General features: G+C 37.5%; 123 protein-coding genes, 7 tRNA genes and 2 riboswitches (2 of these 132 running past the window's edge). Of the genes, 19 read left to right on the forward strand and 111 right to left on the reverse strand.

Translation table 11 applies throughout. From position 1 onward, the window contains the following. Positions 1–809, reverse strand: the 5' portion of a protein-coding gene (gene recX, locus PECL_RS05920; protein ID WP_014215665.1) for a recombination regulator RecX. The gene continues 10 nt to the left of window position 1, outside the view; 809 of the gene's 819 nt are visible here — the first part of the coding sequence; the start codon lies at positions 807–809; the stop codon falls past the left edge of the window. A gap of 63 nt (positions 810–872) precedes the next feature. Here recX and PECL_RS05925 point away from each other — a divergent pair, with 63 nt between their 5' ends. Beyond that, a complete protein-coding gene (locus PECL_RS05925) occupies positions 873–1328 on the forward strand; it encodes a flavodoxin (RefSeq protein ID WP_014215666.1) in 456 nt (151 codons plus the stop codon). Between the two features lie 54 nt (positions 1329–1382). On the opposite strand, the gene wecB is transcribed toward PECL_RS05925, so the two are convergent. Beyond that, a complete protein-coding gene (gene wecB, locus PECL_RS05930) occupies positions 1383–2498 on the reverse strand; it encodes a non-hydrolyzing UDP-N-acetylglucosamine 2-epimerase (protein WP_014215667.1) in 1116 nt (371 codons plus the stop codon). Between the two features lie 154 nt (positions 2499–2652). On the opposite strand from wecB, the gene PECL_RS05935 reads away from it, so the two are divergent. Then, positions 2653–3888, forward strand: a complete 1236-nt coding sequence (locus tag PECL_RS05935) for an aminopeptidase (RefSeq protein WP_014215668.1) — start codon at positions 2653–2655, stop codon at positions 3886–3888. A 132-nt stretch (positions 3889–4020) separates the two neighbouring features. Here the strand turns inward: PECL_RS05935 and PECL_RS05940 are convergent. The 6 genes from PECL_RS05940 to PECL_RS05965 all read right to left on the reverse strand — a co-directional run bounded on the left by PECL_RS05940 (position 4021) and on the right by PECL_RS05965 (position 8230). Then, a tRNA-Arg gene (locus PECL_RS05940) sits at positions 4021–4094 on the reverse strand. Between the two features lie 82 nt (positions 4095–4176). Then, positions 4177–4401 (reverse strand): helix-turn-helix domain-containing protein, encoded by a 225-nt coding sequence (locus PECL_RS05945; protein WP_014215669.1) that lies wholly within the window; start codon positions 4399–4401, stop codon positions 4177–4179. Positions 4402–4514: 113 nt separating this feature from the next. Further along, positions 4515–4733, reverse strand: a complete 219-nt coding sequence (locus tag PECL_RS05950; protein ID WP_014215670.1) for a hypothetical protein — start codon at positions 4731–4733, stop codon at positions 4515–4517. A 50-nt stretch (positions 4734–4783) separates the two neighbouring features. Then, a complete protein-coding gene (locus tag PECL_RS05955; protein ID WP_014215671.1) occupies positions 4784–5815 on the reverse strand; it encodes an LCP family protein in 1032 nt (343 codons plus the stop codon). Between the two features lie 79 nt (positions 5816–5894). After that, a complete protein-coding gene (locus tag PECL_RS05960; protein ID WP_014215672.1) occupies positions 5895–7217 on the reverse strand; it encodes a DEAD/DEAH box helicase in 1323 nt (440 codons plus the stop codon). A gap of 5 nt (positions 7218–7222) precedes the next feature. Further along, entirely contained in the window at positions 7223–8230 is a 1008-nt protein-coding gene (locus PECL_RS05965; RefSeq protein ID WP_014215673.1) for a Gfo/Idh/MocA family protein, read from the reverse strand. 165 nt (positions 8231–8395) lie between these two features. Between PECL_RS05965 and PECL_RS05970 the strand changes: the two genes are divergently transcribed. Continuing rightward, positions 8396–8728 (forward strand): DUF4828 domain-containing protein, encoded by a 333-nt coding sequence (locus PECL_RS05970; protein ID WP_041534628.1) that lies wholly within the window; start codon positions 8396–8398, stop codon positions 8726–8728. Here the strand turns inward: PECL_RS05970 and PECL_RS05975 are convergent. Beyond that, positions 8725–9495: a GH25 family lysozyme gene (locus PECL_RS05975; RefSeq protein ID WP_041534629.1), complete on the reverse strand. Its 771-nt coding sequence runs from the start codon at positions 9493–9495 to the stop codon at positions 8725–8727. The two genes, PECL_RS05970 and PECL_RS05975, sit on opposite strands and share 4 nt — an antisense overlap. An 81-nt stretch (positions 9496–9576) precedes the next feature. Here PECL_RS05975 and PECL_RS05980 point away from each other — a divergent pair, with 81 nt between their 5' ends. From PECL_RS05980 to PECL_RS10390, 3 genes are all read left to right on the forward strand, one after another. Then, positions 9577–10896, forward strand: a complete 1320-nt coding sequence (locus tag PECL_RS05980; RefSeq protein ID WP_014215676.1) for an APC family permease — start codon at positions 9577–9579, stop codon at positions 10894–10896. 40 nt (positions 10897–10936) lie between these two features. Beyond that, positions 10937–11470, forward strand: coding sequence for a VanZ family protein (locus PECL_RS05985; protein ID WP_014215677.1), 534 nt, complete (start codon positions 10937–10939; stop codon positions 11468–11470). 120 nt (positions 11471–11590) lie between these two features. Then, the gene (locus tag PECL_RS10390; protein ID WP_411431287.1) at positions 11591–11998 is read left to right on the forward strand and encodes a VanZ family protein; all 408 of its coding nucleotides are present in this window, start codon (positions 11591–11593) and stop codon (positions 11996–11998) included. A 9-nt stretch (positions 11999–12007) separates the two neighbouring features. Here PECL_RS10390 and PECL_RS05995 read toward each other — a convergent pair whose 3' ends face one another. The 21 genes from PECL_RS05995 to PECL_RS06095 all read right to left on the reverse strand — a co-directional run bounded on the left by PECL_RS05995 (position 12008) and on the right by PECL_RS06095 (position 34892). Further along, positions 12008–13423, reverse strand: a complete 1416-nt coding sequence (locus tag PECL_RS05995) for an oligosaccharide flippase family protein (RefSeq protein ID WP_014215680.1) — start codon at positions 13421–13423, stop codon at positions 12008–12010. 5 nt (positions 13424–13428) lie between these two features. Then, positions 13429–14550, reverse strand: a complete 1122-nt coding sequence (gene glf, locus PECL_RS06000) for a UDP-galactopyranose mutase (protein ID WP_014215681.1) — start codon at positions 14548–14550, stop codon at positions 13429–13431. A gap of 20 nt (positions 14551–14570) precedes the next feature. After that, positions 14571–15731, reverse strand: coding sequence for a CDP-glycerol--glycerophosphate glycerophosphotransferase (locus tag PECL_RS06005; RefSeq protein ID WP_014215682.1), 1161 nt, complete (start codon positions 15729–15731; stop codon positions 14571–14573). 22 nt (positions 15732–15753) lie between these two features. Beyond that, positions 15754–17004 carry a polymerase gene (locus PECL_RS06010; RefSeq protein WP_014215683.1) on the reverse strand — a complete coding sequence of 417 codons (1251 nt, stop codon included), beginning with the start codon at positions 17002–17004 and terminating at the stop codon, positions 15754–15756. 72 nt (positions 17005–17076) lie between these two features. Then, the gene (locus PECL_RS06015) at positions 17077–18003 is read right to left on the reverse strand and encodes a glycosyltransferase (RefSeq protein WP_014215684.1); all 927 of its coding nucleotides are present in this window, start codon (positions 18001–18003) and stop codon (positions 17077–17079) included. A 49-nt stretch (positions 18004–18052) separates the two neighbouring features. Then, positions 18053–18727 (reverse strand): sugar transferase, encoded by a 675-nt coding sequence (locus PECL_RS06020; protein ID WP_014215685.1) that lies wholly within the window; start codon positions 18725–18727, stop codon positions 18053–18055. Positions 18728–18811: 84 nt separating this feature from the next. Further along, positions 18812–19597, reverse strand: a complete 786-nt coding sequence (locus PECL_RS06025) for a tyrosine-protein phosphatase (protein WP_014215686.1) — start codon at positions 19595–19597, stop codon at positions 18812–18814. Continuing rightward, complete coding sequence (locus PECL_RS06030) at positions 19597–20334, reverse strand: CpsD/CapB family tyrosine-protein kinase (RefSeq protein WP_014215687.1); 738 nt, start codon at positions 20332–20334, stop codon at positions 19597–19599. The genes PECL_RS06025 and PECL_RS06030 overlap by 1 nt, the downstream gene beginning before the upstream one ends. Positions 20335–20337: 3 nt before the next feature. Further along, positions 20338–21117, reverse strand: a complete 780-nt coding sequence (locus PECL_RS06035) for a YveK family protein (RefSeq protein WP_014215688.1) — start codon at positions 21115–21117, stop codon at positions 20338–20340. A 17-nt stretch (positions 21118–21134) separates the two neighbouring features. Beyond that, complete coding sequence (locus tag PECL_RS06040) at positions 21135–22259, reverse strand: serine hydrolase domain-containing protein (RefSeq protein WP_014215689.1); 1125 nt, start codon at positions 22257–22259, stop codon at positions 21135–21137. A gap of 267 nt (positions 22260–22526) precedes the next feature. Next, the gene (gene rlmD / locus PECL_RS06045) at positions 22527–23891 is read right to left on the reverse strand and encodes a 23S rRNA (uracil(1939)-C(5))-methyltransferase RlmD (protein WP_014215690.1); all 1365 of its coding nucleotides are present in this window, start codon (positions 23889–23891) and stop codon (positions 22527–22529) included. A gap of 68 nt (positions 23892–23959) precedes the next feature. Further along, positions 23960–24973 (reverse strand): diacylglycerol kinase, encoded by a 1014-nt coding sequence (locus tag PECL_RS06050; protein WP_041534630.1) that lies wholly within the window; start codon positions 24971–24973, stop codon positions 23960–23962. A gap of 24 nt (positions 24974–24997) precedes the next feature. Next, positions 24998–26425: an Asp-tRNA(Asn)/Glu-tRNA(Gln) amidotransferase subunit GatB gene (gene gatB / locus PECL_RS06055; RefSeq protein ID WP_014215692.1), complete on the reverse strand. Its 1428-nt coding sequence runs from the start codon at positions 26423–26425 to the stop codon at positions 24998–25000. After that, positions 26425–27885, reverse strand: coding sequence for an Asp-tRNA(Asn)/Glu-tRNA(Gln) amidotransferase subunit GatA (gene gatA, locus PECL_RS06060; protein ID WP_014215693.1), 1461 nt, complete (start codon positions 27883–27885; stop codon positions 26425–26427). Before gatA ends, gatB begins: the two co-directional genes overlap by 1 nt. Next, positions 27885–28193: an Asp-tRNA(Asn)/Glu-tRNA(Gln) amidotransferase subunit GatC gene (gatC, locus tag PECL_RS06065; RefSeq protein WP_014215694.1), complete on the reverse strand. Its 309-nt coding sequence runs from the start codon at positions 28191–28193 to the stop codon at positions 27885–27887. The genes gatA and gatC overlap by 1 nt, the downstream gene beginning before the upstream one ends. Before the next feature lie 10 nt (positions 28194–28203). After that, positions 28204–29349 (reverse strand): CamS family sex pheromone protein, encoded by a 1146-nt coding sequence (locus PECL_RS06070; RefSeq protein WP_014215695.1) that lies wholly within the window; start codon positions 29347–29349, stop codon positions 28204–28206. A gap of 85 nt (positions 29350–29434) precedes the next feature. Further along, positions 29435–31699: a DNA helicase PcrA gene (gene pcrA, locus PECL_RS06075; RefSeq protein WP_014215696.1), complete on the reverse strand. Its 2265-nt coding sequence runs from the start codon at positions 31697–31699 to the stop codon at positions 29435–29437. Positions 31700–31790: 91 nt separating this feature from the next. Beyond that, positions 31791–32927 (reverse strand): 5-(carboxyamino)imidazole ribonucleotide synthase, encoded by a 1137-nt coding sequence (locus tag PECL_RS06080; RefSeq protein ID WP_050899585.1) that lies wholly within the window; start codon positions 32925–32927, stop codon positions 31791–31793. A 19-nt stretch (positions 32928–32946) separates the two neighbouring features. After that, positions 32947–33522, reverse strand: coding sequence for a xanthine phosphoribosyltransferase (locus tag PECL_RS06085; protein ID WP_014215698.1), 576 nt, complete (start codon positions 33520–33522; stop codon positions 32947–32949). Positions 33523–33539: 17 nt separating this feature from the next. Beyond that, positions 33540–34184: a glycoside hydrolase family 73 protein gene (locus PECL_RS06090; RefSeq protein WP_014215699.1), complete on the reverse strand. Its 645-nt coding sequence runs from the start codon at positions 34182–34184 to the stop codon at positions 33540–33542. A gap of 102 nt (positions 34185–34286) precedes the next feature. Continuing rightward, positions 34287–34892, reverse strand: coding sequence for an ECF transporter S component (locus tag PECL_RS06095; RefSeq protein WP_014215700.1), 606 nt, complete (start codon positions 34890–34892; stop codon positions 34287–34289). 68 nt (positions 34893–34960) lie between these two features. Here PECL_RS06095 and PECL_RS06100 point away from each other — a divergent pair, with 68 nt between their 5' ends. After that, on the forward strand, positions 34961–35929 hold the full coding sequence (locus PECL_RS06100) for an NAD(P)-dependent oxidoreductase (RefSeq protein ID WP_014215701.1): 969 nt from the start codon (positions 34961–34963) through the stop codon (positions 35927–35929). A gap of 129 nt (positions 35930–36058) precedes the next feature. Here PECL_RS06100 and rpsI read toward each other — a convergent pair whose 3' ends face one another. The 39 genes from rpsI to rpsL all read right to left on the reverse strand — a co-directional run bounded on the left by rpsI (position 36059) and on the right by rpsL (position 59160). Continuing rightward, positions 36059–36451 (reverse strand): 30S ribosomal protein S9, encoded by a 393-nt coding sequence (gene rpsI, locus PECL_RS06105; RefSeq protein ID WP_014215702.1) that lies wholly within the window; start codon positions 36449–36451, stop codon positions 36059–36061. Positions 36452–36465: 14 nt separating this feature from the next. Beyond that, entirely contained in the window at positions 36466–36909 is a 444-nt protein-coding gene (gene rplM, locus PECL_RS06110) for a 50S ribosomal protein L13 (protein ID WP_014215703.1), read from the reverse strand. Positions 36910–37044: 135 nt separating this feature from the next. Beyond that, positions 37045–37791: a tRNA pseudouridine(38-40) synthase TruA gene (gene truA / locus PECL_RS06115; protein ID WP_014215704.1), complete on the reverse strand. Its 747-nt coding sequence runs from the start codon at positions 37789–37791 to the stop codon at positions 37045–37047. A 2-nt stretch (positions 37792–37793) separates the two neighbouring features. Next, on the reverse strand, positions 37794–38594 hold the full coding sequence (locus tag PECL_RS06120; protein WP_014215705.1) for an energy-coupling factor transporter transmembrane component T family protein: 801 nt from the start codon (positions 38592–38594) through the stop codon (positions 37794–37796). After that, on the reverse strand, positions 38587–39456 hold the full coding sequence (locus PECL_RS06125) for an energy-coupling factor transporter ATPase (protein WP_014215706.1): 870 nt from the start codon (positions 39454–39456) through the stop codon (positions 38587–38589). Before PECL_RS06125 ends, PECL_RS06120 begins: the two co-directional genes overlap by 8 nt. Continuing rightward, positions 39432–40277 carry an energy-coupling factor transporter ATPase gene (locus PECL_RS06130; RefSeq protein WP_014215707.1) on the reverse strand — a complete coding sequence of 282 codons (846 nt, stop codon included), beginning with the start codon at positions 40275–40277 and terminating at the stop codon, positions 39432–39434. Before PECL_RS06130 ends, PECL_RS06125 begins: the two co-directional genes overlap by 25 nt. 190 nt (positions 40278–40467) lie before the next feature. Beyond that, positions 40468–40851: a 50S ribosomal protein L17 gene (rplQ, locus tag PECL_RS06135; protein ID WP_014215708.1), complete on the reverse strand. Its 384-nt coding sequence runs from the start codon at positions 40849–40851 to the stop codon at positions 40468–40470. Positions 40852–40872: 21 nt separating this feature from the next. After that, positions 40873–41817: a DNA-directed RNA polymerase subunit alpha gene (locus tag PECL_RS06140; protein ID WP_014215709.1), complete on the reverse strand. Its 945-nt coding sequence runs from the start codon at positions 41815–41817 to the stop codon at positions 40873–40875. 84 nt (positions 41818–41901) lie between these two features. Further along, positions 41902–42291: a 30S ribosomal protein S11 gene (gene rpsK, locus PECL_RS06145; RefSeq protein ID WP_014215710.1), complete on the reverse strand. Its 390-nt coding sequence runs from the start codon at positions 42289–42291 to the stop codon at positions 41902–41904. Positions 42292–42313: 22 nt separating this feature from the next. Further along, the gene (rpsM, locus tag PECL_RS06150) at positions 42314–42679 is read right to left on the reverse strand and encodes a 30S ribosomal protein S13 (RefSeq protein ID WP_014215711.1); all 366 of its coding nucleotides are present in this window, start codon (positions 42677–42679) and stop codon (positions 42314–42316) included. A gap of 20 nt (positions 42680–42699) precedes the next feature. Then, complete coding sequence (rpmJ, locus tag PECL_RS06155) at positions 42700–42819, reverse strand: 50S ribosomal protein L36 (RefSeq protein ID WP_011668476.1); 120 nt, start codon at positions 42817–42819, stop codon at positions 42700–42702. 26 nt (positions 42820–42845) lie between these two features. Then, a complete protein-coding gene (infA, locus tag PECL_RS06160) occupies positions 42846–43067 on the reverse strand; it encodes a translation initiation factor IF-1 (protein WP_014215712.1) in 222 nt (73 codons plus the stop codon). A gap of 126 nt (positions 43068–43193) precedes the next feature. Next, positions 43194–43853 (reverse strand): adenylate kinase, encoded by a 660-nt coding sequence (locus tag PECL_RS06165; RefSeq protein ID WP_014215713.1) that lies wholly within the window; start codon positions 43851–43853, stop codon positions 43194–43196. Positions 43854–43877: 24 nt separating this feature from the next. Further along, positions 43878–45176 carry a preprotein translocase subunit SecY gene (secY, locus tag PECL_RS06170; RefSeq protein ID WP_014215714.1) on the reverse strand — a complete coding sequence of 433 codons (1299 nt, stop codon included), beginning with the start codon at positions 45174–45176 and terminating at the stop codon, positions 43878–43880. After that, positions 45176–45610, reverse strand: a complete 435-nt coding sequence (gene rplO, locus PECL_RS06175) for a 50S ribosomal protein L15 (protein WP_014215715.1) — start codon at positions 45608–45610, stop codon at positions 45176–45178. The genes secY and rplO overlap by 1 nt, the downstream gene beginning before the upstream one ends. A 21-nt stretch (positions 45611–45631) precedes the next feature. Continuing rightward, complete coding sequence (gene rpmD, locus PECL_RS06180) at positions 45632–45814, reverse strand: 50S ribosomal protein L30 (protein WP_014215716.1); 183 nt, start codon at positions 45812–45814, stop codon at positions 45632–45634. 13 nt (positions 45815–45827) lie between these two features. Next, positions 45828–46331: a 30S ribosomal protein S5 gene (gene rpsE, locus PECL_RS06185; RefSeq protein WP_014215717.1), complete on the reverse strand. Its 504-nt coding sequence runs from the start codon at positions 46329–46331 to the stop codon at positions 45828–45830. 21 nt (positions 46332–46352) lie between these two features. Then, positions 46353–46709 (reverse strand): 50S ribosomal protein L18, encoded by a 357-nt coding sequence (gene rplR, locus PECL_RS06190; RefSeq protein WP_014215718.1) that lies wholly within the window; start codon positions 46707–46709, stop codon positions 46353–46355. A gap of 52 nt (positions 46710–46761) precedes the next feature. Beyond that, positions 46762–47298, reverse strand: coding sequence for a 50S ribosomal protein L6 (gene rplF, locus PECL_RS06195; RefSeq protein WP_014215719.1), 537 nt, complete (start codon positions 47296–47298; stop codon positions 46762–46764). A gap of 25 nt (positions 47299–47323) precedes the next feature. Then, positions 47324–47722 (reverse strand): 30S ribosomal protein S8, encoded by a 399-nt coding sequence (gene rpsH / locus PECL_RS06200; RefSeq protein WP_014215720.1) that lies wholly within the window; start codon positions 47720–47722, stop codon positions 47324–47326. 33 nt (positions 47723–47755) lie between these two features. Beyond that, positions 47756–47941 (reverse strand): type Z 30S ribosomal protein S14, encoded by a 186-nt coding sequence (locus PECL_RS09880; RefSeq protein ID WP_002832260.1) that lies wholly within the window; start codon positions 47939–47941, stop codon positions 47756–47758. Positions 47942–47959: 18 nt separating this feature from the next. Next, positions 47960–48502 (reverse strand): 50S ribosomal protein L5, encoded by a 543-nt coding sequence (gene rplE, locus PECL_RS06205; RefSeq protein ID WP_014215721.1) that lies wholly within the window; start codon positions 48500–48502, stop codon positions 47960–47962. 26 nt (positions 48503–48528) lie between these two features. Beyond that, complete coding sequence (gene rplX / locus PECL_RS06210; RefSeq protein ID WP_014215722.1) at positions 48529–48840, reverse strand: 50S ribosomal protein L24; 312 nt, start codon at positions 48838–48840, stop codon at positions 48529–48531. 33 nt (positions 48841–48873) lie between these two features. Continuing rightward, positions 48874–49242: a 50S ribosomal protein L14 gene (rplN, locus tag PECL_RS06215; RefSeq protein WP_014215723.1), complete on the reverse strand. Its 369-nt coding sequence runs from the start codon at positions 49240–49242 to the stop codon at positions 48874–48876. A 51-nt stretch (positions 49243–49293) separates the two neighbouring features. Continuing rightward, positions 49294–49560 carry a 30S ribosomal protein S17 gene (rpsQ, locus tag PECL_RS06220; RefSeq protein ID WP_014215724.1) on the reverse strand — a complete coding sequence of 89 codons (267 nt, stop codon included), beginning with the start codon at positions 49558–49560 and terminating at the stop codon, positions 49294–49296. Positions 49561–49586: 26 nt separating this feature from the next. Further along, complete coding sequence (gene rpmC / locus PECL_RS06225) at positions 49587–49781, reverse strand: 50S ribosomal protein L29 (protein ID WP_014215725.1); 195 nt, start codon at positions 49779–49781, stop codon at positions 49587–49589. Beyond that, positions 49771–50205 carry a 50S ribosomal protein L16 gene (rplP, locus tag PECL_RS06230; RefSeq protein WP_014215726.1) on the reverse strand — a complete coding sequence of 145 codons (435 nt, stop codon included), beginning with the start codon at positions 50203–50205 and terminating at the stop codon, positions 49771–49773. Before rplP ends, rpmC begins: the two co-directional genes overlap by 11 nt. Positions 50206–50207: 2 nt before the next feature. Beyond that, a complete protein-coding gene (gene rpsC / locus PECL_RS06235) occupies positions 50208–50879 on the reverse strand; it encodes a 30S ribosomal protein S3 (protein ID WP_014215727.1) in 672 nt (223 codons plus the stop codon). Between the two features lie 12 nt (positions 50880–50891). After that, positions 50892–51239 carry a 50S ribosomal protein L22 gene (rplV, locus tag PECL_RS06240; protein ID WP_014215728.1) on the reverse strand — a complete coding sequence of 116 codons (348 nt, stop codon included), beginning with the start codon at positions 51237–51239 and terminating at the stop codon, positions 50892–50894. 12 nt (positions 51240–51251) lie between these two features. Beyond that, positions 51252–51533, reverse strand: a complete 282-nt coding sequence (gene rpsS, locus PECL_RS06245) for a 30S ribosomal protein S19 (protein ID WP_014215729.1) — start codon at positions 51531–51533, stop codon at positions 51252–51254. Between the two features lie 27 nt (positions 51534–51560). Further along, the gene (gene rplB, locus PECL_RS06250; protein WP_014215730.1) at positions 51561–52409 is read right to left on the reverse strand and encodes a 50S ribosomal protein L2; all 849 of its coding nucleotides are present in this window, start codon (positions 52407–52409) and stop codon (positions 51561–51563) included. 19 nt (positions 52410–52428) lie between these two features. After that, positions 52429–52716: a 50S ribosomal protein L23 gene (gene rplW / locus PECL_RS06255; protein WP_014215731.1), complete on the reverse strand. Its 288-nt coding sequence runs from the start codon at positions 52714–52716 to the stop codon at positions 52429–52431. Then, positions 52716–53339, reverse strand: coding sequence for a 50S ribosomal protein L4 (gene rplD / locus PECL_RS06260; protein ID WP_014215732.1), 624 nt, complete (start codon positions 53337–53339; stop codon positions 52716–52718). The genes rplW and rplD overlap by 1 nt, the downstream gene beginning before the upstream one ends. An 18-nt stretch (positions 53340–53357) precedes the next feature. After that, positions 53358–53990 (reverse strand): 50S ribosomal protein L3, encoded by a 633-nt coding sequence (gene rplC / locus PECL_RS06265; RefSeq protein ID WP_014215733.1) that lies wholly within the window; start codon positions 53988–53990, stop codon positions 53358–53360. 38 nt (positions 53991–54028) lie between these two features. Further along, complete coding sequence (gene rpsJ, locus PECL_RS06270) at positions 54029–54337, reverse strand: 30S ribosomal protein S10 (RefSeq protein WP_002832277.1); 309 nt, start codon at positions 54335–54337, stop codon at positions 54029–54031. Positions 54338–54617: 280 nt separating this feature from the next. After that, entirely contained in the window at positions 54618–55853 is a 1236-nt protein-coding gene (locus tag PECL_RS06275; RefSeq protein ID WP_014215734.1) for an MFS transporter, read from the reverse strand. Positions 55854–56050: 197 nt separating this feature from the next. After that, a complete protein-coding gene (gene fusA, locus PECL_RS06280; RefSeq protein ID WP_148265546.1) occupies positions 56051–58144 on the reverse strand; it encodes an elongation factor G in 2094 nt (697 codons plus the stop codon). A gap of 118 nt (positions 58145–58262) precedes the next feature. Further along, positions 58263–58733 (reverse strand): 30S ribosomal protein S7, encoded by a 471-nt coding sequence (gene rpsG, locus PECL_RS06285; RefSeq protein ID WP_014215736.1) that lies wholly within the window; start codon positions 58731–58733, stop codon positions 58263–58265. A gap of 13 nt (positions 58734–58746) precedes the next feature. After that, a complete protein-coding gene (gene rpsL, locus PECL_RS06290) occupies positions 58747–59160 on the reverse strand; it encodes a 30S ribosomal protein S12 (RefSeq protein ID WP_014215737.1) in 414 nt (137 codons plus the stop codon). 265 nt (positions 59161–59425) lie between these two features. On the opposite strand from rpsL, the gene PECL_RS10395 reads away from it, so the two are divergent. Next, positions 59426–60109 carry a prepilin peptidase gene (locus PECL_RS10395; RefSeq protein WP_014215738.1) on the forward strand — a complete coding sequence of 228 codons (684 nt, stop codon included), beginning with the start codon at positions 59426–59428 and terminating at the stop codon, positions 60107–60109. A 36-nt stretch (positions 60110–60145) separates the two neighbouring features. On the opposite strand, the gene rpoC is transcribed toward PECL_RS10395, so the two are convergent. The 14 genes from rpoC to PECL_RS09740 all read right to left on the reverse strand — a co-directional run bounded on the left by rpoC (position 60146) and on the right by PECL_RS09740 (position 76131). After that, entirely contained in the window at positions 60146–63793 is a 3648-nt protein-coding gene (rpoC, locus tag PECL_RS06300; protein ID WP_041534631.1) for a DNA-directed RNA polymerase subunit beta', read from the reverse strand. A gap of 15 nt (positions 63794–63808) precedes the next feature. After that, positions 63809–67405, reverse strand: a complete 3597-nt coding sequence (rpoB, locus tag PECL_RS06305; RefSeq protein ID WP_041534632.1) for a DNA-directed RNA polymerase subunit beta — start codon at positions 67403–67405, stop codon at positions 63809–63811. A gap of 244 nt (positions 67406–67649) precedes the next feature. Then, complete coding sequence (locus tag PECL_RS06310) at positions 67650–70127, reverse strand: ATP-dependent Clp protease ATP-binding subunit (RefSeq protein WP_014215741.1); 2478 nt, start codon at positions 70125–70127, stop codon at positions 67650–67652. Between the two features lie 17 nt (positions 70128–70144). Further along, positions 70145–70612: a CtsR family transcriptional regulator gene (locus tag PECL_RS06315; RefSeq protein ID WP_041534633.1), complete on the reverse strand. Its 468-nt coding sequence runs from the start codon at positions 70610–70612 to the stop codon at positions 70145–70147. A gap of 191 nt (positions 70613–70803) precedes the next feature. Then, a tRNA-Pro gene (locus PECL_RS06320) sits at positions 70804–70877 on the reverse strand. Between the two features lie 75 nt (positions 70878–70952). Continuing rightward, positions 70953–71026 (reverse strand) — tRNA-Arg (locus PECL_RS06325). A 4-nt stretch (positions 71027–71030) separates the two neighbouring features. After that, positions 71031–71102: transfer RNA gene (locus PECL_RS06330), tRNA-Gly, on the reverse strand. Between the two features lie 12 nt (positions 71103–71114). Continuing rightward, positions 71115–71187, reverse strand: a tRNA-Thr gene (locus PECL_RS06335). Between the two features lie 7 nt (positions 71188–71194). Beyond that, positions 71195–71276 (reverse strand) — tRNA-Leu (locus PECL_RS06340). Between the two features lie 42 nt (positions 71277–71318). Further along, positions 71319–71391: transfer RNA gene (locus tag PECL_RS06345), tRNA-Val, on the reverse strand. Positions 71392–71589: 198 nt separating this feature from the next. Further along, positions 71590–72864: a serine--tRNA ligase gene (serS, locus tag PECL_RS06350; RefSeq protein WP_014215743.1), complete on the reverse strand. Its 1275-nt coding sequence runs from the start codon at positions 72862–72864 to the stop codon at positions 71590–71592. A 258-nt stretch (positions 72865–73122) separates the two neighbouring features. Then, a complete protein-coding gene (locus PECL_RS06355; protein WP_014215744.1) occupies positions 73123–73755 on the reverse strand; it encodes a deoxynucleoside kinase in 633 nt (210 codons plus the stop codon). A gap of 109 nt (positions 73756–73864) precedes the next feature. Continuing rightward, positions 73865–75322, reverse strand: coding sequence for an amino acid permease (locus tag PECL_RS06360; RefSeq protein WP_014215745.1), 1458 nt, complete (start codon positions 75320–75322; stop codon positions 73865–73867). Between the two features lie 112 nt (positions 75323–75434). Continuing rightward, positions 75435–75614, reverse strand: a riboswitch (Lysine riboswitch). Between the two features lie 22 nt (positions 75615–75636). Then, positions 75637–76131: a GNAT family N-acetyltransferase gene (locus tag PECL_RS09740; protein WP_014215746.1), complete on the reverse strand. Its 495-nt coding sequence runs from the start codon at positions 76129–76131 to the stop codon at positions 75637–75639. Between the two features lie 119 nt (positions 76132–76250). Here PECL_RS09740 and PECL_RS06370 point away from each other — a divergent pair, with 119 nt between their 5' ends. After that, a complete protein-coding gene (locus tag PECL_RS06370) occupies positions 76251–77048 on the forward strand; it encodes a lp_1002 family arylesterase (RefSeq protein ID WP_014215747.1) in 798 nt (265 codons plus the stop codon). A gap of 132 nt (positions 77049–77180) precedes the next feature. Then, positions 77181–78479: an LCP family protein gene (locus PECL_RS06375; RefSeq protein WP_014215748.1), complete on the forward strand. Its 1299-nt coding sequence runs from the start codon at positions 77181–77183 to the stop codon at positions 78477–78479. 117 nt (positions 78480–78596) lie between these two features. On the opposite strand, the gene PECL_RS06380 is transcribed toward PECL_RS06375, so the two are convergent. The 11 genes from PECL_RS06380 to PECL_RS06430 form a co-directional block, all read right to left on the reverse strand. Then, positions 78597–79055 carry a threonine/serine exporter family protein gene (locus tag PECL_RS06380; protein WP_014215749.1) on the reverse strand — a complete coding sequence of 153 codons (459 nt, stop codon included), beginning with the start codon at positions 79053–79055 and terminating at the stop codon, positions 78597–78599. Between the two features lie 10 nt (positions 79056–79065). Then, positions 79066–79815: a threonine/serine exporter family protein gene (locus PECL_RS06385; RefSeq protein ID WP_014215750.1), complete on the reverse strand. Its 750-nt coding sequence runs from the start codon at positions 79813–79815 to the stop codon at positions 79066–79068. A 140-nt stretch (positions 79816–79955) separates the two neighbouring features. Then, complete coding sequence (locus tag PECL_RS06390) at positions 79956–80156, reverse strand: cold-shock protein (RefSeq protein WP_014215751.1); 201 nt, start codon at positions 80154–80156, stop codon at positions 79956–79958. A gap of 163 nt (positions 80157–80319) precedes the next feature. Next, positions 80320–80985: a metal-dependent transcriptional regulator gene (locus PECL_RS06395; protein ID WP_014215752.1), complete on the reverse strand. Its 666-nt coding sequence runs from the start codon at positions 80983–80985 to the stop codon at positions 80320–80322. Between the two features lie 15 nt (positions 80986–81000). Beyond that, on the reverse strand, positions 81001–81894 hold the full coding sequence (locus PECL_RS06400; RefSeq protein ID WP_014215753.1) for a cation diffusion facilitator family transporter: 894 nt from the start codon (positions 81892–81894) through the stop codon (positions 81001–81003). A 150-nt stretch (positions 81895–82044) separates the two neighbouring features. Further along, positions 82045–82737, reverse strand: coding sequence for a phosphatase PAP2 family protein (locus PECL_RS06405; protein ID WP_014215754.1), 693 nt, complete (start codon positions 82735–82737; stop codon positions 82045–82047). A gap of 10 nt (positions 82738–82747) precedes the next feature. Next, entirely contained in the window at positions 82748–83401 is a 654-nt protein-coding gene (locus tag PECL_RS06410; RefSeq protein WP_014215755.1) for an HD domain-containing protein, read from the reverse strand. After that, positions 83398–84957, reverse strand: coding sequence for a ribonuclease Y (gene rny / locus PECL_RS06415; RefSeq protein WP_041534634.1), 1560 nt, complete (start codon positions 84955–84957; stop codon positions 83398–83400). The genes PECL_RS06410 and rny overlap by 4 nt, the downstream gene beginning before the upstream one ends. Before the next feature lie 346 nt (positions 84958–85303). After that, entirely contained in the window at positions 85304–85714 is a 411-nt protein-coding gene (locus PECL_RS06420; RefSeq protein WP_014215757.1) for a hypothetical protein, read from the reverse strand. Positions 85715–85729: 15 nt separating this feature from the next. After that, the gene (locus PECL_RS06425) at positions 85730–86320 is read right to left on the reverse strand and encodes a GNAT family N-acetyltransferase (RefSeq protein ID WP_014215758.1); all 591 of its coding nucleotides are present in this window, start codon (positions 86318–86320) and stop codon (positions 85730–85732) included. Between the two features lie 60 nt (positions 86321–86380). Then, positions 86381–87268 (reverse strand): RluA family pseudouridine synthase, encoded by an 888-nt coding sequence (locus tag PECL_RS06430; protein WP_014215759.1) that lies wholly within the window; start codon positions 87266–87268, stop codon positions 86381–86383. Between the two features lie 134 nt (positions 87269–87402). Next, positions 87403–87504: riboswitch (THF riboswitch) on the forward strand. A 64-nt stretch (positions 87505–87568) separates the two neighbouring features. Between PECL_RS06430 and PECL_RS06435 the strand changes: the two genes are divergently transcribed. Further along, on the forward strand, positions 87569–88123 hold the full coding sequence (locus PECL_RS06435; RefSeq protein ID WP_041534635.1) for a folate family ECF transporter S component: 555 nt from the start codon (positions 87569–87571) through the stop codon (positions 88121–88123). Between the two features lie 71 nt (positions 88124–88194). Next, positions 88195–88347, forward strand: coding sequence for a hypothetical protein (locus tag PECL_RS10220; RefSeq protein ID WP_014215761.1), 153 nt, complete (start codon positions 88195–88197; stop codon positions 88345–88347). 79 nt (positions 88348–88426) lie between these two features. Here the strand turns inward: PECL_RS10220 and recQ are convergent, their stop codons facing one another. The 4 genes from recQ to PECL_RS06455 form a co-directional block, all read right to left on the reverse strand. Then, positions 88427–90193 carry a DNA helicase RecQ gene (recQ, locus tag PECL_RS06440; protein ID WP_014215762.1) on the reverse strand — a complete coding sequence of 589 codons (1767 nt, stop codon included), beginning with the start codon at positions 90191–90193 and terminating at the stop codon, positions 88427–88429. A gap of 111 nt (positions 90194–90304) precedes the next feature. Continuing rightward, on the reverse strand, positions 90305–92479 hold the full coding sequence (locus PECL_RS10260; RefSeq protein ID WP_014215763.1) for a GH25 family lysozyme: 2175 nt from the start codon (positions 92477–92479) through the stop codon (positions 90305–90307). A gap of 148 nt (positions 92480–92627) precedes the next feature. Then, a complete protein-coding gene (locus tag PECL_RS06450) occupies positions 92628–93878 on the reverse strand; it encodes an MFS transporter (RefSeq protein ID WP_014215764.1) in 1251 nt (416 codons plus the stop codon). A gap of 23 nt (positions 93879–93901) precedes the next feature. Further along, positions 93902–94651, reverse strand: a complete 750-nt coding sequence (locus PECL_RS06455; RefSeq protein ID WP_014215765.1) for a hypothetical protein — start codon at positions 94649–94651, stop codon at positions 93902–93904. Between the two features lie 161 nt (positions 94652–94812). On the opposite strand from PECL_RS06455, the gene PECL_RS06460 reads away from it, so the two are divergent. From PECL_RS06460 to PECL_RS06475, 4 genes are all read left to right on the forward strand, one after another. Beyond that, complete coding sequence (locus PECL_RS06460) at positions 94813–94995, forward strand: hypothetical protein (RefSeq protein ID WP_041534636.1); 183 nt, start codon at positions 94813–94815, stop codon at positions 94993–94995. 9 nt (positions 94996–95004) lie between these two features. Beyond that, positions 95005–96063, forward strand: a complete 1059-nt coding sequence (locus tag PECL_RS06465) for an aminopeptidase P family protein (protein WP_014215767.1) — start codon at positions 95005–95007, stop codon at positions 96061–96063. A gap of 83 nt (positions 96064–96146) precedes the next feature. Beyond that, complete coding sequence (locus PECL_RS06470) at positions 96147–97556, forward strand: C69 family dipeptidase (RefSeq protein ID WP_014215768.1); 1410 nt, start codon at positions 96147–96149, stop codon at positions 97554–97556. 80 nt (positions 97557–97636) lie between these two features. Further along, complete coding sequence (locus tag PECL_RS06475; RefSeq protein ID WP_014215769.1) at positions 97637–97849, forward strand: CsbD family protein; 213 nt, start codon at positions 97637–97639, stop codon at positions 97847–97849. A 159-nt stretch (positions 97850–98008) separates the two neighbouring features. On the opposite strand, the gene PECL_RS06480 is transcribed toward PECL_RS06475, so the two are convergent. The 11 genes from PECL_RS06480 to helD all read right to left on the reverse strand — a co-directional run bounded on the left by PECL_RS06480 (position 98009) and on the right by helD (position 109206). After that, complete coding sequence (locus PECL_RS06480) at positions 98009–99040, reverse strand: branched-chain amino acid aminotransferase (RefSeq protein WP_014215770.1); 1032 nt, start codon at positions 99038–99040, stop codon at positions 98009–98011. 334 nt (positions 99041–99374) lie between these two features. Beyond that, complete coding sequence (locus tag PECL_RS06485) at positions 99375–99764, reverse strand: tautomerase family protein (RefSeq protein WP_014215772.1); 390 nt, start codon at positions 99762–99764, stop codon at positions 99375–99377. 117 nt (positions 99765–99881) lie between these two features. Further along, positions 99882–100337 carry a DUF3021 domain-containing protein gene (locus tag PECL_RS06490; protein ID WP_014215773.1) on the reverse strand — a complete coding sequence of 152 codons (456 nt, stop codon included), beginning with the start codon at positions 100335–100337 and terminating at the stop codon, positions 99882–99884. After that, positions 100334–100795, reverse strand: a complete 462-nt coding sequence (locus tag PECL_RS06495; protein ID WP_014215774.1) for a LytTR family DNA-binding domain-containing protein — start codon at positions 100793–100795, stop codon at positions 100334–100336. Before PECL_RS06495 ends, PECL_RS06490 begins: the two co-directional genes overlap by 4 nt. Before the next feature lie 176 nt (positions 100796–100971). Further along, on the reverse strand, positions 100972–102525 hold the full coding sequence (gene guaA, locus PECL_RS06500) for a glutamine-hydrolyzing GMP synthase (protein ID WP_014215775.1): 1554 nt from the start codon (positions 102523–102525) through the stop codon (positions 100972–100974). Positions 102526–102627: 102 nt separating this feature from the next. Beyond that, a complete protein-coding gene (locus PECL_RS06505) occupies positions 102628–103062 on the reverse strand; it encodes a hypothetical protein (RefSeq protein ID WP_014215776.1) in 435 nt (144 codons plus the stop codon). Further along, entirely contained in the window at positions 103022–103255 is a 234-nt protein-coding gene (locus PECL_RS10155) for a hypothetical protein (protein ID WP_041534638.1), read from the reverse strand. The genes PECL_RS06505 and PECL_RS10155 overlap by 41 nt, the downstream gene beginning before the upstream one ends. A 172-nt stretch (positions 103256–103427) precedes the next feature. Beyond that, positions 103428–104348, reverse strand: a complete 921-nt coding sequence (gene coaA / locus PECL_RS06515; RefSeq protein WP_411431288.1) for a type I pantothenate kinase — start codon at positions 104346–104348, stop codon at positions 103428–103430. 48 nt (positions 104349–104396) lie between these two features. Continuing rightward, on the reverse strand, positions 104397–105101 hold the full coding sequence (gene budA, locus PECL_RS06520) for an acetolactate decarboxylase (protein WP_014215778.1): 705 nt from the start codon (positions 105099–105101) through the stop codon (positions 104397–104399). Positions 105102–105113: 12 nt separating this feature from the next. Further along, positions 105114–106790: an acetolactate synthase AlsS gene (gene alsS, locus PECL_RS06525; RefSeq protein WP_014215779.1), complete on the reverse strand. Its 1677-nt coding sequence runs from the start codon at positions 106788–106790 to the stop codon at positions 105114–105116. A gap of 115 nt (positions 106791–106905) precedes the next feature. Then, on the reverse strand, positions 106906–109206 hold the full coding sequence (helD, locus tag PECL_RS06530; protein WP_041534639.1) for an RNA polymerase recycling motor HelD: 2301 nt from the start codon (positions 109204–109206) through the stop codon (positions 106906–106908). Positions 109207–109340: 134 nt separating this feature from the next. On the opposite strand from helD, the gene PECL_RS06535 reads away from it, so the two are divergent. Both PECL_RS06535 and PECL_RS06540 read left to right on the forward strand, forming a co-directional pair. Then, positions 109341–110009, forward strand: coding sequence for a histidine phosphatase family protein (locus PECL_RS06535; RefSeq protein ID WP_014215781.1), 669 nt, complete (start codon positions 109341–109343; stop codon positions 110007–110009). A gap of 16 nt (positions 110010–110025) precedes the next feature. Further along, positions 110026–111669, forward strand: a complete 1644-nt coding sequence (locus tag PECL_RS06540; RefSeq protein WP_014215782.1) for an APC family permease — start codon at positions 110026–110028, stop codon at positions 111667–111669. Positions 111670–111712: 43 nt separating this feature from the next. Here PECL_RS06540 and fabV read toward each other — a convergent pair whose 3' ends face one another. Further along, on the reverse strand, positions 111713–112921 hold the full coding sequence (gene fabV, locus PECL_RS06545; RefSeq protein WP_014215783.1) for an enoyl-ACP reductase FabV: 1209 nt from the start codon (positions 112919–112921) through the stop codon (positions 111713–111715). Between the two features lie 135 nt (positions 112922–113056). Between fabV and glpK the strand changes: the two genes are divergently transcribed. Beyond that, complete coding sequence (gene glpK, locus PECL_RS06550) at positions 113057–114571, forward strand: glycerol kinase GlpK (RefSeq protein ID WP_014215784.1); 1515 nt, start codon at positions 113057–113059, stop codon at positions 114569–114571. 69 nt (positions 114572–114640) lie between these two features. Here glpK and PECL_RS06555 read toward each other — a convergent pair whose 3' ends face one another. Then, on the reverse strand, positions 114641–115343 hold the 3' portion of the coding sequence (locus tag PECL_RS06555; RefSeq protein WP_014215785.1) for a tyrosine-protein phosphatase. Its footprint extends 98 nt past the window's final position; only the last 703 of its 801 coding nucleotides appear in the window; its start codon lies off the right edge, out of view — the gene reads right to left on this strand; it ends in the stop codon at positions 114641–114643.

Consider the following 115343-nt stretch of genomic DNA (forward strand, 5'->3'; position numbering starts at 1 on the left):
TAATCTTCTTGGATCTGATTTAAGAATTGGTCAATTAAATCTAGTGCAAATCCCTTTTGATATAAAGCTTGCTTCGTTTTTAACTTTCTCGTTCTAAAATCAAAACGTTTATTTTTGTTCCACGCTTTTTGTCCAAAGCTAACTAAATTATCATACTCATTCTCTTCGCCTAATTCAATATTTATTTGTAACATTGCTTCCTGTATTACGTCTGAATTGAATCCTTTGGTCATCAAAAGCTGCTTAACCTTTATTAACCGCTGCCGACTGGAAAGCCTTTTATAATGTTGCACAGCCTTCTTTCCAATTTTGATTGTATTCTCAATTTGTTTTTCAGTACTGAATTGTTCCAGTGAATTCTGAATGTTTTGTTGGGAAACACCCTTGTTTTTCAGGTTATTAGCAATCACTCTAGGTCCCTTATCACTTGTTCTTACCATTGTTCTTACGTAACTTTTGGCATAGTTGAGATCATCTAATAAGCGTTGATCCTCTAGCCTTAGAATAATACTATCTATCACATCATTTTCAATTTCTTTATCATGTAATTTTTTTCTAACTTCTTGTTCAGTTCTTAATTGCCCTGTTAAGTAATTCAAGGCAAGTGAATAAGCAGATGATACTGTCTCCGCTGCTTTAATCCTTTGTTCAAATTCCTTATCTATCTCCATGCCTTTTGAAAGTCGAAATTTAATTAAGGTTTCTTCACTTATTGGAAAAGCATATTCATCATCAATATATAAGTTGAATCTACCTATCCTTTTTTGCGCCTGAATCATTGAAAGTTTGCGCTGCTTTTGTTCTGTCATTTAAAAATCACCCTTATTTTGCTATACTGAAGTGCGTTAAAACAATTGAAAGAAGGATTGCATATGCCAACTGCTAAAGTCGTGTTTGCAACTATTACCGGAAATAATGAAGATTGTGCTGATATCATAACCGATGCACTCGAAGATCAAGGTATCGAGGTCGATGAATCTGAAATCTCACAAACGGATGCAAATGAGCTTAAAAATTATGACATGATCGTTATTGTACCCTACACCTACGATGAAGGTGCTTTACCAGAAGAAGGTCTCGACTTCTTTGAAGATTTACAACACTTAGATTTAACAGGTAAAACATTCAGTGTTGCAGGTTCTGGAGATGTTTTCTATGAAGAATTTTTCTGTGTTGCTGTTGATGCCTTTAGCAAAGCATTAGAGCAAACAGGGGCTACTCATGCTGCAGAAAACGTTAAAATTAATCTTGCTCCTGAATCTGAAGAAGATTTAAAAAAACTAGATCAACTTGCTAATGACTTAGTTAAAAATACTATACATGAATAAATTACAACAAAAAAGGTCGAGAAAAACTTCTCAACCTTTTTTTAAACAAAACTTTTATCTTTTAATAGATTTTGCAATCTCATCTAAAATCTTAAGCGAGGCATCACCATCACCATAAGGGTTCTTGGCACTGGCCATTTTCTTATAGATTGATTGATTTTCCAGTAATTCAATCATAGCATTGGTCACATCCTGTGGTTCCGTACCCACAAGTTTTAGTGTCCCTGCCGTTATTCCTTCTGGTCGTTCAGTTGTGTCTCTTAAAACTAGAACTGGTTTGTTTAGTGCGGGAGCTTCTTCTTGAACCCCACCAGAATCAGTCATCACAAAGTAACTTCGTGCAATAGCATTATGGAAATCAATAACATCAAGTGGCTTTATAAGGTGAATTCTTGAATCATTACCTAATTCCTTTTGTGCCATTTCTTGGATTTTAGGGTTTAAATGCACTGGAAATACGACTTCGACCCCTTCATGCTGGTCAATTACTTTTCTAACAGCTCTAAATACCCTTTGCATTGGTTCACCCTGATTTTCGCGACGATGCATCGTCACTAAAACAACCTTGTTTCCTTTATCAAAAATCTCATTCAATTCAGGATTTTGATAATCGTCTTGGACCGTCATTTTTAAAGCATCAATCGCCGTATTACCGGTAACCGTAATCTTTTCAGATGCATGATTTTCTTTACGTAAGTTCTCAGCGCTTTGGCTTGTTGGGGCAAAATAAAAATCAGTCAAATCATCAACCATTTGACGATTCATTTCTTCTGGGAATGGCGAATATTTGTTCCATGTCCTTAATCCGGCCTCAACGTGTCCGATTGCAATCTGATGATAAAAGGCACTGAGTGCTGCTGCAAAAGTAGTTGTTGTATCCCCATGAACTAACACTAGATTCGGTTGTTCATTTTCTAGGATTGTATCTAGTCCTATAATAACTTTATTAGTAATGGTACTTAATGTTTGTCCTTTCCCCATAACATTTAGATCATATTCTGGTACAATTTTAAAAATTTTCAATACCTGATCTAACATTTCCCGATGTTGTCCAGTAACGACCGTAATAGGTAAAAAACGATCATCTTGTTGCATAGCTCGAACAACCGGTGCCATTTTGATTGCTTCGGGTCTGGTACCAAAAATACTCAAAACTTTAATTTTATCCACTTTTTGCCTCCCGAAAAACTTAAATTCATTTTTAATTATATCAATCATTTTCATTCAAATGAATAGCAATACTTGAAAAGCTACTTTGAAGAGAGCCTATGCTAAAATAGTGTTTACCAACATGGCTCATGACTAACTACCGGGAGGTTTTTTTATGATTTTATCTGAATTAGAACAAAATCTATTAAAATATGCAAAACTAATTACTGAGGTTGGCATTAACGTTCAACCTGGTCAAAAGGTTATCATTTATGCATCCGTAACGCAAAAAAAATTAGTTGATTTCATCACTTCAAATGCTTATCAATTAGGTGCTGAAGAAGTCCTTATCGAATGGCATGACATCGAAGCCACTAAGCAATTATTATTAAACGCTTCTGTTGATACTTTAAAACGAATTCCTCAATATATTTCAGATAAGTGGAGAACTATTGCAGATGAACGCGTTTCCCGTATTAGTATCATTTCCGACGATCCTAACGCCCTTGTTGATATTCCAGCAGAAAAGATATCTGCATATCAGAATGCTCGAACACTTTCTCAACGGCCCATTATGGAAGTGACTACTAATAATGATATTAGCTGGTTAGTAGTTGCTGCTGCAGACGTTGAATGGGCAGAACTAGTATATCCTAACCTGAAAGGAATGGAAGCAGTTAATTGTCTTTGGAGAGAAATCTTTAAGACAACTCTTGTTGACCGTCCAGATCCGATTATAGCTTGGAAAGAAAAAGTAAAAGATTTAAGTTTACACGCAAAATGGCTTAACGATCAAAACTTCGATCATTTAAAATACACTGCACCTGGTACTGATCTAACGGTTGGACTTCCGGAAGGACATATTTGGGAAGCTGCGGATTCAACAGATGCTCAAGGTAATGTGTTTGTCGCTAATATTCCAACGGAGGAAGTCTTCACAGCACCTGATAATCGCAGAATCGACGGAACGCTCTCTTCCACTAAGCCGCTAAGTTATAGTGGAAAAATAATCGAGGGGATTCACTTGACCTTCCGTAATGGTCGCGTTGTAGAAGGTATCGCTGATCAGGGTAATGAAACACTTCAACATATCCTAGACACGGACGACGGAACTAGATCCTTAGGCGAAATTTCTCTCGTACCGGATGATTCACCAATTTCAAATTCAAATATCACTTTTTTTAGCACCCTATTTGATGAAAATGCATCTGATCATGTTGCCCTCGGGGAAGCATATCCATTCACAATTAAAGGCGGAACTAATTGGAATGTTGATGAATTGAGAAAACATGGTATGAACGTCAGTCGTAACCATGTTGACTTTATGATTGGATCTAAACAGATGAACATTGATGGTATAAAAAAAGATGGTACAGTTGTTCCAATTTTTAGAGATGGTAATTGGGCGTAGACCAAGCACACCATGTTAATTTATAAATAACCATAATAAAAGAGCTATAATCAGACTAATTCTACTAAACTAGAATTACTGCCACTTAGGCTACAGCTCTTTTTTCTTTGATCATAAGTACACAACTTAATATGTTCCCGGTGGGACTTGAACCCACAACCTATCGCTTAGGAGGCGATTGCTCTATCCAGTTGAGCCACGAGAACCTAACTATTTAATTTTGCCATTCAATCGAGCAGATGTAAAGTAATAAAAAAAGTTATCGTTAAATTCGATAACTTTTTTGTGTTATTTTTTTAAATCGGAACGTTTCACGCCTGTTACAGCTTCCATCCCTTCACGGGTAACAATTAGTTGTTTGCCAAACTTACGAATTGTTCCTTCGGGAAAGCGTTGTGGGTATTTATTATAGATTGTACGAACGTAATCTTTTTGTTTTCCCCATTCTAAACTGGCTTCGCGACTACCAATTAGTTCCTCTGTATTAATATCAAGTTTGAGCTTTTTTGCCATCTTAATCTCTCCTAAATCTATGCTTTTTCTCTCTTTATGATGTGTCAAAAATTTAATATAAAATTTTGACACATGTCATTATACAACAAAACTAGCAAGATTTTATCCTCTATTTACTTTTCAACCTTATTGGCTTCAGTCTTACGAATCACAATTCGCCCGTGTAAATCATGAAGTTCTTCTGACCTTGAGTCAGAAACACTCTCAGGATTTATTTCAATTAAAATTGAATTTTCGTAAACTTTTCCAATTGTCCCTTCAAATCCTTGGGGCAATAAATCCGTTTTCTTCACTGTGACGCTATCGCCAACTTCAAAATTTGTTTTTGCCATTTAAAACGTCCTCCTTTATCGGTAATACCTATCATACTACAAAATTACATTTAATTTCCTGCATTAACATTTGCCTGCTCAACATTAGAATTACTATCACTGTTAGCAACTGAGCCACTCAATGCCGCGTCTCCTGTTTTTGCTTTTGGAAGGCTCAGGCCATCACGAATGAAGTCTGTCACACGTTGTAATTCCGTTGTAGGCATAATTTCCATTGATTGACCATTAACCATTTGTCCGTGACCTTGCGCATGAGTTTCACTTACGTTTTTCAAAGCTCCACGATAATTTTGCGCCAAGCTAACCAGGTTATTAAAGGTTAAATCAGTTTGAGTTTGACTAGATATAGACTGAATAAAATCTTTGTTTAATAATGCTGAAATCGAGCCACTCTTACCAACAATTGCCATTAAAACTTGTCTTTGCCGTGTTTGTCGACCGTAATCATTTTGAGGGTCATCATATCGCATTCTAGAATATGCTAAAGCCTTGGCACCGTTCATATGCGTCTTTTCGCCCTTAGTAAATGTAAATCCTTCATACTTAAAGCTTAGGGTTGGCGAAATATCAACACCGCCAACCTCATTAACTACTTTTTCCATACCGCCCATGTTAATCAATGCATAAAAATCGATTGGAATATTAAAAACATCCTGAACAGTATTAATAGCAGTACCAGCTTTACCAAAAGCATATGCGGCATTAATCTTAGATGGGGACTCTTTTTCGTATCCAGGGATCGTGACAGCTGTATCACGGGGAACGCTCGTGATTGTTGTTTTATTAGTTTGAGGATTGATTGTTACAACCATCATGCTGTCTGTGCGACCTTTATAAGACCTCCCAAGTGCTCCGGTGTCAGTTCCTAATAATAAAATTGAAATTGGTTTCTTTTGACTTATTTCATTATTTACATCGCGTTGCTTCTTAATACCAGCACTTTGATAGGAATTACCCACCGCGTTCTTTATGGATTGATACTTATGAACTCCAAAAACTATACCGAAAACAAGTAAAATACCTAAAATAATCAAAATTGAATTTCGCACTGGATGAGTTTTTTTATAATTTTCTCTTCTCAAAACACCAACCTACCTTTCAAAAACATTCTACACGACTTGAGAGAGCTTTCGCGGGTAGTTACTTACCCTTATAAATATCTTAGGAATCTTTTAGATTTCTTTTATGTCTCAATCCCATTCTCTTAGAGTGTTTTTTCTTTCCTTTTTTCCCTCTAACCGGGGTTTCTGGTTTGTTAACAATTTTATTTTGAGATTTGTTTTGGTTATTTGCTTTGCCAACCTTTGTACTTGGTGTTTTTGTTTTAGTTGTAATTTCCTTTTCTTTATTAACAGAATTACGATCAATTACCTTTTTTTCAAACGGAACAATTTGCTTTTCATCCACCATCATCCTACTGAAGCTCAAATTTAGCTTTTGAACAATTTTCCTTAAATCCCGAATATCATGGTCATTACCAAAGCTTAATACAAAACCGCTCTTACCCATTCTGCCGGTTCTTCCCATTCGGTGTGTATACGTTGTAATATTTTGTGGAATATCAAAATTAATAACGGCAGGTAAATCTTCAATATCAAGTCCCCGGGCTGCCACATCAGTTACCATGAGATATTTAAGCTCTCCTTTGCGGAATTTTCTTAGCATACTTGCACGATCGGTTTGAACCTGATGCCCAGCAATTTTGCCAACCGAAACACCCTCATGTTTTAGCATGGAGTTAACTTTTTCCAACGATGAAACATGGTTAAAAAATACTAGTGCTTGAAATTTTTTTATTCTCTGTAAGGTTCGTAGCCAACGAACTTTGCTATTCAAATCGTTAGCTGCAAACCACCCATGTGTTACATCTCCACGTGTATCGTCTTCTTCTCTAACGTCAACAACTTCTGGATCGATGTTAAACCATTCGTTTAAATCCTCTAAAAACGTTTGATTCATGGTGGCTGAGAAGAATCCAAACTGAAGATCACTTTGTAAATTATCTTCAATGGCCTGAATATCTACTAATGTATCTCCAGTTAAAAGTTGATCTGCCTCATCAATCACAAGAGCAGAAATTTCTGACACTTTTAAACGTTTTTCGTCAATCATTGTTTTTATTCGACCAGGTGTCCCTACTACAATCTCAGGTTTGGTTTTGAGTCTTTCGATTTGCCGTTGCATATTAGCGCCACCGGTAACAGACGTCACTTTTAACTTGATCAATGTCCCCCATTCACGCACCACTTCAGTTGTTTGAATGGCAAGTTCTTGCGAAGGAGCGATAATCAAAAGCTGTGTACCATTACCTGGGATTATTTTTTCTAGAAGTGGAAGTACAAACGCTACTGTTTTCCCTGAACCAGTTGGCGATAATCCTATTACCGACTCTCCATCCCTTAGCTTCTGCTCCACACGCTTCTGAATCAACGTTTGTTGTTCAAAACCCTTTTCAGTAAAATGCTGTTTAAATATATCATTCATGTAATTTAATCCTTATCTTCCTCGCCGGTAAAATATAATCCAGCATTTTGCCGTAAATTAAACATTAATTTATTAACATTTCGGCTTAATTGAAGCCATTCATAATATTTATTTTGATTTTTCTCATCATCAAAATGGTTGATAACATCTGCGAAATCTTGGGCCTCTGCAACCATTGGATTTTTCTCGGGCTTTGTACCAATTTCAGTAAACTCACCACGTTCATCGTATAATCGAATACTATTCAATTCAGCCGCGTTATCCATTACAATCGTGTCCTTCAGTCCATAAATCTCGGACTGTACATACGAATTGGCAATCTTCCCAATATTAAGTGTTACATCAAACTGTGGATAACGTAAGATCGCGGTTCCCTTACCATCAACCCTAGTTCTTATCTTTTGTGGAAAGTAAGCCACCTCTTCAGGCATCCCAAACCAAGCAACTGCATCATAAACCACATAAACGCCTAGATCCTGCAAAGCGCCACCAGCAAAATCTAAGGAGAAAATATTAGGTTCCTCACCATTTAAAACAGCATCATACCTACTGGAATATTTGGCATAGGTAAGTGAAGCCCCCTGCACAACATCAAAATTATTAATTGCGTGTTGTACTACTTTAAAGTTTGGCTCATGCACATGTCTAGCTGCCTCGAACAACTTAGCCTTAGGATAATCTTTCAAGGCACTCTCCAACTTTCTCCACTGAGTTGGATTAACCACGATTGGTTTTTCTACAATTGTGATCTTTTCATGTTGTATTGCATCTAACGCTTGCTCAAAATGTAAACTATTGGGCGATGCAATATAAACTGCATCAAAGTTTCCGTCCAAAAAAAACTTAGTTAAATCATCAAAAAATTCTGATGCTCCTAATAAATCACCAAAATCATGGGCCTTTTGTATAGTTCGTGAATACACGGAACTTAATTGCCATTCATTTGTTTCATGTGCTGCATCAATAAACTGTTTTGTAATCCAGTTAGTACCAATAATTCCAAGTCTCAACATGTTAAATACCTCCATTTTTCTTCCATATTCTATTTTACATTAAATTTATAGCATTACGAAAACATTTCAATTATTAAAACTGTATAAATTCAGTTCTTTTACTTTCTTCATGACCATTAACAATGATATATTATGCATATCATAAGTATAGAAGGAGTGTTGCACATGGTCTGGCGCCGAATCAGTTTAAACAAGTTATTTTCTGAAAATCGTACAGAAGAAGCACCCGAGCCCGTAAGCCCCTTCTTCTATGCGGGTACATGGGTATATCAAGATAATTCAACTAACCGAAAACATCAATTTGAAATTCAACCGAATTATGATGTCTACCTTGATAAACAATTAATCAAAACACAGGTAGAAAGCGTTACACCATCTCGTTTGATTTTAATCGATAACTTTGGCTTCAAAATAGTTATCAGAACTAACGGTCGTAGTCCTATCAGTATTTTTGACGAGGCTAATGACGAAACATATGCTATCATTGATTCTCTCTAATTAGAAAAGTCTCTCCACATTTCTTTATTCCCACTGAAGTATGATTCGGGTAATGTTAATTGTTCTCCGTCATTTTCATATCTTCGATCATCGAACTGCACTAGTTTAATATTTTTAACTGCTTTACCCACATGCGTTGTGACAATCCAAAACGGAGTTTGTCTAACGTATTTTTTGTATAATTTTTTGTAGATATCGGGTGTGGTTTTTATAATTACCGCTTGTCCATAGTAATTCGCGAGCAATCGAATTAACTTCACAACCTGTGGTCCTTGTTTCTGCCACCTAACATTATTTGCATTGAAATCACCGTAATATTCAATATTAATTGCGATTGGCAAAGTTCCAATGTTATTTTTCAGTTTAGATTTAAAAAAATCAAATTGTTTTTGTGCATCCTTTTGAAATCCAAATGAGTGTATAACCCCAACTGGTACATTCACTCCTTGAATTCTCTGATAATTCCCGTTGAAGGAATCATCTAAATATGTAGCTCCTGTTGTTGCTGTCAGATACACAAAGTCAACATTTTTTTGCTGTAACTGTTGAAAATCAACTGTTCCATCATCCTGATTAAGTGTCACGCCATGCGTAGAATAATTATTTAACCGCGCCTCTTCTTCTTTTTGAAATGAGGCATACTTCATAATACCGCCAACCAATATAGTTCCTACTAAAATAACAGCCAAAATTACCACTATTCGTTTACGCCATAGAATCCCTTGATTAAACTTAGGTCTGCTCTGTGATCTGTTCTTGCTGTTCATCACACAACCTCCTTGTTGTTATTGTATCCTATTTGATATAATTATCGAACCTAATTATATAAGAAGAGAGAATATATTGAGATGCAAAACGTTAAACTAGAACGGAACATTGGACTTTTTTCAGCGTTCTCCACAGTTATGGGAACTGTAATTGGTGCTGGAGTCTTCTTTAAAGTCGCCAGTGTTACAGGCAGTACACATTCAGCAGGAATGTCGTTATTAGCTTGGTTTATTGGGGGATTATTAAGCATTTGTGGTGGATTAACCAGCGCCGAACTAGCTGCAGCCATTCCTGAGACCGGTGGCGCTATTAAATATCTTGAAGTTGCATATGGAAAGCTACCGGGGTTTCTTTTAGGTTGGGCTCAGGTTCTAATCTATTTTCCGGCAAACATAGCCGCACTTTCAATAATTTTTGGAACTCAATTCGTTAATTTATTTCATTTATCAACCTTTTGGCTATTACCAATTGCAATAATCACGGGAGCTTCGCTAACTATAATTAACCTTTTAGGTTCAAAGTACGGTGCACGTCTCCAATCGCTTACTTTAATCATTAAGTTGATCCCAATTGCTGTGATTATTCTTTTTGGATTGATATCCCACGGATCAGCCTCAATATCATTCTTTCCCAGCTCCACTAGTACTTCCAATAACATTCTTGTTGGCTTCAGCGGAGGCCTACTCGCAACTATGTTTGCTTACGATGGCTGGTTAGGAATTGGCACCATCGCTGGTGAAATGAAAAGCCCTAAGAAAGATTTACCCAAAGCGATTGGTTGGGGTTTATTCGGCATTATGGTTGTTTATTTACTCGTTAACTTCATTTTCCTGAAAACCTTACCGATCAACCAGCTTGCTGGAAATTTAAACGCCGCCTCTCTCGCTTCAAAACACATATTTGGGGCATTGGGAGGAAAAATCGTTACAATCGGTATTCTCATTTCAGTCTATGGTGCTATTAACGGTTATACAATGACTGGGATGCGAGTTCCCTTCGCGATGGCAACGGAAGATTCCTTACCTATGAGTCATTTATTAAAGAAAATCTCCTTAAAAACTTATGTTCCTTATAATGCCGGTTTACTTCAAATAACGATTGCAATTCTCATGATGTTAATTGGTTCCTTTGACCTATTAACTGATATGTTAGTTTTTGTCATGTGGATTTTTAATGTTCTTATTTTTCTTGCGGTAATTAAACTCCGTCATCAACAACCAGAACTAGAACGCCCTTATCAGGTTCCTTTATATCCAATAGTTCCAATTTTAGCAATCATCGGTGGTTTTTTTATTCTAATCACAACAATTATCACCCAAACACTACTCGCCATAATCGGAATTATTATAACTTTGTTAGGAATACCGGTTTACTACCTATCCAAACACAAAAACAATTAAACTGAACACTAGTTATTTTTTATTAAGGGGGGGATTCATTTTGCAAAATTCAATTCAACAGTACGTACCATTTTTGATTCTACTCTTTCTAGTTATCATAAGTATTGTTAGAATCATTGGACATAACCCTAAACTAGTCAATACGATCGTTTTTGGTAGTTTAGGAGTTTATCTTATTTGCGTATTTTGGTTAATTTTCACCCCAGGATTGTATTATTTAGGCGACACCTATTACATGCGCTATTTTTGGTTTGGGACCGCGAAAATTGTTTATGTGCCTGCTGGCCTAACTTCAGAGGGAAGTATTATGAATATGATCATGACACTACCAGCAGGTGTTTATCTAAGGCTACTTTTACCTAATAAAGTTAATAAGATACCTATCGTCTTCATGCTTGCGATTTCAATTGGTTTATTTAATGAAGGCGGACAATTTATCCTCGATTTATTAGTTAACATCCAAAGAACTGTAGACATTACAGATGTTATTACTAACAGTATTGGTGTGATTTTGGGATGGGGAATTGCATTTTTAATTCGACTCAAACATGTTGATTTATGGAAGAAGGGATAACATGGTTTCTCAATATCTGCCATTTATTGGATTTTCTATAATTACATTAGCCGCATTACTGTATTCTATAAAAAAGAGTTCTAGAGAGAAAAACACTATTTTTTCCTGTGCATATATCTTATTTGTGTTTGGTGGTTAATCTATCAGCCTCATGAGTTGTTTGGAAATGATCTCTACCTAAAACATTACTTTTATTTTCACTCAGCAAAAATTGTCTACGAACCTGCAGGACTGACAAGCTCTGGCGCATTCTTAAACATAGCAATGACAATCCCTGGAGGAATATTTTTAAACTTATTATTCAAGGAACATCTTAACTGGTTTTCCATATTATTAATATCCATACTTGTTGGATTCTTTAATGAATCTACTCAATTCATCTTCGATCAATATCTCAATCTAAAAAGAACCGTGGATATTACTGATGTCATGACCAACGCGACTGGCATTATGATTGGGTATATATGTGCTAAACATGGAATTTCAGCTTCATCAAAAAGAATCAATCGTGGTAACACCCACGATTGATTCTTTTTGTTATCTACCTAATATACTCTTTGCTTTTTTTAAAATACTTGCTTTCATTATTATTAATAATAATAAATAAACCACAATACCGATAATAATTTCTAAAACAATCATTATCCATTTTTCTGGAAGAATATAGTTTGCAATGATAGTAACGGCAAACATCATAGCTCCCGCAATAATGTACTTATCGGTTTCTTTAAATAATTTTTTCAAATTAAGTTGTTCCCTAATAATATAAAGTTGATATCCGGTAACAACAAATTCTGATATAACTGTAGAAAGAGTTGCACCTTCGGCCCCCCACATTATAATAAATGGAACATTAATTATAATGTTTACTATTGCTCCAAGAACTACTGAAGTTGTAAATGCTCTATTTTGATTAGTTGGTAACAAATACTGGGTTCCCACCGCATTACTCCAAGCAATCAATAGAATTACAACCGATTCAATCATCATTAAGGGGATTACTGATAGAAATTTATCGGTAAAAAACAACGGAACAAATTTGGGGGCAATAGCTGCCATTCCGAACATCATTAGCGTTGCCAACGCAGTGACAAATGAAAAACTACCATATAAATATTCTTTAGTTTTTTCAGTTTGCCCTTTCATAAACGCATTTGCAACGTGAGGCAGCATCACTGTCCCTGTTGCAGTAACCAAAGCTAATACCATTTTTATCATTTTATCGGACTGATCAAAATATCCTGCCGATTGGACAGATGTCATAGCCCCTAGCATTGTTTTATTAACAACTAAATAAATTTGTGTCGCAATTTGTGGCACAAATAAAACTAATGAAGGTCTAAAATGCTTCCAAATATTTAATTTCTTAAACCTTAACTTACCTACATATCGCTTCAAATTAGGAAATAATGTCATGTTTCCAATTAATAAGGACAATGAAAGTATTAAAATATACGCCGTTAAATCACTGTAGGATTTAACGAAAACAAAGATACTAATCAATGTGATAATTTTGACGATAAAATTTCTTATCACCGTGACACCAAAATTTTCAACACCCATAAAAAACCAAGATACATCAAAGGCAGCAGCAATGATTGAAATAGACTGAGCAAGATAATACGTATGGTATTTCCCGGTCATAACAAGAAATATTAAAAAAGCAACGTATGCCAGAACTATGGTCATTAAACGCATTAAAAAAACTTCATAAAAAGTATTAGTTACCCTTTCCTTATCATCACGTACAAACGCTACTTGTCTGTTACCATAAAGATTAACACCAATGCTTCCAAACAAAATAAAATACTGAATAATTGAATTAGTAAAAGCGTTTATTCCCACTCCGGTAGGTCCTAAGACACGAGCTAAATAAGGCGTAGTTATTAACGGAACTAATAGAATAAACACCTGATATGAAGCGTTATATAAATAGTTTTTAACAACCTGCATTTTACTTATTTATCTCCAAATTCGTGTTCAACAGACTGTAAAGCGGCCATAATAGTTTGATCCATATTATAATATCTATACTGTCCAAGTCGTCCACCAAACAAAACATTTGGTGCCTTTTCTTTTGCTAAACCAACATATTTGGTATATAGTTCCTTATTCCTTTTATTATTAATTGGATAATAAGGTTCATCGCCTCTATGCCAATCCTTCGGATATTCTCGTGTTACAACTGTTTTTCCCTTGGTTCCTTTTCCAAATTCAAAATGTTTATGCTCAATAATTCTAGTATACGGTGTTTCAGCATCAGTATAATTCACAACTGCGTTCCCCTGAAAATCATCAACATCCTTAATCTCCGTATCAAAACGTAAACTTCTGTACTCAAGTTCTCCAATTTCATAATCAAAGAATTGATCAATCATTCCAGTAAAAATTATTTTAGCGTCCGAATTAAGGTAGTCTTCTTTGTTATCAAAGAAATCAACACCGGTTTCAACACTAATTAATTCGTGATCCAATAATTTTTCGATAATAGGAGTATACCCACCAATTGGAATGCCTTGATATGGGTCATTGAAGTAATTATTATCATATGTAAATCTTACAGGTAGACGGCGGATGATGAATGCTGGAAGATCTGTGGCAGATTGCCCCCATTGCTTCTCTGTATACCCTTTAACCAGCTTTTGATATACATCAGGGCCAACAAGTGAAATTGCTTGTTCTTCTAAATTCTTGGGAGCTCCGTCCAAATTTATACTTTTTTTCTGCTCTTCAATTTTAGCCCTAGCTTCATCAGGAGTTATAACTCCCCAGAGTTTGTTAAAAGTATACATATTGAATGGCATACTAAAAATTTCACCGTTATAATTAGCAATTACATTGTTTGTATAGTTATTAAATTCAGCGAATTGATTTATATAGTCCCAAATTTTCTTCATACTTGTATGAAAAATATGAGCACCATATTGATGAACCTGAATTCCTTCAATTTCTTTTGTATAAATGTTTCCGCCTATATGGTCTCTTTTCTCAATCACTTTAACTTTATGTCCGCGTTTTGCTGCTTCGTGTGCAAAGACCGAACCAAATAGGCCAGAGCCTATAATTAAATATTCCTGCATTTTTCCACCTCAAATTAAAATTATTTCTTGCCAAATAGTGCTTCAACACATCTTTCTGTTGCGTGTCCATTAGTATAGTTCATAAATCTTCCAATCATTTCATCAAAATCTTCTTCACTCTGGTCAAAGAACTTTGACTTCAACCTATCTAAAACCTGTTCTTCATTCTTCAAGACACCACCAGGGTAAACTTTTTCAGGGTCAAAATAAAATCCTCTTTCTTTTTTGTACTCATCATAATCATAACCAAAGCAGATGAAGGGTTTTCGTAACAATAAATAATCAAATACGATTGACGAATAATCAGTTATTAAAACATCTGTAATTTCTAGTAATTCATTTAACTTAGTATATTTAGAAAAGTCAAAAATGAAATCATTAAACTCAACATTTAACATTTTTGTGGTTCTGTCATGAGCACGGAGTAGAACCACATATTCATTACCAAGTTCCTTTTCCCATTTTTTAAAATTCACTGGTAAATCGATTTGGAAATTTCTACCACCATCATTGCTATCTCTCCAAGTTGGTGCGTACAATATTACTTTTTTATCTGTTGGAATTCCTATGTCTTCTTTTAACATATCCAAATTTTTATCATTTGAATTAGTAAGTTCATCATTCCTAGGCATTCCTACCTTTAAAAATGAATTCTCAGAAGCATTCAGGGCGCTTTTATAAACACTTTCATCGTGTCTACCCGATACACATAAATAATCAATATTTGCAGAATCATAATGACCTGAATTTTTATCATCATTTCCGATTCTCTTCAATGCAACTCCATGCCAAGTATTTAAATACTTTGTACCCTTTTTTTTGAAATTTAGACTTCTTTCAATATTAATATCGGTAATCCAATATTTTGCCTTAAGGGCTGTTATAAAATATCTAAAACTATCAAATTTAACTACACGAAGACCTAAGTTTTCAAATTTTTGTGGCTCGTTAAACGCCCAGATAAAGTTATACTTTTTATATCTATCGTCTTTTTTCATATATTGGTAAATTTCATAAGGACTTCCACCAAATGAATTTCCACCATTAGCAACTACTAGAACCAGCCTTTTATCTGTATATACAAATAGTCCCAAAATTTTAAAGAATAAACTTCCACAAAAAACAAACAATTTTTTTAGAAGTAAACTGTGTTTTACAATGAATGCTAATCTTTTTTTCATATATTACCCTCCTAAAAAATTATTAAATTGTTATTTTATAATCTGAAAGGATTAACTCAAAAACACACGCTAAAAACCCAACTAATAACATGGTATGCGCAAATACTGTTGTTAAGAACAAATAAATCCAAACAATTGTGAAAATTCCAAGTTTATAATCATTTTTACTTATTGCTTTTTTCAATAAATAGAAGAAACTTACAAAAAATGAAGTAAAGAAATATACTCCCCCTTCACTAAGGATTGTCATAATAGAATTTGTATATCCTGTTTCAGAACGCGCTAGCCTCCAGAAACTTGAAAAACTTATCCTCGTTGCTATATTACCATATCCCGATCCAAAAAAAGGGTGAACCATCCACGCCTTAAATCCTGAAATGTAATCTTGCATTCTACTAGAACCGGAGGCTGACGATAATTTATTTGTCAATAACTGGTAACCAAGCGCGATCGCAATGATTGCAAAAATTGGAAACAAGATTAAACCAAATCTAAATCGATTATGCTTTACTGTATCTTCCAAGTATTCAAAAAGCTTACTCATAGTAACAACACCAAGGATCAGTAAAACACCAGTCACAGACACAGTACTTGCAATTGTAATTAAGTAAACAGCAAATCTAGATAAACTTTTTCTACCATTAATAAGATAGTCAAAGATAAAGGCAACACTCAGATTAAGACTATACATGGGAGCTTCACAAAAAATTCCAATATTTCTAAAAATAGTATGTCCAAAAACAACCGCATCGTGTTGCCACTGGAAATAAATATTAAAATAACTTGAAGTAATAACATTTCCACCCCAGTTAATTGGAAGCGAACCGGTCGGTTTAATAATCCCAGCTATAGATCCAAAAAGCCAAAAAAATAAAGAAATAATGGCCAGTATAAAAATAATATTAGAATACATTCGCAGTAATTGTTTAAAATCATTTTTTTCCTTGTACAAATGTATGTATATTACCATCAATAAAAAATAAACCACAAAAACTTGAATCAGCCCAAAAATTTTACCAGGTGAAACCAATATATATACACTAATATACAAAATCCACAAAACAGAAAAAATAATTAGTTTGCCCACTTTTGTCTCTAAACTCATTAAAGTAAGAACTCTAACAAATAATAAAGCTACTAAAATCACTGGTAGGTGGTAATTACTCATTGAAGCTGCATTAAAAACTGATTGTGTACATAAAATAATTAAAGCCACTATCAAATAATCTATCAGATGAAAAATATACCCAACCACATTTTTATTTCCATACATACTTTTTCTCCCACAACTTATAACGGTGTTCTATCAGCCCTCTTCTAAGGAGGTACACAAACTAATAATGTGTTATTGATTTTCGTCTGATACCATTTCTACCTTAGGATTAAACCAAATTCCCTTAGAAAAACCGCGTAACACTATTTTCTCTTTTCTCAACTTATTTCGCTTGGTTTTCCAAGGCGTTAGTAAAGTAAATGCCATTAATTTTAAAATATATAGTAATAACGTTTTTCGGCCTTTTTTCCTTGCAACAAAGAATCGATTTCTAAACGAATAAAAATATCTATCCATACGATCGGTTTCTTCTGCTAAGAATGCCTTAAAATTAGCATCAGCGTTGCTCTTCATCTTGTGAATTACGAGACTATCCATAACTATGTAACAATTCTCATTCATGGAAATTCGTTGAGAATAATCCGAATCATCCGCCCATACAAAAAAGTCTTTTATAGGTAATCCATACTTTCCAACAATCTTCTTAGGAACAAAGAATCCTACGAAAGACGCTTTTTCTACTTTAAGAACGTTATCCATTTCTGGGACAGTTCCTAACCAATTTTTAGCTAGTGTTGGTATGTTCATTTTACTTGCTGTCCCGTCAGTAAACCTTGCATAATTACAAAGAAAGCCAAAATCTTCATCTAACTCTTTTGCTGTCTCAGTTAACTTACCTAAAGCATCTTGCTGAACCATGGTATCGTCGTCCATTAGCCAAAAATATTTATAATTAAGCTGATAACCGTACTTTAAAGCAAAATTGTATCCACCTGCTCCACCTAAGTTTTCACCGGTATTAACATAGTGAATATTACTTGCATTTTCAAACCTTTTTACTGCTTCTGATGTTCCATCGGTACTAGCGTTATCCACAATAAGTACATCACATTGACTTTTTGAACTACTCAGATTATTAATACACTCCATTAATAAATCCTTTCGGTTAAATGTCACCACAATTGCTAAAACTTCGTTCAATTCTTGCCATCGCTCCAAATCAAAAATCCTCCTCTAAAAAATCACATAATATATATTGCTTTTTATCTTAATATGCACTATTTGGCTTTATCATAATTAAGACAGTTCTTAGTAATATCGTTATATCAAGAGCTAACGAACTTCGACTTATATATTCAATGTCCAAATCTACCATTTCTTTAAAATCAAGATCGTTTCTTCCACTAACCTGCCATAATCCAGTACAGCCGGGCTTAACAACTAATCTTTTTTTTTCATACTCCGTATATTCGGATACTTCCCTAATTAGGGGTGGTCTTGTACCAACCAAGCTCATATCTCCAATTAAAACGTTAACTAATTGTGGAAGTTCATCAATACTATGTCTTCTTATGAAATTTCCTACATGTGTAACACGCGGATCATTTTTCATTTTGAACATAGCACCATCAACTTCATTTTTTTCAGCGAGAGAGTCTAGTATCTTATCCGCATTCACAACCATAGAACGAAATTTATACATTTTAAATCTTTTACCATGTCGTCCCACTCTATACTGAAAATAGAACACAGGACCATTGACGTCCTCTTTTTTTATTGCCAAAGACACTATTAAAAAGACGGGGAATAACAATAGTAAACCTAATAAACTAGCAACAATATCAAAAGTTCTCTTGAGAAAGCGATATACAAACCGCCTACTCTGATTCTGGTACTCTTCTAAAAGAGTAAATTCATTATCTTTAATCACAATAATCACCATTAGAATCCTTTTTATTTTTAAGTCGCAATCTCTACTATCCCTCCCCGAATGAATCACTAGAAAATGCGCTACTTTATAATTAAATTAAAACAACCAAAAATGCTTCTTTTTCTCACTCAACTCCGAAATTCTCATAATACCCTCATCAGAGATTTCATCGCCATTAATAATTGCTTTGGCGTTAAAATTAAGCAACTCCATCCTACGTTCTCCATCTGACCGTTCCACCTTTTCAAAGGCTTCCTCCATTAGGAACCGTCTTCCTCTAAAATTGTGTGCGTCTGAAGAAAAAACAAAGCCAAGATTTGCTTCAATTATTTTTTCGGTCAAGGTCGTCACTTTTTTACCAAAAACATCAAGATAGCTACTACTTGTTACTTGGGTTAAGCATCCCATTTCAACAAAATCATATAGCTTATCCGGATTCTGTTGAAATCCTTGATTTCGTTCAGGATGAGCAATTACAGGAATAATCCCACGTGACAAGAGTTCAAACAATATTTTTTCTGTGTATTCGGGAATACCGTTGTGTGGCAACTCCAAGAGTAAGTATTTTCCACCCTCGTCCATAAAAAGAATATCGTCAGCATCAATTGCTGCTAATAGATCACCTGTCAAATGGACCTCCTGTCCAGGAAAAACTGTCAATGGAATATTCTCCTCATTCAATCTTTCCTGAAACTCATTTGTCTTTTGAATCACATCAACTTTATGATTCGTGTACTCTCCATCCATATGATGAGGTGTAACTAAGATATGCGAAATCCCTTGTTCAACAGCAACACGTGCAAGATCCAAAGACATCCCCATATCCTTAGATCCATCATCAACTCCAGGTAAAATATGACAATGCAGATCAATTATTCCCATTATTTGCCTCCCGTTCCATAATATCCACCGTAATTACCGCCATAATATCCAGTTGATTTCTCCGCTGTAACCCGATTCATGATAGCACCAAGTATTTTTGCATGAACAACGTCCAGTAGTTGCTTAGCATGCCGAACTCCAGCCTTATCAGCATAGCCTTGTGGCACAACTAAAATAGTACCGTCTGCCCTAGCAGCCAATACTTGTGCATCGGTAACAGTATTAACGGGTGGCGCATCAATAATTACTACATCAAACTTTTCAGATAAAGACTTCATTATTTCACCCATTCGTTCAGACCCTAGTAGTTCAGAGGGATTGGGTGGTATCGGACCACTAGTCATTATTGATAGATCCTTAATTGGCGTTTCATGAATGGCCGTATCCATATCAACATTACCACTCAATAAAGTACTAAGCCCCTTTGCATTATTTTGACTAAAAGTACGATGGACCGTTGGGCGGCGTAAGTCTGCATCAACTAATAGAATTTTCCTTCCCTGAACTGCCCATGTAACTGCCACATTGTTACTAACAGTGGATTTTCCTTCTGATGGTGCCGACGAAGTAAATACGATTGTTTTTAGTTTCTGATCAATTGCTGAAAATTTAATATTAGTTCTAATTGTCCTAAATTGTTCTGCGATAACCGAAGCGGGTTCTGTATAAGCAATTAAACCCACTCCGTTTTTTAGGCTTTCGTCATCCAATTTTCTTTTTCTATTAAATATTGACATCTGTTAGACCCTCCTTCTTGTTCGTGAAGTATCTTTGGAATCGTGTGACTTTGCATCATCAGAATTATTAGGAACGACCCGTTTCTTTAAATCTTTAACAGCAATTTCATTAACCACACCTAAACTATTTAATCCAAGTTCATCAGTTAAGAATTCTTCTGATGTTACGGTTCTATCACTCAATTCACGTAAGAATGCAAGGCCAAACCCAATAAGTAAACCAAGTATCAGTCCAGCTACAAGGTTTAACTTCGTTCGTGGGCTAACTGGTTGATCATCCGCCTGTGCCTTAGAAACCATTGATACATTATTGACACTCATGATCTTTCCAATCTTGTTTTTGAAAACTGAAGCGGTTTTGTTAGCAATTTTCGCAGCCATTTCAGGATTTGTACTTTTAGCGGTGATCGAAAACACTTGAGAATTTTGCTGGCTAGAAATAGAAATTGCCTTTTTCATTCCATTTTCTCCGGGGTAACCGGCTTGCCCGGCTAGTGAACTATCAACATCCCTTAAAACAGCTGGACTCATGATGATATCTTTGTATGTACTAATCATTTGAACATCAGCTTGAACCTGTTGAAATTGCGCCCCCTGCATTTCGGCCGGAAGCTTCCGATTGACTAAGATTTCTGTTGTCGCGCTATATTTTGGCGTCATAATAAAAAAAGTCACCAATACTGATAATAAAGTCACAATAACTGTACTAGCAGCAATCAATCCGATGTGACGCCTTAAAGTTGATAAAACTTGTCCGATACTTATTTGTTGTTCAGTTTCCATTTAATCCTCCACGCTTATTATTTAAGCTTGTTAAATATTTGTGTTGATGCATTAGAAAGGCTGTTTGAATCAGTTACATAGTTGCTAAGTAGCACAACACCAGTATTATTACTACGGTGCCATTCCACTCGATTTCGACCTCCCGTTAGTGCCTGAGCCATGGACAAATCATTGCCACTAACTAAGAATCCGGCCGCATGTCCATTCTTTAATAAATTATTCCAAGTACCATTCTTGATATAACTGCCATTAAATATATAAGCACATAGCTTAGCAACATCAGCAGCTGTACTAATAACTGGTGAATCTCCGGCCCGATTAACATCTGTTACATTTAATTCATCAGACGATACTTCCGATTTAACCCCTACCGTCGGATCCATCTGATAGTAACTAACGGCATCTTTAAGCGACCCAACTTTTGAATTTCTCATTCCAGCACTTTCAAAAAATTCATTTAACACTGTTTCATATTTTTTTCCAGTCGCCTTTTGGATTATGTAGGAAGAGATAATTGTGTTTAAATTGCTATCTGCATATTGTCCAATCTGACTTTCATCGAAGCTAGCATTAGAATCTGCCCAGCTCATCTGACTGCCTACTGAAGCTATTGGGCTACCAGAAACTGATGTTATCCCTGAAGATTGATTAATAACGTCCTTCAACGTTATTTGACTAGCGCCAGGTAAAGTCGAGTCATACTTTGAAACAGTAGTTGAAAGTTTTAACTTACCTTGGTCTACTAAATGCAAAATAATACCGGCATTGATATTATCCTGAATTTTTCCAATTAGAAACCCACTTAGGTTTGTGTTTTTTTCATCTTTAGTAGTATTGCTAAATCCTCTACTTTGACGTATCTTAAGTTTCCCTTTTACAATTGCCGCCGCTTGTCCAGAGATGCTATTATCATTTAAAATTGAACTCACGTTAATTAGCTTGGGTGCGGTTGATGTAGTATCATCTTTATTACTTGTTGAACTAGATACAGCATGGTTGTTAACCATTACTGTAGTACTTCGCTTATCTATCAAGTGATTTGCCAAAGAATCCTTTTTCACTAAAGAAATCCCGAATCCAAGTGCACAAAAAACTACGACAATTGCAACAAACGTTCCTACCCATCTTAAAAATCTTTTCATGTACAAAAAACTCCATCTTGTATTTTTTACCTTTTTAAATCTATCATTATTTATGTCCCTTCACAATGTCTTGTTGAAGTTTGGCGACCCCACAAAAGCGGTTACATTCGCGAGTTAATTCCTAAATATTACAATGTACAAAATTTTATATTATATTTGAAAACGAATTATCATTTTATAAACACTCTAAAAATCATGGAATTAATAAAAAGCCCTCTCAGACTTTACACATTGTGTTTAGTCGAAAAGACTTTTCGAATTACTACTTTATTTAAGGCTCAAAACCGTTACGCTTTCAACATGGGGTGTCTGTGGAAATTGATCAACCGGAATAATTGAACCATCTACCTCATAACCTTGTTCTTCAAATAATCCAATATCGCGAACCAAGGTGGCAGGATTACAACTGACATATACAACCTTCTTTGGCTGTAATTCCCCAATGCTTTCGATCACACTACCTGCAAGACCCTTACGTGGTGGATCCACAACAACTAGATCAGTTTTAATTTCATTTTCTGCCCACAGCTTCATCTGATCTTCGGCCTTATTGATTACGAATTCCACATTATCAATTCCGTTGCTTTGTGCATTCATCTTAGCGTCATGAATAGCTTCTGGTACTACTTCGACACCCATTACCCGTTTAGCATGCTTTGCCATTGCTAAGGAAATTGTCCCAATTCCACAATATAAATCCAAAACAGTTTCATTGCCAGTTAGTCCAGCCTTATCAATAGCCAATTGATATAGTTTTTCAGTCTGAACTGGATTTACCTGATAAAACGAACTTGGCGAAATAATAAAGTTAATTCCTAATAGTTGATCATGAATTACAGGTGATCCAGATTTCAGGATATTTTTATCTCCCATCATCACATTAGTAACTCGATTATTAATATTTTGGTAAACACTGACAACGTTATTAATTGCAGCAATTTCATTAAATACTTGATCACTATTAGGAAATTGCTCTTTATTAGTGATCAATACAACCATAATCTCGCCAGATTTTCTTCCACGTCGAACCATCACATTCCTAATGATTCCTTGATGGTTAACTTCTTCATAAGGCACTACTTGGTTTGCCCTAAGGATATCCCTTACTTTAACAATTACATCATCAATGACCGTATCTTGAATTCTAAAATCTTCAATTGGTACTAAATCATGCGAGTTTCTTTTAAAGAAGCCCGTTTCCAATTGTTCAGCAACTGTTCGAACAGGAATTTGAGCCTTATTTCGATAACCATAGGGTTCATCCATCCCAATTGTATTATCAACGTGAATATTCAAATGGCTTTTCTTCAATAGGTTTTCAATTTGATGCTGTTTAAACAGCAGTTGCGCGTCGTACCTCAAATATTGAAGAGGTGCGATTCCTGTTTGTGTATATTCTTTTCCTAACCCATCAACTCGATCTGGACTGGATTGTAAAACTTCTAATACTCGCCCAAACGCATAGGTCTTTTGAACTTTAGTTACAACAATTTTGGCCTTTTCGCCAGGTAAAGTATTGGTTATAAAAATCGGAAAGTTTTCGATTTTCGCTACCCCTAAGCCTTGGTATGTTAGATCTTCGATGCTTACGTCGTACTGTTTATTTTTTTCAACTGGTTGCTTTGTCTTCATGTATTCTTCCTTTACTTAGTTAAATAAAAAAGGTGAGGTCACACATGCAACACTCATCCTTTTATACATTAATCATCACTATCTTCATCTTCCGGTATTTTTTCAACCGCTTCAACGAATTGTTGTTCTGCTTCTTCCATAATCTTATCATCAGGGTCGCCCCCAATTGCATTATCAGGAATTTTATCAACATTGGCAAACATTTCGATGTGTCGATGCAAATTTTTAAAAACCATCGGTGCATCGCCACCATACTCGCCATCTAGGTTAATCATGATTTTATCATTAACCGGATTAACCTTAACCTTTTTTGCTTTACGGTAAATAATTCGTTCATCATCAACGTGCTTTCCATTCAATGCTTTTACCATCAAATGAAGCAAAGCTGGCAAGTTCCCTGGCTTCACGATTATCATGGTGAATCGACCATCATCTAGAGAAGCATCCGGAACAATCTGTTCAAATCCCCCGATTGAGTTTGTTAGTGCTAAGAAGAACATTGAGGCTTTATCCTTAAAGTGCTCACCATCATACTCAATATCCATCTCAACCGGTTTAACCTGAGGTAATATTTCGGCTCCTCGTACCAAATAAGCCATGTAACCAAAAACGCTTTTTAAATTAGATGGCACATCATAGGTTAATTCCGTTAACAACCCCCCAGCCGCGATATTAATAAAGTAGTTATTACCTGCTTTACCAATATCCATCTTAAATCGCTGATCTTTTAACACAATTTTGGCTGCTGCAACGGGATCCTCACGTGGTATTCTCAAAGCACGCGCATAATCGTTAGTAGTACCTGCTGGAATAATTGCCATCTGTGGTCGCCAATGTAGTGGAGCGATGCCGTTAACTACTTCATTGATTGTTCCGTCACCACCAGCGGCAACAATTAAATCAAATCCTTCTTTTCCCGCACGATTTGCCTCATTCTTGGCGGAATTAGGTTCAGGTGTAGTTGCAAAAGCACTGGTTTCGAATCCTGCCTCTTCAAAAACACTAAAAATATCAACCAGATTTTGCTTAATTGCCTCACGTCCTGAGGTCGGATTATATATTATGCGCGCACGCTTTGTCATTGCACGTAATTCCTCCAAATCTAATTATCGAGCATTTAACTCTTTCATTAACAACTGATTAACAACCTTAGGATTAGCCTGTCCCTTAGTCTGTTTCATAATTTGACCAACAAGGAAACCAACGGCACGATCCTTACCATTCTTGAAATCAACAACTGATTGTTCGTTATCATTAACAACTGCTGTAATGATTGGTTGTAGTTGAGCAGGATCAGATAATTGAACAAGTCCTTTAGCTTTAACCCATGCTTCTGGCTCTTCTCCATCCGTAATCGCCTTGAAAACCTTTTTAGCAATTTTTGAGGAAATCACATCACCACTAATCATCTTAACCATTGAAGCAAGATGTTCAGGCGTTAGCTTTGTATCTTGAAGGTCAACCTTCTGATCATTCAAGAAAGCATTAACATCCCCCATCAAATAGTTGGCCGTTAGCTTCGCATCCGCACCTTCAGCGACTGCAGATTCAAAGAAATCAGACATTTCTTTGGTCTGAGTAAGCACCATTGCATCATAGTCAGACAATCCTAGCTTGTTAACATAGCGATCACGGCGCTTGCTAGGCATCTCTGGCATCTTAGCCTCAACGTCCTTAATCCATTTATCGCTAATGTGGATTGCTGGTAAATCTGGTTCAGGGAAGTACCGATAGTCATCAGCCCCTTCCTTAAGACGCATTAGGATTGTCTGCCCAGAAGGTTCATCATACCGACGTGTTTCCGGACGGACTTGTCCGCCAGCCAACAAAATTTGTTGCTGACGCTTTTCCTCAAATGCTAATCCTTTGCGGACAAAATTAAACGAATTGATATTCTTCAATTCCGCTTTTGTTCCAAAGGTTTCAGAACCAAATGGACGAATTGAAATATTTACATCAACTCGCATTGATCCTTCTTCCATTTTAACATCAGAAATTCCTGTAAATTGAATTGTTTGCCGTAACGCTTCCAAATAAGCATATGCTTCATCCGGTGATTCAATATCTGGTTTTGAAACAATTTCAATTAATGGTGTACCCTGACGGTTTAAGTCAACGTAGGAATATCCATTTGGATTATGCGTATTTTTCCCAGCATCTTCTTCAATATGCATTTCAGAAATTCCAACTTTTTTCTTTTTGCCATCAACTTCAATTTCAATCCATCCATCAGTACCAATTGGAGTATCAGATTGGGTAACTTGGTACGCCTTGGGATTGTCAGGATAAAAGTAATTCTTACGATCAAAGTGTTGATAAGGGGCAATATCAGCATGCAAAGCTGTTGCTGCCATCATCCCTGCTTCAACGACCCCCTTATTAGTTTGAGGCAATACACCAGGATACCCCCAATCAATTACGTTAGTATTAGAATTAGGATCATCCCCAAATTCTACTGGAGAGGGACTGAAAATTTTAGAGTTTGTTTTTAACTCAATGTGGACTTCAAGCCCAATCGTTGTTTGAAAATTCATTAGTCATTCCCCTTTCCAGGATGTTGATTTTTCATATCAGAATTATCCTCAAATGCAGCACCTGCTTGATACATCGTAACTTCATCAAAAGACTTCGCGATAATTTGTAATCCAACTGGCATTCCATCGGCCATTCCGGCCGGAACTGACATTGCTGGAAGCCCTGCTAAGTTCAATGGAATTGTTAGTAAATCATTCATATACATAGTAGTTGGGTCATCAATTTCCGCACCAATCTTGAAAGCAGGTGTTGGAGCAGTCGGTCCGATGATTAAATCATAGTTTTCAAAAATTCGGTTAAAGTCTTGAATCAATAAAGTTCTAACTTGGGCCGCTTTCTTAAAATACGCATCAAAGTATCCAGCAGATAATGAATAAGTTCCCAACATAATTCGCCGTTTAACTTCGTCACCAAAACCTTCTGAACGAGTTTTGACATAAACATCCTCTAAATTTTTAACATCATCAGCACGATACCCATAACGGATACCATCAAAACGTTGTAAGTTTGAGGATGCTTCAGATGAACCAATAATATAGTAAGCTGCCACTCCATATTTACTGTGTGGTAATGACACTTCTTCAACTGTAGCACCGAGCGCCTTGAACTTTTCTGCTGCACCCAAAACAACCTGTTTTACATCCTCGTCAATACCTTCACCAAGATATTCTTTAGGTAAAGCAATCTTCATTCCTTTAATATCTTCGCCTATTTTGGAAGCAAAATCTGGTACTTCGCGATCTGAACTTGTCATGTCGTGTTCATCCAAACCAGCAATAATATTCAATAAATCAGCGTTGTCCCTAACATTACGTGTCAGAGGACCAATCTGGTCTAGACTTGATCCAAATGCAATTGCACCATATCTTGAAACTCGCCCATAGGTAGGCTTAACTCCAACAACACCTGTGAAAGAAGCGGGCTGACGAATTGAGCCACCGGTATCAGTGCCTAGTGCACCAATAACATCACCATTGGATACTGTAGCAGCCGAGCCCCCTGAAGAACCACCTGGCACTTTAGTGTGATCCCATGGATTCTTAACCGTACCAAAATAAGAGGTCTCAGTTGACCCTCCCATTGCGAATTCGTCGAGATTAGCTTTTCCAATAATAATTGCTTGATGTTCCCTTAGACGTTCAACCACTGTTGCATCATAGATAGAAGTAAAGTTCTCCAAAATCTTAGAAGCAGCAGTCGTTGGTAAGTCAATCGTAACGATATTATCTTTAACAGCCACCGGAATTCCTGCCCAAATCTCATTTTCGGGAACTCCATTTTTGTCTAACTCAGCAGCTTTTTTTAAGGCATTTTCCTGATTAACAGCAATATAAGCATTTAGATCATTCTGTGTCGACTCAATGCTCTTTAAAGTATTCTTAACCAAGTCAGTAACAGTTAACTCTTTGTTAACTAATTTTTGATGAAGCTCTCTAACAGAAGTATTTAAAAAATCCATTATGCTTCCTCACTTTCGTCAATAATTGCAGGCACTCGAATAAATCCATCTTCTTCGTCAGGCGCATTCTTTAAAAGCGCGTCTTTTTGATTTGCCTGAACAGCAACATCTTCACGCATGCGGTCAACTTGGTCCGTTACACTAAACGTTGGTTCTACACCTTCTGTATCAACTTCATTTAAAGTATTGACTAGGTCAATCGTATCTTCGAATTGTTTTGTAAACTTGTCCAAATCAGTAGCATTAAACTCCAATTTTGCGAGTTCAGCAACATGTTGTACTTCTTCTTTTGAAATTTGATTTGCCATTATATTCTCCTTAATAACTTGTAAAGACGTGGGAACTAAAATTCCGTTCATTTGCTGATCTTGTGAGAAAACTCTGGATTCCCTCGCTAGAACTAACTGTAATGTCAATCTTGACCCCTGAGGGCAGGTATTTCTGTGCTTGATCAGCTACAAATTGAGTAAAACTATCAATCTCGGTCTCACTATAAAACTGAGTAGTGATAGTGACTTGCATCCCCTGCATCGATTTACCATTATACCTTGCTTGTGCAGTAACACCACTTAGATTAGGGAAAAAGCTTTCGACTTGAGTTTGAAAGTTTTCAAATGCACTGGCATCATTTGAACTAGGCACGCTAGCTCCATTCTTAATTGGGAATACAACATTCTTATAATCCAAGTCTTTCCACGAATCCAGCGATACACCATTATTGACAGAATATGTTTTAAAAGTTCCTCCAGTGAGACTGTCATTAGATGCTTGTTTGTAAATTGCAATCACAATTGGGATCTTTTTCAAATCTTTGTTCTGTCTAATTCTTGCCAAAACTGTTTGGGCAATTGCCTTGCCTTGCTTCATTAACTCAGCGTCAGAAATTTTGGTTTCAAAGGTTGGACCATATTGTTCCTTATGATAGTAGTCAATACTATTCATAGCTAAGCCAATCGTCATCCCTTTAATTTTAAGGGAATTACCAGTCTTCTCCATGAAATCCTGTTCTTCAAGCGATTGCAGATAAATTGGATTACGTTTATTCGGATCCGTTGAGCCATTATTAGTAGGATTCAACCCAGTTGGATTATCCTTTGATTTACGATCTATCCAGTTTTGAACTGTACTTGAACTCAAATACTGTCCTTCTTGAAAAACATATTTATCAGGTGAAAATGTTTTTTTGGAAACATCTAATAAGCCATTTTCAAAGCTCTCAACATTATTAATGTTACCGTTTTGATCAGCAGTTAATCCCCGTGCTTTACTGGTTAAATAATGTCCATTTTTTATTACTCCAGTATACTGACCATCGCTTGGTTGGCCAGTAACTTGATAGGTACTCTTCTTATTTTGTTGCCCAGTTGTGCTATTAGTTTGCATACTTGAATTACTCAAATTCCCGCACGCAACCAATAGTAACGATAATCCTAGCAGTGCAATCAATGTACTAATTTTTTTCATAAATAACTCCAGACTCATCACTTTTAAATTCTAGTGTTTATTATACCGCTAAAAGTATTCTGCTATCTATTGAATTGAAGTGCATTTACTGAACTTTAGTAATTGGTGCAAATGCAGCTAATAGTCGCTTAATACCTTGTCCATCAAAAGCAATATCAAGTTCTGCATCTTCACCACTGCCTGAGACCTTCACAACCGTACCAACACCCCAAGCTTTATGTTGTACCTTATCACCAGTGTTCCACTTCAAAGCGCCCGCTCCAGTACCTTTGCTTGCAGCAACAAGAGGTGTGGACCTCCCATAAACGCTTGCAGTAGCTCTTGCCTGACGATTTTTATCAAAAGGATAGGCTTTTTCGCCTCGTGCTGTCGTATTTGAGCTGCTGAAAGTATTTTGATTCTCGCTCTTTAAATATTCTTCCCCTATTTCATCAATAAAACGTGAAGCTGGATTTGCTTGTGTTTTCCCATACAACATTCGCGAGAAAGCATTACTAATATACAGCTTTTTTTGAGCACGAGTAATCCCAACATATGCTAATCGACGCTCTTCTTCTAACTGATCTTGGTCCATCATTGCGCGTGACAATGGGAAAATTCCATCTTCCATTCCAATCAGAAAGACAATCGGAAATTCCAATCCTTTAGCAGCATGCAAAGTCATTAAAGTAACTGCTGTTGGTTCCTCTTCAACCGAATCTTGATCTGAAACCAATGCCAAATCCGCCAAGAAATCTGCCAATCTTGTCGAACCATCGACATCATCTTCATTTTCATTGCGTTCATCAAATTCCTTTGTTACAGTTAAAAATTCTTCGATATTTTCTAAGCGTGCTTCTGACTCCATCGTCTTTGATTCTTGCAGTACTGATCGATAACCGGACCGGTCAATAACTTCTTCCGTTAGTTCAGAAATCGAAATATACTGAGCCATCTTGCGCAAGTCATCAATCATCTTTGCAAAATTTTCGATTGAATTACGTGCTCTTGAAGAAATTCCATTTGCAATCTGAACATTTCTTGCGGCATTTAACAACGACCAATCACTTTCGTCTGCAAAGCTTTGTAACTTAGTTAAAGATGTACTACCAATGCCTCGTTTAGGTTCATTAATAATCCTTTCAAAACTTAAAGAATCGTCTTGATTAGCAATTAATGTTAAATAACCAAGAACATCCCGAATTTCTTTTCGATCATAAAATTTACTGCCTCCAACCATTGTATACGGGATATTAGCCTTTAGAAACACATCTTCAACTGCTCGCGATTGTGCATTAGTTCGGTACAAAACAGCAAAGTCACCAAAATTATAGTTGTTTTCAGCGATTTGTTTTTGTATTTGTTGGACAATGAAATGAACTTCATCAGTCCCAGTCTGTCCTCGGTAATAAGATACTAAATCTCCCTTATCATTATCTGTCCATAAATCTTTAGGTTTTCTTTCAGAATTATTCTTTATAACGTTATTTGCTGCATCCAAAATATTTTTGGTAGAGCGATAGTTTTGTTCAAGTTTAACAACTGTCGCTTGAGGGTAATCATTTTCAAAGTTCAAAATATTTTGCATGTCGGCGCCTCGCCATCCATAAATACTCTGATCAGAATCACCCACCACACAAATATTTTTAAACTTTTTGGCTAACATCGTTACTAATTGGTATTGAGCTTCGTTAGTATCTTGATACTCATCTACGTGAATATAATGAAATTTACGTTGGTAAAATTCAAGTGTTTCACTATGTTCTTTAAATAACTGAATAGTTTTCATGATTAAGTCATCAAAATCAAGTGCTTGATTAAGCTTTAACCTACGTTGATATTCATCATAAACCTCAGCAACAATCTTCTCATATGGGGTTACACTTTTTTCACGATAATCTTCCGCCGTTAACAACTCATTTTTGGCATTTGAAATTGTTCCTAAAAGGGAGCGTGGATCGTTCTTTTTAGGATCTAAATTAAGATCTGCTAAGATATGTTTTACAAGCGTACGCTGTTCACTAGGATCAGCAATTGAGAATGCACGATTGTAGCCAATTTGTTCAATATTCTGTCTTAGGATCCGAACACACAATGAATGAAAGGTTGATACCCAAATATTTGAGGCCTCATCACCTAATAATCCGTGTATTCGCTCTTTCATTTCTCTTGCTGCTTTATTTGTAAATGTAATTGCTAAAATATTCCAGGGATTTATCTGTTTTTCTTCAATTAAATAGGCTACTCGATGTGTTAAAACACGCGTTTTCCCACTTCCTGCACCTGCCATAATTAATAGTGGCCCTTCCGTTGCTTGTACCGCTTCAGCCTGTTTATCATTTAGTCCTTGTAATAAATCTGTCCCCGCCATTTTAATTTTCCTCTCTTAAAAAACAATCACCGTTCATTATACCAAAAAAGAGTTATCTCACACGACTCCTTCGGGGAAACAAACTCTTTTTTTATAATACGCTTGTATTGTCAATTTGCTCTAAAATCTGATCAGTGTTTTCTCCAGACACTAGTACGTAACCAATTTTTGTTTTTTCTTCCTTTTTATTCATTAAAAAGGCATTTAGGTAAAAGTTCCAATTTGATTTAATCAACCACTGTGTTCTAATATCACTCATTTGGTCCGAAAGTACATCAAACATAACCGCTGGAGTTTCTAGCTTAATATCTGCTAAGCTCATCCCGCAAACTGAACGAAGCGTTTCTTCATATACATTTACGTTCGTAGCAAGGTTAAAAATGTTCTGTTCGTGCTGCAATCCAGGTTGTACTTCTTTGACAAAGATACGATTCTTATTAATTAAAAACTTAATTGAAATAGTTCCTAAAAATGTTAACTGACTTGCAATTTGATCAACTAAATTTACAATCGTATTTTGCATTGTATCACTACACCGGGCTGGAACGATACTTTCGGTTAAACGCCCATCATTATATACATTTTCTACCATTGGATAAATATTTTGATGACCGTTCATGTCTTTAACAACTGAAGCTACAATTTCCATACCATCAGTCATCTGACTTTGTAAGATATACGATCCTCTATCCAATAAACGATTAGCTTGTGGTATGTCACTACGGGATTTAAGTATTAAACCATTATTTGGCGAACCCCATGTAGGTAATAACTGTGCCGGAAATCCAACTTCTCGAATATTTTCATAAATATCGTCTAGACTCACCACAGTCACGTAAGGAACGACATCAATTCCCATTCCAGCAATTACTGCCTTTTCCAGTACGCGATCTTGAGACATTTCAAGAACCTCAGATCCCTGTGGTAACTCTGTATATTTGTTTAAAAATGCATACAATCTAGTATCCATTAAACGTGGGTCAAACAAAATAATTTTGCAGCGCTCAGCAAATTGCTGCAGATGTTCCACATTATCTAACCGATCAACAATTGTAAAATCTGCCAATTGTGAAATGTCGTTGTTCTCAGTTGTAACGTATGTAATAACCCTGAATCCCATTCGTTTAGCGTTTAAAGTTAATTCTTTACATACCCCACTTGCACCTAAAATTCCAATCGTATCCCCAGGGAATACCGCTGTAGTTTGCTCATTATCACGCTGCACCACAAAAAAATCCTCCAATATTTTATTTTTCAAATTCAATTTGTCCGTCGTCTGTCAACGCCTTAATACGAGCCAATGACTCAAGCTGAATTCCTCGATCTCTAACAACTTGACTTCCTCTTTGGAAAGTTTTTTCAATCACAATACCAACACCTTCAACATCAATTCCTGCTGCATCAGCAATATCCAGCAACCCAGAAATTGCTTGACCATTTGCTAAGAAATCATCCACTAACAGCACTCGGTCTTGAGAACTTAGAAAACGTTTGGAAATTGAAATATGATTTGTCGTCTGTTTAGTGTATGAATAAACCTCAGCTGTAAATAAATCATCCGTCAAGGTCAAACTTTTATGCTTACGCGCGAATACAACTGGAACATTCAGTGCCAAACCAGCCATGACAGCTGGGGCAATTCCAGACGATTCAACAGTTAAAACCTTTGTAATATCCTTATCTTTAAATAATCGTGCAAACTCTTTGCCAATTTCAAACATTAACTCGGGGTCTACCTGATGATTTAAAAAACCATCTACTTTTAAAACATTGTGTGGAAGTACAATTCCTTCATTGCGAATTTTATCTTCTAATAATTTCATTTCAGATTCTCCTAAGATTATTGATCATATTGATTTAAATTATATTTTTGAATTAAGTTAATTAACTTCTCAGGATACCCAGGATCCGTAGCATATCCATCTTGATATAGGGCTTGCGCCGCTTGTTTATAATTTCTCGCCTGAATAACACTCTGGTATTGGTTCGCATTCCAGTCGGTACCATTAACTAGCAATAACGAATGGGCTTGCATTGACTCCTGCCATGACCCATAAGACCTAAAACGGGCAGTAACCGTCTCCCACTGACCGTTAGTAAACTCTTGGGTTTTCAAAACAGCTCCCGGTTGATCATTAGTTCCCTTGATTCCATAAAAGTTATTGAACCTTTGTGAAAGAGTACTATTACCCCAATCTGATTCTAAAATAGCTTGGGCCATCGTAATACTCGGCAAAACATGATACTGTAGTTGCATTTGTTGTGCATACGGTGCAATCTTCTTAATGAATGCTCGTTGCTCCGTCACTGACGAATCTACCTGTGTTTCTTTCCAAGGAAGTTGTCCATGATGGTCATAATAAAACTGAGCAGCAAATGTTAATACCAATCCAATGACCAGAACAATACCAATCAATTGTGATAACTGTAGTTTTCCGTTCTTATAAATAAAATTATTTTTTTTGCTAGTTTTCTTTTTTGCCAAAGACCCTGCTCCCTAATACGTATCTCCTTAAGTTTACCTGAACCTAAAAAAAAATCATAGTCATCTGCCATGATTTTTCGATGTTTTAGAGTAAATTTAAAATTACCGGAAACGATTCTTTCCGATTGAAGTGAATCTAAGTAACGGCGTAGCAATTAAAGGAACAATTATCATTGCAGCAATTGCCTCTGGAATCCCATGAACTCCGGCAATTGTTAATAGATAAGGAGTTAACGCCTTCAAATTAATTGCACTGTATATTGCTGAACCATTATGGTAGAAAACATATATCATAGATAACACTAATACCGTATTTGTAACAGAACCAATTAGAGCACTTAGTACCATCGAAAACTGTTTGTTCACATTCTTTTTATATAAGTAATCCATAATCCAGCCAGCAAACAGGCCAATCAAAATCCTTGGCAGAATTGATACTAGCGGATTTACCATTACCACGTTGCCCAAAACACTGGACGTAACCGTAATAGCTCTAAACCAATCAACAAGTCCCCAAATGCCACCAACAATGGCTCCGTCAACTGGTCCCAAAAGAACTGCTGCAATAATTACTGTAATATGAATTACCGTTACTTCCAGTGGACCAAACGGAATATATCCAAGTAGTGGTACGTAGTTTTGAATAATAATTACCGCTGCAAACATTGCAATCAAACTCAACCGTCGAGCATTCGTCTTATTTCCCATTTTTGTTTCCCCCAATTAGGCTAATCGCTGTTCAAAATTATATTATTATTATATCATGAACCTGTTTTATGAAAGGAATGATTGTGTTGATAAATGTTTATATTTCAAATCAAATACCTCAAGAAATACGTGCTGATTTACCAAGTACATATATAACATATTACACTAGTTCAGACATTAGTGAGGATCTTCTAGATACAGTTGAAATAGCTTGGGGACTTGATAAAAATGTCATTTCCATGATCGAGTCACCCGAAAGCAAGCTCAAATGGATTCAATCATTTAGCGCTGGTGTTGACTATTTTCCAATTCAACAGATACGGGAACGCAATATCATACTGACTAATACAAGTGGTATTCACGCCACGGCTATTGCAAACACCGTACTGTTGTATGCTTTATTTTTTACCAGGAACTTAAAACATGCAATTCAATCACAAAGCAATCAGGAATGGGATAGTATTCCACATTTTGATAAACTACAAACACTTCGTGGTAAACGGTGGCTAATTTTTGGAACAGGCCATATCGGACGTGAAATAGCTCGTTTAGCTAAAGCAACTGATGGAGAAACTATTGGCGTCAATACAACCGGTCATCCAGCTGATAATTTTGATTTAACGGTTCCAATCACAGAGTTTTCAGATTACCTAACAAACGTTGATATTATTCTTAATATCCTACCTCTTACCACTGAAACTCGTCATTTGTTCGATGATAAATTCTTTGATAAATTGACGAAGCTATATCTATTTATCAATGTCGGTCGCGGTCCTTCCGTTGATGAAAAAGCATTGGAACATGCTCTTGATAGTGGCACCGTTCAACATGCAGCCCTAGATGTTTTTGAAACAGAGCCTCTTTCATCGTCCAGTCCCTTATGGAATTATGACCAGGTACTCATCACCCCACATGAATCGGCTGAAAGTAACGAACTATTACCAGCTGTACGTGATGTATTCGTTAATAATCTAGACGCTTACTTAGGTGATGGCGTTCCCGATACCGATATCGTTAACACAAAGGAAGGGTATTAATTTCACTTCTTTGCTATTAGAGAATGAAAACCCCCATTAATTGCTAAAGCCACAATATAGCTTTAGCAATTAATGGGGGTTTTTAAACAAAAAAACACCATCCCAACGGACAGTGCTTCAAAATTAAGATTAACGTTTTGAGAATTGAGCAGCCTTACGAGCTTTCTTAAGACCGTACTTCTTACGTTCCTTCATACGAGGGTCACGTGTAAGTAAACCAGCCTTCTTTAATGGTGCACGAAAATCTGGATCAATGTCCAAAAGTGCGCGTGCAATACCATGACGGATTGCTCCAGCTTGTCCTGAGAATCCACCACCATTAACATTAACTAAAACGTCGTAGTTACCTGTTGTTTCAGTAACCCCAAATGGTTGTAAAACAACCTGACGCAAGTTAGCAAATGGAATGTATTCTTCAATTGGACGATCATTTACAGTGATTTTACCGGTCCCCGGTACAAGACGTACACGAGCAACGGAGTCCTTACGACGGCCAGTGCCGCGATATTGTGCTTCAGCCAAAGTTCTGTTCCTCCTTAAATTAAGTTCGTGATGTCAAGCTTTTCTGGGTTTTGAGCTTGATTACTGTGTTCTGGACCAGCATAAACGTGAAGTTTCAAACCGATCTTACGACCCAAAGTGTTATGTGGAAGCATACCCTTAACAGATTTTTCAATCAAACGTTCGGGTGTCTTTTCACGCATCTCACCAGCAGTCTTTTGCTTCAACCCACCTGGGTGAAGAGTATGATGATAATAAATCTTATTAGTAGCCTTACGACCCGTTAATTTTACTTTTTCAGCATTAACAACGATTACAAAGTCACCTGTATCTACATTAGGTGTAAAAGTTGGTTTGTTCTTTCCACGTAAAATAGAAGCAACTGTTGATGCCAATCGTCCCAAAGGAACATCTGTTGCATCAATTACATACCACTTACGTTCTACTTCACCTGGTTTTGCCAAATATGTTGTACGCACTTGTATTTCCTCCAATTTCTGTTTTGCTTAACTCAACTTAGATTAAGTTTCCGGGGCTTATCTTGTGGAGGTAAACAATACCAAGTTCAATTATATTAATTAGACCGTGTTAAGTCAATCAATTTTCATAAAAAACTAGTAATAAACTTTTTTTAAATATAGTCCGCTTGCGGGCGCGGTACCCCTAGCCTCATTTCGATCAAGTACTTGGAATAATCTTGGAATGTCATCCACAGGTCTGCGTTTGCTTCCAATCTCGATTAGAACGGCCACCATTATTCTAACCATGTTATACAAAAAGCCATTACCATAGAATTCAAAAACGATTTCTTGCGTAGCATCGTCAAATCGAACGCTTGCTTCATAAATGGTTCGTACATTACTTTTTACAGTGCTGCCAGCTGCTACAAAACTAGAAAAATCATGTGTTCCCTCTAAATCCTTAATAGCAGCCTTTATTAATTTAATATCAATCGGAAACTTCCAGTGCCCTGTATACCTGCGCTTAAATGGATCCACAAACTCTCCCAATGATAAACGATACATATACCGTTTTCCATGCGTCGTGAAGCGAGCATGAAAATCTTCGGATACAATTTCAACTTTTTTAACGGACATGTCTAAGGGCATCATACTATTTAGAGCATGCAACATATTATCCTCATTCATTTGAGTATTCATATCAAAATGAACTACTTGCCCCAAAGCATGAACACCAGCATCAGTTCGACCTGAGCCAAAAATTTGTATTCTTTTTCCCGGATTTTTGGCAATTTTATTAACTATCTTAGTTAAAACACCTTCCACAGTTCGTTCATTTGGTTGCATTTGGAAACCAGCAAAATCAGTCCCATCATACGCAATTGTAACTTTATATCTCATATCTAACCCCAAAATCTCAATATTAATAACACAATGCTAAATATAAGCATCAGAGCAGCTGCAACCCAATCATTTTGTGAGTATGTCAATTCACGGTATTTTGTACGTCCTTCTCCGCCTTGATATCCTCGCGCTTCCATCGCCGTTGCCAACTCTTCAGCGCGGCTAAATGCATTTTCAAATAGCGGTATAAGAATAGCAACCAACTTTTGTAATCTCTTCCACAAGGAACCAGTTGAAAAGTTAGCACCACGGGCACGTTGCGCATCCATTATTTTCTCCGTTTCGTCAATTAAAGTTGGCACAAATCTTAATGCAATTGAAAGCATTAAGGCCAGTTCATAGACCGGAAAATGGACTCTTTTTAGTGGCATAAGCAACGATTCAATAGCACCAGAAATTTCTAACGGTGAAGTTGATAAAGTAAACACCGTTGAGACAAGAATGATCAAAATAAAACGAACTGCCAGATAAACTGCATTTAGGATACCATTACTAGTAATGGACAAAATTCCCCAATGCCAATACACATGACCACCAATTCCAAAGAAAATCTGAATCACAACCGTAAACATTATTATCCAGATAAGTGGTTTAACACCGTCCCAAAAATATTTTAAAGGTATATCTGACATTGCAATACTTAGAATTGCAATTAAAAAACTCAGTCCGTAAGTTATCCATGAATTAGCAAAGAAAACCATAATGATATACATAAAACTCAGAACAAGCTTAGTGCGCGGGTCAAGTCTATGAATAAAAGAATTTCCGGGCAGATAACGACCAAATAAAACCTTATTCATTACTAGCACCTCCAGGTATCATTCGAACTAACTTCTCAGTTAGTTCATCTATCGTAAGTGGTAATAAATCAAAATTAACACCCTTCTTTTGTAGCTGAATAGCCATTCTTGTTGCCCTCGGCAAATCCAAATGATTCTTTTCAAGCCATTCATAATCGCTGAAGATCTCGCGCGGTGTACCAGTTTTAGCAACACGACCGTTATTCATCACAATTACGTTGTCTGCAAAAGCTGCAACATCGTCCATCTGATGTGTCACTAAAACAATGGTTCTTTTTTTATTTTCTTGTAAACTAAAAAATAATTTATTCATTTCTGTTCGACCGCTAGGGTCAAGCCCAGCAGTCGGTTCATCTAAAATTATGATATTGGGATTAATAGCTAAGACGCCGGCAATTGCTACCCTCCGCATTTGTCCGCCAGATAATTCAAAAGGTGATTTTTCCCATAAGCCTTCATCCATACCAACTTCTTTCAAAGCTTCTTTAGCTAATTCCACAGCTACATCATTTGATTTTCCAAAATTCATTGGCCCGAAGGCAACATCTTTAAGTACACTCTCAGCAAATAATTGGTTTTCTGGAAATTGAAAAACCATACCAACGGATTTTCGAACTTCATTTAAGTCCTTATTCTTAGTTGTCGGCTTTATCGTCAGGTTATTAACAACCAACGAACCACTAGTAGGTTTTAACAAACCATTAATCTGGTGTGTAAGGGTTGATTTCCCACTCCCAGTTTGTCCAATTACCGCCGTGTAAGATCCGTCTGCAATCTTTGCTGTAACATCAAACAGCGTCTGAAGTTCAAAAGGTGTCCCTGCCTGATAGGAGAAATTTACTTCTCTGAAATCAATTGCCATAGTTCTTCCCCCATCTCAACTGTATCAAATTCCGCCTCGGACTTAAGTGATATATCGTGTGTTTTTAGCATATGCCATAGTTCAGAGGTAAAAGGCAATTCTAAACCAGTTTGTTTGATTAACTTATCGTCCTTAAAAACTTCAGTAGGTTTCCCCTGCCTTAAGAAATTTCCATTATTTAATACGATCACATCATCAGCTAGCATCGCCTCATCAATATCATGCGTAATAGAAATCACCGTAACGTCGGAATTCTTTTTTATATCTCTAACAAGTTGAAGAATATCCTGTCTTCCTTCTGGATCTAACATACTTGTAGCCTCGTCCAAAATAATCACCTTTGGATTAATAGCAAGTACACCAGCGATCGCTACTCTCTGCTTTTGTCCTCCAGAAAGCTGATCAGGTTGTCGAGCCTTAAAGTCACCCATTCCAACCCTCTCTAGAACGTTATTGACAATATTATGCATTTGTTCATGGTCAACACCTTTGTTTTCCAAGCCAAAAGCAACATCGTCTTCCACAGTTGCACCAACAAATTGGTTATCTGGATTTTGAAAGATCATGCCGATTCGATTTCTTACTTCCCAAACTGTTGTATCCGAAAGAACAATACCATCGACATTGATTTCTCCTTGTTTAAATTCCATGAGCCCATCAATGCTACGTGCCAGAGTACTTTTCCCACTACCGTTATGTCCAACAATGGCTGTCCAAGAACCACGCCTTACTTTTAAAGACACATTATTTAATGCCGGATTCTCATCCTCATCACTATACTTATAAGTAAGATTTTTAACCTCGATAATATTATCTGTCATTACTAAGTCCTGATTTCAATCAATATACAAACAATTTTACCATATTTATTGTACAAAAAAATCACTGAAGACACTGATAGTAAGTTATACGACTTACCGTGGACTAGACTCGGAATGTTACCATTCCAACATCATAACGCCCTACCAATATCCTAGTGATAGATTTTGTTATATAAAAATTGATTAAGAATTAGTCAACTAACTCTAAAACAACCATTTGAGCTCCATCTCCACGACGAGGCATTGTCTTGTAAATACGTGTGTATCCACCTTGACGACCTTCGTAGCGTGAAGACAAGTCACTGAATAACTTTTGAAGTGCTGAGGTAATCTTAACATCATCATTATCTTCAGCAACATCAGCAACTACATTGCGAACGTAAGCAGCAGCTTGACGACGGGCGTGTAAATCGCCGCGTTTACCCAAAGTAATCATTTTTTCAGTTGTTGAACGAACTTCTTTCGCACGAGCTTCAGTAGTAACAATCTTCTCATTTACAATCAATTCAGTTGTAAGATTACGAAGTAATGCCTTACGCTGTGAGCTTGTACGACCTAATTTACGATAACTCATCTATGGTAACCCTCCTTGTGTTTAGTCTTCTGAACGTAATCCAAGTCCTAATGCTGCCAACTTCTCTTCAACTTCGACAAGTGACTTACGACCAAGGTTACGAACCTTCATCATTTGAGCTTCGGTACGATCAGTTAATTCTTGAACAGTATTAATTCCAGCACGTTTCAAACAATTGTATGAGCGAACTGAAAGGTCTAACTCTTCAATCGTCATTTCCAACATTTTTTCTTTATGAGTTTCTTCTTTTTCAACCATGATTTCAGTATCTTTAGCCTGATCATCAAGGTTAACAAAAATTGTTAAATGCTCAGTAAGAATCTTTGCTGATAAGCTAATAGCTTCACTAGCTGCCAACGAACCATCAGTCCAAACATCAAGAGTGAGTTTGTCATAATCGTCACGTTGACCAACACGTGTGTTTTCAACTTGGTAATTAACACGTTCAATTGGGGTATAAATAGAATCGATTGGTAATACTCCGATAGGCATATCAACCTTTCGAGCCTTATTTTCGTCCGCAGAGGTATATCCGCGACCTTTTTCAGCAGTAAGAACTGCATGGAACGTTGTACCTTCAGCAACAGTACAAATTGGTAATTCAGGATTTAAGATTGTGACGTCTCCGTCTCCAACGATATCTCCAGCAGTAACATTGGCAGGTCCCATAACATTGATTTCTAATGACTTTTCCTCATCAGATTCCACTTTTAAGGAAACCTTCTTCAAGTTCAAAATAATTTGGGTAACATCTTCTACAACACCCTCAATAGTTGAGAATTCATGTAAAACACCGTCTATTTGAACACTTGTTAAAGCTGCTCCTGGTAAAGATGAAAGTAAAATACGTCGGAGAGAATTCCCCAATGTTGTACCATACCCACGTTCCAAAGGTTCCACAACAAAACGGCCGTAGTTACTCTTTTCATCAACTTTATGAATTTTTGGCTTCTCAAATTCAATCATTCTAATTTTTACCCCTTTCAAAACGCTGTTAACATTCTGACATTGAATGTACGATAAAGTTTTGCCCTCAAACAGAACCGAACTCTATACACGACGACGCTTTGGAGGACGAGAACCATTATGAGGAACTGGTGTTACATCGCGAATAGCTGCGACTTCAAGTCCAGTAGACTGAAGTGCACGAATAGCAGCTTCACGACCTGAACCAGGACCCTTAACAGATACTTCAACTGTCTTCATACCATGTTCCATTGCAGCCTTAGCAGCAGCTTCTGATGCCATCTGGGCAGCAAACGGAGTTGATTTACGACTACCCTTAAAGCCAAGCGAACCAGCTGATGACCATGCAACAGCGTTTCCTTGAGGATCGGTAATCATAACTAAAGTATTATTGAATGTTGAATGAATATGTGCAACACCTGATTCAATATTCTTTTTTACTCGACGCTTACGTGAGTTTCTTTTAGTTGCCATAAAATATTTAGCCTCCTTTTATTTATTTTTTCCTACCTGCAACGGTAACTTTCTTACCCTTACGAGTACGTGCGTTATTCTTTGTATGTTGTCCACGAACTGGCAACCCACGACGATGACGCATTCCACGGTATGAACCGATCTCTTGGAGACGTTTGATGTCAAGACTAACTGCACGACGAAGATCACCTTCAACGCGGTAGTTATCAACCTCAGCACGAATCTTATCTTCTTGATCTGCTGTTAAGTCACGAACACGAACGTCTTCAGAAACATCAGCACTCTTAAGAATTTTTTGGGCAGTGGTATTACCAATCCCAAAAATATAAGTTAGACCAATGACAATACGCTTGTCACGGGGCAAGTCAACACCTGCTATACGAGCCATTTAATTCACCTCCACTATTATTATTTTCCTTGACGCTGTTTATGTTTTGGATTTGCAGAGCAAATAACCATAACGCGTCCTTTACGTTTAATTACTTTACAATGTTCACACATTGGTTTTACTGATGGACGTACCTTCATGAAAAAAACCTCCTAAACGAATAAAACTATTTGATAAAACGGTAAGTAATGCGACCCTTTGATAAATCGTAAGGTGACATCTCAACACGAACCTTATCACCAGGAAGAATCTTAATATAATGCATTCGAATCTTACCAGAAACATGTGCAAGAATCTCATGACCATTTTCAAGTTCAACCTTAAACATAGCGTTAGGTAATGTTTCACGAACCGTTCCTTCAATTTCAATGACGTTATCTTTAGCCACTAAAGCGTGCCTCCCATGAATTGCTTAATCAAAAATGCAACAATAACCCCTTGTTGGGGTTAAACCTGAACAATCTTATCACAAGCAAAAACTTTTTGCAAACATAACCGTGCGACAAGCACTAACTTAAATGGCCTTCAAAACTTTTTGGATGTCAGCGTATACTTTATCAATATCCTGATCACCATTAATATTGTAAAGGAGATGCTTGTCCTCATAGTAATCAATCAGCGGTGTGTTCAGTTTCAAGTTAACCGCGATTCGATTTTTAACAGTTTCCGGCTTGTCGTCTTCACGTTGATAAAATTCATGATGTCCACAAACATCACAAGTTCCCTCAACCTTAGGCGGATTATAAAGTTTATGATATGTAGCACCACAATTCTTACAAATAAATCTACCAGACAAACGTTCAACAAGTACTTCGGGATCAACATGAATGTTAATCACTGCAGTAACTTTTTTGCCAAGCTTCTCAGTCATTTGATCAAGAGCCTTGGCTTGCTCAATGTTACGAGGAAACCCATCTAACATATATCCCTGATTAACATCTTGCAATGATAAACGATCTTCAACAATTCCGTTGGTAACACTATCTGGTACAAGGTTTCCCTTGTCAATATACGATTTTGCTTCCAATCCCATCTTAGTTTCATTCTTCATAGCTTCCCGAAAAATGTCACCAGTTGAAATATGTGGAATGCTGAATTCATCAACAATCTTTTGGGCCTGAGTACCTTTACCAGCACCAGGCAAACCCATTAAAACTAAATTCAGTTTACTCACAATAAACTCTCCTCAGTTAAGATATTATTCACGAATAAAGCCGACATATTCACGTTTCATCATTAATCCTTCGATTTGATTAATTAAATCGATCGCAACACCAACAATAATAAGCAAACTAGTACCACCTAATCCAATGGATTCATCCAAGCCGAAAATATTTGAAGCAAGTAATGGAATAAGTGCAACTAATCCTAAGAATAAAGCACCAACCACGCTCAACCTCATCAACAAACGTGAAACATAATTCTGAGTTTCACGTCCCGGCCAGACACCAGGGATATAACTACCTTGTTTCTGCAAATTCTCAGAAAGCTTTTCCGGATTAACTTGTACAAAGGCATAAAAGAAAGTAAATAATACAATTAAAACAGTATAGAGAATTGCTCCATCCGTTGTTTGCATATTAAAAATGTCTTTCATTGTCTCATACCAACCTTCACCAGAATGATTAGCAGAAAATGCCATTAAAATCGTCTGGGGTGTTGAAATAAACGAACTAGCAAAAATAACAGGAATAACGCCGGCAACGTTAACTTTTAATGGAAGGTAACTACTCTCAGGAGCACCAGAAGCGCGTCGAGTATATTGTATAGGAACTTTTCGACTTGCTTGTTGGACCCAAGTTACAAAGATGACAATTGCCAATACTGCGACCAAAATTGATCCGGCGTAAAGGTAACTTTGTAACCATTGACTCTTAGGAGTATTAACAAACTGCTCAACATAAATTTGATGGATACCAGTAGGAGTTCTAGCAATGATACCAGCAAAGATAATCATTGAAACACCATTTCCAAGACCACGATCGGTAATCATATCACCCATCCAAGTAGTAAGCATCGTACCAGCCGTTAAGATTAAACCAATCGTTGCAAAGGTTTGAACTCCAGGCTCTTTAACAAGGTTCATTTGACTTAAATAGTTAAATCCAGCTGTAATACCGATCGATTGAACAAAAGCCAAAGCAACCGTTAAATACTTAGTAACTTGATTTAATTTACGTCGACCAACCTCACCTTGTTTACTCCACTCAACAAACTTTGGAACAATATCCATCTGTAACAGTTGAACAATGATTTGTGCTGTGATGTAAGGTGAAACCCCCATCGCAAAAATCGAGTAATTTGTTAATCCACCACCACTAAAAGTATTAATAATACCAACAAGTCCTGATGATGATAAACTTTGTAACGCTTTTGCATTTACGCCAGGTACAGTAATATAAGCACCCAAACGGAAAACGATCAAAATACCTAATGTGAAGAGAATCTTTTTTCTAATATCTTTCACTTTTAAAGCATTTACGATAGTTGCAAGCATTAAATCACCTCAGTTTTACCACCAGCAGCCTCAATAGACTTAACAGCACTTTCAGAGAACTTATTAGCCTTAACTGTAAGCTTCTTAGAAACTTCACCATTACCTAAAATCTTAACACCACTAAGACTCTTGCTAATGATTCCAGCTTTAAGTAATGCTTCAGGTGTTACCTCTGCGCCATCATCGAATACATTAAGACGATCAAGATTTACAACTGCATATTCCTTACGGTTAATGTTTGTAAAACCGCGTTTTGGAATTCGACGATAAAGTGGCATTTGCCCACCTTCAAAACCTAAACGAACTTTACTACGGGCCTTTTGACCTTTTTGTCCACGACCGGCAGTTTTACCTGTGCCAGAAGAAGTACCACGACCAATGCGCTTACGTGCTTTTCGTGAACCTTCACTTGGCTTTAATTCATTCAACTTCATGCAAGGGAACCTCCTTCTAAATTATTTTACTTCTTCAACTTCAATTAAGTGTGCAATGTGGAAAATTGCTCCACGAGTTGCCTCATTATTAGGAAGGACAACCGAGCTATTTACTCGACCCAAGCCTAATTCTTTAACAATTTTACGTTGCTTAGGGAGGCGATGTGTAGCACTTTTAATTAATGTAATCTTTACTTGAGACATCTGTGTTTCCTCCTTATTCAGCTAAATGATCTACTGAAACTCCACGAAGAGCAGCAACTTCATCTGCATTTCGCATGTTCTTTAGTCCTTCAAATGTTGCACGTACAACGTTAACAGGGGTATTTGATCCCAAACGTTTACTTGTAACATCATCAACACCAGCAAGTTCCATAACGGCACGAACAGCACCACCGGCTGCTACTCCAGAACCTTCAGGAGCTGGCTTCAAAAGAATACGTCCACCACCGTAAACACCAATGATTTCGTGAGGGAGTGTTGTTCCAACAATTGGAACTTCAATCAAACTCTTACGTGCAGTTTCAACAGCCTTACGGATTGCTTCTGGGACTTCTTGAGCTTTACCAGTACCAAAACCAACGTGACCATGCTTGTCACCAACAACAACCAAAGCAGCAAAACGTAGACGACGTCCACCTTTAACAACTTTAGTAACACGATTGATTGCAACGACACGATCTTCAATTTCTAATTTTTCTGGATCGATAAATTTAGACATGTAAGTTCTTCCCTCCTATCTTTAGAATTTAAGTCCGTTTTCACGAGCAGCTTCAGCCAAAGCCTGAATACGGCCATGATAGATGTAACCGCCACGATCAAAAACGACATTTTCAATCTTCTTTTCAACAGCTCTCTTAGCAACTAATGCACCAACTTGTGTTGCTACTTCAGTTTTTGAACCACCGGATACTTCGCTATCTAATGTTGAGGCACTAACAAGCGTTACACCCGCTACGTCATCAATCACTTGAGCGTAGATGTTTTTATTTGAACGATATACATTTAAGCGTGGGCACTCTGCAGTACCAGAGATTTTTGCACGAACACGGTTATGACGACGTTGACGTGCTTTATTCTTATCTGGTTTTGAAATCAAAATATTCACCTCTAAATTTTCATTATCAGCTGATCGGAATCAAGCTGCTATTTTACTTACCTGTTTTACCTTCTTTGCGACGAACATATTCGCCTTCGTAGCGTACACCTTTACCCTTATATGGTTCTGGTGAACGAACGGCACGTACTTCAGCAGCAAAATCGCCAACATGTTGTTTGCTAATTCCACTAACTTTGATATGTGTGTTATCTGGAACCTCGACAGTTAAGTCTTCTGGTGTTTCCATTTCAACAGGATTTGAGTAACCTAAGTTTAAGATAAGTGTTTTACCCTTAAGTTGCGCACGGTAACCAACACCAACTAATTCAAGATTCTTACCGAATCCATCAGTTACACCTTCAACCATATTGTTGAAGTTTGCACGTGTTGTACCATGTAATGCGCGCATCTTATTGTCATCGTTAGGACGAGTAAATGTAACAACGTTGCCATCAACACTCATTGTGATGTCATCAGCCATTATTCGTGTTAGTTCACCCTTTGGTCCCTTAACAGTAACAACGTTACCATCTTGTTTTACATCAACACCAGCTGGAATCTCAACTGGTTTATTACCAATACGGCTCATTAAAAGGCACCTCCTTGTTTAAAAATTACCAAATATATGCTAATACTTCTCCACCGATTTTCTTAGCGCGTGCTTCTTTATCAGTGATAACGCCTTGTGAAGTCGAAATGATTGCGATACCTAAACCGTTCAATACCTTAGGAACTTCATCAGCCTTTACATATGAACGCAAACCAGGTTTTGAAATACGCTTCAAACCAGAGATAACTCGTTCATTATTCTTTCCGTACTTAAGAAATACACGGATGATTCCTTGTTTGTCATCATCAATATATTCAACATCTTTGATAAAGCCTTCATTCTTGAGAATTTCAGCCATATCATGTTTGATTTTTGATGCAGGAACTTCTAATGATTCGTGGCGAACCATGTTCGCATTACGAATACGAGTAAGAAAATCTGCAATAGGATCTGTCATAGACATTGAGTATTACCCTCCTTTAACTCTGATTTAGTTTTACCAACTAGCTTTCTTCATACCTGGAATTTGTCCTTCATGAGCTAATTCACGAAGGCAAATGCGGCATAGATGGAACTTACGGTATACAGAGTGTGGACGACCACAACGCTCACAGCGTGTATATGCTTGAGTAGAAAACTTTGCAGGACGTTCACTCTTAACAACTAATGATTTTTTAGCCAAATTTATAGCTCCCTTCGCTTACTTTTCGAATGGCATACCTAATTGTGCCAACAACTCACGTGATTCTTCATCTGTATTTGCAGTTGTAACGATAACAATATCTAAACCACGAACACGATTTACATCATCATAATCAATTTCTGGGAAAATTAATTGTTCCCGAACACCCAATGTATAATTACCACGACCATCAAAGGCCTTAGCGCTAATACCATGGAAGTCACGAACACGAGGTAATGAAACATTGATTAACTTATCCAAGAAATCATACATACGTTCACCACGTAATGTTACCTTAGCACCAATTGACATACCCTCACGAAGACGGAAACCAGCAATTGACTTCTTAGCTTTTGTTACAAGAGGTTTTTGTCCTGAAATTAATTCAAGTTCAGCAACAGCTTCGTCCAAATTCTTTGAATTTGTAACAGCATCACCAACACCCATATTCAAAACAATCTTTTCAACCTTTGGTACTTGCATAACAGAACTATACTCAAACTTTTCTACTAAGCCTGGTGTAATCTCGCTAACATACTTTTCTTTTAAACGATTTGCCATGAAATATTTTTCCTCCCTTCGTTAGATTATTTGTCGATACTCTCGCCAGATTTTTTTGAAATACGTACTTTCTTGCCATCAACAATCTTATGACCAATACGAGTTGGTTCGTTTGTTGATGGATCGATTAACATAACGTTTGAAGCATGGATTGGTGCTTCAAGGTCTAGAATTCCACCTTGTGGATTTGCGTTGCTAGGTTTTTGATGCTTCTTAACCATGTTAAGTCCTTCAACAACGACACGGTTTTGTTTAGCAAGAGTTTTCTTAATTGTACCCTCTTTACCTTTATCTTTACCGCTAATTACGCGAACTTTGTCGCCAACTTTTACGAACATAAAATGTCGCACCTCCTTCGATCCGATGTTTGATTACAATACTTCAGGAGCTAAGGAAACGATCTTCATATAATCCTTGTCGCGCAATTCACGTGCAACAGGGCCAAAAATACGTGTTCCTTGTGGGCTCTTATCGTCTTTAATTAATACAGCAGCATTTTCGTCAAACTTGATATATGAACCATCGGTACGGTGTGCACCTTGTTTTGTACGAACAACAACAGCTTTAACAACGTCACCTTTTTTGACAACGCCACCTGGTGTTGCTTGTTTTACAGTAGCAACAATCGTATCACCAATGTAACCAAATTTAACATGAGAACCACCTAAAACCTTAATTACAAGTAGTTCACGTGCTCCAGAGTTGTCAGCAACTTTTAAACGACTTTCTTGTTGGATCACAGTTAGTGTCCTCCCTTCAATTTTGTATCAGAATACGAAAACATGATTGAACTAGATAATAACTGCCTTTTCAACAATATCGAGTAAGCGGAAGCGCTTTGTTGCAGATAATGGACGAGTTTCCATAATCCTTACGATATCGCCAGTCTTTGCTTCGTTATTTTCATCATGTGCCTTATATTTTTTTGAATATTTAACACGTTTCCCATAAACAGGATGTGTTTTGTAAGTGTCAATTTGGACAGTAATAGTCTTATCCATCTTGTCAGAAACAACACGACCTTGGTAAACTTTACGAGCGTTACGTTCTTCACTCATGAACTAAGTCCTCCCTTCGTATTCTTTTACTTGTTTAATTCTTGTTGACGTAGAGCAGTTTTGATTCGAGCAATGTTCTTGCGAACTTGCTTGAGGCGAGCCGTATTCTCAAGTTGACCAGTTGCCAATTGAAAACGTAAATTAAAAAGCTCGTCTTTATACTCTTTTTCTTTGTTAAGCATTTCGTCAGTGGTTAATTCATTAATTTCTTTAGCCTTCATCTGATTCGCCACCTACTTCCTCGCGAGTGATAATCTTTGTCTTTACAGGAAGCTTCATTGCCGCCAAGCGAAGAGCTTCGCGTGCAACTTCTTCAGAAACACCTGCAACTTCAAACATAACTTTTTCACGTTTTACTGGAGATACCCAACCTTCTGGACTACCTTTACCATTACCCATACGAACACCAACACCTTTAGAAGTGTAGGATTTGTGAGGGAAAATCTTAATCCAAACTTTACCGCCACGTTTCATGTGACGAGTCATAGCGACACGTGCAGCTTCAATTTGGCGGTTAGTAATCCAATGCGACGTTGTCGCTTGTAGACCATATTCACCAAATGATACCTTTGTACCACCCTTAGCAGCACCGCGCATACGACCACGATGTTCACGACGATGCTTTACTCGCTTAGGTACTAGCATAATTATTTCCCTCCTTGTTCTTTAACGTTTCCATTAACGTTTCTAGCAGCAGGTAAAACTTCACCACGATAAATCCAGGTTTTAACACCCAATTGACCATATGTAGTACGAGCTTCAACCCATGCATAATCAACGTCAGCACGAAGTGTGTGCAACGGAACAGTTCCTTCTGAATAATGTTCAACACGAGACATATCTGCACCATTAAGACGACCAGCAACCTGAGTCTTAATTCCTTGTGCACCAGAACGCATTGTGCGTTGCATTGCTTGCTTCATAGCACGACGAAATGCAACACGACCTTCTAATTGAGCAGCAATATTTTCACCAACAAGTTTTGCTTCGAGATCAGGTTTCTTGATCTCAATAATGTTGATGTGAACACGCTTGCCAGTTAAACTATTTAATTGTTTGCGTAACTTTTCAACTTCGGATCCACCTTTTCCAATAACCATACCAGGTTTAGCCGTATGAATTGAAACGTTAACACGATTTGCAGCACGTTCAATTTCAATTTTCGAAACTGACGCATCAGCAAGTTGTTTTGAAACGAATTCACGGATTTTGATGTCTTCAGCTAGGAAAGCAGCAAAGTCTTTGTCTGCATACCATTTTGATTCCCAGTCACGAATGACACCAACACGGAATCCATTAGGATTTACTTTTTGACCCACGTGTTATCCCTCCTATTTTTCTGATACAACAACTGTAATATGACTTGTACGTTTATTAATTGGTGAAGCAGAACCTTTTGCACGGGGACGGAAACGTTTCAACGTTGGTCCTTCATTAACAAAAGCTTTGCTAATAACCAAATCTTCGCGATCTAAGTCAAAGTTGTTTTCAGCGTTTGCCACTGCAGACTTCAAAACCTTTTCAACTACAGGTGAAGCACCGCGTGGCGTGAATTTTAAGATTGCAAAAGCTTCAGCAACACTCTTACCTCTGATAAGATCGACTACGAGACGAACCTTACGAGCAGCAATTCGAACAGTTTTTGCAGTAGCTTGTGTCGATGTAACTTGTTCAGCCATGATTCATCCTCCTTATTTACCAGATGTTTTTTTGTCGTCACCACCGTGACCACGGAATGTGCGAGTTGGAACAAATTCGCCAAGCTTATGTCCGACCATATCGTCTTGAACGTAAACTGGAACATGTTTTCTTCCGTCATACACAGCGATTGTGTAGCCGATGAAGCTTGGGAAAATTGTTGAACGACGTGACCATGTCTTAATTACTGACTTCTTGTCCGAATCCTTTTGAGCATCGATCTTCTTTAGAAGATGTTCATCTGCGAATGGTCCCTTTTTTAAACTACGACCCATTTATTAAACCTCCTTTGAAAACTTGTTCTAGATATTACCTAAACGACCACGTTTGCGACCACGAACAATAAACTTGCTTGACTTATTATGCTTGTTACGAGTCTTCTTACCAATAGTCTTCTTACCCCATGGAGAAAGAGGAGATGGACGACCAATTGGAGCCTTACCTTCACCACCACCATGTGGATGATCGTTAGGGTTCATTACAGAACCACGAACATGTGGACGTTGACCAGCATAACGAGTACGGCCAGCCTTACCAACATTTACAAGTTCATGTTCTTCATTACCAACAGCACCAATTGATGCACGGTTAGTAGCCAAGACCATACGTACTTCAGATGAAGCTAAACGAACAAGGACATACTTGCCTTCCTTACCAAGCAATTGAGCAGAAGCACCAGCAGAACGAACTAATTGTCCACCCTTACCAGGCTTTAATTCAATATTATGAATAACTGTACCAACTGGAATGTTTGTAAGTGGTAATGCGTTACCTACTTTAATATCAGCATCAGGTCCAGATTGAACCTTATCGCCTACTTTTAAGCCTTTAGGGGCGATGATATATGACTTAACACCATCAGCATAAACTAACAAAGCAATATTAGCTGTACGATTAGGATCATATTCGAAAGCCTTAACAACAGCTGGAACATCATCTTTAATACGTTTGAAATCAATAATACGGTACTGACGTTTGTTTCCACCACCACGATGGCGAACAGTCATGTGACCATAATTATTACGACCAGCAGTATGACTTTGAGATTCTAACAATGACTTTTCAGGAGCTTTTTTAGTGATTTCACTATAGTCCAACTGAGTCATTCCACGACGCGCATTGGTCGTTGGTTTAAATTTCTTAATCCCCACGTTATTTACCTCCTAATATTTATTCTTCACCAAATAATTGGATTTCTTTTGAATCAGCAGATAAAGTAACGATTGCCTTACGACGTTTCTTTGTGTAACCAACAAAACGACCTTGACGCTTCAACTTACCTTTTAGATTCATGATGTTTACTTTTATAACTTTTACATCGAAGATTTCTTCGATTGCATGCTTAACTTGCGTCTTTGTTGCACGAGTGTCAACGTCAAATGTATAACGTTTGTCATCCATAGTTGCCATTGTACTTTCGGTAACAACCGGGCGCAAAATAATATCACGTGATTCCATTATGCGAGAGCCTCCTCTACTTGAGAAAGAGCCTTTTGTGTAATGACAAGTTTGTCGCTACTAATAATATCAAGTACATTGATACCTTCAGGCGAAACAATTTTAACGTTTGCCAAGTTACGAGCAGCCAATACAGCACTTTCGTTATCGTCTTCAAGAACTATTAATGCTTTCTTTTCAACTTTAAGACTGCTTAATGATCCAGCGAATTCCTTAGTCTTTGGAGCTTCAAAGTTAAATGCATCAACAACTACTAAGCTTTCATCAAGTACTTTTTGTGAAAGTACTGACTTCAATGCTAAACGGCGCATCTTCTTTGGAATACTGTACGCGTATGAACGAGGTGTTGGTCCAAATACAATACCACCACCACGCCATTGTGGAGAGCGAATCGAGCCTTGACGAGCGCGACCCGTACCCTTTTGGCGCCATGGCTTCTTACCACCACCACGAACTGCGCTACGGTTTTTAACAGCATGTGTACCTTGTCGCATTGAAGCACGTTGCATAACAACAGCTTCAAAAACAACATTATCATTAGGCTCAATGCCAAAAATATCAGCGTTTAATTCAACGTCCCCATTTTGGGAACCGTCTTGTTTAAATAGTGAAACGGTAGTCATCTATATGGTCCTCCTCTCTTATTTAGTGTTCTTAACTGAACTTTTAACAACTAAGTATGACTTCTTTGCTCCAGGTACATTACCCTTGATAAGAAGAACGTTGTTTTCAGTGTCAGCCTTGATAATTTCAAGATTTTGAATTGTAACAGTATTGTTACCCATTCGACCTGGTAATTTTTTACCTGGGAAAACACGATTAATAATTGCGCCCAGTGAACCAGGACGACGGTGATAACGGGAACCGTGTGCCATCGGACCACGACTTTGTCCATCTTTTTTGATAACACCTTGGAAACCATGTCCCTTAGTGGTACCAGTAACATCAACGACGTTTCCAGCTTCGAATACGTCAGCGGCTAATGTGTCGCCAACTTTTAAATCTCCAAGCTCAACATCTTTGATTTCATGAATGAAGCGCTTAGGATTTGTGTTTGCTTTTGCAACATGACCTTGTTCAGGTTTGTTACTCAATACTTCACGTTTGTCATCAAAGCCAAGTTGAATTGAACTGTAACCATCATTTTCAACTGTTTTAACTTGGAGAACTACGTTAGGCGTTGTGTCAACTACTGTAACAGGAACAAGTTCCCCATTATCAGTAAAAACCTGAGTCATTCCAACTTTTTTTCCTAAGATTCCTTTAGTGGTCATGAGTACACCTCCATTTTATTATTTGTAGTGCTAAGTAATTAAAGCTTAATTTCAATATCTACACCACTTGGCAAGTCAAGTTTCATCAATGAATCAACTGTCTTTGGTGTTGGGTTAACGATATCGATCAATCGCTTGTGTGTACGCATCTCGAATTGTTCACGCGCTTTTTTAAACTTATGTGGTGAACTTAAGACCGTATATACCGTTCTTTCTGTTGGCAATGGGATTGGACCCGAAATTGTTGCACCAGTACGTTTTGCTGTTTCAACAATCTTGTCAGCAGATTGATCTAAAATACGATGTTCGTATGCTTTCAAACGAATGCGAATTTTTTGTTTTGCCATTGTGTTACCTCCTTCGTCTATTTTGAAAATAAGACTTGCTCCGTAGAAATTACCGCCACGTCCGTGGCAAAGCGTCCGGGCGTGTCGCAACCTTCTACATCAACACTCCTCGCATAATTAATAGGGGCAAAAGAGCGCATTACTCCCTGTCTCAAAATCAATTACTTGTCTATAGTACAGGAAATCTCTTACCATTACAAGGTTTTTTATTGATTTTCTAGAAATCGATTCTTCTTTTCCACTTATATTCAAATTTTGAATAGCTTGATTTATATAGTAGCTATTCTTTTATTGGATTAATCCAACTTTTAACATGATTCTGATTAATTATTAATACTGGAATTAGTAGCGCCAAAGCTAGTAGTCCACAACCAGGAAATCCCCACGCTCCAGAAGTAAAATCCATTATTCCACCTGCATACATGCTTCCAATTGGTGTTGTACCTTGATTTAACAATACATATACGCTCATAACTCTTCCCCTTAACTCGCTTGGAACTCCATATTGGAAAGAAGCATTTGATTGATTTAAAAAGATCATATTACAAAAACCAATTAGTATCATTACAAATGCAGCTAGATTGAAAGTATGCACAAATATCATCGTACTTTGTAACAACGCTGATCCCACTCCTACAACTAAGTAAGTTCTTCTTTGCAAACCAAACCGAGACAGATAACTCATTAAAAATGCTGCAACTAACGATCCAATACCAGAAGCAGTCATCAATCCCGCATAGGCTTGGGCTCCCGAGTGCAGTACAGTTTTTGCAAAAACGGGAAGAATAACATTATTATTGAAACTCAAGGTTGAGATTATCAACATAAGTTCAGCACTGAATTTTACATCGAACGTATTCCACACATAGCTCAATCCATCCTTAACATCCGTCCAAACACGTTGATGTGATCTAGTAGCTAATGGGTGATCCTGCTGGATAAAGAACAATCCTATTAATATTGCAATATAACTAATTGTATCTACTAAAAAGCAAAATGCTACTCCATACTGAACCATTAAAATTCCAGCTAAAGACGGTCCAACTATTTTAGCAAGATTAAAGACCGTTGAATTTAATGAAATACCATTCATCAAATCCTTCTGACCAACTAATTCAACCACAAAAGATTGGCGAGCCGGTGTGTCAAAACTTTGAAGAACACCGTATCCGATTGCAATGGCCAATATTTCCCAATATTGAACTATTTTCAAATAGACTATCAACGTCATGATTGATCCAAGAACAAGAAAACCAAACTGCGTAAACAAAAGTATTTTTCTCTTTGGAATTTGATCAATCAGAGTGCCCGCAACCAGAGTTAACAAAAGTATTGGCACAAACTGACTTGCAGATAATACACCCACTAAAAGAGCAGATTTTGTCATTTGATAAACTAACCACGTTTGAGCAGTACGTTGAATCCAAGTTCCCATGACAGAAAGACACTGCCCAATCCAAAAATATCTAAAGTTTCTATTTCTTAAAGAAGAAAACGTTGTTCCAAAGAAACTCATTAATATCACTTCCCTTAATTTATAACTACACAATAAATTAGTGTACCACTTAAACCATTTTCTAAACAAAATTCGAGAAGTAATTAATAAAACAATTCTATATTAATGTATCAAACTTCAATTAAAAATATCATGAGACAAAAAAAGAGAAATCAATAATTGATTTCTCTTTTTACCAAAGCTAAATTTAGCAACGCTTATTCAGCGTGCCCACCATTCTTCTTGATGATATCTTCTTGAATTGACTTAGGAACAGCTTCGTAATGATCAAAAGTCATAGTAAATGTACCACGACCCTGTGATGCAGAACGAAGAGTTGTTGCATAGCCAAACATTTCAGATAATGGAACGTATGAATGAATTTCTTCAGCACCAGCAATGGCTTCCATACCGTCAACACGTCCACGACGAGCTGTAACTTGTCCCATAATATCGCCCATGTATTCTTCAGGAACACGGATTTCAACCTTCATAATTGGTTCTAAGATAACGGGAGCAGCAGTTTTTGAAGCCTCACGTAAAGCGATTGAAGCGGCAACCTTAAAGGCAGCCTCACTAGAATCGACTTCATGATAACTACCATCATAAAGTTTTGCCTTCAAGTCAACCAATGGGTAACCCGCAAGGACACCATTGTTCAAAGCTTCTTTCAAACCTTGTTCAACTGATGGAATATATTCACGAGGAACAACACCACCAACAATAGCATCTTCAAATTCAAATCCTTTACCCTCTTCATTAGGTTCGAATTCAATCCAAACATCACCATATTGACCTTTACCACCAGATTGACGCACAAACTTACCTTGTGCGGAAGTCTTCTTAGTAAATGCTTCACGATATGAAACTTGAGGAGCACCAATTGTTGCTTCCACGTTAAATTCACGTTTCATACGATCAATGATAATATCCAAATGTAATTCACCCATACCAGCAATGATTGTTTCACCAGTTTCAGGGTTTGTTTCAGCCTTGAAAGTTGGATCTTCTTCAGCAAGTTTTTGGAGGGCAACATCCATCTTATCTTGGTCAGCTTTTGATTTTGGCTCAACAGCAACTTGAATAACTGGATCTGGGAATTCCATTGATTCCAAGTGCAATGGATGATTTGGATCAGTAAGTGAATCACCAGTTGTTGTATTCTTCAAACCAATTGCAGCTGCAATATCACCTGAAAATACTTCTGAGATCTCTTGACGTTGGTTAGAATGCATTTGTAGCAAACGACCAACACGTTCACGCTTGTCCTTAGTAGCATTAAGAACATATGAACCTGATTCCAAAGTACCCTGATAAACACGAATAAATGTTAAACGACCAACGAATGGATCAGTTGCAACCTTAAATGCAAGAGCAGCAAATGTCTTATCATCGCCAGCAACTAAATCGATTTCCTCATCAGTGTCAGGGTCAGTTGCTTTGTAAGGCTTAACATCAAGTGGTGATGGTAGGTAATCAATAACCGCATCCAACATCATTTGAACACCCTTATTCTTAAAGGCTGAACCAGCAAGCACTGGGAATAGTTCAAGTGCCAAAGTACCCTTACGGATAGCAGCTTTGATTTCGTCAACGGAAATCTCTTCTCCACCTAAGTACTTTTCCATGATATTTTCATCAATATCAGCCAGTTGTTCGATCATTTCATTCCGACGATTTTCAGCTTCTTCTTTGTATTTATCTGGGATGTCAACTGTATCCCATTCTGTTCCCAACTCATCCTCGTCGTACAAGTCAGCCTTCATTTCAACTAAATCAATAACTCCTTCGAAGTCATCCTCAGCACCAATTGGCATTTGAATAGGAAGTGCATTAGCTTGTAAACGATCACGAATTGATTGTACAGAAAAGTCAAAATCAGCACCTAACTTATCCATCTTATTAGCAAACACAATACGAGGAACACTATAATCTGATGCTTGACGCCAAACAGTTTCTGTTTGAGGTTCTACACCAGCCTGTGCATCAAGAACTGCAACAGCACCATCTAAAACACGGAGTGAACGTTCAACTTCAACAGTGAAATCAACGTGTCCCGGTGTATCAATGATATTAACACGGAAACCTTTCCATGCAGCAGTTGTTGCAGCAGATGTGATTGTGATACCACGTTCTTGTTCTTGCTCCATCCAGTCCATTTGTGAAGCACCATCATGTGTTTCACCAATCTTGTGAATCTTACCAGTATAGTACAAGATACGCTCTGTAGTGGTTGTTTTACCAGCATCAATATGAGCCATGATACCGATATTACGAGTTTTTTCTAGAGGAAACTCACGTTTAGCCATTATATTAATATTTCTCCTTCCGAAATAAATCAGTCAATTACTAGACTTAGAAAAAATGACTACTATATGCAATCATATAATAGTCACAAGTGTTGCACTAGTTAGGCAACTACTAAAGATTTTACCAACGGTAATGTGCAAAAGCACGGTTAGCATCAGCCATCTTATGTGTATCTTCACGTTTCTTAACAGATGCACCAGTATTGTTGGCAGCATCCATGATTTCACGTGCAAGACGTTCTGTCATTGTGTGTTCACCACGTAGACGTGAGTAGTTAACTAACCAACGAAGTCCAAGAGTTGTACGACGATCTGGACGTACTTCAATTGGAACTTGGTAGTTAGAACCACCAACACGACGAGCCTTAACTTCAAGGACTGGCATGATGTTGTTCATTGCTTCTTCAAACACTTCAGTTGGTTCTGAACCTGTTTCTGATTTGATGATGTCAAAAGCACCATACAAAATCTTTGAAGCTGTTCCACGCTTACCATCTAACATCAAACGGTTGATTAAACGAGTAACAAGCTTTGAGTTATACATTGGATCTGGCAAAACTTCACGTTTTGGCGCTGGACCTTTTCTTGGCATTTAAACAGCCTCCTTACTTCTTAGGTTTCTTTGTACCGTATTTAGAACGGCTTTGTTTACGATCTGTAACACCGGCAGTATCAAGTGCACCACGGATAACGTGATAACGCACACCAGGTAAATCCTTAACACGACCACCACGGATCAAGACAACACTATGTTCTTGAAGGTTATGACCAATACCTGGGATATAAGCAGTAACTTCGATCAAGTTAGATAAACGCACACGCGCGTATTTACGTAAAGCCGAGTTAGGCTTCTTTGGTGTCATAGTACCAACACGAGTAGCAACTCCACGCTTTTGAGGTGCAGGGTTGTTAACCGTTGTCTTTTTCATACTGTTGTAACCGAAATTCAACGCAGGAGCCTTTGATTTGGAACTGTGTGAATGACGACCTTTACGAACCAATTGGTTAATTGTAGGCATCGATGTTTCTCCTTCCAATAAAAAAGTTTTCATAAATTATTTAAGCACACATATCCAGGCGGTTCATTTTTAATTAAATAAAAATAGCCTCGAATATGGGCAAGGGCTAACGTTTCCAGTCAGCATGTCTGCAATCGCAGAAATCTGTCCACAAAAAGCACCTCTATTAGAATATCACGCTAAATAATTCTTTGCAAGAAGAACCTAAAGAAATTTCACGTATTTATCTCATGTTAACTCACAATTTTATTAAGGAGATTTTCACATGATTCGATTTTTCAGTTTAATATTTATCTTAGGGGCCTCTTATGGCTCTTTTCTGGGTCTGGTAGTATTTCGAGAACAAAGATCACTTTCTATTCTACATCCCCGATCCTATTGCGACTTCTGTAGTTTCCCTCTCCCTTTACGTGCACTGATTCCCATATTAGGTTTCTTTTTAATGCATGGAAAATGTAAACACTGTCAGTTACAAATTCCAATTTATTCGGTCCCTTTAGAACTGTCAATTGGTAGTTTGACCACAGTATTTGTTGCTCAAACCTTTGACTTACTATTATTTTTTGTTTTCTTCCTTCTGCTGTTCCTTTCTGCAGAGGATCTTGCAACTAAGTCGTTAAACTCGATGCCAATTTTAATAGTACAAATTGTTCTTTTGCTTATACATCCAAGCTTTTCTTCTTTATTATTACTTTTTTTAGCTATACTAATCAACTTCTTTGATATGGTCCCTAGATTAATAACGCGTCAATTTGGCGTGGGAGATATACTTCTTATCCTTTTATTCTTACAAATTGGTTCTTGGGTCTTTACAGTCAAAATCATTTTTATAGCATGTTGTTTTGTTATACTCCTCTACCCGTTCATCAAAAATAAGTTTCCTATTCCTTTTGTCCCTTTTTTAAGTGCAGGTTTTATTATTATTTTGCTCATACAAAAAAGCGTGTGAGTAATTATTCACACGCTTTTAACAGGAACTGTTTAATTATTTAGCAGTTTCATTTGTATTTAATTCTTTTTCAACATCGCTCAATGATTGTGGTTGACTGTCAACTGCAGCTCCCACAACTTCTGGCTTAATATGACGGTAATCACCCATACCAGTACCAGCAGGAATAATCTTACCAATGATAACATTTTCCTTAAGACCAACTAGTGGATCATTCTTACCACGAATAGCGGCATCCGTAAGAACACGAGTTGTTTCCTGGAATGAAGCAGCCGACAAGAAACTATTTGTTTCCAAAGCAGCCTTCGTAATACCAAGAATAACGGGACGTGATGTTGCAGGAATACCACCGTTAATTAATGTTTGGTAATTTCCTTGTTTAAAATCATCAATATCCATTAATGTACCAGGTAAAATATCAGTATCACCAGGATCCATGACACGGACCTTACGAAGCATTTGACGAATCATGATTTCAACGTGCTTATCACTAATCTCTACACCTTGCATACGGTAAACTTTTTGAATTTCACTTAGCAGGTAGTTTTCGGTTGAAAGTACATCTCGAACTTTAAGAAGTTCCTTAGGATCGATTGAACCCTCATTAAGAGCTGAACCACGATGGATATAGTCACCTTCAGCAACACGCATTCGTGCCATAATTGGTAACGTATATGTTCGTGTATCATTTTCGCCCTTGATCGTAATATCCTTAGTCCTTTCAGCTGGGTCTTCCTCAATTGATTCGACCGTACCAGTGACTTCGGAAATTTCAGCACGTCCTTTAGGATTACGTGATTCAACAATTTCTTGAATACGTGGCAATCCTTGAGTAATATCTTCGCTACCAGCAACACCACCAGTATGGAAGTTACGCATAGTCAGCTGAGTACCGGGTTCACCAATTGATTGAGCAGCAACAGTACCAACTGCTTCTCCAACTTCAACGCGGTCACCAGTAGCCATGTTACGACCATAACATTTTTCACACACACCATGTTTAGTGTTGCATGTAAAGGCTGAACGAATTGTTACTTCTTGAATACCAGCTTCCATGATTGCTGCCGCAGCAGCTTCATCAATCAAAGCATTAGCAGGAACAATTACTTCACCGTTTTCAGGATTCAAAACTGACTTCATTGCATAACGTCCCAAGATACGATCGTAAAGAGGTTCAATCATTTCATTACCTTCAGCAATTGCTGTAATTAATAATCCACGATCTGTACCACAGTCTTTTTCACGAACAATTACATCTTGAGCAACATCAACAAGACGACGAGTCAGGTAACCTGAGTTAGCAGTCTTCAAAGCAGTATCCGTCATACCTTTACGGGCCCCATGAGTAGAAATAAACATTTCCAAAACACTAAGTCCTTCACGGAAGTTTGAAAGAATTGGCAATTCCATGATCTTACCATTAGGAGCAGCCATCAATCCACGCATACCAGCAAGCTGGGTAAAGTTAGAAATATTACCACGAGCCCCTGAGTCACTCATCATAAAGATTGGGTTCTGTGAATCAAAGCTATCCATCAAACGTTGTTGAATATCATCTTTAGCATCATTCCAGATACCAATAACACGTTCATAACGTTCGTCATCTGTAATCAACCCACGACGGAATTGTTTTGTTACAGTTGCAACTTGTTTATGAGCTTCAGCAATAATTGCAGGTTTATCAGGAAGATTAGTGATATCAGAGATACCAACAGTTAATCCAGATAATGTAGAACGATAAAATCCAAGATCCTTCATGCGATCAAGTAAAAGTGAAGTTGCAGTAACTTTATACTTCTTATAAACTTCCGCAATAATATCACTCAAAAATCCAGATTTAAATGGTAAAATCAAAGGCTTTTGTTGTAGATAAGCATGAATATCCTCACCAGAATCAAGGAAGTATTCATCTGGAGTCTTGTCCACAAGGTTTGTGTTAGTTGGAGCATTCAAATAGATAAAATCTTCTGGCAAGATATCATTAAATAAAACTTTACCAACAGTTGTAACTAAGATTTTATTACGCTGGTCATCAGTGAATTGTTTCTTTGCCATTGAGTTGGCACGGATACCAATTCGACTATGAATTTCAACATAACCATTTTGAAGGGCTAAACGTATTTCATTTAGATCATTAAAAATCATACCTTCACCGGCAACTTCAGCTGATTCCATTGTCAACCAGTAGTTACCAATAACCATATCTTGAGATGGAGTAACAACTGGTTTTCCATCCTTAGGAGCTAAGATATGATGTGCAGCAAGCATCAATAAACGAGCTTCAGCTTGTGCTTCATTTGAAAGCGGAACATGGATAGCCATTTGGTCACCATCAAAATCGGCATTATAAGCTTCACAGGCAAGAGGATGTAAACGCATTGCTTTCCCACTAACAAGGACAGGCTCAAAAGCTTGAATACCCAGTCGATGCAAAGTAGGTGCTCGGTTTAAAAGAACTGGATGTTCCTTGATAACTTCTTCTAAAACGTCATATACATCATCATCTTTGCGGTCAATCTTACGTTTAGCATTCTTAATATTTGAAGCTAATCCACGACCGACTAACTCTTTCATGATAAATGGCTTAAATAATTCCATAGCCATCGGAACTGGAAGTCCCATTTGGTTCATCTTCAACGAAGGTCCAACGTCAATAACGGAACGTCCAGAATAATCAACACGTTTTCCAAGTAAGTTTTGACGGAAACGTCCTTGCTTACCTTTAAGCATGTGTGAAAGTGACTTCAAAGGACGGTTACCAGGACCAGCAACGGGACGACCACGACGACCATTATCAATCAAAGCATCAACTGCTTCCTGCAACATACGCTTTTCATTTTGGACAATAATACCAGGAGCGTTCAGGTCTAACAAACGTTTAAGTCGATTGTTACGGTTAATTACCCGTCGGTATAAATCATTCAAATCAGAAGTTGCAAAACGGCCACCATCCAATTGAACCATTGGACGTAAATCAGGTGGAATAACTGGAATTGCATCCATTACCATCCATTCTGGTTTATTACCAGACTTAATGAAGGCTTCAACGATGTCCAAACGACGAACTGCACGAGTTCGTTTTTGTCCAGAAGCTTCCTTTAGTTCTTCTTTTAAGTCAGCCGCTTCTTTTTCTAAATCAACGGTTGCCAAAAGAGCATGAATAGCTTCTCCACCAATTTTTGCGACAAACTCATTACCATATTCGGCTAACTTGTCACGATACTCACGTTCAGTTAACAATTGCTTCTTTTCAAGTGGTGTTTTGCCGCCATCAATAACAACATATGAAGCGAAGTAAATGATTTCTTCAAGTGAACGAGGACTCATATCCAAAACAAGTCCCATACGACTAGGGATACCCTTGAAGTACCAAATATGAGTTACAGGAGCTGCAAGTTCGATATGACCCATACGTTCACGACGAACTTTTGACTTTGTAACTTCAACACCGCAACGATCACAAACAATGCCCTTATAACGAATACGTTTGTACTTACCACAGGCACATTCATAATCTTTGGTTGGTCCGAAAATTCGTTCATCAAACAATCCGTCTTTTTCAGGCTTAAGTGTTCGATAGTTGATTGTTTCAGGTTTTTTAACTTCACCGTATGACCAGATACGAATCTTGTCGGGTGATGCTAAACCAATTTGCATACTCTCGAATTTATTAACATCGATCAACAGACTAACCTCCTATTATTTTTGATTACTTTCAGTCTCAACTGAATTAGCGTTCTTAGAACTCGATGCATCCGTGGCATTTGCTTCCTTTTGACGTTCAGCAAACTTAGCTAAAGCATCAACGTTAACAATGTCGTCATCTTCATCGTCTAATTCACGTAATTCAACTTCTTGATTATCACTACCTAGAACCTTCATATCTAATCCAAGTGCTTGTAACTCTTTAACAAGAACCCGGAATGATTCAGGAACACCAGGACGAGGAATTGGTTCACCCTTGACGATTGCTTCATACGTCTTTACACGACCAACAACGTCATCTGATTTATAAGTGAGAATTTCTTGTAATGTATAAGCAGCTCCATAAGCTTCAAGCGCCCAAACTTCCATTTCACCAAAACGTTGTCCACCAAATTGTGCTTTACCACCAAGTGGTTGTTGTGTAACGAGTGAGTATGGTCCGATTGAGCGGGCATGGATCTTATCATCAACCATGTGAGCAAGTTTCATATAGTGCATAACACCAACAGCAACACGTTGTTCAAATGGTTCACCAGTTCTACCATCATATAAAACGGTTTTGGCATCTGAATCCATACCAGCTTCACTAACAGCATCCCAAATATCTTTATCTTGAGCGCCATCAAAAACGGGGCTTGCCACATGAATACCTAAGTTACGAGCAGCCATTCCTAAATGTAATTCAAGAACTTGTCCGATATTCATACGGGAAGGTACACCCATTGGACTCAACATAATATCAACTGGTGTACCATCTGGCATGTATGGCATATCTTCTTCAGGAATAACAACTGAAACGGTACCCTTATTACCATGACGTCCGGCCATCTTATCACCAACTTGAATCTTACGTTTCTGAGCAATGTAAACACGGACCATCATATTTACGCCAGGTGATAATTCATCACCATTTTCACGAGTGAAAATCTTAACATCTTGGATAATACCGCCACCACCATGTGGTACATGGAGCGAAGTATCACGAACTTCTCGGGCTTTTTCCCCAAAAATTGCATGTAGTAAACGTTCCTCAGCCGATAATTCAGTAACTCCCTTAGGCGTAACCTTACCAACCAAAATGTCACCGTCTTCAACTTCAGCACCAATACGGACAATTCCATCTTCATCAAGATTACGAAGAGCATCTTCACCAACGTTAGGAATCTCACGGGTCATTTCTTCAGGTCCAAGCTTTGTATCACGCGCTTCTGATTCGTACTCTTCAATATGAATTGAAGTATATACGTCATCGCGAACTAATCGTTCGTTAATCGCAATCGCATCTTCAAAGTTATAACCTTGCCATGTCATAAATGCGATCAGTGGGTTTTGCCCAAGAGCTAACTCACCCAATTCCATGGAAGGTCCATCAGCTAATACTTCGTCAGCATCAACCTTATCATTAACATGAATAATTGGGCGTTGGTTGTAGTTTTTACCACCATTAGAACGACGGAACTTCATTAACTTGTAAGTATCAAGTGCGCCATCATCACGACGAACACGGATCTCACGAGCATCAACATATTCAACAATTCCTGCGTGTTGGCAAAGAAGAGCAACACCAGAATCATGTGCAGCTTTATATTCAATACCAGTTCCAACAAGTGGGGCATGTGGATCTACTAATGGAACAGCCTGACGTTGCATGTTAGCACCCATCAAAGCACGGTTTGAATCATCGTTTTCCAAGAAAGGAATGCATGCCGTAGCAACCGCAACAACTTGCTTAGGCGAAACATCCATGTAATCGACATTGTCAATACTGGTTTCGATGTTATCACTTTCATGACGTGCCATAACAACATCGTCAACAAATGAGCCATCGTCATTTAAAGTAGAGTTAGCTTGCGCAATAACAAATTGATCTTCTTCATCAGCAGTAAGGTAGTCAATTCGGTCTGTAACCTTATGATCATCCCATGAAACACGACGATATGGTGTTTCAATAAAGCCGTAACGATTGATTTTTCCATATGAGGCCAAGTTATTAATCAAACCAATATTAGGTCCTTCAGGAGTTTCAATCGGACACATACGACCATAATGCGTATAGTGAACATCACGAACTTCATATCCAGCACGGTCACGAGTCAAACCACCAGGTCCAAGCGCAGATAAACGACGCTTATGCGAAAGTTCTCCAAGTGGGTTAGTTTGATCCATGAATTGTGATAATTGTGAAGAACCAAAGAATTCCTTAGTTGAGGCCACAACAGGACGGATATTAATCAATTGTTGTGGTGTAACAGTTTCAGCATCCTGAATTGACATTCTTTCACGAACAACACGTTCCATTCTTGACAAACCAATTCTAAATTGATTTTGAAGAAGTTCACCAACAGAGCGAATACGACGGTTACCCAAATGATCAATATCATCTGTACTACCAATACCTTCTTGCAACAAGAAGAAGTAATTCATTGACGCAATAATATCCGCTGGTGTGATGTGCTTAAGACTTAAATCAATGTTGCCATTGCCAATCATCTTCAATTCACGCTCAGGATCACTAGGATCTTGAATTTTAATAGTTTGAATCAACATTGGTTCAGTGACAACCGCTTCACTTGAAGGCTGATAAGTCACAGTCTTAAAGTCGTTACGATCTAAGAATGGACTTAACTTCTTCATAACATCTTTTGAAATTACATCACCATTTTTAGCAATAATCTCACCAGTATCAGGGTCAGCTAAAGTTTCAGCCAATGTCATTCCAAGCAAACGAGTCTTTAAACTCAACTTCTTGTTAACCTTATAACGACCCACAGGTGCCATATCATAACGCTTAGGATCGAAGAAACGTGCTGTTAAAAGGCTACGTGAACTATCTGCAGTCTTAGGTTCACCAGGACGCAAACGTTCGTAAATATCTTTTAAAGATTCCGCAACACGTGAATCTTCTGGATTCTTATGAACATCTTTATCAAGAGTGAAATCAAGACTATCTGATCCACCTAAAATATCAATAATTTCTTCATCAGAGCCAAAACCAAGTGCACGTATCAATTCTGTCATTGGAATCTTACGTGTACGGTCAATTCGAACATACGAAATATTTTTAGCATCTGTTTCATATTCCAACCAAGCTCCACGGTTAGGAATTACAGTAGTTCCCCAAATTTTACGACCATTTTTGTCGTTTTCAACGTTATAGTAAACACCAGGTGAGCGAACCAACTGGGAAACAATAACACGTTCTGCCCCATTAATAATAAACGTTCCTTGTTCTGTCATTAATGGAAAATCACCAAAGAACACGTCTTGCGACTTAATCTCGCCAGTTTCGTGGTTGGTTAATCGTAAAGTAACGTGCAGTGGAGCCGAATAATTTGCCTCATGTTCACGAGCTTCATCAACGGTATACTTTGGTTCTAATAGTTGATAATCAACAAATTCCAATGATAGATTTCCTGCGAAATCATCAATTGGCATAATATCGTTGAACATCTCACGAAGCCCTTCATCCAAGAACCATTGATATGAGTCCGATTGAATCTCAATCAAATTAGGAAGATCAAGTACTTCCTTGATTCGAGCATAGCTTCGGCGAGTACGACGTTTTCCATATTTAACTAAATGTCCTGCCAAGTTTGTCACCTCTCCAAATTAATCCAATACATAATGTTACAGTTTGATTACAATTACACTATTGACTTGTTTTTTTGCAAAAAAAAACCAAAAACAACTCACTTAAAAGAATCGTTTTTGCTTTTTCTATACAGGTCAAGAGCGGACAATAGATCGCCCTGTACCATATGCATCACTTACATATACAGATTACAGTTTAACCACTTTTCCTTGTCTTGTCAAACGGCAAGCTCACTCAACTATATTAATTATTTACTTTATTTTTTTGTACCGAAGAAACCTTAAATGTGATTTTCCCGTTTCTCGCACCGACCGTCACGTCATCACCTACAGTAGCTTCACCTGATAAAATTAATTCACTCAATTTATCCTCAACGTCAGTTTGTAAAGCCCTCCTAATTGGTCGTGCCCCAAACTCTGGATCAAATCCAGCATCTGCAACTGCATCAATTGCGGCAGGTGTCAACTTAGTATTAATGCCCTGCTCACTCATTCTCAAAATCACATCTTTTGCCATTAATTTAACAATTGAATGTAATTCCTCCTTAGTAAGTGAATGGAAAATAATCGTTTCATCAATCCGGTTCAAGAATTCTGGACGGAAACTCTGCTTTAAAATCTCACGAACCTTAGCAGACATTGCATTGTAATCTTCAGAAGCATTCTTAGCTGCAAAGCCAACAGACTTTTCATCACGTAATGCTGTTGCACCTAGGTTAGAAGTCATTATCAAAATAGTATTTCGAAAATCGACTCTGCGTCCCTTGGAGTCAGTTAAAAATCCATCGTCAAGTACTTGCAAAAGGAGATTAAATACATCGGGATGTGCTTTTTCAACCTCATCGAATAACACAACTGAGTAAGGTTTACGTCGAACCTGTTCAGTAAGTTGTCCACCTTCATCATATCCGACGTATCCAGGCGCCGAACCAACTAAACGACTCGTACTATACCTTTCCATGTACTCAGACATATCAATTCGAATCATGTTATCTTCAGAACCAAACATTACATCAGCCAAAGTCTTGGCTAACTCGGTTTTACCAACTCCTGTAGGTCCAAGAAACATAAACGAACCAATAGGTCGCTTAGGATCCTTTAGCCCAGAACGTGCTCTTCTTATTGCACGTGCAACAGCCGACACCGCTTCGTCTTGTCCAATAACTCGCTCATGCAGAGTTTTTTCTAAATTAATTAGGCGATCTGATTCAGCTTGTTCCAAATGAGTTAACGGAACCCCTGTCCAGTCAGAAACGATTTCAGCAACACTTTCCGCCGTTTCAACTAAATCATACTCATTCTTACTATCGGCCTTTTCACTGTCGTTGTTCTGTTTTTCCACTTTTTTAGCAAGCTTAAACTCTTTTTCACGAATTGTAGCTGCTTTTTCAAACTCTTGAGCATCAATTGCGTCCTCTTTTTCCTGACGCAACTCTGCCAGCTTGGCCTCGTTTTTGCTCTTTGAATCTGGTTTTTCAGAGCCGTCAATCCTAATCTTAGCGGCAGCCTCATCAATTAAATCAATTGCCTTATCAGGAAGGTAACGATCTGAAATATAACGTGAAGATAGTTTTACTGCTTCCACAATTGCTTCATCAGTTATTTCAACGTGATGGTGTTCTTCATACTTACCTCGTAACCCCTTCAAAATCTGAATTGCTTCATCCTCAGTAGGTTCGTTTACCTCAACTCTCGCAAAGCGTCGTTCTAAGGCGGCATCTGATTCAATATATTTTTGGTATTCATTTAGAGTTGTGGCACCAATCGTTTGTAGTTCGCCACGGGCTAATGCAGGCTTCAAAATATTGGAAGCATCAATAGCCCCTTCTGCGCCACCAGCACCTATCAAAGTGTGCAATTCATCGATAAAGAGAATGATACCTTTATCAGTACGAATCTCTTCAATCACCTTTTTTAAACGATCCTCAAATTCACCACGATACTTTGTACCAGCCACTAAAGAGCCCATTTCAAGCATCATCAGACGTTTATTCTGCATATCTTCGGGAACATCACCATCTACGATTCTTTGTGCCAATCCTTCAGCAATAGCAGTTTTACCAACCCCTGGTTCCCCAATCAATACAGGATTATTCTTAGTTCTCCTGCTTAATATCTGAATAACTCGTCGGACTTCCTTACTACGTCCAACAACAGGGTCAATCTGCCCTTCTGCGGCCATTTCAGTTAGGTCTCTTGCAACTGAATCTAAAGTTGGCGTTGCACTACTTTGCCCACCATTAGTTTGACGTTGACGAGCTTGACGAGCGCGCACCGCTGGATTAACACCAAGCTTACGTAGCGCAACCTTTTGCACATCGCTCACACTAATATCAAGCGCTGCTAGAATTCTAGACGATAAAATCGAATCATCCTGTAACAGGGCCAATAGCAAATGCTCAGTTCCAATCTTGCTTGACTTTAATTGTTTAGCTTCGTCACCTGCCAAACTCAAAATTTCTTTTGCCTTAGGAGAATAAGGTAAGTAATCATTCTTACGAGAAGTCAGGTTACCATATCCTGTGAAACTTTCAATTTCTTCTGTTACATCCACTTCTTGAACGTTAAATTGGTCCAATACACTTTTAGCAACTCCATTTTGCTCAATTGTGAGTGCTAGTAATAAATGCTCAGTTCCAACTGCTGGATGTTTGAATTTCTTTGCTTGTTCCTGTGCAATCATTAATACATTTTTTGCACTGGGTGTAAATAAGTTATCCATGTCCCCACCAAACTTTCTTAATCCTCATACCTTAAGTGATTTAAGATACCAATTAAAATACGTGCTCGAATCTTGTTTTCAATATCACGATCACCAAAAGCAAGTGTCGTTTTATCAATAGCAGATAATACCAGATTCATTTCACGTTTATTCAGAACATCATCTTCATATAAACTACCGATGATTGAAGTGGCATCGCGAGCATTAATCGAATCACCAATAACCTCGATCAATGAATCTAATACATCTATATCCTCTAGTAAGTTAACTTTTTCAATTCTGATATAACCGCCACCACCACGCTTACTTTCAACTACATACCCATTTTGGATAGTAAAGCGTGTTTTAATCACATAATTAATCTGCGACGGAACAACGTCAAATTGATTGGCTATTTCTGAACGTCGAATCTCGACCTCCTCAGAATCAGCGAGAATGCTTTTCAAATATCGTTCAATGATATCCGAAATATTTTGTCCTTGCACTGCAATCACCTCCAAGCTTTGACTAATGTTGACTATCATTATACGAGAATTTTATTAAAATGCAAAAAAATAGTACTAACTTAAATCTGTCATACATTTAACCAGCATATTAACAAGTCTTTATTTCTAAAAAATCATGAGACAAAAAAAGAACCGTTTCAAAATCAAGTTTTGCAACAGTTCCAACCAAATCGGGAAAACAGGATTTGAACCTGCGACCCCCACGTCCCGAACGTGGTGCTCTACCAAGCTGAGCTACTTCCCGTAATATATTTATTTTAGCACTAACGGAAAAAGTGTAAATAAAAACCAGAACGTTTTTCAACATTCTGGTAAACGATGCACCCAGCAGGAGTCGAACCTGCAACCTTCTGATTCGTAGTCAGACACTCTATCCAATTGCGCTATGGGTGCAAAAAGCGGAAGACGGGATTCGAACCCGCGACCCCCACCATGGCAAGGTGATGTTCTACCACTGAACTACTTCCGCAAAAAAATAAAATGCCGACTAGAGGATTCGAACCTCCGACCCCCTGTTTACAAGACAGGTGCTCTGCCAACTGAGCTAAGTCGGCCTCACAATGCGGGCGAAGGGATTCGAACCCCCACACCTTTCGATACAAGAACCTAAATCTTGCGCGTCTGCCAATTCCGCCACGCCCGCAAACATGTTCATAATGGATGGTACCATAGAACCGAAGTTCCATGGAGGATACAGGGTTCGAACCTGTGACCCCCTGCTTGTAAGGCAGATGCTCTCCCAGCTGAGCTAATCCTCCGTGAACACATTTATAAATATTACCGATTAATGGTTCATCTGTCAACATGTTTTTGAAAATAATGAAGAATCAAATAGTTTTTATTTGTAAATATCTTATGTTTTAAAGGTTACCTTTAAAACAAAACATCAAAAAACGAACTCCAATTCAATGAATAAATCATCAACAGGAGCTCGCATCATTCTAATCTCACTAGCATTATTTAATAACTGTTTGCCCACCCATGTAAGGGACCAATGCTTCAGGAATATTTACGGAACCATCTTCGTTTTGGAAGTTTTCCAAAATTGCAGCTACTGTGCGTCCAACAGCCAAACCGGAACCATTCAAAGTATGCACATATTGTAGCTTATCATTTTCATCGCGATACCTAATATGGGCACGACGAGCTTGGAAATCTGTACAGTTTGAACAACTTGATATCTCGCGGTAAGTATTTTGGGCTGGGATCCAAACCTCCAAATCATGAGTCATTGCAGCAGTGAAACTCATATCACTGGTAGTCAACGTGATTGCACGATAAGGAAGATCCAACTTGTGCAATAAGCTTTCAGCATGTTCAGTTAGATTTTCTAACTCATTCCAGGAATTTTCAGGTCTTACTACTTTAACCATTTCCACTTTATTAAATTGGTGCATCCGGATCAACCCCCGAGTGTCGCGACCAGCACTTCCGGCCTCCGAACGAAATGCAGGTGATAAAGCCGTTACATTAATAGGTAGTTGTTCATTATCTAAAATTTCATCACGATAATAATTTACCAAAGGTACCTCAGCAGTAGGAATTAAAGTTAAGTTTTCACCAGCAATCTCATATCCTGCGTGTGTTTCCTTGAACTTAGGAAACTGTCCGGTACCAAACATTGAAGCATCATTCACCATATATGGTGTAATCTCTTCAGTAAAACCAGCTTTGTTATTTTGATCTAGGAAAAAATTGTATATAGCTCGTTCTAATCGAGCTCCATCCCCAATATAATAAACAAAACGGCTTCCTGAAACTTTAGCTGCTCGTTCAAAATTCAAGATTCCAAGTTTTTCACCGATTTCCCAATGAGGTTTTGGTTCAAAGTCAAACTTTCTTGGTTGACCGTCCTTGCGCAATTCAACGCTTCCCTCTTCCGTTAGACTAACTGGAACGTCTGGATGTGGAATATTTGGTAAATGCGCAGCCATATCATCAACCTCTTTGGCTGAGTTCTGTAGTTTTTCATCGAGTTCTTTAATATCCTTACTTACGGATTGCATTTCCTTGATTTGTTCTGTTGCATCTTCTTTTTGACGTTTCTTAAGCGAAATTTGATCAGAAACCTCGTTGCGTAACTTTTTTAAATTTTCACTTTTAACGATTAAATCACGCCGTTCTTCATCCTTTGCAATTAACTTGTCAATTGTCTCGCCTTTTACACCACGTGTAGCCAACTTAGCCTTAATATCATCTGGATTATTTCTAATTAGCTTTAAATCTAACATATAAATTCCTCCTTATATCATAAAAAAACGAGCCTCTCTCCCAAAAATCATGGGACGAAGAGGCTCGTTTCGCGGTACCACCCAAGTTCACTGCAAAAATACAGTACACTCAAAAGAGATGATAACGGAATCACCGTGTGACACTACTCACCCGCATTCAACGTCGGAGTTTCGGTTAGCGACTCCCATCAACATCGCCTCTCTGTTAACCTACTTTAAACGTATCGCGTTTTCTCTAAAGACATTGTACGTAATTAATTACATTTCTGCAACTTTTGCATCAATTAGATCTAAAACCTTAGCACGTGCATCAACACTCTCAACAAAATCAAGTTGATCACCGTTAATCTTAATCTTGGGACTTTGATCATATTTGTCAAACCACTTAACATAACGTTGATTCAAAGTCTTATAATAATCGTACAATTCAGGATCGGCATCAATCTGCTCATATGATCGACCCCTTTTTTTAATTCGCTTTAACATTGTATCAAAAGAAATATCAATATGAATTAACAAATCAGGATTTTTCTGATATGAAAGCCTAGGCAATTCTTCCATCATGTTACTTAACAGTGAATCATAGATTGAAACTTCTGTATCAGTTGCTCTACCCATGTCGGCATTTAAATGAAACAACAGTGAATCCTCATAAATTGAACGATCCATTACGCTTCGCGACAAGCCAGAGGCAGCCTTGATACTATCCATCCGCTTATTTAAAAAATAAATCTGAAGCAAAAATGCGTACCGTTTTGGATCTTTGTAAAATAACGGCAAAATCTTGTTATCGTCAACTGACTCATAATAAGCTTGGCTATCCCAATGCTTAGTAAGTAACTCGGTAAGAGTTGTTTTCCCTGCCCCAATTGGTCCTGATAATGCAATCATGTTTGTTCCCCTTTTGAATTAAAAATAATGTTCATCTATAGTAACTATTCATAACATCAGCACTACATATTGTATCATCATTCTGATTCAAAACAATATCTTGATTTTTCTATTCTTTAGTGATATCTGGTTTGCTTAGATCAACTTCATCTAACGGAATCAAATGAGTCTTGTATTTTATCTTATAGTATAGGAACAAAATAATGAATAGTGGGATCGACATGTAAGTAATACCCATTGCTTCCCAATTCAAATGTTTAACTGCGTCTAAATCCTGTCCAATAATAACAACAATACTTAAAACAAAAGCAAACAAAGGACCAACTGGGAACCATTTAGCACGGTATTTTAAATCTGCTAAATCTTTTCCCTGCTTAACGTAGGCTCTTCTAAACCGCCAATGAGATACTGCAATCCCTACCCAAGCAACAAATCCAGTTAAACCACTTGCTGCAACGAGCCACATATAAATCTCAGGTCCTTCAATACTTGCAATAAACGTTAGCAATCCAACAATTGTTGTACCAACAAGAGCTGCCAAGGGAATTCCACGTTTTGTAGTTCTTTCGAAGAACTTAGCCGCATATCCTTGTTTAGCCATCGAATAAAGCATTCTTGTTGAGGCATACATACCCGAATTTGCTGATGACAGAACAGACGTCAAAATAACAGCATTCATAACGCCAGCAGCCCCAGCTAATCCCGCTCTTCTAAACACTAGAGTAAACGGACTAATTTTAATGTCGCTGGCTGAGGACCCTAATAAATCTGGGCTTGTGTATGGAACGATACATGCAATAACAAAAATTGCGAGAATATAAAAAAGCAAAATTCGCCAGAAGACTTGGTTAACTGCCTTAGGAACGCTTTTTTCAGGAGTTTCAGACTCCCCAGCTGTAATTCCGATTAATTCGGTTCCTTGAAACGAAAAACCTGCAACTACAAAAACACCCAAAACCGATGGAATACCACCAACAAACGGTGCTTTTTTATACACGAAGTTTTCAAGTAGTGTTGCATGTCCACCCATAATTCCAACAATCGTCAAAACACCTACAATCAAGAATACAATAACTGTTACAACTTTAATTATGGCAATCCAGTATTCCGCTTCACCAAAAGCCTTAACTGTCAAAGCATTAACTAAAAAGATTACCACTAAAGCCACCATACTCCATATCCATCCTGGAATATCTGGTAGCCAAAATTTCATAATAAGTGAAATTGTACTAATGTCAACGGCTACAGTTATTGCCCAATTAAACCAATAATTCCAACCCATGGCAAATCCAAACGCCGGATCAACATATTTAGTTGAATACGTTGCAAACGAACCAGAGACTGGCATATAAGTTGCCATTTCTCCCAAACTTGTCATTAAGAAGTACACCATAATTCCCATTGCAACATACGCAAATAATGCTCCACCAGGACCGGCTGTTGAAATGGCTGATCCACTTGCAACAAATAAACCAGTTCCAATACTTCCTCCTAACGCAATCATTGAAATATGGCGGGTTTTAAGCGCTCTTTCAACTTGATTGTTTTCCTCAACTTCCTTTGCCATAAAATGACCTCCTTAAAATTCGCAGAAGGCGCTAATTTCAACCTTTATGCAATAAAAAAAGTCTTCTTGAAAGCATCCGCTCACAAAAAGACCCGTTAGTATCACTAGTCAAATCGTAGATAGCGCTCCGCAACCGTATCTGGTTACGACAGTTCACACTCTGTTAAAATGTGCCCCAACCAACAATTGAAAAAGCGCATGCTAGTTTCGGCTTCGCACCCTTTCGCATGACATCTTCGACGCTTTTCGTCTTAATCACCTACTAATGTTTGAAGCAACCTCTTCTTTCGATGTATTTGATTATAGAGAATTTATTACCATTCCGCAAGGTTCAATTTGAATTGATCAACCTTATGCGGCAAAAAATCGTATGCTGATGTTTCGATGATTTGTTCACTAAAATGAAAACCATTATTCTCAAGCACTTTTTTTGATGCAACATTGGTAACCCATGTATTGGCAATCATTACAGTAATTAGAGGGTCAGCATTTTTTATGATCCCAATAAATTTTCTGATCGCATCCGTCATTATGTGTTGGTTCCAAAAATATTTATCTAAAAAATATCCTAGCTCAAAGATTCCCTCATCCGGTATATTTGGACTTAATGTAATAATTCCAATAAAATTTTCCGACTCAAAAATCCCATAACTAAAACGATTACTTAGAACTGCATTGAAGTGAATTTGCTTTGCAATTTCGCTATCAAATCGGGGCAAGCCTACTTCTTGCGGAACTTCTTTATTTGATAATATTTCAAAATAACGATTGAAATCTGCGGTCGTAGTCCTTCTTAGTTCTATATTCATGATACAATATCTCCTCTAAGTTCATACAAATACTATACAATAGAAACTATTACAAATAGTAAATATATAACTTGTCATCGTAACTTTAATTCTTTGACAATTAGCTAGGAGGCATTTTTATGCAAGTAAACACCATTACACTCAGTTCTAACAGTTCGGCAACATTAACAAGTTATCTACAAGAGACAGACGCAACTGGAAAAATTAAAAACCGTCCACTATTAATTTTCGTTCCCGGAGGAAGCTACACCCATATTCCAACTGAACAATCCGAAACTGTTGCACTACGTTTCATCGCAGCAGGCTTTCAAGTTGCTATTTTACGATATTCGTTTATAGGTGAAAAAGAACCGCTGTTTCCAAATCCCATTATTGAACTAGCTCAATCTGTCGTTTATGCCAAAAGCCATTCTAATGATTGGAATATCGATCCGTCAAAAATTATATTAATGGGCTTTTCTGTTGGTGGACACATCGTAAGCAACTACAATAACTATTGGAACTCCGAATGGCTATCCCAAAAAGTAGATTCAACCCATGACCAATTAAAAGTGGCTGCTACAATTTTAGGATATCCAGTAATTAGTCCCTTCCTAGGATTCCCAGATTCAGCAACTCTTGTAAAATGGACAAATGAACCCGAACGCTACGCTGCAGATCAAAACGTCACAGCTTCCAACGTACCAAGTTTTATTTGGACTACCCAAGATGATCAACTTGTGCCTTCGAAAAACAGTTTAAAATACTATCAAGCATTGGTAAATGCCGGAGTAACTACTGAAATTCATATCTTCTCACATGGTCCACATGGTATGGCATTGGCAAATAAGTTAACTGCTAGAAATGACGATATGATTAACTCCCGAATTGCTAAGTGGCCGGCGCTCGCTTTGAACTGGATCGATGAAATATTGTAATTAAATCAATATGGTATACTTAACTTCGTTTATTAAGCTTTGCTAAAAGTAATCTTTAGGCGTTCTTGTGAATACCTAATTTTGATAGAATACATTGAGTTAACTATTCAGTTGCAGAGGAGTTCTGTTTTTATGGATCCTAGAGAAAAACGTTCCAATTCAAAAAGAAAATCGGGTAATCATTACCTCAGTTTAAATCGACTGCATAGGGACAATTCGGATGAAAGCAAAAATGAATTGTCTCATTTAAATAAGCGATTTAAATTTGATAAAAGAAAGCGTAGAATCGCTTTAATTGTTGCTTCAATTTTGGTAATTTTCTTAGTTATCTTTGGAGTACGTAAATGGTTTCAAGCTAGAGATGCTGCCAATTCAATATTTAGTTCTTCAAACATTCAAAAATCACGGAATGTTTCTTCGACGCTTAAACAGAATAAGCCAATTTCGATTCTACTACTCGGTACTGATACAGGGGCGCTAGGTCGAAATTATCGTGGGCGAACTGATACTATCATTGTTGCGACTTTGAATCCTGGCAAGGAAAAAATGACCCTTACCAGTATTCCTAGAGATACCTTAATTTCGGTCCCAGGATATTCCGATTATGGTCCCTCTAAAATAAATGCTGCCTACGATTATGGTGGGGCTGGCACAGCTATCAAAGCTGTGGAGAAGCTCCTTAATATTCCGATCGACTTCTATGGCTTGATTAACATGGGTGGGCTTGAAAAGATTGTCAACGGTGTAGGTGGTGTTGATGTTACTCCACCGCTAACCTTCAAATATGGTAACGCCGACGTTAAAAAAGGAGTCAAGATCCATCTCAATGGAAAGGCTGCCCTTGATTATTCCCGAATGCGTCATCAAGACCCTCAGGGAGATTACGGGCGTCAGGGACGTCAACGTCAAATTTTGATGGCAATTCTTCGTAAGAGTGACTCGATTACAACGCTCCTCAATGAAAACTTTATGGATTCGTTAAAATCACAAACTCAAACAGATTTATCCTTTGATGAATTAGTTGCACTTTCAACAAACTACCGAGTTGCTACCCATCATCTTAAATCAACGCATTTGCAGGGAGTTGGAGCCGTAATTAACGGTGTTGATTTTGAAGTCGCACCACATGAAGAAATGCAAAGAGTCACTAATTTTATTCGTTCAAACTTAGGGCTTGATAAAGCCGATACAGGTACTACTGGTGTTGCTGGTTATGGTGAAGATACTTCCACTGATGATTCAACAAGCTCCTCATCTGCGAGTTCTGCTTCATCAAGTAGTGAAGCAGCGGCGCCTGCAGCTCCTGCCACTCAGGATCAGCAACAACAGGCTCCTGCCACTCAAGCACAACAGCAACAAGTTCCTCAACAGAGCACTACAACTCAGCAACAATCTGACACTACAACTAACAACCAGGTCCCAGCAAGATAATTAATCTAATTAAAAAAATCATTGGCCACTGCCGATGATTTTTTTGATTTCTATAGAAAATTGAAGAACTTTGTTGAATAAAATAAGTTTAGAACCGAAAAGAGGTATTGTGATTCACTAGTTTCTATTATTACTTACAAAAAAGGTTCGTTTGATTTTAAAATAAAGCTGATTTACAAGTTCTGCCAATAAAAAACCAATTGCAATTGAACCAGCAACTTCCGCAACTTGCATCATGAAATGAAGCGCCACATCAGTGTGATTAAGCGCAAAATTTCTAACCATTTGATATGCCTGTCCCCCCGGCACTAATGGAACGATTCCCGGAATATTAAAAATAATCATGGGCATTTTTAATTTATGTGCTGCTACCACACTTAAAGTTCCAATAATTGTAGCTGATGTCAAACTGCTGAGTGCTAATCCCAGCTTGGCAGAAAGCATTAACCAATAAACAGTCCAAGCAATTCCGCCAACAATTCCTGCAACAACTAAGGCACGATGTGGAATGTTAATAATTATTCCAAATCCAATTGTCGCAATCCCCGATAATAAAAATTCTAAAAGTATTTGCATATGTATTCACCTACAAAAATCTAAAAATAAATGCAATTCCAAATCCAATGGCAACAGCAGTTAACATTGCTTCAACTGCTCTTGCTGGAGCGCTTACCAGATGTCCATCCAATAAATCCCTCACCGCATTAGTCAAAGGTACACCAGGTACTAAGGGCATCACAGAGCCAATGATTATATCATCAATATCTTTACCTATTCCAAGGTGAACACTATACACAGCTAAAAGTCCAATGACTAGAGCCGCTACAAATTCACTAATAAATTTAATATTCAAAATTCGATTAATAAAATAAAAAATCGCAAAACCAATTGCGCCAACAAAGGCAGTTATCCACAAATCGGACATATTATTGGAAAAAACTGCCATCAAAGGGCCACTAACAAGAGCAGCTCCGATAATTTGCAACCAAAAAGGAAAAAATGGGGTTGCATCATCAAGCGTACTTAATCGTTCAAAAAAGGCGTCTAAATCAATCGACTTATTAGCATATTTTCTGGATAATTCGTTAACCGCTGCTACTTTTTCAAGATCGATTGCTCTTCTGTCAATTGTCTCAATTTGAGCATTTTCGGTATCAGGAATCGAAACGATTAATCCAGTTACAGTTGCAAATATTTTCAGGTTATTAACCCCAGAATTAATTGCAATTCTCTTCATAGTATCCTCTGCCCGTGCCATTTCAGAACCATTCTCAATCATTATTCGCCCAGCAATCAGACACGTATCAATAACTCGATCAATTTTAGTTAGACCCATGTTTCCACTCCTCCGAAACATTTAATAATTAATTGTACCAGCTATGGTAAAGTATTAAAAGTTACTTTCAAATCTGAAGACAAAAAAAGTAGCGACCCTAAAGTCGCTACTCCAATTGTTATTAAATTAAATTTTAAAAATTAAGCTTTAACAACGTTTACTGCTTGTGGTCCACGGTCGCTTTCTTCTACATCAAAAGTAACTGCTTGACCTTCTTCAAGAGTCTTGAAACCTTCACCTTGAATAGCTGAGAAGTGAACGAATACGTCACTTCCATCTTCGCGTGTGATGAAACCAAAACCTTTATCAGCATTAAACCACTTAACTGTACCTTGTTCCATTATGAACATCCTCCTGTAGCTGCCTTACGACAAACTTATTTATTGTAGCTTGATCCGGTCATTGGGGATAGTTCAAATGAAACAATCTAACCAAAAGTACCTAACCAAAATTACATTTTAATTATAGCATGCGTATCCAAAAAAAGATAGGTTAAAATCAAGGTTATTTTTCAGGTTGGACAAAAACGTAATGTGACGCCTTAAAACTAACCTCTCGAATTGTATCCTCTTCCTTTTCAGAAAGAAGTTGGACCTTAATTGGTCCTTCAAATGGTGCATGCCCAATAATTTTAATACGATCGCCCAAATCAAAATCAATTTGATCCAAATAAGTTAACAGATCTCGATTGTCTGCTAACCGATCAACAACGGCTACATCACCATCCTTTAACTCTGAAAGTTGGACGTGGCTATATTCTGGATAATATCCATCAGCAGTCGGAATCACCCCACCATGTGGGCAATGTTTGGGATGCCCTAAAAAAGCGTCTAAATCATTAATTATCTTCTCGCTATTAACATGTTCAAGTTGTTCAGCATCTGTGTGTACTTCCGAAAGCTTATAGTGTAGTTTATCGACCAAAAATGTTTCCCAAATTCGGTGTCTTCTTACCAATTGTTCAGCTACTTCAACGCCCTCATCTGTCAACGCAATTCCTGCATATGGTGTATGAGTAGCCAAGCCGTCCTCAACAAGCTTAGAAACCATTTCTGTTACCGATCCTGCTGCGATATCTAAACTATTAGCAATTTGTTTATTTGAAACCTTATTCTTAGTACCACCGAGTTCAAAAATTATTTTTAAATAATCTTCCTTCATTGGCGTCATTATCAATAGAACTCCTTAAATGTCATTTTGATTTGTCGTAAACTTTGTAGCATCACGTCCCCGCTCGACTTCTGCCTGTAACGTGACGTGGTCCACATGATACTTCTCCGTAAGTAATTTTTCAACCGCCTGGTACGTCACCTCAACATTGCTTAACATCTGGTCCTGTAAATTGATGTGAGCCGAAAAAATAATTCGGTTCTCGTCAATCATCCAAGCATGAATGTGATGTACACTAACTACTCCACATACTTTCTCCATATCCAGTGCCATCGCTTCATAATCTAAATCAGGACCTGATTGCATTAATATATTAGTTGAATCACGTAAAATTGGAAATGTCTCCTTAATAATATACAACGAAACGAGAATGGTAACCAACGGATCAACCCATGTAATATTAAATAGCTGTATTACAATAGCCCCAATAATTACTCCAACTGATGACAATGCGTCACTCAAAAAATGTAAGTATGTTGCCTTTATATTCAAATTGTTTGTTTTCCCACTATTCAGTAGTAACGCCGAACCAGCATTAGCAAATAATCCTATGATCGCAACAATTAACATCAAGATACCATTAATTTTAGTGGGTTCAAAAATTCTTTTTCCTGCTTCCACAATTAAAAAAACAGAAATAACAATTAAAAAAATTGCATTAAGGTATGACGAAATTATTTCTGCCCTGCGATATCCAAATGTCTTGTGTTGATTTGACTTCTTACGACTGATACGGCTTGCTGCATATGCCATTACAATAGCAGCACCATCTCCCAAATTATGAAAAGCATCCGAAATTAACGCCAAACTGCCTGAAAAGATACCTCCCAGAAATTCCGCTACCGTAATCAAAATATTTAAAGCTGTAACTATAAAAAAACGTTGCCCTGTCAAAGAATTATCATGCATAAATCTGCCCCCTGGTTCAAATTCATTATGCTACAACTCCAAGTCAAACACAATTATTTTTTAGGCGCACTTAAAAAATTTTTTAAGCTATATTTTTTAATTTGAAGATCAAAAAAATAACTACTAAATTTAGTAGTTATTTTTTAATAATTATCTATTCAAAAAATCTTTTCGCTGGTGTCTGCCAACGGGATTAACAAAGCTTGCAACTAATTCGTAATAACGTTTATATAACCACAGAGCAACCGATAACCACACAATTGCAATCGCAACTGCAACGATTGTGTCGGATAAATAATGGGCTCCTAAATAGATACGTGACCACATCACTAAGATTATCCAAACATAACATAACCGGTATAACAAAGTTTTAACGGTCCCATTTTGAATAGGACGAATAAAGAATAGATATAAAAAGGCAATAACTAGTACCGCTTCAAAAGTATGACCACTTGGCATACTATATCCGGTTTCTGGTATAACCTGATTTATGTTAGGGCGTGGTCGTTTAACAATTTCTTTTACAACAAATGCAATTGCAACTCCGCCAAACATTGTTGCGAGTGTCCAAATAGCATCAACCCTTTGACGACGTCCAAACCATAGATATAAGGCTATTAATATTGCATAAATCAGTCCTAATTTAGTATCGGCAATATGTGTGATCATCTTCATCACGACAGTTAACCATATCTGCATACCATCTTGAATTAAATTACTGAACAAACGATCAATCGTATCCAATAATTGTAAATGAATCTTTGCTGCAAAGATTAAGATTACTGCAACAATACCTGCCGTCCAGACATATTGCCTTTTGATATTCTGTACATCGTTTAACATAGAAATACTCTCACCTTTCCTGATTCCATTCCAAATCGAATTCTTCTAAAAATTCTTGCATTACAACTGTTCTTCTCTGAGCAATTCTTTTTGCTTCTTCAGTATTCATTAAATCAGCAAGTTTAAGTAATTTTTCGTAAAAATGGTTAATAACCGTTTCATTCTCTCGATATTGGTCGTGTGTCATATGTTTCCTTGGAGCGATCTTAGGATCATAAATCACATGCTCATGACTGCCACCGTAATAGAAAACACGCCCAATTCCGATTGCACCAATAGCATCTAATCGATCAGCATCCTGAACAATATTACCCTCCGCTGAAAGTTCATAACGTTCTTCTAAATTTTTAGCATATGACATATGCGTTATAATGTCGAAAATTTGATCAATATCCGCTTGACTAACGCCGATGCGTTGCATAAACAAAGATAGTTGTTTTTCAGCATCTTCAGTGCTTTTTACCAACTTTTCATCTATGACATCGTGCAAATAAGCGGCCGCCGTAACAACACCGAGATCAATCCCCGCCTGGCTTTTAGCCAATTTTTTAGCCATTTTAACCACGCGTAATATATGTGCATAATCATGTCCGGTAAAATCATTACCCAAACGATCTTTTACGTGTTGGTCAATTAATTTGGTCTGCTCTGAACTCAGAATCATGCTCGCCGCCTTTCTGCATATTCAACAATTTCAAGCTTTCTCACAACGGTTACCTTAACTTGTCCTGGGTAAGTAACATTTTCCTCGATCTCATTTTTAACTTCAGTAGCGATGTCATGAATACTCTTATCGTTCGTTTTCTTTGGTTGAACAATAACCCTTAACTCACGTCCTGCTTGTATTGCATAGCTTTCATCAACTTCAGGCTGCTCATTAGCAATGCCTTCCAGACTCTTGATTCGTTGTAAGTAGTCTGCCGCTGATTCATTACGCGCTCCTTGTCGTGATCCAGATATTGAATCGGCTGCCGTAACCAAATCAGCAATTACATATTCCGATTCAACATCCCCGTGGTGAGAGGCAATAGTGTTTACAACCACTGGACTCTCCCGATATTGTTTGGTGAGCTCTACTCCAATTTCAACATGAGTTGCTTCAATATCACGATCAATTGATTTACCAATATCATGAAGTAATCCTGCTCGCCTTGCCATCGCTGAATCTTCACCAAGTTCTGCCGCAAAAATTCCAGCCAATTTAGCAGTCTCGATAGAATGTTCTAGAATGTTCTGACCATAGCTCGTCCTGTAATGCATTCGTCCAATAAACTTAATTAGATCCGGAGCAACTTTTGTTAAACCTAATTCATTAACTGCTTTTTCTCCATAATGTCTGATATGGTGATCCATGTACCGATTAGTCTCGTTAACAATCTGTTCGATTGCGTCTGGATTCACACGATGAGTCTCACTAATGCGCTCTAACACTCGATAAGCAGTAGCACGCCTAATTGGATCATATCCATTAATAATGACTTCACTTTCTTTATCATCAATAATGATATCAACACCGGTTAATGCTTCAATTGCTCTAACATTTTGCCCAGCATTGCCGATTATTTTCCCTAATACTTCCTTGGAGGTTACCTCAAGTGAACGATGATTTTCATATAAAACCGTTTTTCCACCACTATGCTCGATCGCCTGGTCAATTAAAACCCGCGCACTGTTTTCACTAGTCGCTTCCAATTCCGTTTCAGCATCAATTACATACTTATTATATGTTTGTGACACATCTTCTTCCGTTTCCCGTAACACCTCGTGATCAGCGGCATCTTGACTCATTTCAGCAGAATTCTGTAAAGCTTCATGTCGATCCAAAATCAGCTGACGACTGTTTTCTCTAATATCATGTAGTTCTTTTTTTTGACTTTTTAAATCTAAATTTTTTTGATTCAAAAGTTCATTTTTTTTAGCTAATCCCTGTTCTTTCTTATCTAGTAGTTCAATTCGCTGATCAAGCCAACGACTTTTTCGTTCGTTGTCCTCAATGTCTGTTTTAATTTCATCTTCAATTCCATCTCTATATTGAATGGTATTTTTCTTTTCTTTCGAAATTAATTTTTCAACTTCATCTTTATCCTTAATTTCACCATGTCGTCTAATTTGCGCTGCCGCAATATTAGCTTCTTGAATTGATTTATTAAATTGAAACTTGCGAAAAGCAAAACCGATTAGAATAGACAGAATTAACAATATAATTGTTATTAAAATCATTCCTTAGCCTCACATTTTTAAATTATCTTCTAAATTATAGCATAAGGATCCCTGGCAATATTTAAGTTTTATTTTAAAGAGCCCCACCGCAACAATTATAGGTGACTCAAATTCTAAACTTTCACAAACAAATTTGTTACAATTTTTGACGTATCCTTTACATATGTCTTATTTACCAGATCCAAAGCTAACATCTATCGTCACCATATATAAAGTAATTAAGATGAAAAAAGCTTGATGTTTTCAGAATAAAAAAACTCCCGTACACTGATTTACTACCAAATCAGTACACGAGAGTACAGTTTCAAATCTATTACAGCTATATGCTTATAAAATAACCATTCCGTTACTCTACCATTCTCCAAACACCCTCGCCAGCCTTAGCCATGTCATTTACAAAACCCATAACCATTTTGGCGCGATCTTTATCATGCTCAAACAACTGATTTAGTCCCTCACCAGTAGTCATTGGTGTTCCTAATTCAAATTGTCCTTCACCTATCTTAGCTTTCGAAAAGGCAACTACCCATTCCTCAGTATCAATAGCTGTATATAAAAAGAATAAGTTGTAATCATCACTTAAAAAAGCAGGTACTGCCCACACATTCTCTCCAACTTCTTGCGTTGTATTCCCCATAAAGTTATATTCGGATGCATTTTCAGCATCAATACCATGGTTCAACTGTAGCAACATAGTGTTAAAGCGTGGTTCTCCTAATGTAATTTCTACATCTTGGTTATTGTTTTCTTCAGTCATCCTTTTACCTCTAGACTAAGCCGACATTACATTCTGGAGTTTCTTTTGCATATGGAAATACAAATGATCTCCAATTTTTCTAATTCCGACCGTTATAAAATTATTTTTATTGTACAGTTTTTTTGCATTTGGATTTTCAAAATCAACATTCAGCCCAATAGTTGTTTCACCATCACGGCGGGCAAACTTAGGTAGTGTGCGTAAAAGTTTTCCACCAATTCCCTGTCCCTGATAATTTGGATCAACCGCGATCGAATCTAAGTACCATTCATTGCGATATGCTTCAATATCAGGCTCCAGTTCGTCATCTAGAATGTGTGCTTTTTCCGCATAACCACTTATAATATCATTTAGATGTTCCTCGTACTCATCAGAATAGCCAAAAGCCACTCCAACAACCTTACCAGTATGTGTATCTTCCGCAACGACCGTTTTAGCCATCGTATCCAAATATTCATCAGTTGAATACGCCTGCCCTAACACTCGTTGCCATCTGGCGGCGGGTACGTCGTCTAATTCCGACAACTCCATCTCTTCGTAAATAATATTAATCAACGGCGCTATCTGTCCAGCATCGTCCTTGTCTGCTTCTCTAATTGTTATCACAAAAAATCCCCCTTCAATATTGCTTATTAGCGTATCGAATATTACCGGAATTGTCAAAAATCAAAGCCCTAGTTGAGCTTTTAACTGATCAAAGTCTTTTGGTAATGGTGCTTCAAAATGACGTTCCTCTTTTGTAATCGGATCAAAAAAGTCCAGCTCACTTGCATGTAGTGCCTGTCTTCCAATTAATGGGTCCTCATGACCATACAAATGATCTCCAATCAACGGATGGTTAATTGCGGCAAAATGAACTCTAATTTGGTGTGTACGTCCTGTTAACAACTCAACTTGCACAAGTGTTTTACCATTATTGCGACTGAGCACCTTGAATTTTGTTCGACTTCTTTGTCCGTCTTCCTGTATTTCACGATGAATCCCATCCTGTGCTAATCCAATCTTTTTATCAATGATACCTGTGTCTTGCTCCAAGTTTCCTTCCACAATCGCTAAATAGTATTTCCTGATCCGTTTTTTATATACATCTGCCGAAATCAAGCTGTTCACAATCGCGTTCTTTGCGACCAGGACGATCCCACTAGTATCCCTATCCAATCGTGAAACGAGGTGCGGAACCATATTTGAAGAACCCTGTTCTTGCCAGTGTCCTTCAATTCGGTTTACCAGAGTGTTTTCCGAATTACTTGGACCTGGAACTGAACTTACACCGGCATCCTTATCAATCACTAACCAATTATCATTCTCAAATAAAATTGACAATGCATCATGACTAATTGATACTCCTTCGTGCGCTTTTTCATCAGGTAACTCAATGTAGAACTCCTCAAAAGGCATTAGTTTATCCGAAAAATCAATTCTAGTACCATTTTCATCGACCAACGATCCTTCATATTCAATCCTTTTAATTAAACGCTGACTAACATGTTCTTTTTGTAGCACTCTCTTTGCATTGATAATCTCTTCATAATCATTCCTAAATTTATATCTCATATTTTCCTCGCAAAAATTGATTTTGTACTTCTGTATCTACCCTAACATTTGTAAGTATAAATTAAAGTTAAATGGATATATACCCTAACTTGCATTTCAATCTCACTAAGCTACAATGAAAAATAAGCTCTATCAATGGAGTAGGGAAAAATGCGTTAAGTGTTGGCAAGACGGAGAGTTGTTTGCCAAACGAATGGATTAAACATCCAGCGGTATTTTTCTCGCATCTCGCCGTTGATTAGGAAGATTTTTCATGCTCTTTCTATTCGTTCTGCGGCAACAAAGACTGGAGGGATTTGCATGAAGAATTTTTTTAGTTTAAAAAACGTTTTTACCGTGCGAAATCTAACCATTATGGCTTTGTTGGCAGCGTTAGACGTTGTATTAGCTCGTTTTACAACGATCCATATTTCTGCACAATTTACGCTGGTTAGTTTTGAGTACATTCCATCAACGATTGTATCTGCACTTTTTGGTCCATGGGCAGGGTTGGTATTTGGAATAGTGAGCGACACCGTTGGTTATTTTTCCAATCCGATCGGACCATACTTACCTGTTTGGGCTATCAGTGCCATAGTTGCAAATTTGATTGCTGCTATTTTTTTGTATCGTGGCAAATTTAGTTGGTGGCGAATAATTATTGTCAGATTACTTGTTATGATAATCGTTACGATGGGACTTAATTTCATCTGGCAATCACTTTATTTTGGAGCATCAGCGAGCTTATTCTTCAATACGGCACGAATCATCAGTAACATCGTACAACTGCCTATTCAGGTTATTTTGATCCGTATTTTTGGTAAATTATCGTTGAATGCTGTGGACCGCAGCCTTGCTGCTCACAAATCCTTTTAAGAATTTGTTTGCATTTTATTAGGTTTCAGCTTAAAATAGAAAAAGATTACTTTGTTGAGGAGGAACTAACCATGGCTGTTAAAAAACCATATAACACCTGGGCTCGCGCTCGTAAAGTTGGTGGAAAACGTGAAAAGAGTGTTCGCCAAACCCGTATTGTTGCTATCCAACAATGGGCAAAAGGCAAGACAGATACTCTTGTTGAAGCACCTAAAGCTAAATAATACTCTTTAAAATTAAAAGAGATTCGCAAATGCGAATCTCTTTTTTTACATTAACGGGCTATACTTTGCTGATTTGTTGTTACTCCTCAACTGTCTCTGCTTTAATCAATTCTATAAATTGCTTTCCATACTTTTGCAATTTATTTTCCCCTACTCCCTTAACAACTTGCATTTCCGAAAGCTTAGTCGGTAAGATTTCACACATAGATTGTAATGTTTTATCTGAAAAAATAACGAAAGGTGGCACATGCTGCTTTTCTGCAAAATTTCGTCGTAGTCTACGCAACTTTTCAAATAAGTCACTATCTTCTGGCAAACTTTTTTTAGCCTTAACCGCAGATTTTCGATAAACTTTCTTGATTCCCTTCAAAACCTCGATTCCACTCTCCGAAACTTGCAATACAGGGTATTGGCCGCCAGAAACCTGTAGAAATCGGTAAGCAGTTAAATAATCAATTAATTCTGTTACCTCTTTTTGTGAACGATCTTTCAGTAAACCATACGTACTTAATTTATCAAACCTAAATTGTCGTACCTTTTGAACTTGGGATCCTGTTAAAACCTGCGCAACGACAATTTTGCCAAAGCCTTCGTTCATTCGCTTAACACATGACAGTACCTTTTGAGCGTCAACAGAAATGTCTTGTAATTCACGCTCATCTAAGCAATTACCACATTGCCCACATTCTGGGCCTTCATCTCCGAAATACTGCAAAATAAATTGTTGCAAACATTGTTGCGTATTAGCATACTGTGTCATTTTCTGTAACTTGGTATATTCGACTGCTTTACTTGCTTCATCCATCTCAGATTCGTTAATAAAAAAGCGTTGAATCCGAACATCCTTTAACTTAAATAATAGAATCACTTCACTCGGAAGACCGTCTCTACCAGCACGTCCGGCTTCTTGGTAATACGCTTCAATACTTCCGGGGACCTGTGCATGAATTACAAACCGTACATTACTCTTATCAATTCCCATCCCAAAAGCATTTGTAGCAACCATAATGGGAATACGATCATATAAAAAATCCTCTTGATTTTGCTGGCGTACCGACTCTGATAATCCGCCATGATACATGGTAGCAGGAATTTTTTGGTGATTCAGCATACCAGTGATACGTTCAACTTCTTTCCGAGTTGAAGCATAAATTATTCCCGACTGCTTTTTATTGGCCCTAAGATACTCTTGCAAAAAAATGTCATTATTTTGATCTTTAATAATTTGAAAAGACAGGTTTTTACGAGCAAAATTTGTTTTCACCTCATGTTTTGGACTAATGTTAAGTCTTTCCATAATATCCTTAGCCACTCGTGGTGTTGCAGTAGCGGTTAATGCCACGATAACCGGATTAGACGAAAACGACTTGATTGTTTCACTTAAACTTAAATAACTTGGACGAAAATCATGTCCCCACTGAGAAATACAGTGAGCTTCATCAACCGCAATTAGATCAACTTTTAAATTTGTGAGCTCCCTAACAAATGATTCAGAATCCAATCTTTCTGGTGAAATATATATCAATTTAACATCACCACGTGCGGCCATGCTAATGCGTTCATCAATCTCCATAAAGTTGAGAGTACTATTAATAAAGGTCGCTGCAATCCCATTTTCATTAAGAGCATCAACCTGATCCTTCATCAAAGAAATCAAGGGCGATACCACCAAAGTTATTCCCTTAAACATGAGTGCTGGTATCTGATAACAGAGTGATTTTCCACCCCCAGTGGGCATAATTGCCAAGGTATTATCACCATTTACAATATTATCAATGACTTTAGCTTGACCACCACGAAATGAATCATAGCCAAACTTTTCTTTTAAAATTAATTGTGGATTCATAAGTTTTCCTTATCATTGTTCCAAAAAATAAAAACACCTACTTAAATATACCACCTTCTGAAAAAGTGTCATTAAATAGATGTTCGCATTTATTTCAAATCATTTTTTAAATTAAATAAATTTTCCCCAGACATTATTTGCAGTACCTGTTGGGTGAGTTGGCAAATATGCATCTTTGCCATTTAAGGTAAAGTGAACCCATACGTAACCATTTTTATTAACATACGAATCATATTTCACGCTGGCCCCCACTGCTAATTTCTTAATTACCGTTGAAGTTGCACTAGGACTAGTATGAATCATGATGGGTACATTTCCATTAACAAAAGTTGCACTTTCCTTTGTGAACCCACTTGGTATCTTAGTTGTGGGTTTAGGTGCCGGTTTTGCTGCCGGTTTTGCTGCCGGTTTTGCTGCCGGTTTTGCCGGTTTTGCTGCCGGTTTTGCTGCCGGTTTTGCTGCCGGTTTTGCTGCCGGTTTTGCTGCCGGTTTTGCTGCCGGTTTTGCTGCCGGTTTTGCTGCCGGTTTTGCTGCCGGTTTTGCTGCCGGTTTTGCTGAACTAATAGGCTTCAAGTTTGCCTTTGAACTTGGACTTGTCTTTGAAACAGTTACCTTGCTTGCTGACGAACTTGAATTAGTTGGAGCATCTTTAAATGTTCCCCAAACATTATTGGCTGTACCAGATGGATGAGTTGGAAGATATACGTCTTTCCCATTGCTATTCTTATAATGTACCCATACGTAACCATTCTTATTGATGTATGAATCATATACAACTGCTTTTCCAGCTGCAAGAGTACCGACTACTGATGACGTTGTTGTGTAATTAGAATGGATAGAAATTGATACATTTCCATTCACAAACTGTCCTACTTCTGCTGTAAATCCCTTAGGAATTTTAATTGTCGTCTTGTTTGATTCAGTTGAACTTGTCAATTGCAGATCAATACTTGAGTCATTTGTATTTTTAACAGATGTTACTGAAACTGGAGTTACATTAAAGTCACTAATCCAGCTGTCCACAGTAGAAAGAAGCACTTTACTACCATTCACCTGCTGGACTACATAGCTCTGCCCTTTTACATTAGTTGGGATAGCTTGCCCAGTAGCCCACGTTTGTGCAGAAGACTTGATTTGAACTGTTTTACCAACTTGAATTCCCGTTGTTGGATATCCATTATTTGTTACACCCAACAGATCAACATCCCCATCTAGACCTCCTGAGGCATATGTAGATGTGAACTGCCAAATAGCAACGCCATTCATTGATGGGAAGTAGTTATAATTAGGCGTTGATGTGACATTATAGTCTGGGTAAGCAGCTATCCATAGTGAATTAGGAAACAAATTTAAAATAGCATTATAGTTCACGTACTGTAACGTATATGGCTTATAACTATAATACATTGGTGTATATCCGTAATTTTTTATTTGCGTCATCTGCTGAATCAAAGTATTAGTATTAAAACTTACGTTATTTGATGCACCGTCTTCGAAATCAAGAGCCACAATTGAGCCTTTAGGTGTTGTAACTTTTGGAAGGAAATAATTTAAAACATTGGTAGCATTGCTTGTACTTGAGCCAAACTGGTCCCAGATATATGTGTGCATTCGCAACCCATTTTTTAGCCCAGTAGCAACCTGTGTTTGGTAAGTAGACTGGTCATAAATGGAACCATTGATTGTTCCACCAATCTGAGCAATTGCAAACTTATCAGTTGAATAGGCCTGCTTCCCATTGTTTCCTTGATAAACGGCCCAGTCAGTTCCTTGTTCTGGTTTACTAGCTGTTGAAGACGCTGGCGCGACACTTTTAGCTGTAACTGATACAGAACTAGCGGCCGCAGCACTTTTTTTGACCTGACTGGTTGCAGAACTCTTCACGGCTGCCACATTGCTTACAGGCTTTGCTACCGAAGATACTGCACTTTTAGTAGTTGCAGCCACAGAACTAGTTGCTGTACTACTAGAAGCAGCAGTAGTCTTGCTAACCGCTGCAGTACTTGTTGAAGCTTTTAAATTTGAACTAGCTACCGAGCTAGCCTTTGCTTGCGAACTAGTAGCTTGTGAACTAGTAACTACTGATGAGTGCGTTTGCAAACTATTTGCTGCTGAGCTAGCCTTCACAGTACTGGTTGCAACACTACTAGTCGTTGCAGCGTGAGCAGTCACGTCCTCCTGTAAGGTTGAAACTCCAACTCCAATTGCCAAGGCGGTAATTGCAGCCGCTACCCAATTTTTACCATCCTTGTACATCTTGTAACGCTTTTTATTCAAATTAAACATCTACGTCCTCCAAAAAAACAATTCAATCTTCATATAAATAATCACCAAATTGTAACACCTTCATTGTAACTTCTTCATATTTTGTTCACATTATTTCACTGTTACAATTATGTAACATAAACATATTACACACCGTATAACAATTTAATTAATTATCTGATACATTTTTAAGTCCAGCCTGTAATTGTAGATCATAGTTGCGGGTCGCAGGCAGTCCAATAATCAATAATCCACATGCAATTGTTGCCACCCCTGCAATCACAAAAATATTTTGAACACCAAGCCTGTCAGCAATTGGTCCCGCAAAAATTAGTCCAACCGGCCCTGCCAAATTCATTAATGAGTTCATAACTCCCAAAACTCTCCCTAAGAACTCAGAAGGGTAGCTTTGTTGAATCATCGCCATTAATAATGAGTTGGAAAAAGGAGTAGCAATGCCTGCCAAAAAATTTAAAAAAGCAAAGCAATTGAATCCCGAGTTGTTAGGAGCAACCATCCCACTTATTGTCACCGTTATTCCTATCACCAAATAGGAAATAACAATGGGTTTAATTCGATTTCTCCATCTACCCCAGATACCAATCACACTCCCACCAAAAAGCATCCCCACCGAATAAATCATTTCTACAAAGCCAGCCTGTCCCACAGTTCCGTGAAAATAGTGCATTGTCATTAATGGGTAAAGAGTTGCAGCTGGCATAAAAAACAAAGTAAATAGTGTCCCTATTAAGGTGACATACCATAGTGCATGATTATCGATCAATTTTTTAAATCCAATTTTAGTATCTGCAAATATTCGTATTGGCTCCTCTGCAGCTTTTGTTTTCGGGAGATTTACAAAAATAATTACGCCCACGCCAACCAATGCTCCAAATACGTCAATTAGGATTAGGTAATTAATTGGAATAATTGCATACAAAAAGGCTCCTAGAGCTGGGGCAATAATAAGATTAGACGATTGTATCATTCCAAGTTGACCATTAATTTTTGTGATCTGTTCGGGTGGGACAATCATTGGAATTAAAGATTGCATTGTAGGCATCTGGAACGTTTGTGCCACCGCTCGCACAAATAAAGAAACAAAAATTAGCCATAGTGGAAAATGACTTGCTACTGTTCCAACCACCGATAAAATCACGGCAAATGCTGCTGCAACCATATCAGGAACCACTAATAGTAATTTTTTATTCCATCGATCCACAAATGGACCAACAAAGGGACTCAATACAATCATCGGGATCATGCCTAGAAGCATGGCAAAACTCAGAACAGTTGCAGATCCAGTAGTTTTTGTTAAATACCAAACGATGGCATACTGAACGATCATACTCGTAATTCCAGATAAAAATTGGCCCCCTAAAATCAAGTATATGTTCCTTTTCCAAAGTTCTTTTCCCATTGGTTCTACCTCACTGATCGCACCTATTTTACGATCGTATATTCATCGATTGTTTTATTATTTTTATCTTTTAATTCTAACCAACCATTGGTCCCACCAAAATATAGGAATAATCCCACTTCGTTAACACTTTTAAACGTTATATCTACAGTTGTACTTAATTTTTTTAGCTCACTTTCATGATCAGCACGTAACTTTTCACCCAATCTAGCCGCAAAGCCTAACGACCCATCTTTATTTAAAGGAATATCCTCACGCAACTTTGCTCCCGATAGAATTAACATTTCATTGCGCTTTTTCCAATAGATTGTTGCTTTACTACCATATGAATCAACAAAGAAAGGTATCTCGCTAATCTCCTTGCTCCAACGATGGGAGGCTTTGGCACCGACCTTCTTCTTACTAAACAACTCATATCCAAAACTATTCAAAATAGTTATAATTTGTGTGACTTCTTGGTTAACAAGATTCACAAAATTAGCAGGAATTACCCCCTCTTCCTTATAACTACGTAGTTTCACCCTTGATTCTTTTGCCTTTTCAATAATTCCTCGAATTAAATATTTTTTTTCAAGTTGTTTTTTATCTTGGATAGCAACTACTGTTTCAGATTCTAATAAATTTGGCATCGTTTCTGTAACTTCCAACAACTTGCGATTTTTAGTTACTAAGAAAATTGCGCCTTCTACTTTTTCACCAATTGAAATAGTTAAATTTTTAGTCATAGCTTTTATGGTTTGCCCATCAATGATTACGTTTAACTCAATTGCCATAGTGTTACCCCCGTTACAATGTTCAAATTAATGCTTATTATATCAAATCAGCGTATTAAAATAGCTGTTCCACCTTAATTGGTTAAAATATTCACAAACATCTCGAAACTACCAGTTTAAAGTGCTACACTCATCTAAATTAGTCAGATGGAGGAATTAACTTGTTTTTACTTATACTAGTGCTACTTGCACTACTATTTATTCGCTTTAGTTGGAAAATCGTAAGCTGGGTATTGATTACCGTCATCGTGCTTGCAATTGCCACTTTATTTATCAGAATGGTGTTTTGGCTTATTGTTATTGTATTAGGAATTGGTGTACTAATGAGTTTTAGGAATGGGTAGGTAACTTATATGAGCAATATTAATCAAGTTAGATTGACTTTACGCGACTCCGCACTTCTTATTTCAGATTACTATAATATTCAATACTTAACAGGTTTTAGAGGGGCCGAAGGGGATGCAAAGATATTATTAACGCCACAAAAAAGCTATATCATCACTGACTCTCGCTATGAAGAAGAATTAGCCACCTCAGTTTACGATTCCTTCGAAGTTCAGATTACACGGTCCTTTGATGAGGCTGTCGTTCAATTATTAAATAGAGAAAATATAACAACATTACAATTTGAAGATACGTTATCCTATCGCGAATATCGTCTTTTGAAATCGCACTCAAGACTTAAACTTTCGGCAAGTCGTGAATTAATTGATAAGGTTCGTTCCATTAAAACACCGTCTGAAATCGGAGCAATCAAAGCTGCAAATGAGCTTTCATCGGAAGGATACCAATATGTATTAAACTTCATTAAAGCTGGCATGACTGAAAAAGAAGTTGCTACTTCACTCGATGATTGGATGAAATCACACGGGTCCACTGGTGCCTCATTTGAAACAATCGTGGCGAGTGGCCCTCGAGCTGCAATGCCACATGGTTCCGCAACAAGTAAAATCATTCAAAATGGAGAAATGGTTACTCTAGATTTTGGATATTATGTTGATGGCTACACTTCAGATATTACTCGTACTTTTGCCGTTGGAAATCCCTCATCAAAAATGAAAGAAATTTATGAAATTGTACTATATGCGCAAGAACTTGTTATTAATACTATTCACAATGGAGTTGGAGGGCCAGACTTAGATCAAGTTGGACGTGATTACATTACTAGTAAGGGCTTTGGCAAAGAATTCAACCATGGTATGGGACATGGAATCGGCCTAAATATCCACGAGTACCCACAAAGCTATGGTGGAATGCAAAAATACCAAACTCATACTAATGAAATAATAACGGTTGAACCCGGAATCTACGTAGAGGGATTAGGAGGCGTCAGAATCGAGGACGACTTACTAGTTACAAAGGACGGATATAAAGATTTGACCACAGCACCTAAAAATTTGATTATTGTATAACAGTTAATGCTCTGGATTGCTAAGACGAAATCATCAATTCGCGGTATACTATTATTAATACTTAATAAAGGAGTTTTTTATTCATGGAAAAAAGAATTAAGGGTTCGTGTACCACTATTTTAGTTGGAAAGGATGCTTCAATCGATGGCTCAACCATCATATCAAGAAATGATGATGGTCATGAGGCCCTCGATCCACAACGTTTTGTTGTTGTTCAACCAGAAGACCAACCTCGCCAGTATAAAGCAGTCATCAGCGGAGTTGAGGTTTCCCTACCTGACAATCCCTTACGCTATACTTCAATGCCAAATTCCATTTTAACTAACGGTATTTGGCCGGCAGCAGGAATTAATAGTAAAAACGTTGGAATGTCTGCAACCGAAACGATTACAACCAACTCACGAATACTTCGAGGACTTGATCCCTTTGTTGAAAATGGTGTCGGTGAAGAAGACCTTGTTACCTTAGTACTTCCCTACATTAGCTCAGCACGTGAAGGTGTTGCACGTTTAGGTTCACTACTTGAACAATATGGTACCTATGAGCCAAACGGAATCGCTTTTTCTGATAATAAAGAGGTTTGGTGGTTAGAAACTATCGGTGGACACCATTGGGCAGCTGTTCGCATCCCAGATGATGCATATGTCGTTGCGCCAAATCGCATGAATATTGATACTTTTAATTTCGATTCAGAAGATACTATGTCTTCTAATGATTTAAAGACCTTGATTGATGATAATAATCTTAATCCTGATTTCTCTGGTTATAACCTTCGCCACATATTTGGAAGTGCCTCTGTTAAGGACACGGTTTATAACAACCCTCGAACTTGGTTTGGACAGAAATACTTCACACCAGAAGTAAAAAGCGATCCAATGGATCAAGATTTGCCATTCATTTGTCATGCTAACCGTAAAATTTCAATCGAGGATGTTAAGTACGTTTTAAGTTCTCACTTTGAAAATACGCAATACGATCCTTATGGTCATGGATCCGAAGACGACAAGAAACTATTCCGTCCGATTGGTATTAATCGAAATCACAATGTTCACATTCTTCAAATCAGAAATAACGTTCCTTCTGAAATTGCAGGTATTCATTGGTTGGCTTATGGTGCTAATACATTCAATACAGTTGTACCATTCTATTCAAATGTTGAAGATACCCCAGCTGTGTTTAAAAACGCCACTGGTAAGTTTGACCTGACTAACATGTATTGGTTGAGCACAACAACTGCCTTATTAGGAGACACCGACTACGATTTATACGTTGATTTGCGTAATACGTTTGAATTGGAAGCAATGAGTGCTTATCGTCATATTCAAAATCAAACGGATAAGGATCTTGCTAACCAATCTGATTTACAAAATTACTTGTCAGTTGCAAATGAAAAACTAGCTAACGAATCTTTTGAACGTCAGACCAAATTATTAGGTGAAATGGTCGTTCTTGGATCAGCTAACATGAAATTACGTTATAATTTAAACGACTAATTCAAGCAAAATATTTCCCAAAATAATACCTCCTTGTTAAAATTATATTGTAATCAAAAAACTTATAGGAGGTATTATTTATGTCTGATAAAGATAAAGTAAACAATGCTAAAGATCAAGTTGCAGGTAAAACCAAGGAACTAACTGGCAAAGCCACTGGAGACAATCAACAAGAAGCAGAAGGCAAGCTCCAAAACCTTGCCGGAAAAGCTAAGGATAAGTTGGAAGATGCCAAGGATACCGCAAAAGGTGTGGCAGACTCCGTAAAAGAGAGATTTGATAAAGATAAATAGTTTCGAGCGGACGATGACAATATATTTGTTGTCGCCCGTTTTTTAATATAAATTCAACTGAACAGTTTCAGAAAATAAAATTTACTTTGAAATTAAAAATATCACAATGTAGTAATAAAGACATACTAGATATTGTGATATTTTAAAATACTTTATAGACTATAAAATCCGTTCAACCCAACCCTCTGGCGCCTCAACTGTTCCAAATTGGATTCCAGTTAGGGTATTAAATAATTCACCTGTGATTGGCCCTACCTTTGTTTCGCTATAAAAAATATGTAGCTTACCATTATGCTGCAATCCTCCAATTGGTGAAATAACAGCTGCAGTTCCACAAGCTCCAGCCTCAGAATAATCGTCCAACCGATCAATATAAACATCCGCTTCTTCAGCTTTTAGACCAAGACGATTCTCTGCCAGCCATAATAAAGAGTACTTGGTAATGCTTGGTAAAATTGATGGTGACTTCGGCGTTCTGAATATTCCATCCTTGGTAATTCCGAAGAAGTTAGCTGCGCCAACCTCTTCTATTTTTCGATGTTCAATTGGATCTAGATAAACACAGTCGGCAAAGCCCTGTTTACGTGCTCGATCACCAGGCAATAAACTAGCCGCATAATTTCCTCCAACCTTGCTCTGACCCGTTCCACGATGAGCGGCTCGGTCGTAGTCAGAAGTTATAAAGTTGACTGGCGACAATCCACCCTTAAAGTAACTCCCAACTGGCATTGCAAAAATGGTGAAAATGTACTCGTCAGCTGCATGCACGCCAATCATTTCACCGGTTCCGATCATAAGAGGTCGCAAATATAAAGTTGCACCACTCCCATATGGAGGCACAAAATCAATGTTGGCCTTCACAACTTGTTTAACAGCATCTACAAATTGTTCTTCCGGAAATACTGGCATTAATAGCCGTTCACATGAGCTTTGCATTCGCTTTGCATTTTGATCTGGTCTAAACAGTTGCACCGAATCGTCAGGTGTTCGATAAGCTTTCATTCCTTCAAACACAGCTTGCCCATAGTGTAAAACCGGTGATGCTTCACTAATATGTAGCGTACTGTCCTCAACAATTCCCGCATCTTGCCATTCACCATTTTTCCAATGTGCTGTAAAACGATATGGTAAATCCATGTAGTTAAATCCTAAGTTTTCCCAATCAATATCCTTAGCTTCTACCCTGCTCATCCTAACACCCCTACTAAAAATTATAATGTTACTTACCATTTTACATTATAATCCAATTAAAAAATAGTTAATTTACAAAAAAATTGTGTCAAAATTGACTCGTCTTTGTTTGATAAACAGCTTGTCAATTGATTCTAATGCTTTCAACATATCAACATTTTGAATCTTTCGGTTCATTAGAATCATTACTACTACGGTTTTAGTCATACGTACACTTTATTGATTGCCTTATGCCTTGTTGGAATTAGCAAATGAAAATATATAATATAAAAAAGAGAGGAATACACATTAAATGTACTCTTCTCCCTTTATAATCCTCTATTAAAAATTATTTTTAGAGATCTCCTGTCAAAAACTGTGCTTTTCCCATTCCAAAGCTCCAGTCTTCATCACTATTAACTGTTAAATTAATCATCACATCTTCTGGACGAATACCAGTTTTTTCATGCAGTTTGCTAACTAGATTAGCGTAAAATTTTTTCTTCTGTTCACGTGTTCTAGGTCTTGTTGTTAAGCTAAACACCAATACTTGATCTGTTCTTTCAAATCCTAATCCGGTATCCAAAATTTGCATTTCATACGCTTCATGCTGATTTACCACTTGATATCGATCTCCCACCGGTGCTCCAAATGCATCGAGCATAACTTGATACGAAATATCTAAAATCTTCTTGATCTCATCTTCTGAACGTCCCTTTAACATATCAATTTTCATTAATGGCATAATTATTCTCCTTTTGATTATTGCTACTCCTATCATATACTTTTTGGGTTGAAGTTCAGCACAAAGTGACTGATAAATTTCATAACACGAGAATATTGATTTCTATTTTTTAGTAGTTTATTTTTCTTGCATATTCAATAAATCATTAATTTGCGCAACAACCTTTTTAGCTTCTAACATTTCAAGCGACCATATCGAAAAATAAATCAGGATAAACACAATCACATAAAAGAATAACCAAAAGCCACTTATTGGAAACCACCCACTTAATAAGGCTAATGGTGTAAATCCTACAAACGTAATAGCAAAATGGGCTACAGTTTGTCTTGTTATACTCCATCGCTCTATTTGAAAAATAAAGCTTGTTACTGTGAATAGACACCCAATTAACGCCCATAATATCGTTGAAAAAGCTGTCGCACTCAATGTCGTTCTAAACTGACTTACAAATAGTGGTGCTGATGGGAACAAATATTTTGTTTGAAATAAAACTGAAAAAATTAATGCATTTATATAACCAATTGCAATACCAATAAAAGCACCGTTTAAAATTTTTAATAGTATTCGTGTCATTTTAGAAAATTCCTCCTAATTCTTTGAGCATATCTTCGCGAACTATAGGTTTGCTTGCCATTTTTTAAGTTAATACGCAGTTCTCCTTTACCTGTTAGTTCAAAATTTCTAATTACATTAATTCGAATAATTTCGCCACTGGATGTGCGCATAAATAATTTACTTGGCAACAATTTCTCAAGTTCATAAATTCGTTTATGAACTTCAAATTGCTCTCCATCTATTTCACAAAGTACGCGTTTATTTTCTGTAAAGAAACGTTCAACTTCAATTAGCGTTACTCTTTTAATTCGTTTATTTTTTTGCAAAACAACACTAATTTCATCAGTTAGCATTTGTAGGCTACTAGCCAAATTAGAATCCCTTTTTGTCGCATGAATAGTAATAAAAGTTTTTATAAACTTACTTGATATATCCCATAAAATTTCCAAATTCCCCATCTCCCCTTTTAAATTCATAATAGATCCCGCTATTCTTTTTTAGAAGTTTTTTTCGATAAATGGTCAGCTAAGATAGAAAATCGGTCAGATATCTATCGGTCGCTATGTCATTAAACAAAAAAGAAACCCAATTCAAAATTTGAATTAGATTTCTCTTACGACCAAGTTGTAAATTACTATAACTTAGAATATTTTTATTCCCACTCCACGGTTGCAGGTGGCTTCGAAGTGATATCATACACTACGCGGTTAACGTGATCTACTTCATTTACAAGGCGAACTGAAATCTTTTGCAATACATCCCAAGGAATACGTGCAAAATCTGCTGTCATTCCATCAATTGAAGTAACCGCACGGACTCCGATTGTGTAGTCGTAAGTCCGACCATCGCCCATTACACCGACACTACGAATACCTGGTAATACTGTGAAGTACTGCCAAATATCGCGGTCTAAGCCGGCCTTTTTAATTTCTTCGCGCAAGATGAAATCACTATCACGAACAATTTCTAATTTATCTTCGGTAATTTCACCTATTACCCGAATTCCAAGCCCAGGACCTGGGAAAGGTTGACGCCAAACTAGTTCTTCTGGCATACCCAACTTTTCACCCAATGCACGTGCTTCATCCTTAAACAGGCTACGCAATGGTTCAATCAAGCTAAAGTGCATGTCTTCTGGCAATCCACCGACATTATGATGTGATTTAATCGTTTGGGCTGTATCTGTACCACTTTCAATTACATCAGTATAAAGAGTTCCTTGAGCAAGAAAATCGATTCCTTCAAGCTTTTGGGCCTCGTCATTGAACACTTGAATAAATTCATTACCGATGATTTTACGTTTTTGTTCGGGATCTGAAACTCCGGCTAACTTGTTAAGGAAACGGTCCTGCGCATCGACTTTCACGATGTTCAAACCAAACTTACCTTCCAAGCTATCCATAACTTGTTGTGCTTCACCTTTTCGTAGTAAACCATGATCTACGAAAATGCTAACAAGTTGATCACCAATAGCCTTATGCAATAAAACACCAACAACACTAGAATCAACACCACCAGAGAGTCCTAATAGAACCTTCTTATCGCCAACTTGTTCGCGAATTTTGGCAATCTGTAGGTCGATGAAGTCATCCATTGACCAGTTTGCGGCTGCTTCACATACATCAAATGCAAAATGCTTCAAGATTTCGTTACCATATTGCGTATTACGAACTTCAGCATGGAATTGGATACCATAAAACTTACGGTTATCGTCAGCCATTGATGCAATCGGACAGTTTTTGCTTGTTGCGACCGTTTTAAATCCTTCTGGAACTTCGCGGACTAAATCGCCATGGCTCATCCAAACGGACTGATTCGATGGCAATCCCTTGAACATTACTGCATCTGGATCAGTAACATCAATATCAGCACGACCATATTCCCGGTTATCAGCAGGTTCAACCTTGCCACCCAAATTATAGGCCATTAGTTGCATTCCATAACAAATACCTAAAATGGGAATACCCAGTTCATAGATCTTAGGATCAATTCTAAATGCATCTTTATCGTAAACACTGTTAGGACCACCCGAAAAGATAATACCTTTAGGGTTAATCTTCTTGATTTCTTCAGCAGAAATCTTGTGCGACAATAATTCGGAGTAAATTCCGAATTCACGAATTCGACGAGTAATCAATTGGTTATACTGACTACCAAAATCTAAAACAATGATTTTATCGAAATTAGATAAATCTAAACCTGCCAAGCCCTTCACCTCGTTTTTCAATCTACATACTATGATACAGGAAAAAAAGTCTAAAACCAAACCGAAAAGTTCAAAATTAAAAAGACCCCTACATGGGATCTCTTATTTACTCGTATTAATACTAAATTGTGCTTGTGGATCAATCGATTTACAAATTTCTAATTGAGACTGTAAATAATTCTTTTTTATATTTTTATCTTTGATCATGACCGTATAACTATGAGTATCTAATTGTTTCACGGTAGCATTTACCCCAGCTACATCTAAAGAATCGTTCATCCTAGCAGAAAGATTAAAAACAGAATAACTCACCTTTCCTTTTGAACATACTAGTATTAACGTATTATTTGGTCCACCAGCAGGTAAATAAATTTTTCTATTAACAAAAGAACTAATATTTTTAATCAGTGGTTCAAAGTAATTTTTTACATATCCGTCACTATCGTTAGTATTAACCGAATTTAATAAATGATTAACTGTAGTTCTATCTGTTAAATCAATTTGATACCCCCGAATCAAACGGAATGACTCGAACATTATCGAACCCTTTCTCGCTAAACTTCTTTTTTATCTCGCCAACTTCTTTTTTGTTCCCCGTGAATAATTTAAAATTTTTTTGTTTCCTACCAGTTGCAGCTTCTCTATGAGTAGCTGAAGACTCTTTTGAAACCGTACTTGAACAACCGGATAATATTAAAGTAACTAGGCACAGAACAATAGTTTTTCTCATCTTAATCCCCCGGATCAACAAAATAATTTTGTCACCAAACAAATTTCATGTCAACCAAGGCCTTTTTTCTCACTGTATTACAAAACAAAAAATGGTCTTGAATATCACAGAATTACGGAATCTCCGCCTCTCTATAAAGTATCCAAAACCATTTTCTAAAATACTAGATGAATCATTTTCTAACCATCACTCCGTCCAAAACATGATGTTCAGTTTTATGCAAAATCACATCTGCTCTAAACCGTGTTGGTAAAATAAATTCCTTTAAATTCTTTAAATCAATATCTCGCCATATTTCTCGAGCCATTTTAAAAGCTTCTTTACGGGGCATTTGCGCATACTGATAATAATAATCAGTTGGATCATGAAATGCAGTATCGAGCAAAACTTCGAACCGTTCCAAGAACCATTTTTCAATCAATTCTGGATCCGCATCAACGTAAATTGACCAATCAAAGAAATCACTAACATAGATCGATTGATTTGCAGGTAGTTGCAAAACATTGATTCCTTCAACGATTAATATATCAGGCTGATCTATTACATCATATTCACCCTCAACTATGTCGTAAACTTGATGTGAATACTTAGGAACTTCAATATTCCCTCTGCCACTCTTAACGGCTCCCAAAAAATCAATCAAGGCATTCATGTTATAACTTTCTGGAAATCCCTTACGATTCAAGATACCCCGTTGTTCAAGTTCTGCATTCGGATACAAGAACCCATCCGTTGTAATCAACTGAGTCTTCAAATCACCAAACCAATTACTTAGCAGAACCTGCAGCAAACGTGCTGTTGTGCTTTTTCCAACTGCCACACTCCCAGAAATACCAATAATAAACGGTGTTTTTCTCATTGGAATTTGTAAAAAATCCAACTTATCACGATTCCACTTTTCAAAATCGGAATACTTTTTCTGTAGTAAACGAACTAACGGAACATAAACATCTTGCACGTCTTCCAGCGAAATTCGATCGTTTAATGCTTTAATGTCAGTTAATTGTTGTGTAGTCAATGGTAACTCGGCTCGCTTAGACAACTTTTGCCATTCTACACGTTCAAATTTGAAATATCCCTGTGGTTCCATTATAAAATCCTCAGCTTTGAATTAAGATAGTATAATTCTATCATAAACCGCTTACTTTTCCGATTCAGATATTGATTGGTGCACATCCTCCATACTGCTGGGATGGTGTCCCATGAATTCAGAATCTCCAGTTGGTAATTCTAGATCAAGTCCATCTAAAATCTGCCATGATAATACTGCTTTGGTCGCTTCAAACCCTAATAAATGTCCACCAAATTGATGTTTGTCATCGAGGAAATGTAAGTGCATACCAGCTACGCCCGCTCCGTTAAAAAGCTCTGGTGTGTAATACCCGACTACCGTTCCTGATATGGTTTGGGCATCAAAAACCTTCTGTTGTGATGCAGTTTCGCTTAACCCTGGGTAAGGGCGTTCTTGTTTTTCAACAACGCGGGTTTGTACTTTATCAAAAGTCCCAGTTAATTTAATTGCCACAAACGTATTATGAAACATAGCCTCTTTTGAAAGTAACTGATCAACATTCTGCATATTTGCATTTTCAACTTGAACTCGATTTTCAAATTTAGACCAATTAACGTCAGCAAATGGTAGCATCTCATCATTAACTTTTTGAACTGATCCATCTGCCAAAGCCTGATAAATTACACCATTAAGTACAATTAACTCCCCGTTCAACCCTTCAGCTGTTCCAATCCCAAAATCACCATGTTTTAAAAGTTCATTTGAATCAATGGTTCCACCAAACAAGCCATCAACTAACATTGCTAAGGTACCATGTTGAAATAATTTTGCCATGTACTCTGCCTCCTATAGCTGATCAGGAAGAAGTGATTGTCCAAGACTAACATTGTCTGAATAATCAACAGGAATGTCAACAACAACGGGTCCATTCGTCTGGAACGCTTCGTCTAATATTTTCCCAAGGTCATCAGGTGTATTCACGCGCAACCCAGTAGCTCCATAACTTTCAGCTAATTTGACGAAGTCTACAGGTCCGAAGTTAACGCCTGCTGACTTACCGTACTTCATTTCTTCTTGGAACTTCACCATATCGTAATGACCGTCATTCCAAATGATGTGTACAATATTAAGCTTTTCGCGTACTGCGGTTTCAAGCTCTTGGGCCGAGAATAAGAATCCACCGTCACCAGAAATTGAAACAGATTTACTATTCGGACGTAACAATGCTGCTGAAATTGCCCAAGGTAAAGCAACTCCTAGTGTTTGCATACCGTTACTGAATAGCAAGTGGCGTGGTTGATAACTTCTAAAGTGGCGAGCTATCCAAATGTAGAAACTACCAACATCAACCGAAACAGTCATATCATCATCAACCCGGTATTGGAGTGCTGAAATGATTGAAAGGGGGTGAATTCTCGTAGCATCTTTTTTAGCAACCGGTGGCAAGTCCTGTTTATTTTGAATCTCACGTAATCCTTCAAGATACTGTTCACCATCAGCGGTTGGCTTATATCCTGTTAAATGGGGAGTTAGCAAGTCAATGGTTTGTGCAATATCACCAACTAGTTCCTTTTCTGGTTCAAAGTTATGGTCAATCTCTGCAGGTGAATCATCGACAACAATAATACTTCCCTCACCCTCAGCATTCCAGTTCCGTGGTTCATATTCAATTGCATCATAACCAACCGTGATAACAAGGTCACTATGCTTTAGTAACTTATCCCCAGGTTGATTGCGGAATAAACCAACTCGTCCATAAAAATGATCTTCTAAGTCATGTGAAATAATTCCAGCACCTTGGAAAGTTTCGACAACTGGCAAATCAGCTTTTCGAACTAATTCACGCACGGCAGCCGTAACCTCAGGTGAAGATGCCCGCATACCAAGTAAAAGAACGGGTAGCTTAGCGTTTTTAATTGCCTCAGCCAACTTCTCAATTTCGGCTGGACTTGCTGGACCTAGAATCGGCTTACTAAGTGGTTTGATTGGACGCGTTTGAACAGCTGCGTTCACAACATCTTGTGGCACACTAACAAAGCTAGCCCCTTGCTTAGAAGATTCTGCAGCGCGATATGCATTAGCTAACACTTCAGAGATGTTTTCCGGTTCCTGAACTTCAACACTGAACTTAGTAATTGGTTCAAAAAGTGCCGCATTACGCATACTTTGATGAGTTAAACGTAATAAGTCATTTCGTGGAACCTGCCCACCAATTGCAAGCACAGGATCGCCTTCCGCGGTTGCAGTAACCAATCCAGTGGCTAAATTACCCACGCCAGGGCCTGAGGTTGTCAAAACCACCCCTGGCTTACCAGTAATTCTTCCAACTGCGGCAGCCATGAATGATGCATTTTGTTCATGTCTTGTAATAACCAATTTAGGTTTGATTGCACGGTTAGAATGCTCCAATTGTTCAAATAAAAGGTCTATTTTAGCGCCAGGAATTCCAAAAACGTATTGAACACCATGATTGATTAAACTATCTAAAATTGCGTCTGATCCAGTATAGCTACTTTGTGTCATTTTATTTCTCCTTATTAATTGCAATTACTTTTAATACTTCTTAACCAATTTTATTACTTTTGGTACGTACCAACTTACTTACTTTATCAAAAATTATAAAAAATTAACTATATTTTTACTTATTTTGAAAAAATTCATATAAATTTTGGGGTACTTTAGCAATTAATGGACTAATTTGTCCGTCGGTAACAACCAATAACCGATGCATTGCTCGCGAACAAATCGTATAAAGCAGTTGCTGATCATTCTCGCCATATTCTTTCTCGGATGCATTCCAAACTACTACAGAATCAAATTCAAGCCCCTTAGCCAAGAACGACGGTACGATAATGGTTCCCTCAACCAAACGCTGGTTTTCAGACTTAATTAATGTAACCTTTTGACCGGCTGCCTTTAATAAATCAGCAATTTCTTCACACTCTGCTGTACTCCTACCAATAATGGCAGTTGTTTCGTTATCCTGCTCATCGCGTTGCAATTGGTCCACAACCGATTGAACCATCTGTTGTTGCGTCGAGCTTAATACAACTTTTGGCAATTCACCATTGCGGCTAAACGAATCAATCGACTCTCCTTCAGTCAACAATTCCTTAGTGAAATCTGTAATCTGCTGGGTTGAGCGGTACGATTGTGTTAATTGGATCACTTCGGTTTTTTCAGGATTAAACATCGTTGAAAGTTCATTTAAAAGACTATGAGTAGTTTCACCAGTAAAAATTGACTGGTTCAAATCCCCTAGTAAAGTAAATTTAGCTCTTGGAAAGTTATACCGGATATACGCAAGTTGGAAAGCATTATAGTCTTGGATTTCGTCAATAAAGACGTAACGCATTGAGCGATCTCCACGTTTACCAACCATTTGATCGTACAAGTACAAATATGCAGATGTATCTAGAAGCGAGATATGATGATTCCGGATATCATTAACGACTGATTCAACATGTGAATCCCATTCTTCCTGTGTAATCCCAATATTTTCAAGGCTTACAATCTTGGGTATTGCTCGTAGCATCTGAACATACTGTGCATTGATACTAAAGAAGCGGTTTCTAACGATAGCATCTCGAACAGGTTTTAATTCTTTCATTACTAACTGACGAGCTAAGAATTTAAACTCTTCATCGTTATCCTTAAACTCGTGATCAGCTTTTTGTAATATGGTACGAACCTCCTCTTGGCTAAGTTCCTGAACAGCATCTTCAACCCAGTTAGAACGTAACTCGGAACCAACACGTTGATTTAACATTTTAACCAACGCCTCACGAGTACCATCTAATCGATTCCCCAAATTATAGGTGCTACTAAATGAATAGTAAATATCACGAATCTTTTCCTTCTTAAAAATTGGTTTACCCTGATACATAATATTTCTAAAACGCATTCCATTCTGATTCAGGTGCGTTGCATAACTTGTAACTGCATTGAAAAATTGCAGGCTACCTTCGAAATCTTGAATATTTTTTTGAGCCGGAGTTACCTCTCGTTCAAAGCGTTCTTGTAAGCTTTCAATATCTAAATTAGGAAGACGCCGACGTGAAAATTGAAAATAGGTCATCTGAACCATATTTTGTTCTCCTAGTTCGGGCAAAACTTGATCCACATAGTCATTAAACAATTGGTTTGGTGAAAACATTAAAACCTGTCCGGCTGTCAATTTGCCACGATAACGGTAAAGTAGAAAGGCCACGCGCTGTAAAATTGCGGCGGTCTTACCCGATCCGGCCGCACCTTGAACAAATAGTAAATCCGCCGAAGTATTACGAATAATCTTATTTTGTTCCCTTTGAATTGTGGAAACAATACTTTTCATTTTTATGTCGGACTGGTTTCCCAGGGCATCCAAAAGCATCTGATCCCCAATTGTCTCATCCGTATCATACACGCTGATCAGTTTGCTATCTTCAATCACAAACTGTCGCTTACTTTTTAGATCGACCTGTTGAGTACCATCAGGAGTCGCATATTCAACGTTTCCCATTTTCCCGTCATAATAAACACTTGAAATTGGCGCACGCCAATCATATACCAAGAAATGATCCGGACTGTCTGAAAACGAACTCATGCCAATGTAAATTGTTTCGTCATTCTTTTCGCCATTTTCATGGATATCAATTCGTGCAAAGTAGGGTTTCTTCTCAAGTTTAGTCAGTACATCCAATTGTTTAGTAGCATGTTGCCAGCTATTTTCGCGCTCGGCAAGTAGTTGTTGCTGCTGACGAACTGATGCAGCCGTTTCCAGCAATTCCGAATAGTTGGCAGTATTAATTCGAACATCATTGCTAAAATTCTTATGGATGGCATTCGTATCTTTTTCAGCCGTCTTGGCATCTTTTTCAGCCTTTTGAATAGCAGTCTGTATCTTGACTACCACACCGTTTAAATGTGCTTTTTCGTTTTTAAAAATTGGATTATCCACAACAACCACTCCTCTAATTTATTGACTTAATATTCTACTCCTTTTTTGGACCATATAGTAGTGAAAACCAACTTAATCAAACATTATTTTATGGTAGAATTATTAAAGTCTGTTTTTAAGAAAGGATAATACTTATGAAATCAATTGAACTCTACTTTGTTCGTCACGGGCAAACCGTTTTCAATAAATATAATCGTATGCAAGGTTGGAGCGATTCTCCCCTGACCGATCAAGGTTACGAAGATGCTACTAACGCTGGAAAACGGTTGTCAGATGTTAAATTTGATGCTGTCTATTCCTCTGATACTACTCGTGCAATTAATACTGCACATTCAATAATGAAGGAAAATCACAATAGCATCCCAAAATTAACGATTGCCAAAGAATTCCGGGAAGAATTTTATGGATACTTTGAGGGGGCCGATTCTGCCCAAACATGGTATTTAGCTCTAATGCCTATTTCTGGTCAAAAGACTTTCCATGACTTTTTAGAGGACCATCCCATTGCTGCCTCAAAGGATGCAATGAAAGCAGCAGATCCCTTTAACGATGCGGAAAATGATGCAGAATTCTGGCATCGTCTAAATAAGGGGTTCGCCAATGTCTTAGAAGCCGCTAAAGACGGCGATAAAATTTTAATTGTCAGCCATGGTACGACAATTCGTTCAATTGCTGGAAAAATTGATCCTCAACTTGATATCACCTGGGGGCCTCAAAACGGGAGTATTACACGTGTTTTAATGCAAGATAAAAACTTATCATTGGACTTTTACAATAACCATTCTGATGACAAGTTGAATTAAACTTTGGAGAGATAATATGACAAATTCACCTTTGGATTCAAAAAAGAGGTTCATTAGCTGGCCGGTGGTAGCCTTAATGGATTTCGTTACAGTTATCGGTTTTGATGATTTAATTTATAACTTTCATAATCAAGGTCTAGCAATTGTTACAACCTGGATTATTATGATTCTTCTGTTTGTTTGGCCTTACGAGATGATGGTTGGACAACTCGGCGGCACATTTAACGAAGATGGTGGCGGACTTGCTTCGTGGGTTCGTGCAACTAATGGTGATTTAGCTGGTTACGTAGTTGCTTTCTTCTATTGGATTGCTGGACTGCCGTACGTAGTCGATGTAGCTAATTCGGTGGTCGTTTCAATCAGTTGGCTTGTAAAAGGAAATGGTAATCTCCAAAACTATATGCCGACAATTGTCTTTGCACTTTTTACTGCCATCGTATTCCTTGTATTCATTTGGTTCCAACACTTTTTCAAAAATCGCTCACTTGAGGTCTTAAGTACCATTGGTGGGATAGCGATGTTTGTTATGACAATTTTATTCGTTGTAATGACGGTAGCTGCTTTAATTAAAGGACGTCATATTGCCACCCAACCGTTTAATTTGCACTCATTCATACCCAATCTAAGTGGTGGCACAAATCTTTGGCACTTCCTTTCAACCTTCGGACTGTTAATTTTTGCAATTAACGGTGCGGAGCTAGCTGCTCCATACGTTAAAGAAATGAAAAATGGTAAAAAGGACTTTCCAAAGGCAATGATGATGCTTCTTATCATGACTATTTTCTTAACAGTCTTTGGTTCATTCTCACTAGCCGTATTCTTTAATGCTCATAACTTACCTTATGATTTAAAAATGAATGGTTCCTATTATGCTTTCCAAGCCTTAGGTCGAGAATTTGGAATTGGTAATACATTTATGTATACCTTTGCAGTATCTCAAGCAGTCTATATGTTCGCCCAACTTGCCGTCATTCTTGATGCAAGTACACGAATTTTCCTTTCAGACGTTGCTCTCAAATATTTACCAAAGTCCCTTGGTAAATTAAATGATGATGGCTTACCAATCAACGGATATTGGCTAACAACCGGAATTGTTTCACTTGTTTTATTCCTCAGTAACTGGCTGCCAAGCATTAATGACATGTTTAACTGGCTTTTAAACATCAACGGAATTGTTTCTCCGTTTGTTACCAGTTTTGTTTTCTTCGCCTTTATGCGTATTCGGCAACGAAGCAAGGACTTTCCATCAGCATACGTCTTTATTAAGAACGACAAGTTAGCTTGGTTAGTCGGTGCCTGGTGCTTTGTAATCACGATCGTATTTTCAATTCTTGGCATCTTCCCAACTGACGCCAAAGCTGGCACCATGTTATACGACAAAGAACTAATTTTAAACATTGTAATCCCAGTTATTTTTGTTGCGTTATCAGTATTGCTCCCTTACCTTGCTTGGGTTGAACGTAATGCACTACAAAAGGCGCTGCGCCGGGCCCTTCCTTTTGCAGTAATTGCATTTGGCATTGGTGCTTACATCGTAATCCGCAATGGATTAAATGACCAGATATGGATTGCTCTAGGCGCTTGGGTTGTCGTAGTGGCAATTAGTGTTTTAATTTACTGGATGGCGTTTGGATTGTTTAGAAAACATCAAACACGCTAAATAAAAAGAGAAACTAGCTTGATAAAGCCAATTTCTCTTTTTATTATGGTTTAAGTTGGACTAATTCATCAAAATCAACTTGATCACTAATCGAATCGTTAACTTCAAATCCATTTAAATTCATAAACTCTGTTTTAAAAGTCCGATAAGCTGTTAAATCCGTTTTAAAATTATCTGGTGTAATCTTTTGTAAGAGGTCTTTTGTTTGAGCCTGCGTATCAGATTCTAACTCCCAACTGTCAGGCCTTAAGCGCCCTTTTTCATCCCATTTCGGTTGTTTACCATACAACATTGTTCGAAATGTACGGTCTTGATGCATAATTGGCGTCTCGTGAGTTCCCTTTGCTGTCATTACTTTATATAAAGCTATACAATAAACTGGAAAAATTGGAATTACTAAAGAAGCCTTTGTGGTTACAGCTTTATTTACAATCACAGTAGCTTTTCCATTCAGACTTTCAAGTTTACTTTGAATCGCTTTAGCATGAATATCATCGTCATCCTTAGCCACACCTAAGGTACCTTCATGGTAAAAAGAATAAGTTAGTGGTGACCCAATGTAAGAGAAAATAACCGTTTTAAAACCATCGACAAGAACGTCAGCTTTTTTCAAAAAATCAATCCATCTTTCCCAGTCTTCGCCTCCCATTACTTTGATGGTTTGATCAATTTCAGACTGGTTTGCTGGCTCAATTGTTTGCTCAACCATTTCGTTTTTTTCGAGATTGAGATTATAGCCCGTTACCGCTTTATCGATTGGTTTAATAACCGATGTATAAATCTTTTCTGGATTAGCAGGATCAATTCGTTTAGGAGAAGCCAGACTATATACAAGCAAATCAATCTTGCCACCAAATGAAGTTTTAATGTAGTTAATTACATCGTCTTTCATTTGATCGCTGAAAGCATCTCCAATAAAGTTTGTGGCAATTAAGCCATGTTGTTCTGCAAATTGTCGAAAATAAATATTATTGTACCAACCAGCGGAGCCTAACATATTTCCATTCTTAGGACCTCTTTCAAAAGAAACCCCAATTGTGTCGGCTCCACCACCAAACGCTGTAGTAATTCGTGCTGCTAATCCATAACTGGAGGATGCACCTAAAACGAGTACCTTCTTAGGACCATTGTACTCACCTTTTGATTCAACATACTCAATTTGATTTCTAATATATTTTTTTAGTCCGTTCGGATTAATTGAACGTGCTATATTTCCTTTGAGGATTGGCTGAGTTGTGATTAGCTGTGTCATGCCATTACTTCCTTTCAATTCAATAACAAATAAATTTAACTAACACATTTTTGTTCATTATTCATGCACTTGTTTCAACATACCAATAAAGTAATTATAATATAGTAAAAATAAAAAATAAGGGAATGTCTGCTCATGTCCGAAAAATATATATTATCGATTTTTGCCGGTAGCACATCCGTACGCTCCACAATCTTTAATCATGATGGACTTCAAGTTATCTCGTTCAAAAAGGATATTACTCCCCACATCCAACACAATGGTTGGTATGAGCAAGATGCAATTGAAATTTGGGACGCCGTATCTTCCACAATTGCAAACGCTCTGATCGTTTCTGAAATTCATCCCGATCAAATAGCCAGTATTGGCATCACCAATCAACGTGAGACAACTGTAATTTGGAACAAAAAAACAGGTATACCAATTTATAGTGCAATTGCTTGGCAGTCAAGACAAACCAAAGACATAGCCTATCAATGGATTAGGGATGGGTATTCAGATTTTTTTCAGAAAAAAACTGGTTTAAGAATCGACGCCTATTTTTCAGCGACCAAGGTTCGTTGGATTCTGGATAATGTTTCAGGTGCTCAGGAAGCTGCCAATCATGGTGATCTTTTATTTGGAACCATTGATACATGGGTATTATGGAATCTAACTAAGGGCAAAACTCATACCACAGATTACACCAATGCTAGTCGAACTATGCTATTTAATCTGCTAGACCTACAATGGGACACAGAGATTTTGACCCTATTGCATATTCCAAACTCAATGATGCCAAATATCAAATCAAACTCCGAAATATATGGTTATACTGATCCAGATGTCTTTTTTGGTAGTTCTGTTCCCATTGCTGGCATGGCGGGTGACCAACAAGCAGCCTTCATTGGCAATAGTGCTTTCAAACCTGGGGTCGTTAAAAACTCGTATGGGACTGGTGCCTTTATCATGATGAACATTGGTGAATCACCTAAAATATCTAATAATAAATTACTAACAACTGTTGCTTATGGTATTAATCATAAAGTTTACTACGCGCTTGAAGGTAGCATCTTCGTTGCTGGGTCCGCAATTAACTGGCTTAAAAATGGTTTGGAAATGATTGATGATCCACAAGAATCTTCTAAACTAGCATTACAATCAAGTCAAACAAATAGTCTGTACATTGTTCCTTCATTTACTGGTCTTGGAGCCCCATACTGGGATCCAGATGCTAAGGGTGCAGCCTTCGGAATCACCGAGCAAACCAACAGAAATGATTTTATCAAAGCCACCTTACAATCAATTGCGTATCAGGCTAAGGATGTTATTAATACTATGGAAAATGATTCTAATATTAGAATTACATCAGTTAGAGCTGACGGTGGTATTTCACGCAATGATTATCTGATGCAATTTCAAGCTGACTTGCTACATATCCCTGTTAATATTGCAAATACTTTGGAAACAAAATCTCTTGGTGTTGCCTTTTTAGCAGGATTAGCAGTTGGATATTGGGAAAATCTAAACGAAGTACAAAAGATTTACAGTCCAGGCGCAATTTTTAATCCCGTAATGGAAAATGCCGAGAGTAACAATCTTTATGAAGGATGGCGAAACGCTGTTCAAGCCACACGCGTCTACAAACACGTTCCTTATCAGAATAACTGATCAGTATTAAAAAGGATTCGCAATCAACATTGCCCTCACGTGCACATGTTTAATGCAAATCCTTTTTAATTAGTTTCTTAATTTTGTCAGATAAATATTTTTAATTCTAATAAAATCATCTTTTTTCAACCCAACCTCATCTTCTAAAAAGGGTACGGCACCTCCAAATTCGTATTCAAGTATGCCTAATAACTGATCAAAATATTCATTTCTTACGGTTATTAAGTCTCGAACAGAACAAACAAAATTAGATCCCAGATGCATTTTGCGTGCTTCAGCAACTCGCCAAGAAATCCTATCTTGGGATGCCTCGTTCGTTAGCATATAATCTGATTTAATTTGTTTTATGCTGACCCCTAACGCTGCAAGAAGCAAGAAACTGCATACGCCTGTTCGATCTTTTCCAGCTGAGCAATGAAAAAGAATCGTTTTTTCTTCACCATACTTCAGGATAAACCGGAAAAAATCTTGGTAAGCATGAATAGCATGACTGTCAACTAAAAATTTTCGATACGACTGCATCATTCGATAGTATCCTGCTAATTCATCACTAGAATATAGTTTTTGTATTCGTCGCAGGGATGCCTCGCTCTCAGTCTGATCGCTATTAAAAATTGGAATTCTGCGATATTCAAAGCTACTCCAAATCTTATCTGGAAACCGACGAACCTCGTTATCAGACCTTAAATCAATAACTGTATCAATTCCATAGTTATCTAAATATTCTAAATCATAACTAGATAAATCTGTTAGGTAGCCAGATCGAATTAAC

Origin of the sequence: Pediococcus claussenii ATCC BAA-344 (genome assembly GCF_000237995.1) — a bacterium.
Taxonomy (GTDB): domain Bacteria; phylum Bacillota; class Bacilli; order Lactobacillales; family Lactobacillaceae; genus Pediococcus; species Pediococcus claussenii.

Bases quoted from the DNA above. Each gene is read 5' to 3' on its own strand.
- PECL_RS05925 (WP_014215666.1), top strand. From the start codon at position 873: ATGCCAACTGCTAAAGTCGTGTTTGCAACTATTACCGGAAATAATGAA.
- PECL_RS05935 (WP_014215668.1), top strand. From the start codon at position 2,653: ATGATTTTATCTGAATTAGAACAAAATCTATTAAAATATGCAAAACTA.
- PECL_RS05945 (WP_014215669.1), bottom strand. From the start codon at position 4,401: ATGGCAAAAAAGCTCAAACTTGATATTAATACAGAGGAACTAATTGGT.
- PECL_RS05950 (WP_014215670.1), bottom strand. From the start codon at position 4,733: ATGGCAAAAACAAATTTTGAAGTTGGCGATAGCGTCACAGTGAAGAAA.
- PECL_RS05960 (WP_014215672.1), bottom strand. From the start codon at position 7,217: ATGAATGATATATTTAAACAGCATTTTACTGAAAAGGGTTTTGAACAA.
- PECL_RS05965 (WP_014215673.1), bottom strand. From the start codon at position 8,230: ATGTTGAGACTTGGAATTATTGGTACTAACTGGATTACAAAACAGTTT.
- PECL_RS05970 (WP_041534628.1), top strand. From the start codon at position 8,396: ATGGTCTGGCGCCGAATCAGTTTAAACAAGTTATTTTCTGAAAATCGT.
- PECL_RS05975 (WP_041534629.1), bottom strand. From the start codon at position 9,495: ATGAACAGCAAGAACAGATCACAGAGCAGACCTAAGTTTAATCAAGGG.
- PECL_RS05980 (WP_014215676.1), top strand. From the start codon at position 9,577: ATGCAAAACGTTAAACTAGAACGGAACATTGGACTTTTTTCAGCGTTC.
- PECL_RS05995 (WP_014215680.1), bottom strand. From the start codon at position 13,423: ATGCAGGTTGTTAAAAACTATTTATATAACGCTTCATATCAGGTGTTT.
- glf (WP_014215681.1), bottom strand. From the start codon at position 14,550: ATGCAGGAATATTTAATTATAGGCTCTGGCCTATTTGGTTCGGTCTTT.
- PECL_RS06005 (WP_014215682.1), bottom strand. From the start codon at position 15,731: ATGAAAAAAAGATTAGCATTCATTGTAAAACACAGTTTACTTCTAAAA.
- PECL_RS06010 (WP_014215683.1), bottom strand. From the start codon at position 17,004: ATGTATGGAAATAAAAATGTGGTTGGGTATATTTTTCATCTGATAGAT.
- PECL_RS06020 (WP_014215685.1), bottom strand. From the start codon at position 18,727: ATGGTGATTATTGTGATTAAAGATAATGAATTTACTCTTTTAGAAGAG.
- PECL_RS06025 (WP_014215686.1), bottom strand. From the start codon at position 19,597: ATGGGAATAATTGATCTGCATTGTCATATTTTACCTGGAGTTGATGAT.
- PECL_RS06030 (WP_014215687.1), bottom strand. From the start codon at position 20,334: ATGTCAATATTTAATAGAAAAAGAAAATTGGATGACGAAAGCCTAAAA.
- PECL_RS06035 (WP_014215688.1), bottom strand. From the start codon at position 21,117: ATGGAAACTGAACAACAAATAAGTATCGGACAAGTTTTATCAACTTTA.
- PECL_RS06040 (WP_014215689.1), bottom strand. From the start codon at position 22,259: ATGAAAAGATTTTTAAGATGGGTAGGAACGTTTGTTGCAATTGTCGTA.
- rlmD (WP_014215690.1), bottom strand. From the start codon at position 23,891: ATGAAGACAAAGCAACCAGTTGAAAAAAATAAACAGTACGACGTAAGC.
- PECL_RS06050 (WP_041534630.1), bottom strand. From the start codon at position 24,973: ATGACAAAGCGTGCGCGCATAATATATAATCCGACCTCAGGACGTGAG.
- gatB (WP_014215692.1), bottom strand. From the start codon at position 26,425: ATGAATTTTCAAACAACGATTGGGCTTGAAGTCCACATTGAGTTAAAA.
- gatA (WP_014215693.1), bottom strand. From the start codon at position 27,885: ATGGATTTTTTAAATACTTCTGTTAGAGAGCTTCATCAAAAATTAGTT.
- gatC (WP_014215694.1), bottom strand. From the start codon at position 28,193: ATGGCAAATCAAATTTCAAAAGAAGAAGTACAACATGTTGCTGAACTC.
- PECL_RS06070 (WP_014215695.1), bottom strand. From the start codon at position 29,349: ATGAAAAAAATTAGTACATTGATTGCACTGCTAGGATTATCGTTACTA.
- pcrA (WP_014215696.1), bottom strand. From the start codon at position 31,699: ATGGCGGGGACAGATTTATTACAAGGACTAAATGATAAACAGGCTGAA.
- PECL_RS06085 (WP_014215698.1), bottom strand. From the start codon at position 33,522: ATGAAATTATTAGAAGATAAAATTCGCAATGAAGGAATTGTACTTCCA.
- PECL_RS06095 (WP_014215700.1), bottom strand. From the start codon at position 34,892: ATGGGAAATAAGACGAATGCTCGACGGTTGAGTTTGATTGCAATGTTT.
- PECL_RS06100 (WP_014215701.1), top strand. From the start codon at position 34,961: ATGAAAGGAATGATTGTGTTGATAAATGTTTATATTTCAAATCAAATA.
- truA (WP_014215704.1), bottom strand. From the start codon at position 37,791: ATGAGATATAAAGTTACAATTGCGTATGATGGGACTGATTTTGCTGGT.
- PECL_RS06120 (WP_014215705.1), bottom strand. From the start codon at position 38,594: ATGAATAAGGTTTTATTTGGTCGTTATCTGCCCGGAAATTCTTTTATT.
- PECL_RS06125 (WP_014215706.1), bottom strand. From the start codon at position 39,456: ATGGCAATTGATTTCAGAGAAGTAAATTTCTCCTATCAGGCAGGGACA.
- PECL_RS06130 (WP_014215707.1), bottom strand. From the start codon at position 40,277: ATGACAGATAATATTATCGAGGTTAAAAATCTTACTTATAAGTATAGT.
- rplQ (WP_014215708.1), bottom strand. From the start codon at position 40,851: ATGAGTTATCGTAAATTAGGTCGTACAAGCTCACAGCGTAAGGCATTA.
- PECL_RS06140 (WP_014215709.1), bottom strand. From the start codon at position 41,817: ATGATTGAATTTGAGAAGCCAAAAATTCATAAAGTTGATGAAAAGAGT.
- rpsK (WP_014215710.1), bottom strand. From the start codon at position 42,291: ATGGCAACTAAAAGAAACTCACGTAAGCGTCGAGTAAAAAAGAATATT.
- rpsM (WP_014215711.1), bottom strand. From the start codon at position 42,679: ATGGCTCGTATAGCAGGTGTTGACTTGCCCCGTGACAAGCGTATTGTC.
- rpmJ (WP_011668476.1), bottom strand. From the start codon at position 42,819: ATGAAGGTACGTCCATCAGTAAAACCAATGTGTGAACATTGTAAAGTA.
- secY (WP_014215714.1), bottom strand. From the start codon at position 45,176: ATGCTTGCAACTATCGTAAATGCTTTAAAAGTGAAAGATATTAGAAAA.
- rplO (WP_014215715.1), bottom strand. From the start codon at position 45,610: ATGAAGTTGAATGAATTAAAGCCAAGTGAAGGTTCACGAAAAGCACGT.
- rpmD (WP_014215716.1), bottom strand. From the start codon at position 45,814: ATGTCTCAAGTAAAGATTACATTAATTAAAAGTGCTACACATCGCCTC.
- rpsE (WP_014215717.1), bottom strand. From the start codon at position 46,331: ATGTCTAAATTTATCGATCCAGAAAAATTAGAAATTGAAGATCGTGTC.
- rplF (WP_014215719.1), bottom strand. From the start codon at position 47,298: ATGAGCCGTATTGGTAATAAACCAGTTGAGATTCCAGCTGGTGTTGAT.
- rpsH (WP_014215720.1), bottom strand. From the start codon at position 47,722: ATGTCTATGACAGATCCTATTGCAGATTTTCTTACTCGTATTCGTAAT.
- rplE (WP_014215721.1), bottom strand. From the start codon at position 48,502: ATGGCAAATCGTTTAAAAGAAAAGTATGTTAGCGAGATTACACCAGGC.
- rplX (WP_014215722.1), bottom strand. From the start codon at position 48,840: ATGTTCGTAAAAGTTGGCGACAAAGTTCGCGTAATTAGCGGTAAAGAT.
- rpsQ (WP_014215724.1), bottom strand. From the start codon at position 49,560: ATGAGTGAAGAACGTAACGCTCGTAAAGTTTACCAAGGTCGTGTTGTT.
- rpmC (WP_014215725.1), bottom strand. From the start codon at position 49,781: ATGAAGGCTAAAGAAATTAATGAATTAACCACTGACGAAATGCTTAAC.
- rplP (WP_014215726.1), bottom strand. From the start codon at position 50,205: ATGCTAGTACCTAAGCGAGTAAAGCATCGTCGTGAACATCGTGGTCGT.
- rplV (WP_014215728.1), bottom strand. From the start codon at position 51,239: ATGGCTGAACAAGTTACATCGACACAAGCTACTGCAAAAACTGTTCGA.
- rpsS (WP_014215729.1), bottom strand. From the start codon at position 51,533: ATGGGTCGTAGTTTAAAAAAGGGACCATTCGCAGATGAACATCTTCTA.
- rplW (WP_014215731.1), bottom strand. From the start codon at position 52,716: ATGGAATCACGTGATATTATTTTGCGCCCGGTTGTTACCGAAAGTACA.
- rplD (WP_014215732.1), bottom strand. From the start codon at position 53,339: ATGACTACCGTTTCACTATTTAAACAAGACGGTTCCCAAAATGGGGAC.
- rplC (WP_014215733.1), bottom strand. From the start codon at position 53,990: ATGACCACTAAAGGAATCTTAGGAAAAAAAGTTGGAATGACTCAGGTT.
- rpsJ (WP_002832277.1), bottom strand. From the start codon at position 54,337: ATGGCAAAACAAAAAATTCGCATTCGTTTGAAAGCATACGAACATCGT.
- PECL_RS06275 (WP_014215734.1), bottom strand. From the start codon at position 55,853: ATGAGTTTCTTTGGAACAACGTTTTCTTCTTTAAGAAATAGAAACTTT.
- rpsG (WP_014215736.1), bottom strand. From the start codon at position 58,733: ATGCCAAGAAAAGGTCCAGCGCCAAAACGTGAAGTTTTGCCAGATCCA.
- rpsL (WP_014215737.1), bottom strand. From the start codon at position 59,160: ATGCCTACAATTAACCAATTGGTTCGTAAAGGTCGTCATTCACACAGT.
- PECL_RS10395 (WP_014215738.1), top strand. From the start codon at position 59,426: ATGATTCGATTTTTCAGTTTAATATTTATCTTAGGGGCCTCTTATGGC.
- PECL_RS06310 (WP_014215741.1), bottom strand. From the start codon at position 70,127: ATGGATAACTTATTTACACCCAGTGCAAAAAATGTATTAATGATTGCA.
- serS (WP_014215743.1), bottom strand. From the start codon at position 72,864: ATGTTAGATTTAAAGCTAATTAGAAATAATCCAGATGATATTAAGGCT.
- PECL_RS06355 (WP_014215744.1), bottom strand. From the start codon at position 73,755: ATGATTGCATTATCAGGACCAATTGGGGCAGGGAAAACAACTCTTACC.
- PECL_RS06360 (WP_014215745.1), bottom strand. From the start codon at position 75,322: ATGGCAAAGGAAGTTGAGGAAAACAATCAAGTTGAAAGAGCGCTTAAA.
- PECL_RS09740 (WP_014215746.1), bottom strand. From the start codon at position 76,131: ATGAATATAGAACTAAGAAGGACTACGACCGCAGATTTCAATCGTTAT.
- PECL_RS06370 (WP_014215747.1), top strand. From the start codon at position 76,251: ATGCAAGTAAACACCATTACACTCAGTTCTAACAGTTCGGCAACATTA.
- PECL_RS06375 (WP_014215748.1), top strand. From the start codon at position 77,181: ATGGATCCTAGAGAAAAACGTTCCAATTCAAAAAGAAAATCGGGTAAT.
- PECL_RS06380 (WP_014215749.1), bottom strand. From the start codon at position 79,055: ATGCAAATACTTTTAGAATTTTTATTATCGGGGATTGCGACAATTGGA.
- PECL_RS06385 (WP_014215750.1), bottom strand. From the start codon at position 79,815: ATGGGTCTAACTAAAATTGATCGAGTTATTGATACGTGTCTGATTGCT.
- PECL_RS06390 (WP_014215751.1), bottom strand. From the start codon at position 80,156: ATGGAACAAGGTACAGTTAAGTGGTTTAATGCTGATAAAGGTTTTGGT.
- PECL_RS06395 (WP_014215752.1), bottom strand. From the start codon at position 80,985: ATGACGCCAATGAAGGAAGATTATTTAAAAATAATTTTTGAACTCGGT.
- PECL_RS06400 (WP_014215753.1), bottom strand. From the start codon at position 81,894: ATGCATGATAATTCTTTGACAGGGCAACGTTTTTTTATAGTTACAGCT.
- PECL_RS06405 (WP_014215754.1), bottom strand. From the start codon at position 82,737: ATGTTAAACGATGTACAGAATATCAAAAGGCAATATGTCTGGACGGCA.
- PECL_RS06410 (WP_014215755.1), bottom strand. From the start codon at position 83,401: ATGATTCTGAGTTCAGAGCAGACCAAATTAATTGACCAACACGTAAAA.
- rny (WP_041534634.1), bottom strand. From the start codon at position 84,957: ATGATTTTAATAACAATTATATTGTTAATTCTGTCTATTCTAATCGGT.
- PECL_RS06420 (WP_014215757.1), bottom strand. From the start codon at position 85,714: ATGACTGAAGAAAACAATAACCAAGATGTAGAAATTACATTAGGAGAA.
- PECL_RS06430 (WP_014215759.1), bottom strand. From the start codon at position 87,268: ATGAGATATAAATTTAGGAATGATTATGAAGAGATTATCAATGCAAAG.
- PECL_RS06435 (WP_041534635.1), top strand. From the start codon at position 87,569: ATGAAGAATTTTTTTAGTTTAAAAAACGTTTTTACCGTGCGAAATCTA.
- PECL_RS10220 (WP_014215761.1), top strand. From the start codon at position 88,195: ATGGCTGTTAAAAAACCATATAACACCTGGGCTCGCGCTCGTAAAGTT.
- recQ (WP_014215762.1), bottom strand. From the start codon at position 90,193: ATGAATCCACAATTAATTTTAAAAGAAAAGTTTGGCTATGATTCATTT.
- PECL_RS10260 (WP_014215763.1), bottom strand. From the start codon at position 92,479: ATGTTTAATTTGAATAAAAAGCGTTACAAGATGTACAAGGATGGTAAA.
- PECL_RS06450 (WP_014215764.1), bottom strand. From the start codon at position 93,878: ATGGGAAAAGAACTTTGGAAAAGGAACATATACTTGATTTTAGGGGGC.
- PECL_RS06455 (WP_014215765.1), bottom strand. From the start codon at position 94,651: ATGGCAATTGAGTTAAACGTAATCATTGATGGGCAAACCATAAAAGCT.
- PECL_RS06465 (WP_014215767.1), top strand. From the start codon at position 95,005: ATGAGCAATATTAATCAAGTTAGATTGACTTTACGCGACTCCGCACTT.
- PECL_RS06470 (WP_014215768.1), top strand. From the start codon at position 96,147: ATGGAAAAAAGAATTAAGGGTTCGTGTACCACTATTTTAGTTGGAAAG.
- PECL_RS06475 (WP_014215769.1), top strand. From the start codon at position 97,637: ATGTCTGATAAAGATAAAGTAAACAATGCTAAAGATCAAGTTGCAGGT.
- PECL_RS06480 (WP_014215770.1), bottom strand. From the start codon at position 99,040: ATGAGCAGGGTAGAAGCTAAGGATATTGATTGGGAAAACTTAGGATTT.
- PECL_RS06485 (WP_014215772.1), bottom strand. From the start codon at position 99,764: ATGCCATTAATGAAAATTGATATGTTAAAGGGACGTTCAGAAGATGAG.
- PECL_RS06490 (WP_014215773.1), bottom strand. From the start codon at position 100,337: ATGACACGAATACTATTAAAAATTTTAAACGGTGCTTTTATTGGTATT.
- PECL_RS06495 (WP_014215774.1), bottom strand. From the start codon at position 100,795: ATGAATTTAAAAGGGGAGATGGGGAATTTGGAAATTTTATGGGATATA.
- PECL_RS06505 (WP_014215776.1), bottom strand. From the start codon at position 103,062: ATGTTCGAGTCATTCCGTTTGATTCGGGGGTATCAAATTGATTTAACA.
- PECL_RS10155 (WP_041534638.1), bottom strand. From the start codon at position 103,255: ATGAGAAAAACTATTGTTCTGTGCCTAGTTACTTTAATATTATCCGGT.
- budA (WP_014215778.1), bottom strand. From the start codon at position 105,101: ATGGCAAAATTATTTCAACATGGTACCTTAGCAATGTTAGTTGATGGC.
- alsS (WP_014215779.1), bottom strand. From the start codon at position 106,790: ATGACACAAAGTAGCTATACTGGATCAGACGCAATTTTAGATAGTTTA.
- PECL_RS06535 (WP_014215781.1), top strand. From the start codon at position 109,341: ATGAAATCAATTGAACTCTACTTTGTTCGTCACGGGCAAACCGTTTTC.
- PECL_RS06540 (WP_014215782.1), top strand. From the start codon at position 110,026: ATGACAAATTCACCTTTGGATTCAAAAAAGAGGTTCATTAGCTGGCCG.
- fabV (WP_014215783.1), bottom strand. From the start codon at position 112,921: ATGACACAGCTAATCACAACTCAGCCAATCCTCAAAGGAAATATAGCA.
- glpK (WP_014215784.1), top strand. From the start codon at position 113,057: ATGTCCGAAAAATATATATTATCGATTTTTGCCGGTAGCACATCCGTA.